Annotated in this window: 85 protein-coding genes, 1 other RNA gene and 1 pseudogene (1 of these 87 cut by a window edge); 50 read left to right on the top strand and 37 right to left on the bottom strand. The window is 62.8% G+C overall.

Annotated elements, in window-relative coordinates:
• Positions 1 to 322: 322 nt before the first annotated feature.
• The 13 genes from FQ664_RS22810 (at position 323) to FQ664_RS22750 (ending at position 12,745) form a co-directional block, all read left to right on the top strand.
• A complete protein-coding gene (locus tag FQ664_RS22810; protein WP_144175071.1) occupies positions 323 to 1,594 on the top strand; it encodes a glutamate-5-semialdehyde dehydrogenase in 1,272 nt (423 codons plus the stop codon).
• A gap of 1 nt (position 1,595) precedes the next feature.
• The gene (gene nadD / locus FQ664_RS22805; RefSeq protein ID WP_144175070.1) at positions 1,596 to 2,255 is read left to right on the top strand and encodes a nicotinate-nucleotide adenylyltransferase; all 660 of its coding nucleotides are present in this window, start codon (positions 1,596 to 1,598) and stop codon (positions 2,253 to 2,255) included.
• 43 nt (positions 2,256 to 2,298) lie between these two features.
• Complete coding sequence (gene rsfS / locus FQ664_RS22800) at positions 2,299 to 2,718, top strand: ribosome silencing factor (protein ID WP_013974359.1); 420 nt, start codon at positions 2,299 to 2,301, stop codon at positions 2,716 to 2,718.
• Between the two features lie 10 nt (positions 2,719 to 2,728).
• The gene (gene rlmH, locus FQ664_RS22795) at positions 2,729 to 3,196 is read left to right on the top strand and encodes a 23S rRNA (pseudouridine(1915)-N(3))-methyltransferase RlmH (RefSeq protein ID WP_003249722.1); all 468 of its coding nucleotides are present in this window, start codon (positions 2,729 to 2,731) and stop codon (positions 3,194 to 3,196) included.
• 16 nt (positions 3,197 to 3,212) lie between these two features.
• Positions 3,213 to 5,102, top strand: coding sequence for a penicillin-binding protein 2 (gene mrdA, locus FQ664_RS22790; RefSeq protein ID WP_144175068.1), 1,890 nt, complete (start codon positions 3,213 to 3,215; stop codon positions 5,100 to 5,102).
• Positions 5,103 to 5,140: 38 nt separating this feature from the next.
• Positions 5,141 to 6,244: a rod shape-determining protein RodA gene (rodA, locus tag FQ664_RS22785; RefSeq protein ID WP_015271941.1), complete on the top strand. Its 1,104-nt coding sequence runs from the start codon at positions 5,141 to 5,143 to the stop codon at positions 6,242 to 6,244.
• Between the two features lie 17 nt (positions 6,245 to 6,261).
• A complete protein-coding gene (mltB, locus tag FQ664_RS22780) occupies positions 6,262 to 7,272 on the top strand; it encodes a lytic murein transglycosylase B (protein WP_144175066.1) in 1,011 nt (336 codons plus the stop codon).
• A complete protein-coding gene (locus FQ664_RS22775) occupies positions 7,272 to 8,273 on the top strand; it encodes a septal ring lytic transglycosylase RlpA family protein (protein ID WP_144175064.1) in 1,002 nt (333 codons plus the stop codon). Before mltB ends, FQ664_RS22775 begins: the two co-directional genes overlap by 1 nt.
• A 270-nt stretch (positions 8,274 to 8,543) precedes the next feature.
• Positions 8,544 to 9,704, top strand: a complete 1,161-nt coding sequence (locus tag FQ664_RS22770) for a D-alanyl-D-alanine carboxypeptidase family protein (protein WP_144175062.1) — start codon at positions 8,544 to 8,546, stop codon at positions 9,702 to 9,704.
• A gap of 73 nt (positions 9,705 to 9,777) precedes the next feature.
• Positions 9,778 to 10,053 (top strand): DUF493 domain-containing protein, encoded by a 276-nt coding sequence (locus FQ664_RS22765; RefSeq protein WP_085625758.1) that lies wholly within the window; start codon positions 9,778 to 9,780, stop codon positions 10,051 to 10,053.
• Entirely contained in the window at positions 10,053 to 10,700 is a 648-nt protein-coding gene (gene lipB / locus FQ664_RS22760; protein WP_144175060.1) for a lipoyl(octanoyl) transferase LipB, read from the top strand. Before FQ664_RS22765 ends, lipB begins: the two co-directional genes overlap by 1 nt.
• A 2-nt stretch (positions 10,701 to 10,702) precedes the next feature.
• Positions 10,703 to 11,719 (top strand): lipoyl synthase, encoded by a 1,017-nt coding sequence (gene lipA, locus FQ664_RS22755; protein WP_256676051.1) that lies wholly within the window; start codon positions 10,703 to 10,705, stop codon positions 11,717 to 11,719.
• A gap of 87 nt (positions 11,720 to 11,806) precedes the next feature.
• Entirely contained in the window at positions 11,807 to 12,745 is a 939-nt protein-coding gene (locus tag FQ664_RS22750; RefSeq protein ID WP_144175059.1) for a S66 peptidase family protein, read from the top strand.
• 122 nt (positions 12,746 to 12,867) lie between these two features.
• Here the strand turns inward: FQ664_RS22750 and FQ664_RS22745 are convergent, their stop codons facing one another.
• From FQ664_RS22745 to leuS, 5 genes are all read right to left on the bottom strand, one after another.
• Positions 12,868 to 14,184 carry a lytic murein transglycosylase gene (locus FQ664_RS22745; RefSeq protein WP_144175058.1) on the bottom strand — a complete coding sequence of 439 codons (1,317 nt, stop codon included), beginning with the start codon at positions 14,182 to 14,184 and terminating at the stop codon, positions 12,868 to 12,870.
• 60 nt (positions 14,185 to 14,244) lie between these two features.
• On the bottom strand, positions 14,245 to 14,409 hold the full coding sequence (gene arfA / locus FQ664_RS22740; RefSeq protein WP_025340762.1) for an alternative ribosome rescue factor ArfA: 165 nt from the start codon (positions 14,407 to 14,409) through the stop codon (positions 14,245 to 14,247).
• 211 nt (positions 14,410 to 14,620) lie between these two features.
• The gene (gene holA / locus FQ664_RS22730) at positions 14,621 to 15,658 is read right to left on the bottom strand and encodes a DNA polymerase III subunit delta (RefSeq protein WP_144175057.1); all 1,038 of its coding nucleotides are present in this window, start codon (positions 15,656 to 15,658) and stop codon (positions 14,621 to 14,623) included.
• A gap of 39 nt (positions 15,659 to 15,697) precedes the next feature.
• Positions 15,698 to 16,303 carry an LPS-assembly lipoprotein LptE gene (locus FQ664_RS22725; RefSeq protein ID WP_087499503.1) on the bottom strand — a complete coding sequence of 202 codons (606 nt, stop codon included), beginning with the start codon at positions 16,301 to 16,303 and terminating at the stop codon, positions 15,698 to 15,700.
• 61 nt (positions 16,304 to 16,364) lie between these two features.
• Positions 16,365 to 18,971 (bottom strand): leucine--tRNA ligase, encoded by a 2,607-nt coding sequence (leuS, locus tag FQ664_RS22720; protein WP_144175056.1) that lies wholly within the window; start codon positions 18,969 to 18,971, stop codon positions 16,365 to 16,367.
• Positions 18,972 to 19,198: 227 nt separating this feature from the next.
• Here leuS and FQ664_RS22715 point away from each other — a divergent pair, with 227 nt between their 5' ends.
• Positions 19,199 to 19,513, top strand: a complete 315-nt coding sequence (locus FQ664_RS22715) for a hypothetical protein (RefSeq protein WP_144175055.1) — start codon at positions 19,199 to 19,201, stop codon at positions 19,511 to 19,513.
• Positions 19,514 to 19,649: 136 nt separating this feature from the next.
• The gene (locus FQ664_RS22710; protein ID WP_144175054.1) at positions 19,650 to 20,411 is read left to right on the top strand and encodes a YdcF family protein; all 762 of its coding nucleotides are present in this window, start codon (positions 19,650 to 19,652) and stop codon (positions 20,409 to 20,411) included.
• Between the two features lie 115 nt (positions 20,412 to 20,526).
• Here FQ664_RS22710 and lnt read toward each other — a convergent pair whose 3' ends face one another.
• From lnt to FQ664_RS22690, 4 genes are read right to left on the bottom strand one after another with little or no spacing between them, the layout of a single operon-like run.
• Entirely contained in the window at positions 20,527 to 22,044 is a 1,518-nt protein-coding gene (gene lnt / locus FQ664_RS22705; RefSeq protein ID WP_144175053.1) for an apolipoprotein N-acyltransferase, read from the bottom strand.
• A gap of 8 nt (positions 22,045 to 22,052) precedes the next feature.
• Positions 22,053 to 22,892 carry an HlyC/CorC family transporter gene (locus FQ664_RS22700; protein ID WP_144175051.1) on the bottom strand — a complete coding sequence of 280 codons (840 nt, stop codon included), beginning with the start codon at positions 22,890 to 22,892 and terminating at the stop codon, positions 22,053 to 22,055.
• 25 nt (positions 22,893 to 22,917) lie between these two features.
• Positions 22,918 to 23,391, bottom strand: coding sequence for an rRNA maturation RNase YbeY (gene ybeY, locus FQ664_RS22695; RefSeq protein ID WP_144175049.1), 474 nt, complete (start codon positions 23,389 to 23,391; stop codon positions 22,918 to 22,920).
• Positions 23,384 to 24,382 (bottom strand): PhoH family protein, encoded by a 999-nt coding sequence (locus FQ664_RS22690; protein WP_144175047.1) that lies wholly within the window; start codon positions 24,380 to 24,382, stop codon positions 23,384 to 23,386. The genes ybeY and FQ664_RS22690 overlap by 8 nt, the downstream gene beginning before the upstream one ends.
• A 275-nt stretch (positions 24,383 to 24,657) precedes the next feature.
• Here FQ664_RS22690 and FQ664_RS22685 point away from each other — a divergent pair, with 275 nt between their 5' ends.
• Positions 24,658 to 24,984: a DUF1820 family protein gene (locus tag FQ664_RS22685; protein WP_016489346.1), complete on the top strand. Its 327-nt coding sequence runs from the start codon at positions 24,658 to 24,660 to the stop codon at positions 24,982 to 24,984.
• A 3-nt stretch (positions 24,985 to 24,987) separates the two neighbouring features.
• Here FQ664_RS22685 and FQ664_RS22680 read toward each other — a convergent pair whose 3' ends face one another.
• The 4 genes from FQ664_RS22680 to FQ664_RS22660 form a co-directional block, all read right to left on the bottom strand.
• Positions 24,988 to 25,533, bottom strand: a complete 546-nt coding sequence (locus FQ664_RS22680; RefSeq protein ID WP_144175045.1) for a tetratricopeptide repeat protein — start codon at positions 25,531 to 25,533, stop codon at positions 24,988 to 24,990.
• 257 nt (positions 25,534 to 25,790) lie between these two features.
• A complete protein-coding gene (gene hemL / locus FQ664_RS22670) occupies positions 25,791 to 27,074 on the bottom strand; it encodes a glutamate-1-semialdehyde 2,1-aminomutase (protein ID WP_144175044.1) in 1,284 nt (427 codons plus the stop codon).
• A 16-nt stretch (positions 27,075 to 27,090) separates the two neighbouring features.
• On the bottom strand, positions 27,091 to 27,714 hold the full coding sequence (gene thiE / locus FQ664_RS22665) for a thiamine phosphate synthase (RefSeq protein WP_144175042.1): 624 nt from the start codon (positions 27,712 to 27,714) through the stop codon (positions 27,091 to 27,093).
• A 13-nt stretch (positions 27,715 to 27,727) separates the two neighbouring features.
• Entirely contained in the window at positions 27,728 to 28,525 is a 798-nt protein-coding gene (locus tag FQ664_RS22660) for a hydroxymethylpyrimidine/phosphomethylpyrimidine kinase (RefSeq protein ID WP_144175040.1), read from the bottom strand.
• A 265-nt stretch (positions 28,526 to 28,790) separates the two neighbouring features.
• Between FQ664_RS22660 and FQ664_RS22655 the strand changes: the two genes are divergently transcribed.
• From FQ664_RS22655 to FQ664_RS22640, 4 genes are all read left to right on the top strand, one after another.
• Positions 28,791 to 30,779 carry a sensor histidine kinase gene (locus tag FQ664_RS22655; protein WP_144175038.1) on the top strand — a complete coding sequence of 663 codons (1,989 nt, stop codon included), beginning with the start codon at positions 28,791 to 28,793 and terminating at the stop codon, positions 30,777 to 30,779.
• A 172-nt stretch (positions 30,780 to 30,951) separates the two neighbouring features.
• Positions 30,952 to 32,604: an acyl-CoA dehydrogenase family protein gene (locus FQ664_RS22650; protein WP_144175036.1), complete on the top strand. Its 1,653-nt coding sequence runs from the start codon at positions 30,952 to 30,954 to the stop codon at positions 32,602 to 32,604.
• Between the two features lie 114 nt (positions 32,605 to 32,718).
• Complete coding sequence (amn, locus tag FQ664_RS22645) at positions 32,719 to 34,182, top strand: AMP nucleosidase (protein ID WP_144175034.1); 1,464 nt, start codon at positions 32,719 to 32,721, stop codon at positions 34,180 to 34,182.
• Positions 34,183 to 34,188: 6 nt separating this feature from the next.
• Positions 34,189 to 34,821 (top strand): pseudouridine synthase, encoded by a 633-nt coding sequence (locus FQ664_RS22640; protein ID WP_144175033.1) that lies wholly within the window; start codon positions 34,189 to 34,191, stop codon positions 34,819 to 34,821.
• Between the two features lie 200 nt (positions 34,822 to 35,021).
• Here the strand turns inward: FQ664_RS22640 and FQ664_RS22635 are convergent, their stop codons facing one another.
• Together FQ664_RS22635 and FQ664_RS22630 are read right to left on the bottom strand one after the other, a co-directional pair.
• On the bottom strand, positions 35,022 to 35,225 hold the full coding sequence (locus FQ664_RS22635) for a DUF2788 domain-containing protein (RefSeq protein WP_013974331.1): 204 nt from the start codon (positions 35,223 to 35,225) through the stop codon (positions 35,022 to 35,024).
• Between the two features lie 54 nt (positions 35,226 to 35,279).
• Positions 35,280 to 35,756: an Lrp/AsnC family transcriptional regulator gene (locus FQ664_RS22630; RefSeq protein ID WP_003249795.1), complete on the bottom strand. Its 477-nt coding sequence runs from the start codon at positions 35,754 to 35,756 to the stop codon at positions 35,280 to 35,282.
• Between the two features lie 395 nt (positions 35,757 to 36,151).
• Between FQ664_RS22630 and FQ664_RS22625 the strand changes: the two genes are divergently transcribed.
• Positions 36,152 to 36,937 (top strand): DUF6515 family protein, encoded by a 786-nt coding sequence (locus FQ664_RS22625; protein WP_144175031.1) that lies wholly within the window; start codon positions 36,152 to 36,154, stop codon positions 36,935 to 36,937.
• A gap of 130 nt (positions 36,938 to 37,067) precedes the next feature.
• Here the strand turns inward: FQ664_RS22625 and FQ664_RS22615 are convergent, their stop codons facing one another.
• Together FQ664_RS22615 and FQ664_RS22610 are read right to left on the bottom strand one after the other, a co-directional pair.
• A complete protein-coding gene (locus FQ664_RS22615) occupies positions 37,068 to 37,940 on the bottom strand; it encodes a cation diffusion facilitator family transporter (RefSeq protein WP_144175030.1) in 873 nt (290 codons plus the stop codon).
• A 22-nt stretch (positions 37,941 to 37,962) separates the two neighbouring features.
• Positions 37,963 to 38,382, bottom strand: coding sequence for a hypothetical protein (locus tag FQ664_RS22610; protein ID WP_013974328.1), 420 nt, complete (start codon positions 38,380 to 38,382; stop codon positions 37,963 to 37,965).
• A 116-nt stretch (positions 38,383 to 38,498) separates the two neighbouring features.
• Between FQ664_RS22610 and hrpB the strand changes: the two genes are divergently transcribed.
• Positions 38,499 to 41,027 carry an ATP-dependent helicase HrpB gene (gene hrpB, locus FQ664_RS22605; RefSeq protein WP_144175028.1) on the top strand — a complete coding sequence of 843 codons (2,529 nt, stop codon included), beginning with the start codon at positions 38,499 to 38,501 and terminating at the stop codon, positions 41,025 to 41,027.
• A gap of 36 nt (positions 41,028 to 41,063) precedes the next feature.
• Here hrpB and FQ664_RS22600 read toward each other — a convergent pair whose 3' ends face one another.
• Entirely contained in the window at positions 41,064 to 41,720 is a 657-nt protein-coding gene (locus FQ664_RS22600) for a YciC family protein (RefSeq protein ID WP_144175027.1), read from the bottom strand.
• Positions 41,721 to 41,887: 167 nt separating this feature from the next.
• Between FQ664_RS22600 and FQ664_RS22595 the strand changes: the two genes are divergently transcribed.
• The 3 genes from FQ664_RS22595 (at position 41,888) to FQ664_RS22585 (ending at position 43,852) form a co-directional block, all read left to right on the top strand.
• Positions 41,888 to 42,643 carry a DUF2076 domain-containing protein gene (locus FQ664_RS22595; RefSeq protein WP_144175025.1) on the top strand — a complete coding sequence of 252 codons (756 nt, stop codon included), beginning with the start codon at positions 41,888 to 41,890 and terminating at the stop codon, positions 42,641 to 42,643.
• Positions 42,644 to 42,757: 114 nt separating this feature from the next.
• Positions 42,758 to 43,237: a LabA-like NYN domain-containing protein gene (locus FQ664_RS22590; RefSeq protein WP_004576858.1), complete on the top strand. Its 480-nt coding sequence runs from the start codon at positions 42,758 to 42,760 to the stop codon at positions 43,235 to 43,237.
• 9 nt (positions 43,238 to 43,246) lie between these two features.
• Complete coding sequence (locus FQ664_RS22585) at positions 43,247 to 43,852, top strand: 3'-5' exonuclease (protein WP_144175023.1); 606 nt, start codon at positions 43,247 to 43,249, stop codon at positions 43,850 to 43,852.
• On the opposite strand, the gene FQ664_RS22580 is transcribed toward FQ664_RS22585, so the two are convergent.
• Entirely contained in the window at positions 43,849 to 44,298 is a 450-nt protein-coding gene (locus tag FQ664_RS22580; RefSeq protein ID WP_144175021.1) for an Lrp/AsnC family transcriptional regulator, read from the bottom strand. The two genes, FQ664_RS22585 and FQ664_RS22580, sit on opposite strands and share 4 nt — an antisense overlap.
• 154 nt (positions 44,299 to 44,452) lie before the next feature.
• Between FQ664_RS22580 and yedA the strand changes: the two genes are divergently transcribed.
• Entirely contained in the window at positions 44,453 to 45,373 is a 921-nt protein-coding gene (gene yedA, locus FQ664_RS22575; RefSeq protein ID WP_144175019.1) for a drug/metabolite exporter YedA, read from the top strand.
• 55 nt (positions 45,374 to 45,428) lie between these two features.
• Positions 45,429 to 46,760 (top strand): RNA helicase RhlE1, encoded by a 1,332-nt coding sequence (locus FQ664_RS22570; protein ID WP_144175017.1) that lies wholly within the window; start codon positions 45,429 to 45,431, stop codon positions 46,758 to 46,760.
• A gap of 116 nt (positions 46,761 to 46,876) precedes the next feature.
• On the opposite strand, the gene FQ664_RS22560 is transcribed toward FQ664_RS22570, so the two are convergent.
• The 3 genes from FQ664_RS22560 to pmrG form a co-directional block, all read right to left on the bottom strand.
• Positions 46,877 to 48,118 carry a TIGR03862 family flavoprotein gene (locus FQ664_RS22560; RefSeq protein ID WP_144175016.1) on the bottom strand — a complete coding sequence of 414 codons (1,242 nt, stop codon included), beginning with the start codon at positions 48,116 to 48,118 and terminating at the stop codon, positions 46,877 to 46,879.
• Positions 48,119 to 48,266: 148 nt separating this feature from the next.
• The gene (locus tag FQ664_RS22555) at positions 48,267 to 49,181 is read right to left on the bottom strand and encodes a histone deacetylase family protein (protein ID WP_144175074.1); all 915 of its coding nucleotides are present in this window, start codon (positions 49,179 to 49,181) and stop codon (positions 48,267 to 48,269) included.
• A gap of 121 nt (positions 49,182 to 49,302) precedes the next feature.
• Positions 49,303 to 49,995 carry a lipopolysaccharide core heptose(II)-phosphate phosphatase PmrG gene (gene pmrG / locus FQ664_RS22550; protein ID WP_144175073.1) on the bottom strand — a complete coding sequence of 231 codons (693 nt, stop codon included), beginning with the start codon at positions 49,993 to 49,995 and terminating at the stop codon, positions 49,303 to 49,305.
• A gap of 179 nt (positions 49,996 to 50,174) precedes the next feature.
• Here pmrG and FQ664_RS22545 point away from each other — a divergent pair, with 179 nt between their 5' ends.
• From FQ664_RS22545 to FQ664_RS22530, 4 genes are all read left to right on the top strand, one after another.
• Positions 50,175 to 50,744, top strand: coding sequence for a GNAT family N-acetyltransferase (locus FQ664_RS22545; RefSeq protein ID WP_144175014.1), 570 nt, complete (start codon positions 50,175 to 50,177; stop codon positions 50,742 to 50,744).
• A 147-nt stretch (positions 50,745 to 50,891) separates the two neighbouring features.
• Positions 50,892 to 51,761 (top strand): acyl-CoA thioesterase II, encoded by an 870-nt coding sequence (gene tesB, locus FQ664_RS22540; RefSeq protein WP_144175012.1) that lies wholly within the window; start codon positions 50,892 to 50,894, stop codon positions 51,759 to 51,761.
• On the top strand, positions 51,758 to 52,348 hold the full coding sequence (locus FQ664_RS22535; RefSeq protein ID WP_144175010.1) for an HAD family hydrolase: 591 nt from the start codon (positions 51,758 to 51,760) through the stop codon (positions 52,346 to 52,348). The genes tesB and FQ664_RS22535 overlap by 4 nt, the downstream gene beginning before the upstream one ends.
• A gap of 164 nt (positions 52,349 to 52,512) precedes the next feature.
• The gene (locus FQ664_RS22530; RefSeq protein ID WP_144175008.1) at positions 52,513 to 53,523 is read left to right on the top strand and encodes a zinc-dependent alcohol dehydrogenase family protein; all 1,011 of its coding nucleotides are present in this window, start codon (positions 52,513 to 52,515) and stop codon (positions 53,521 to 53,523) included.
• Between the two features lie 24 nt (positions 53,524 to 53,547).
• On the opposite strand, the gene FQ664_RS22525 is transcribed toward FQ664_RS22530, so the two are convergent.
• The gene (locus FQ664_RS22525) at positions 53,548 to 54,249 is read right to left on the bottom strand and encodes a FadR/GntR family transcriptional regulator (protein WP_144175006.1); all 702 of its coding nucleotides are present in this window, start codon (positions 54,247 to 54,249) and stop codon (positions 53,548 to 53,550) included.
• Between the two features lie 260 nt (positions 54,250 to 54,509).
• Here FQ664_RS22525 and FQ664_RS22520 point away from each other — a divergent pair, with 260 nt between their 5' ends.
• The 3 genes from FQ664_RS22520 to gabP all read left to right on the top strand — a co-directional run bounded on the left by FQ664_RS22520 (position 54,510) and on the right by gabP (position 59,025).
• Positions 54,510 to 55,862, top strand: coding sequence for an MFS transporter (locus tag FQ664_RS22520; protein ID WP_144175004.1), 1,353 nt, complete (start codon positions 54,510 to 54,512; stop codon positions 55,860 to 55,862).
• Between the two features lie 19 nt (positions 55,863 to 55,881).
• On the top strand, positions 55,882 to 57,228 hold the full coding sequence (gene gudD / locus FQ664_RS22515; protein ID WP_144175002.1) for a glucarate dehydratase: 1,347 nt from the start codon (positions 55,882 to 55,884) through the stop codon (positions 57,226 to 57,228).
• 402 nt (positions 57,229 to 57,630) lie between these two features.
• Complete coding sequence (gene gabP / locus FQ664_RS22510; RefSeq protein WP_144175000.1) at positions 57,631 to 59,025, top strand: GABA permease; 1,395 nt, start codon at positions 57,631 to 57,633, stop codon at positions 59,023 to 59,025.
• A 129-nt stretch (positions 59,026 to 59,154) separates the two neighbouring features.
• On the opposite strand, the gene FQ664_RS22505 is transcribed toward gabP, so the two are convergent.
• Positions 59,155 to 60,030, bottom strand: a complete 876-nt coding sequence (locus FQ664_RS22505) for a BrxR family helix-turn-helix transcriptional regulator (RefSeq protein WP_025340723.1) — start codon at positions 60,028 to 60,030, stop codon at positions 59,155 to 59,157.
• 119 nt (positions 60,031 to 60,149) lie between these two features.
• Here FQ664_RS22505 and FQ664_RS22500 point away from each other — a divergent pair, with 119 nt between their 5' ends.
• The 7 genes and pseudogenes from FQ664_RS22500 (at position 60,150) to FQ664_RS22470 (ending at position 70,811) form a co-directional block, all read left to right on the top strand.
• Positions 60,150 to 60,407, top strand: coding sequence for a hypothetical protein (locus FQ664_RS22500; RefSeq protein ID WP_144174998.1), 258 nt, complete (start codon positions 60,150 to 60,152; stop codon positions 60,405 to 60,407).
• Positions 60,408 to 60,418: 11 nt separating this feature from the next.
• A complete protein-coding gene (locus FQ664_RS22495) occupies positions 60,419 to 61,471 on the top strand; it encodes an ADP-ribosylglycohydrolase family protein (protein ID WP_144174996.1) in 1,053 nt (350 codons plus the stop codon).
• 938 nt (positions 61,472 to 62,409) lie between these two features.
• Positions 62,410 to 62,985 (top strand): annotated as a pseudogene (locus FQ664_RS22490) (helicase-related protein); the annotation flags it as partial.
• A gap of 252 nt (positions 62,986 to 63,237) precedes the next feature.
• The gene (locus FQ664_RS22485; RefSeq protein ID WP_144174994.1) at positions 63,238 to 65,214 is read left to right on the top strand and encodes a type I restriction-modification system subunit M; all 1,977 of its coding nucleotides are present in this window, start codon (positions 63,238 to 63,240) and stop codon (positions 65,212 to 65,214) included.
• The gene (locus FQ664_RS22480; protein WP_144174992.1) at positions 65,211 to 66,671 is read left to right on the top strand and encodes a restriction endonuclease subunit S domain-containing protein; all 1,461 of its coding nucleotides are present in this window, start codon (positions 65,211 to 65,213) and stop codon (positions 66,669 to 66,671) included. Before FQ664_RS22485 ends, FQ664_RS22480 begins: the two co-directional genes overlap by 4 nt.
• Positions 66,671 to 69,871 carry a type I restriction endonuclease subunit R gene (locus tag FQ664_RS22475; protein ID WP_144174990.1) on the top strand — a complete coding sequence of 1,067 codons (3,201 nt, stop codon included), beginning with the start codon at positions 66,671 to 66,673 and terminating at the stop codon, positions 69,869 to 69,871. Before FQ664_RS22480 ends, FQ664_RS22475 begins: the two co-directional genes overlap by 1 nt.
• 28 nt (positions 69,872 to 69,899) lie before the next feature.
• Entirely contained in the window at positions 69,900 to 70,811 is a 912-nt protein-coding gene (locus FQ664_RS22470) for a restriction endonuclease (RefSeq protein ID WP_027614913.1), read from the top strand.
• A gap of 66 nt (positions 70,812 to 70,877) precedes the next feature.
• Here FQ664_RS22470 and FQ664_RS22465 read toward each other — a convergent pair whose 3' ends face one another.
• From FQ664_RS22465 to FQ664_RS22415, 10 genes are all read right to left on the bottom strand, one after another.
• Complete coding sequence (locus FQ664_RS22465; protein WP_056795032.1) at positions 70,878 to 71,144, bottom strand: hypothetical protein; 267 nt, start codon at positions 71,142 to 71,144, stop codon at positions 70,878 to 70,880.
• Positions 71,141 to 72,121 carry an integrase domain-containing protein gene (locus FQ664_RS22460; protein ID WP_144174988.1) on the bottom strand — a complete coding sequence of 327 codons (981 nt, stop codon included), beginning with the start codon at positions 72,119 to 72,121 and terminating at the stop codon, positions 71,141 to 71,143. The genes FQ664_RS22465 and FQ664_RS22460 overlap by 4 nt, the downstream gene beginning before the upstream one ends.
• Positions 72,099 to 72,458, bottom strand: coding sequence for a hypothetical protein (locus tag FQ664_RS22455; protein WP_144174986.1), 360 nt, complete (start codon positions 72,456 to 72,458; stop codon positions 72,099 to 72,101). Before FQ664_RS22455 ends, FQ664_RS22460 begins: the two co-directional genes overlap by 23 nt.
• Positions 72,442 to 73,839, bottom strand: a complete 1,398-nt coding sequence (locus FQ664_RS22450; RefSeq protein ID WP_144174984.1) for a YfjI family protein — start codon at positions 73,837 to 73,839, stop codon at positions 72,442 to 72,444. The genes FQ664_RS22455 and FQ664_RS22450 overlap by 17 nt, the downstream gene beginning before the upstream one ends.
• 963 nt (positions 73,840 to 74,802) lie before the next feature.
• Positions 74,803 to 76,059, bottom strand: a complete 1,257-nt coding sequence (locus FQ664_RS22440; protein WP_144174982.1) for an integrase domain-containing protein — start codon at positions 76,057 to 76,059, stop codon at positions 74,803 to 74,805.
• A 188-nt stretch (positions 76,060 to 76,247) separates the two neighbouring features.
• Positions 76,248 to 76,639: a transfer-messenger RNA gene (gene ssrA / locus FQ664_RS22435) on the bottom strand.
• Positions 76,640 to 76,738: 99 nt separating this feature from the next.
• Positions 76,739 to 77,032: a hypothetical protein gene (locus FQ664_RS22430; protein WP_144174980.1), complete on the bottom strand. Its 294-nt coding sequence runs from the start codon at positions 77,030 to 77,032 to the stop codon at positions 76,739 to 76,741.
• Between the two features lie 213 nt (positions 77,033 to 77,245).
• A complete protein-coding gene (locus FQ664_RS22425; RefSeq protein ID WP_144174978.1) occupies positions 77,246 to 80,056 on the bottom strand; it encodes an FAD-binding and (Fe-S)-binding domain-containing protein in 2,811 nt (936 codons plus the stop codon).
• A gap of 75 nt (positions 80,057 to 80,131) precedes the next feature.
• Positions 80,132 to 81,277, bottom strand: a complete 1,146-nt coding sequence (gene lldD, locus FQ664_RS22420) for an FMN-dependent L-lactate dehydrogenase LldD (RefSeq protein WP_144174976.1) — start codon at positions 81,275 to 81,277, stop codon at positions 80,132 to 80,134.
• A gap of 63 nt (positions 81,278 to 81,340) precedes the next feature.
• Complete coding sequence (locus FQ664_RS22415) at positions 81,341 to 83,011, bottom strand: lactate permease LctP family transporter (RefSeq protein WP_144174974.1); 1,671 nt, start codon at positions 83,009 to 83,011, stop codon at positions 81,341 to 81,343.
• A 256-nt stretch (positions 83,012 to 83,267) separates the two neighbouring features.
• Between FQ664_RS22415 and FQ664_RS22410 the strand changes: the two genes are divergently transcribed.
• On the top strand, positions 83,268 to 84,035 hold the full coding sequence (locus FQ664_RS22410) for an FCD domain-containing protein (RefSeq protein ID WP_144174972.1): 768 nt from the start codon (positions 83,268 to 83,270) through the stop codon (positions 84,033 to 84,035).
• A gap of 131 nt (positions 84,036 to 84,166) precedes the next feature.
• On the opposite strand, the gene smpB is transcribed toward FQ664_RS22410, so the two are convergent.
• Positions 84,167 to 84,649, bottom strand: coding sequence for an SsrA-binding protein SmpB (gene smpB, locus FQ664_RS22405; RefSeq protein ID WP_013974300.1), 483 nt, complete (start codon positions 84,647 to 84,649; stop codon positions 84,167 to 84,169).
• A 162-nt stretch (positions 84,650 to 84,811) separates the two neighbouring features.
• Here smpB and FQ664_RS22400 point away from each other — a divergent pair, with 162 nt between their 5' ends.
• Positions 84,812 to 85,246, top strand: coding sequence for a type II toxin-antitoxin system RatA family toxin (locus FQ664_RS22400; RefSeq protein WP_144174971.1), 435 nt, complete (start codon positions 84,812 to 84,814; stop codon positions 85,244 to 85,246).
• Positions 85,247 to 85,307: 61 nt separating this feature from the next.
• On the opposite strand, the gene FQ664_RS22395 is transcribed toward FQ664_RS22400, so the two are convergent.
• Positions 85,308 to 85,841 carry an outer membrane protein assembly factor BamE gene (locus FQ664_RS22395; RefSeq protein WP_144174970.1) on the bottom strand — a complete coding sequence of 178 codons (534 nt, stop codon included), beginning with the start codon at positions 85,839 to 85,841 and terminating at the stop codon, positions 85,308 to 85,310.
• Positions 85,842 to 85,938: 97 nt separating this feature from the next.
• Between FQ664_RS22395 and fur the strand changes: the two genes are divergently transcribed.
• The gene (gene fur / locus FQ664_RS22390) at positions 85,939 to 86,343 is read left to right on the top strand and encodes a ferric iron uptake transcriptional regulator (protein WP_015271870.1); all 405 of its coding nucleotides are present in this window, start codon (positions 85,939 to 85,941) and stop codon (positions 86,341 to 86,343) included.
• Positions 86,344 to 86,534: 191 nt separating this feature from the next.
• Here fur and recN read toward each other — a convergent pair whose 3' ends face one another.
• Complete coding sequence (gene recN, locus FQ664_RS22385) at positions 86,535 to 88,208, bottom strand: DNA repair protein RecN (RefSeq protein WP_144174969.1); 1,674 nt, start codon at positions 88,206 to 88,208, stop codon at positions 86,535 to 86,537.
• 191 nt (positions 88,209 to 88,399) lie between these two features.
• On the opposite strand from recN, the gene grpE reads away from it, so the two are divergent.
• The 6 genes from grpE to carB all read left to right on the top strand — a co-directional run.
• On the top strand, positions 88,400 to 88,957 hold the full coding sequence (gene grpE / locus FQ664_RS22380; protein WP_144174968.1) for a nucleotide exchange factor GrpE: 558 nt from the start codon (positions 88,400 to 88,402) through the stop codon (positions 88,955 to 88,957).
• Positions 88,958 to 89,058: 101 nt separating this feature from the next.
• On the top strand, positions 89,059 to 90,984 hold the full coding sequence (gene dnaK, locus FQ664_RS22375) for a molecular chaperone DnaK (protein WP_144174966.1): 1,926 nt from the start codon (positions 89,059 to 89,061) through the stop codon (positions 90,982 to 90,984).
• 197 nt (positions 90,985 to 91,181) lie between these two features.
• Complete coding sequence (gene dnaJ / locus FQ664_RS22370) at positions 91,182 to 92,306, top strand: molecular chaperone DnaJ (protein ID WP_144174964.1); 1,125 nt, start codon at positions 91,182 to 91,184, stop codon at positions 92,304 to 92,306.
• A 13-nt stretch (positions 92,307 to 92,319) separates the two neighbouring features.
• Positions 92,320 to 93,126 (top strand): 4-hydroxy-tetrahydrodipicolinate reductase, encoded by an 807-nt coding sequence (gene dapB / locus FQ664_RS22365; RefSeq protein ID WP_063911796.1) that lies wholly within the window; start codon positions 92,320 to 92,322, stop codon positions 93,124 to 93,126.
• 327 nt (positions 93,127 to 93,453) lie between these two features.
• On the top strand, positions 93,454 to 94,590 hold the full coding sequence (gene carA, locus FQ664_RS22355) for a glutamine-hydrolyzing carbamoyl-phosphate synthase small subunit (RefSeq protein WP_144174962.1): 1,137 nt from the start codon (positions 93,454 to 93,456) through the stop codon (positions 94,588 to 94,590).
• 105 nt (positions 94,591 to 94,695) lie between these two features.
• A protein-coding gene (gene carB / locus FQ664_RS22350) for a carbamoyl-phosphate synthase large subunit (protein WP_144174960.1) crosses the window boundary here: on the top strand, positions 94,696 to 95,817 show its 5' end (the start). Its footprint extends 2,100 nt past the window's final position; 1,122 of the gene's 3,222 nt are visible here — the first part of the coding sequence; its start codon is at positions 94,696 to 94,698; its stop codon lies off the right edge, out of view.

Here is a 95,817-nt window from a genome sequence, read left to right as displayed (position 1 = left end):
AACGCTGAAGAGAATTTCTCTGGCGCGCTGACTTGTGCCTGGAGATTGCTGAAAGAGGCCGAAGACGGTTCTACTGAAAAATTGCCTTCGGCCATAGAATCTCCCACAGGAACCTCACTGGATTTGAGACCGGTGCGGTCCCTGTGGGAGCGGGTTTACCCGCGAAAGGGCCGTAACAGGAGATAGAAATTTCGATAACCCCGGTTACATCTTTCCTAGGCATTGCCCCAGCCATTTTCTACCATCCGCCACCCGCCGCTGGGCGTACACCTGCGCGGCAGTTATAATCAGCCGATTTCCCCTTCGCCAAGACACCGAACCCATGACTGAGTCCGTTCTTGACTATATGACCCGCCTGGGTCGCGCTGCCCGTGAGGCTTCCCGGGTGATCGGCCGTGCCAGCACCGCGCAGAAGAACCGCGCCCTGCAAGCTGCCGCCGAGGCGCTGGACGCCGCTCGTGCCGAGCTGACCGCCGCCAATGAGCTGGACCTGGCCGCCGGCCGTGCCAATGGCCTGGAGCCGGCGCTGCTCGACCGTCTGGCGCTGACCCCGGCGCGTATCGACGGCATGATCACCGGCCTGCGCCAGGTGGCCAGCCTGCCGGACCCGGTCGGTGCCATCCGTGACATGAGCTACCGCCCATCGGGTATTCAGGTCGGCAAGATGCGCACGCCGCTGGGGGTGATCGGGATCATTTACGAGTCGCGCCCGAACGTGACCATCGATGCCGCCAGCCTGTGCCTGAAGTCGGGTAACGCGACCATCCTGCGTGGCGGCTCCGAAGCCATCCACTCCAACCGCGCCATCGCCACCTGCATCCAGCGTGGCCTGGCCGCCGCCGGCCTGCCGGCAGCTGTGGTGCAGGTGGTCGAAACTACCGACCGCGAAGCCGTGGGCGCGCTGATCAGCATGCCGGAATTCGTCGACGTCATCGTGCCGCGCGGCGGCCGTGGCCTGATCGAACGCATCAGCCGCGATGCCCGCGTGCCAGTGATCAAGCACCTGGACGGTATCTGCCACGTCTACGTCAGCCAGCACGCCGACCTGGACAAGGCCTGGCGCGTGGCGTTCAACGCCAAGACCTACCGCTACGGCATCTGTGGTGCCATGGAAACGCTGCTGGTCGACCAGCAGGTGGCCGAGCGCTTCCTGCCGGAAATGGCCCGCCGCTTCCAGGAGAAGGGCGTCGAGCTGCGTGGCTGCGAGCGCACCCGGGCCATCATCGACGCCAAACCGGCCACCGAGGCCGACTGGCACACCGAGTACCTGGACGCGATCCTGTCGATCCGCGTGGTCGACGGCCTGGACCAGGCCATCGAGCACATCAACCACTACGGTTCGCACCATACCGACTCGATCATCAGCGAACACCAGGGTGAAGCCCGCCAGTTCATGGCCGAGGTCGACTCGGCGTCGGTCATGCTCAATACCCCGACCTGCTTCGCCGACGGCTTCGAGTACGGCCTTGGTGCGGAAATCGGCATTTCTACCGACAAGCTGCATGCCCGCGGCCCGGTCGGCCTGGAAGGCCTGACCTGCGAGAAGTACGTAGTGATCGGCGACGGCCAGCTGCGCGGCCAGGAGTCCTGCTGAGTTGAGCAAGGCCCAGGCAGTCCGGCGCATCGGCATTCTAGGCGGCACCTTCGACCCCGTGCACATCGGCCACCTGCGCAGCGCGCTGGAAGTGGCCGAGTTCATGGGGCTGGACGAGCTGCGCCTGCTGCCCAACGCCCGGCCGCCGCACCGCGACACCCCGCAGGTGGCCGCGCAGGACCGCCTGGCAATGGTGCAAAATGCCGTGCAGGGCGTGCCGTGCCTGAGCGTGGATGCCCGTGAGCTGGCGCGCGACAAGCCGTCGTACACCATCGATACGCTGGAATCGATCCGCACCGAACTGGCCGCCAACGATCAACTGTTCCTGGTGCTGGGCTGGGATGCCTTCTGTGGCCTGCCCAGCTGGCACCGCTGGGAAGAATTGCTGCAACACTGTCACATCCTGGTGCTGCAACGCCCGGATGCCGACGTAGAACCCCCTGACGAGCTGCGCAACCTGCTGGCTGCGCGCTCGGAGAGCGATCCCACCGCCATGTCCGGCCCGGCGGGAAACATTTCGTTCGTCTGGCAGACACCGCTTGCGGTGTCGGCTACACAGATCCGACAGCTGCTGGCCAGCGGCAAATCGGTGAGGTTCCTGGTGCCGGACGCCGTACTGGCCTACATCGAGGCGCACGAACTGTATCGTGTGCCTAACTGACGGTGCCTCTGGCGCCTCATCCAACGAGTTGAACGAGTTTTATATGACCAAGCAGAAAATCCACGGCGAAGAACTGGTCGCCCTGACCAAGGCAGCGCTGGAAGACGTCAAGGCCCAGGACATCCAGGTCATCGACGTGCGCGAAAAGCACAGCCTGACCGACTACATGATCATTGCCACCGGTACCTCCAATCGCCAGATCAACGCGATGCTGGAGAAGGTCCGCGAAGCGGTCAAGGCCAAGGGTGCCCAGCCTCTGGGTGAAGAAGGCAAGGGCGACAGCGACTGGGTGCTGTTGGACCTGAACGACGTCATCGTGCACATGATGACCGCCGCTGCCCGCCAGTTCTACGACCTGGAGCGCCTGTGGCAGGGTGCCGAGCAAAGCCGTGCCGCCGATGGCAAGCACCACAGCCCGGACCATGCCCACGAGTACTCCGACAAGCTCAAGGACCGGGAATAAGGAAAGCGCTGTGCGTCTGCGCCTGATCGCGGTCGGCTCGCGCATGCCGAAGTGGGTCGAGGAAGGCTGGCATGAATATGCCAAGCGCCTGCCCGCCGAGCTGTCGCTGGAGCTGGTGGAAATCCCGCTGAACACCCGGGGCAAGAATGCCGATGTCGCCCGCCTGATCCGTCAGGAGGGCGAGGCCATGCTGAGCAAGGTTCAGCCCGGGGAGCGCATCGTCACCCTCGAGGTCCATGGCAAGCCCTGGAGTACCGAGCAACTGGCGACCGAGCTGGACCGCTGGCGCCTGGATGCGCGCACGGTGAATTTGATGGTGGGCGGCCCGGAAGGCCTGGCGCCCGAGGTCTGTGCGCGCGCCGAGCAACGCTGGTCGCTGTCGCCGCTGACCCTGCCGCACCCATTGGTAAGGATACTCATCGGCGAGCAGATCTACCGCGCCTGGACCGTGTTGTCCGGGCATCCTTACCATAAATGAGCCTGTAAGCAGTCCGATGTCGCAGCCGATCCGTCTCAAGGACCACGAGAAAGACGCCCGCCTGGTGCGTAACCGCGTCGTGGTCGGCGCAGTGGCGATCATGCTGCTTATTTGCGTGCTGATCGCGCGGCTGTACTACCTGCAGGTCATCCAGCACGACTATCACTCGACGCTGTCGGAGAACAACCGGGTGCATGTGCAGCCGATCCCGCCGACCCGCGGGCTGATCTTCGACCGCAACGGGGTGATCGTCGCCGACAACCGGCCCAGCTTCAGCCTGTCGATGACCCGCGAACGTGCGGGTAACTGGCAGGAAGTGCTGGATACCATCGTCGAAGTGCTGGAGCTGACAGCCGACGACCGCGCCCTGTTCGAGAAGCGCATGCGCCAGGGCCGTCGGCCGTTCGAACCGGTACCGATCCTGTTCGAGCTCAACGAAGAGCAGATCGCCCGCGTGGCGGTGAACCAGTTCCGCCTGCCGGGCGTGGAAGTGGTGGCCCAGTTGGTGCGCCATTACCCGCAGGGCGCGCACTTCGCCCATTCGGTGGGGTATGTGGGGCGGATCAACGAGAAAGAACTGAAAACCCTCGACCCGGTGAACTACAGCGGTACCCACCACATCGGCAAGACCGGCATCGAACGCTTCTACGAAGCCGACCTGCATGGCCAGGTGGGCTACGAGGAAGTCGAGACCAACGCCCGCGGCCGTGTGCTGCGGGTGCTCAAACGCACCGACCCGAAACCGGGCAAGGACATCGTGCTGAGCCTCGACATCAAGCTGCAGGAGGCCGCCGAGGCTGCCCTGGGTGGCCGGCGTGGTGCGGTGGTGGCGCTTGACCCGCGAACTGGCGAGGTACTGGCGATGGTCAGCCAGCCCAGCTTCGACCCTAACCTGTTCGTCACCGGCATTGGCTTCAAGGCCTATGCCGAACTGCGCGATTCGATCGACCGACCGCTGTTCAACCGCGTGCTGCGTGGCCTGTACCCGCCAGGCTCGACCATCAAGCCGGCGGTGGCCATCGCCGGCCTGGACAGCGGCGTGGTCAATGCCGGCAGCCGGGTGTTCGACCCGGGCTACTACCAGTTGCCCAACTATGACCACAAGTACCGTAACTGGAACCGCTCGGGCGATGGCTGGGTCGACCTGGACACCGCGATCATGCGCTCCAACGACACCTACTTCTACGACCTTGCGCACAAGATGGGCATCGATCGGCTGTCCAGCTACATGAACAAGTTCGGTATCGGCCAGCGGGTTGCCCTCGACATGTTCGAGGAATCCGCCGGGCTGATGCCGTCGCGCGAATGGAAGCGCGCCACCCGCCGCCAGGCCTGGTTCCCCGGCGAAACCCTGATCCTCGGTATCGGTCAGGGCTACATGCAGGCCACGCCGCTGCAACTGGCCCAGGCCACTGCGCTGATCGCCAACAAGGGCGTGTGGAACCGCCCGCACCTGGCCAAGACCATCGAAGGCCAGCCGCCGGTGGACGACAACCCCATGGAAAACATCGTGCTGCGTGACAAGTCCGACTGGGCCAGGGTCACCCATGGCATGGAGCAGGTGATGCACAACGCCCGCGGTACCGCACGCAAGGCGGCCATCGGCTCGCAGTACCGCATTGCCGGCAAGAGCGGTACCGCTCAGGTGGTGGCGATCAAGCAGGGCGAGAAGTACGACCGCAACAAGCTCCAGGAGCGCCACCGCGACCACGCCCTGTTCGTCGCCTTCGCCCCGGCCGACGACCCGAAGATCGTGGTTTCGGTGATGGTCGAGAACGGCGAGTCCGGTTCGGGCGTCGCCGCCCCGGTGGTGCGTCAGGTGATGGACGCCTGGCTGCTCGACGAAAACGGCCGGCTCAAGCCTGAGTTCGCGCCTGCCACCGTTACCCAGGAATCAGCCCTGTGATGAACAATTTCGATCGCATGCTCTCCAGCGAGGATGTGATGCGTCGGCGCGCCAGCTTTCTGCAGCGCATCCACGTCGACGGCCCTTTGCTGATCATTCTGCTGACCCTCGCGGCCGGCAGCCTGTTCGTTCTGTATTCGGCCAGTGGCAAGAACTGGGACCTGCTGCTCAAGCAGGCCACCTCGTTCGGCATCGGCCTGGTGTCGATGTTCATCATCGCCCAGCTGGAGCCACGTTTCATGGCCCGCTGGGTGCCGCTGGCCTACCTGGCCGGGGTGCTGTTGCTGGTGGTGGTGGACGTGATGGGCCACAACGCCATGGGCGCCACGCGCTGGATCAACATCCCCGGGGTGATCCGCTTCCAGCCCTCGGAGTTCATGAAGATCATCATGCCGGCGACCATCGCCTGGTACCTGTCCAAGCGCACCTTGCCGCCGCATCTGAAGCACGTGGCGATCAGCCTGGTGCTGATCGGCGTGCCGTTCATCCTGATCGTGCGCCAGCCCGACCTGGGCACGGCGCTGCTGATCCTCGCCTCCGGGGCCTTCGTGCTGTTCATGGGTGGCCTGCGCTGGCGCTGGATCCTCAGCGTGCTGGCGGCGGCAGTGCCAGTGGCGGTGGCGATGTGGTTCTTCGTCATGCACGACTACCAGAAGCAGCGGGTACTGACCTTCCTCGACCCGGAAAGCGACCCGTTGGGCACTGGCTGGAACATCATCCAGTCGAAGGCGGCGATCGGCTCGGGCGGGGTGTTCGGCAAGGGCTGGCTGCTCGGCACCCAGTCGCACCTGGACTTCCTGCCGGAAAGCCACACCGACTTCATCATCGCCGTGCTCGGCGAGGAATTCGGCCTGGTCGGCATCTGCCTGCTGCTGATCGTCTACCTGCTGCTGATCGGCCGTGGCCTGATGATCACCGCCCAGGCGCAGACCCTGTTCGGCAAGCTGCTGGCGGGCAGCCTGACCATGACCTTCTTTGTATACGTGTTCGTCAATATCGGTATGGTCAGCGGCCTTCTGCCCGTGGTGGGCGTGCCGCTGCCCTTCATCAGCTATGGCGGAACTTCGTTGGTGACGCTGCTGTCAGCGTTTGGCGTTCTGATGTCGATCCATACGCACCGCAAATGGATCGCGCAGGTTTGAATAAGGTGAAGAATTTCATGCAAGCAGTGCGTAACTGGGCTGCCCGTTGTGCGCCGTGGATTGGTGCGGTGGGCCTGTTCGGCGCTGTACAGCTGGCCCATGCCGGCGATTACCAGGGCTCGCCCCAGGTGGCCCAGTTCGTTGGCGAAATGAGCCGCGACCATGGCTTTGCCCCCGAGCAGCTGATGGGTGTGTTCCGTGAGGTGCAGCGCAAGCAGTCGATCCTCGACGCCATTTCGCGCCCGGCCGAACGGGTAAAACCGTGGAAGGACTACCGGCCGATGTTCATCACCGACGCGCGCATCGCCCGCGGTGTGGACTTCTGGCGCCAGCATGAGGCGGTGCTGGCCCGCGCCGAGCAGGAATACGGCGTGCCGGCGCAGTACATCGTCGCGATCATCGGCGTGGAAACTTTCTTCGGCCGCAACACCGGCAACTACCGGGTGATCGATGCTTTGTCGACCCTGGGCTTCGACTACCCGCCGCGGGCCGAGTTCTTCCGCAAGGAGCTGCGTGAATTCCTGCTGCTGGCCCGCGAGGAGCAGCTTGACCCGCTGACGCTCAAAGGCTCCTACGCCGGCGCCATGGGCCTGCCGCAGTTCATGCCGAGCAGCTTCCGCAACTTTGCGGTGGACTTCGACGGCGACGGCCACATCAATATCTGGAACAACCCGGACGATGCCATCGGCAGCGTGGCCAGCTACTTCAAGCGCCACGGCTGGGTGGCCGGTGAAGGTGTGGTCAGTCGCGCCTGGGTGGACGGTGCGCGCGCTGACGAAGGCCTGACTACTGGCATCGAGCCGGTAAAAACGGTAGGGGAGTTGCGTACGCTCGGCTGGTCGGTCCATGATTCGTTGCGCGATGATCTGCCGGTTACCGCCTTCCGTCTCGAGGGCGACAATGGCCCCGAGTACTGGATGGGCCTGAAGAACTTCTACGCGATCACTCGCTACAACCGCAGCGTGATGTATGCCATGGCGGTGCATCAGCTTTCGGAACAGCTGGTTCAAGCACGGGGCGTCAAGTAATGCGCGCAATCATCTCTGGCAACACCTTCAAACTGCTCACCTGTCTCGCCGTCGGCGTGGTGCTGACCAGCTGTTCGTCCAGCCGCCCGCCCCAGCAAAGCGGCGGCAATGTGGTGCGCGCCCAGCCGGGCCTGGACATCAACCGGGCGCACAAGGACGGCGCACCGTGGTGGGACGTGGATGTGAACAAGATCCCCGACGCCACGCCAACCGTGCACACCGGCAACTACAAGGCCAACCCGTACACGGTGCTGGGCAAGACCTACTACCCGATGCAGGACTCGCGCAACTACCGCGCCGAGGGCACCGCGTCGTGGTACGGCACCAAGTTCCACGGCCAGAACACCGCCAACGGCGAGCTGTACGACCTGTACGGCATGAGCGCGGCGCACAAGACCCTGCCGCTGCCGGCCTACGTGCGGGTGACCAACCTGGCCAACGGTCGCAGCGTGATCCTGCGGGTAAACGACCGCGGCCCGTTCTATTCCGACCGTATCATCGACCTGTCCTATGCCGCGGCGAAAAAGCTCGGTTATGCCGAGATCGGTACCGCGCACGTGCGTGTCGAGGGTATCGACCCGCAGCAGTGGTGGGCCCAGCGTGGCCAGACGCCACCGATGGTGCTGAAAGAGCCGCAGGTGGCCCAGACCCAGGCGCTCCCGGCCAGTACCGGACGCGTCGAGCAATGGACCCCGCCGCCCCAGCAGCATGCGGCGCCGGTGGTGCCGGTGCAGGTGGCTGGCAATAACGTACCAGGTGGCAACGGCGGCAGCTTCCTGCAGGTCGGCGCTTTCGCCAACCCGGACGCCGCCGAACTGCTGCGCTCCAAGCTCAGCAGCATGGTCAGCGCGCCAGTGTTCATCAGCTCGATCGTGCGTAACCAGCAGACCTTGCACCGGGTGCGCCTGGGGCCGATTGGCAGCCAGGGCGAGATCCAGCAGGCGCAGGACAGCATCCGCCTGGCGAACCTGGGGCAGGCCAAGCTGGTCACAGCAGACTGACCGCGTGGCCTTCTTCGCGGGTAAACCCGCTCCCACAGGGGTTCGCATGAACCTGTGGGAGCGGGTTTACCCGCGAAGAAGGCCACGCCAAACTGTCGGTTTTGTCATGAATTGCCGGGCGCGGCCATGTACAATGTCGGTTTTTGCCCGCAGCGACATAAAGCCGCATGTTGCGAGCCTGGCCTACGGCCACAAAAACTAGACTGACTGGCGCTGGGCACATGATCTTGCCCAGGGAACATCAGACCATTAGCGATTTTCGAGAGACGGATGAACATCACCAACCTTGCCAAACGACTTTGCCTGCCCGTACTGCTGATGATCACGCCTGCCGCCTTCGCGGCTGAGCAGATGACGCCGGCTCCACCGCAACTGGCAGCCAAGTCCTATGTACTCATGGACGCGTCCAGCGGCAACGTGCTGGTCGAGAACAACGGTGACGAGCGCCTGCCGCCAGCCAGCCTGACCAAGCTGATGACCGCCTACATCGCCACCCTGGACATCCGCCGCGGCCAGATCGGTGAGAACGACCCGGTTACCGTCAGCGAAAACGCCTGGCGTACCGGTGGTTCGCGCATGTTCATCAAGGTGGGCAGCCAGGTGACCGTCAGCGACCTGCTGCACGGCATCATCATTCAGTCCGGCAACGACGCCTCGGTCGCCCTGGCCGAGCACATCGCCGGCAGCGAAGACGCCTTCGCCGACATGATGAACAAGACCGCTGCCGACCTGGGCATGGCCAACAGCCACTTCATGAACCCGACCGGTCTGCCGCATCCGGACCACTACTCGTCGGCCCATGACATGGCAACCCTGGCCCGGGCGATCATCAATGTCGACCCGGCCCACTACGCCATCTATTCGCAGAAGGAATTCTTCTGGAACAACATCAAGCAGCCCAACCGCAACCTGCTGCTGTGGCGTGACAAGACCGTCGACGGCCTGAAGACCGGCCACACCGACGAAGCCGGCTATTGCATGGTGGCTTCGGCCGTTCGTGATGGTCAGCGCCTGATCGCCGTGGTGTTCGGCACCAACAGCGAGCAATCGCGTGCTGCCGAGACCCAGAAGCTGCTGACTTATGGCTTCCGCTTCTTCGAAACCCAGACCTTCTACCAGAAGGGTACCGAGCTGACCAAGTCGCCGGTCTGGAAGGGTGTCACCAGCGAAGTGAAAGCGGGCCTGGCCAACGACCTGACCTTGACTATGCCTAAAGGCCAATTGAAGCGCCTGCAAGCTTCGATGACCATGAACCCGCAGCTCACCGCGCCTATCGCCAAAGGTGACGTGATCGGCAAAGTGGAAGTCAAACTGGACGAGAAAGTGGTTCACAGCGCCGACCTGATCGCCCTCGATGGCGTCGAGGAAGGTGGTTTCTTCCGCCGTATGTGGGATAGCATCCGTCTATTCTTCTACGGGTTGTTCAACTGATACGTGACCTGCATGCCCCCGCGTATCGCGCGGGGGCGTTGTTGTTGCCACGGCTTACGAGGCCGTTTCCGCCATGAGCGAACCAGACGTCAAGTCGCACAAGATCGAATTCCCCTGCGACGATTATCCGATCAAGGTCATCGGCGACACCGTCGTCGGTTTCCGCGACACGGTGATCGAGATCCTCAGCAAGCACGCCAAGGTCGACCTTTCCACCCTGGCCGAGCGCCAGAGCAAGGAAGGCAAGTACACCACCGTGCAATTGCACATCGTTGCCGAAAGCGAGAACCAGCTGCACGATATCAACAGTGCCCTGCGCGCTACCGGCATCGTGAAAATGGTGCTCTGATGTCTGCCTGTCTCGGTTTTCGCGAGCTTGGCCTGCAGCCCTACGAACCGGTGCTGGAGGCCATGCGTCGCTTCACCGAGCAGCGCAGCCCGGACAGCCAGGATGAAATCTGGCTGGTCGAGCACCCCGCAGTTTTCACCCAGGGCCAGGCCGGCAAGGCCGAGCACCTGCTGGTGCCGGGTGACATCCCGGTGGTGCAGACCGACCGCGGTGGCCAGGTGACCTATCATGGCCCCGGGCAGCTGGTGGCCTACCTGCTGCTGGATGTGCGCCGGCTGGGCTTTGGCGTGCGTGAGCTGGTCAGCCGTATCGAGCAGACCCTCATCGCCCTGCTCGCCAGTTACGATGTCCAGGCAGCGGCCAAGCCCGATGCTCCGGGCGTCTATGTCGACGGAGCGAAAATCGCCTCCCTCGGCCTGCGAATCCGCAACGGCCGTTCGTTCCATGGCCTTGCCCTGAACGTGGACATGGACCTTGCGCCATTCCGCCGAATCAACCCCTGCGGCTATGCGGGGCTGGCGATGACCCAGCTGCGCGACCTGGCAGGTCCGATCGAACTCGACGAGGTCAGGACAAGGCTGCGCGGACAGCTGGTCAAGCACCTCGACTACGCTGAGCAGACGACCCTCACGGGCGGAATCGACTGAATATGACAACTGTGCAAGAAACCGTGCCGAACCTGATACCTACCCAGGATGCCACCCCGCGCCCAGCGCCGAAAAAGGTGGAAGCCGGGGTCAAGCTGCGTGGTGCCGAAAAGGTGGCGCGCATCCCGGTGAAGATCATCCCTACCGACGAGTTGCCGAAGAAGCCCGACTGGATCCGCGTGCGTATCCCGGTTTCGCCCGAGGTAGACCGCATCAAGCAGCTGTTGCGCAAGCACAAGCTGCATAGCGTATGCGAAGAGGCATCCTGCCCGAACCTGGGTGAGTGCTTCTCCGGGGGTACCGCCACCTTCATGATCATGGGCGACATCTGCACCCGTCGTTGCCCGTTCTGCGACGTTGGCCATGGCCGGCCGAAACCGCTGGACCTGGACGAGCCGAAGAACCTGGCCATCGCCATCGCCGACCTGCGCCTGAAGTACGTGGTGATCACCTCGGTGGACCGCGACGACCTGCGTGACGGTGGTGCCCAGCACTTCGCCGACTGCATCCGCGAAATCCGCGCGCTGTCGCCGGGCGTGCAGCTGGAAACCCTGGTGCCGGACTACCGTGGCCGCATGGATATTGCCCTGGAGATCACCGCGCAAGAGCCGCCGGATGTGTTCAACCACAACCTCGAGACCGTACCGCGCCTGTACAAGGCCGCACGCCCGGGTTCGGACTACGACTGGTCGCTGGACCTGCTGCAGAAGTTCAAGCAGCTGGTGCCGCACGTACCGACCAAGTCGGGCCTTATGCTCGGCCTGGGTGAGACCGACGAGGAAGTGATCGAAGTGATGCAGCGCATGCGCGAGCATGACATCGACATGCTCACCCTCGGCCAGTATCTGCAGCCGTCGCGCAGTCACCTGCCGGTGCAGCGTTTCGTCCATCCGGATACCTTTGCCTGGTTCGCCGAGGAAGGTTACAAGATGGGCTTCAAGAACGTCGCTTCCGGGCCGCTGGTACGTTCTTCGTACCACGCCGACCAGCAAGCTCACGAAGCCAAGATCAAGCTCTGAGCCAAGCATGGAGCCACGCATGCCGATGCGCGCCGAAGGGTCGCATCGGCATTTTTGTTTGTGCCACACGCGCTGCAAGGAACCGCGATGAATTGCGCCGAAACCTTCCCACCCAGCCTGCCCGCCGCACTGCCGCGTAATGCCTGTTTTGCCATTGTCGCCCCGGCGGGCGCGGCGCGGCTGGATAAGCACAAGGTCGACCAGTGGTTCGTTGATCGAGGCTACAGTTGCCGCATTTACCCGGGTGCCCTTCAGGCCCGGGGCTACCTGGCAGGGCCCGACCAGCAGCGGCTGCAGGACCTGCATGATGCCTTCGCCGACCCGGCCATCGACGCCATTTTGTGCATGCGCGGGGGGTACGGCAGCATGCGTCTGCTCGACCAGCTCGATTTCGAGCTGATCCGGCGCAACCCCAAACCGCTGATCGGCTACAGCGACATCACCGCGCTGCACACGGCGATCTACCGGCATACCGGGCTGGTCACCTTCCATGGCGGGATGCTCAATGCCGACCTGCTGGGGGCCAAGTTGCCGCCGACCGAGGCTTCGTTGCTGGCGCAGCTGAGTGGGCAGGTGCGGGCAGGTGAGCAGATCGTGCACCCCGCTGACTTCGCCCTGAGCTGCGTGCTGCATGGGCTGGCCAGCGGGCCGCTGCTGGGCGGCAACCTGTCGATGCTGGGCGCGACCCTGGGGACGATTGCCGAGCTGGATACCCAAGGCTGCATCCTGTTCATCGAGGACGTCAACGAGCCGCTTTACCGGGTGGATCGTCTACTGACCCAGCTGCGCCTGGCAGGCAAACTGGAGGGGGTGAAGGGTGTGCTGGTGGGGGACTTTGCCGGGATTACCACTACGGCGCTGACGCCTCTGCTGGAGGATATCTTCGCGCCGCTGGGTATACCGGTGCTGGCCGGATGGCGCAGTGGGCATTGTGACCCGAATGTGTGCTTGCCGCTGGGGGCTCGGGTAAGGCTGGACAGTGATCGGCGGAGCTTGCTGCTGGAGCAGGATCTGTTCAAGGCATGAGGTTGTCGGGGCTGCGTTGCAGCCCATCGCCGGCAAGCCAGCTCCCACAGGTCCTGTGCAGTCTGTCAGGCCCATGATATCCCGGTGGGAGCTGGCTTGCCGGCGATGCGGCCGCAAAGTTCTTACTGCTGACGCAGGCTCTCGAGCAGCTTGTGGGTCGGATACCCATCCGCCGGCCACCCCAGCCCCTGCTGGGCATTGCGAATCGCCTTGCGGGTATTGGCCCCAATGATGCCATCGGCATTACCGGCTTCGTGCCCGTTGCTGTTCAGCAGGTCCTGCAGCTCCATGCGCTCGCTGCGGCTGAGCGGCAAGTCTTCTTTCGGCCAGCTGCCGGCAATGAAGCCCCAGCCCGTGAAGCGATCACCCAGCAGGCTTACCGCCAGCGCGTAGGACGACGAGTTGTTGTACTTGAGGATGGCGCGGAAGTTGTCCAGCACCAGGAACGCCGGGCCACGCGCGCCTGCTGGCAGCAGCAGGGCGGCAGACAGCTGGTTGCTACCTACGGGCAGCTGGGTGCCGGCAGGCAGTTTCACGCCCATTGCCAGCCACTCGCTCACCGGCTTGCGCAGCGCGCCATCAGCCTGCCAGTAATCGAAGCCTGCCGGCACCTGCACTTCGAAGCCCCACAGCTGGCCACGCTTCCAGCCTGAGCTCTGCAGGTAGTGCGCGGTCGAGGCCAGGGCGTCTGCTGTGCTGTTCCAGATATCGCGGCGGCCATCGCCGTCGAAGTCCACGGCATGGGTGTTGTAGGTAGTCGGGATGAACTGGGTCTGGCCCATGGCGCCGGCCCACGAGCCGCGCATGGCCTCAGGCTGGATGTCGCCCTGCTGGATGATCTGCAGTGCGGCGATCAGCTGGTCCAGGGCGAACTGCGGGCGGCGGCCTTCATAGGCCAGGGTCGCCAGCGAGCGGATCACCGACTTGTTGCCCTGGAACTGGCCGAAGTTGCTTTCCATGCCCCAAACCGCGACCAGCACCTGGCGATCGACGCCATAGCGTTGCTCGATGCGGGTCAGCAGTTCGGCGTTCTGCTCCAGCAGTTTCTTGCCGTTGCGCACGCGCAGGGGGGACAGAGCGCCTTCGAGGTATTCCCATACCGGACGGGTGAACTCCGGCTGGCTGCGATCGGCCTTGATCACGTCCATGTCAGGGGTGATGCCGAGGAAGGCGCGGTCGAAGGTGTCCTGCGAAATGCCGGCTTGCAGGGCTTGCTGGCGGAAGCCCGCCTGCCATTGTGCGAAGGTTTGCAGAGGCTGGATTTCAGTACTGGTGTCGGGCGTCGTGCCGGGCAGGGTCACCACCGGGGCGGGCTGGGCGGGGGCCAGCGGCAGGGCATCGGCGGCGGTGGGCTTTTCTGCGCAAGCCACGAGCAGGATGAAACTGGAGGCCGCGATCAGTTGACGGGTTTTCCAGCGGGGGAGAAGACTGAGGAGCATGCACAGATCCAGAATTGCAGGTCAGGTGAAGACCATATCATGCCTGCGCTTTCGATGCTTTCATGCTGCCAAAAAGTAGGAAGCCTCCCAATCTCTCGATTGGAAGGCTTCGCGGCGGTAGCTGCCTTTGCCCTTGTTCGGTCGTTCCTGGCGGCAGCGGAACAGCGGTTGGGCGATGATCGACTTGGCCTTGTTGGGGCCGTGCTTTTTCGGCTTTTTGCTCATGGCGGGGTTCCCGGGTTGGGTGGGTTCCGGCGCACTGTAGGGCCCTGGGTGGGTGGCGGCCAATTGATTGTCTATATGGTCGAGACCACGGCGCTGAGCTTCAGGCAAACGCCGGCCGTGTGGGAGCGGGTTCACCCGCGAACACCGGCGAAGCCGGTGCCATACACCGCGTCGAATTCTTCGCGGGTAAACCCGCTCCCACAGGGGGCAGTTACTCGGGGGGCAGCGCCAGGCGCTGGCCGGCCATCAGCAGCGCCAGGCGCGCCAGGCCAGTCCACGGCGAACCCTCGGCCTGGCCTTTGATCTGTGCATCGATACGCTGGGCATCCTGCAGCAACTGCGCCCAGCGCTGCGCCGACAGGCGCTGCAGGGCCTTGCTGACCAGCGGACGGCGCTTGTCCCAGACCGGCGGGCGGGCCTGGCTGAAGGCTTTGTCCAGCGGTACGCCCTGGCTGAACTGCTGGGCCAGCCCGGCCAGCTGACGCAGCTCACGGGCCAGGGCCCAGAGGATCACCGGTGGCTCCACGCCTTCACCACGCAAGCCATCGAGCATGCGCAGGGCATGCGCGGCTTCGCCATTGAGAATGGCATCGACCAGGCCGAAGACATCGAAGCGGGCGCTGTCGGCGACAGCGGCCTGCACGGTCTCCACGGTGATCTGGTTACCTTCGGCGAGCAGCTTGAGCTTTTCGATCTCTTGCGCGGCAGCCAGCAGGTTGCCTTCCACACGTGCGGCGATCAGGTCGACGGCGTCTCGCTGTGCCGACAGGCCGGCCTGCTGCAGGCGCTGGTTGATCCACTGCGGTAGCTGATGCACATCCACCGGCCAGATCTGGATGAACTGGCAATGGGGGCCTTCTATCAGCGCCTTGCCCCACTTGGTCTTCTGCGCACTGCCATCGAGCTTGGGCAGGCTGACCAGCAGCAGGGTGTCCTCGGCGGGGTTGGCACAGTATTCCATCAACGCGGCGGCGCCTTTGTCACCGGGCTTGCCCGAGGGCAGGCGCAATTCCAGCAGGCGGCGCTGGGCGAACAGGGACAGGCTGGCGCCGGCCTGGAGCAGGGTGCCCCAGTCGAAGTTGGCGTCGGCACTGAATACCTGGCGTTCGTCGAAGCCCTGCTGGCGTGCGGCGTTGCGGATGGCGTCGGCGGCTTCCTGGCACAGCAGCGGGTCGTCGCCGCTGACCACGTAGACCGGTGCCAGGGCGCCTTGCAGGTGCTTGTTGAGTTGGGCGGGTGCGAGCTTCATGGGGAACAGGCGGGGCACCCGAAGGTACCCCGCTCGGGCTTAGTTGCCCGGTACTTCCAGTGGCGACTGCTGAGGCGTTTCGGCCTGCTGGCGGCGAGCGGCCTCCAGCGCAGCGGCTTCGGCCTTGGCACGCTCGTCGGCTTGACGCTGCAACTCGTCCAGCTGGGACGGGGTCAGCATCTGCAGGCGAACGACCATGGCGTTGACCAGGTCGCGACGCATTTCTTCACGGGCGCGGTTGGCTTCCTGCTCGGAGCCGGTGATGTTCGAGCCATCACGCAGGTAGATCTTGCGCACTTCCAGCTTGTCGCTCATCAGCTCCAGGTTGTTCAGGCCCTGGATGCTGTAGTTCAGCACGGTGGTCAGCTCGTACTCGGCGGTACGGTTGCCACTGTTGTAGGTCGCGGAGCGCTCGCGCTCCTGCTCGTTGGTCAGCACCAGACGGTAAGGTGCGCCAGCGTGCACGTTGACGCCGCTACGCTCCAGTACTTCACGCAGCTGAACCACGGTCGGGCCGTAGGCGTTGCGTGCGCTGACGTCCATTTCCTTCACGCTCAGCTCGGTGGAGCCGGTGCCGCGCAGCTGGAAACCGCAGGCGCTGAGCATGACCGCCAGGCCGATTACCAGCAAATTGCGTTTGATCATGTTGTTGCTCCCTTGTGGGCCTGTTCCGCCCGCCCGCAGCGGGTGCGGGCGGGTGTTGCCATCAGTTGGCGACGATGTTGACCAGCTTGCCCGGCACCACGATGACCTTGCGGATGGTCAGGCCATCGATGAAGCGCAGGACATTCTCGTTGCTGCGCGCGGCGGCTTCGATTTCTTCACGGCTGGCGGCGGCCGGCATTTCGACCTGGCCACGCAGCTTGCCGTTGACCTGCACCACCAGGGTGACGGTGTCCTGTACCAGGGCTGCCTCGTCGACGGCTGGCCAGTTGGCGTCGATGACGGCCTGCTGGTGGCCCAGCTGTTGCCACAGCTCGTGGGAAATGTGCGGGGTGATCGGTGCCAGCAGCAGGGTGACGGCCTCGAGGCCTTCCTGCAGCAGGGCACGGTCCTGTTCAGTGGCCTGCGGGGCCTTTTCCAGCACGTTCATCACGGTCATCACCTGGGCGATGGCGGTGTTGAACTTGTGGAACTGGCCGACGTCGGTGCTGGCCTGCTTGATGGCGGCGTGGATGGCGCGGCGGATGACCTTCTGCGCGTCGTCCAGGGCGGCGACATCCAGCTTGCCCGGCAGGCCTTGGGCCACATGGGCCTGGGCCAGGCGCCAGACGCGGCGCAGGAAGCGGCTGGCGCCCTCGACGCCGGAGTCGGACCATTCCAGGCTCATGTCAGGCGGCGAGGCGAACATCATGAACAGGCGGCAGGTGTCGGCGCCGTACTGGTCGATCATCGATTGCGGATCGACACCGTTGTTCTTCGACTTCGACATCTTTTCGGTGCCACCGATTTCCACCGGCAGGCCGTCGGTCTTCAGGCGGGCGCCAATGATCTTGGCCTTGGCATCGCGCTCGATCTCGACATCGGCCGGGTTGAACCAGTCCTTGCCGCCGTTGCTGGCCACACGGTAGTAGGTTTCGGCGACCACCATGCCCTGGGTCAGCAGGTTCTTGAACGGCTCGTTCGAGGTAACCAGGCCTTCGTCACGCATCAGCTTGTGGAAGAAGCGCGCGTACAGCAGGTGCAGGATGGCGTGTTCGATACCACCGATGTACTGGTCGACCGGCAGCCAGTGGTTGGCCGCTTTCGGGTCGACCATGCCAGCGTCGTAGTTCGGCGAGGCGTAGCGGGCGAAGTACCAGGACGACTCGACGAAGGTGTCCATGGTGTCGGTTTCGCGCTTGGCCGCAGTGCCGCATTTCGGGCAGCTGCACTCGTAGAACTCAGGCATGCGCGCCAGCGGCGAACCGGCACCGTCCGGCACCACGTTCTCCGGCAGGGTGACCGGCAACTGGTCTTCCGGCACCGGTACATCGCCGCAGGACGGGCAGTGGATGATCGGGATCGGGCAGCCCCAGTAGCGCTGGCGGCTGATACCCCAGTCGCGCAGGCGGAACTGGGTACGCGACTTGCCCAGCTCCTTGCGGATCAGGGCGGCCTCGATAGCGTCGAAGGCCCCGGCGAAGTCCAGGCCGTCGAACTCGCCGGAGTTGATCAGCTGGCCGTGCTCGCCATAGGCGGCCAGCCACTCGCTGCCGACTTCATCGCCAGCGCTGGTGCGCACCACGGCCTTGACCGGCAGGTTGTACTTGTGGGCGAACTCGAAGTCGCGCTCGTCGTGGGCTGGCACGGCCATCACGGCGCCATCGCCGTAGTGCATCAGCACGTAGTTGGCGACCCATACCGGCAGCTTCTCGCCGGTCAGCGGGTGCTCGACCAGCAGGGAAGTGGCCATGCCCTTCTTCTCCTGGGTGGCCATGTCGGCTTCGGCAACGCTGCCGCTCTTGCACTCGTCGATGAACGCCTGCAGCGCCGGGTTGCCCTGGGCGGCCTGGGTGGCCAGCGGGTGCTCGGCGGCGACGGCGACGTAGGTGGCGCCCATCAGTGTGTCGGGACGGGTGGTGAAGACCTTGAGGGTGCCTTCGTGGCCGATGCTGGCCAGGTCGTACGGGAACTGCACTTCCATGCCGCGCGACTTGCCGATCCAGTTGCGCTGCATGGTCTTGACCTGCTCAGGCCAGCCCGGCAGCTCGTCGAGGCTTTCCAGCAGCTCGTCGGCGTAGTCGGTGATGCGGAAGTAGTACATCGGGATTTCGCGCTTCTCGATCAGCGCGCCCGAACGCCAGCCACGGCCGTCGATGACCTGCTCGTTGGCCAGTACGGTCTGGTCCGCCGGGTCCCAGTTCACGGTACCGTTCTTGCGATAGATGATGCCTTTCTCGAACAGGCGGGTGAACAGCCACTGCTCCCAACGATAGTAGTCGGGCTTGCAGGTGGTGACTTCACGTGCCCAGTCGATGGCCAGGCCCAGGCTCTTGAGCTGGGTCTTCATGTAGTCGATGTTTTCGTACGTCCACTTGGCCGGGGCGACGTTGTTCTTCATCGCCGCGTTTTCCGCGGGCATGCCGAAAGCGTCCCAGCCCATCGGCTGCAGCACGTTCTTGCCCAGCATGCGCTGGTAGCGGGCAATCACGTCACCGATGGTGTAGTTGCGCACGTGGCCCATGTGTAGCTTGCCGCTCGGGTACGGGAACATCGACAGGCAGTAGTAGGTGTCCTTGCCTGGCTGTTCGGTAACAGCGAACGATTGTTGCTCGTCCCAGAACTTCTGGGCGGCGGCTTCGATATCACGGGGCGTGTATTGTTCGTGCATGGCTACTTTTTGCTGAGAGGGAAGAGACCTTGTTCCAGGCAGCGGAACCTCGCTGCGTCCGGCACTCCGGTGTCGTTTAGAGTGAACGCCGTAGCATACAGCAGCGCCGTGTATCGTGGGAAACCTTCGTTGCGAATGCCCGCTGGTCGCGGCACACGGCTGCTTTTTGCAGCGACGCTAAGCTCAGGAGTGGGGGGAGATATTCTTATCTTCAATGAGGTGAACGGATGGGAGAGACGCAGCTACCCGCAATCAGACCGGAGCTATACGAACGCCTGATCGACCGGCTGGGCCTGGCGCTGGAAGTGGCCAGAACCTCGGTGCGATTGCGCGACGAGATGCCAGCCGAGCTGGAGTTGCGTGGCCTGAGCCACGCAGAGTTCGAATTGATCAAGGCCTACCTGGATTCCCTCCCGGAGCGCCACAACGCCTGTGCCGGCAATTACCCGCAAGCGGAGCCGACATCGGCCAAGATCATCTGGCTCAAGGACAAGAAACGCCCCGCCAGCACGGCGAGATCCAGGACGCTGCCACATCGCTAGCCGTTCAGGACGCCAGGCGCAGGCTATCGCGCGCCGGTTCTTCACAATTAGCACAGCTCACGATCGGCGCCGGCCGCACCCTTGTTGACCGGCGTCGATCCTTCTAGGCTGCACGCCTGCCAAGGAGGTGTGGCCAATGCCGATCCGATTCTTCGTCAAACAATGGCTGATGCCGCCAGGTGTCCTGTTCCTGCTGCTGCTTGTGGCGTGGTGGCTGCACCGCCGCCGGCCCAGGCTGGCAGCGCTGTGCTTTGCCGTGGGCCTTGGTGGCCTGTGGTTGATGAGCCTGCCGCTGGTGGTGCAGGAAACCGCCCGTGTATTGGAGACGGAAGCGCCGCTGGCGGTAAGCGATTGGGCCGCCCTGGCAAGCCGGGCGGATGCCATCGTGGTGTTGGGCGCGGGGCGTGAGCGGGGTGACCTGGCCTGGGGCGGCGGCGACCAGCCCACGGCCACGGCACTGGAGCGCATGCGCTTTGCCGCGCGGCTGGCCAAGGCATCGGGCTTGCCGGTGCTGACCAGCGGCGGGTTGCACTATGGCACGCCGCCGAGCGAGGCGCGGTTGATGGCTGATCGCCTGCATGAAGATTTCGGCGTCGAGGTGAAATGGCGGGAAGAGGGCAGCCGCACGACCTGGGAGAATGCCCGGCTTACGGCCAAGGTGCTGCAGCCGTTGGGGATTCGCCGGGTGGTCGTGGTGACCCAAGCCTGGCACATGCAGCGCTCGCGCTGGAGTTTCGAGCAGGCGGGGTTCGAGGTGGTGCCGGCGCCGGTCGGGTTCCTCGGGCACGATCATGCGCGGCCGTTTGGCGGGTTGCTGCCGGAGAGCCGGGCGATGTGGCAGAGCGGGCAGTTGCTCAACGAGGTGGTGGGGTTGGTGGGGTATCGGCTGTTCTATTGAAACCTGTACTGCCTGTGCCGGCCTCTTCGCGGGGGAACCCGCTCCCACAGGCTTCGAGAGCGGTGGAGAACCTGTGGGAGCGGGTTTACCCGCGAAGAGGCCGGTACAGGAGAGCTCAAACAGTCCTGGCAATGCGCCCCGCCAGCAATGCCCAACCCAGCAGCAATGCACAGATAATCGCCAGCGGCCACGAACGCCATTGCAGGTACGGCGTCAGCTGCTGCATCGGCACTACCTCGCCATACAGTACCGCCTGCTGGAACTGTGGCACCTGCGTGGTAATGCGGCCAAACGGGTCGATTAGCGCGGTAACGCCGTTGTTGGTGGCGCGGATCATCCAGCGCCCGGCTTCCAGCGCGCGCATCTGCGCCATCTGCAGGTGCTGCAACGGGCCGATCGAGGTGCCGAACCAGGTGTCGTTGCTGATGGTCAGCAGCAGGTCGCTGCGCGCCGCCAGGCCCGCAGCGAATTCGGGGTAGACCACTTCGTAGCAGATGTACGGCGCAATCTGGTAACCCTTGGCCTGCAGCAGCGGTTGGTCTTCCGGCCCGCGGGCGAAGTCCGACATGGGCAGGTTGAAGAACTCGATCAGGCCACGCAGCATGTCCTGCAGCGGCACATACTCGCCAAACGGCACCAGCTTCTGCTTGAGGTAGGTGCCATCGCCTTCACCGGTGACGGTGATGCCGTTGTAGTAGCGGCGCTGGTGGTGCACCACTTCACGCACCGGCACGCCGGTGATCAGCGCCGAATGCCGCTCGGCGGCGAACCGGCCCATCAGGTCGATATAGCCCTGGGCCTGGTCCTTGAGCACTGGCACCGCGGTTTCCGGCCACACCAGCAGGTCTACCGGCCTGGAACTGAAGCTCAGGTCACGGTACAGGGCCAGTTGCGCGTCGATGTGCGCCGGGTCCCATTTCAGGTCCTGCTCGACGTTGCCCTGGATGGCCGCCACCTTCAGTGGGTCACCTGCCGGCTTGGTCCAGGCATGCCCCTTGAGCACCAGGCCCAGCACCCACGGGCCCAGCAACAGCAGGCAGCCCACCGCCAGGAAAGCGGGGCGGGCGCGCAGGCGGTGCAGGTTGCACAGCAGGGCGGCAGTCAGGGCCAGGGTGAAGGAAATCAGCCACACGCCGCCCAGCGGTGCCAGGCCAGCCAGCGGGCCGTCCAGCTGGCTGTAGCCGGCGTAGAGCCAGGGGAAACCGGTCAGGAACCAGCCGCGGAAGGCCTCTTGCAGCAGCCACAGGGCGGCGAAGCACAGGGCATCGGCCAGTGGTGCTTCGGTGCGGCGCAACCAGCGTGCCCACAGCCAGGTGGGCAAGGCAAAGAACCAGGCCAGGGCAGCAAAAAACGCCAACAACAGCAGGATCGCCAGCAGCGGCGAGGCGCCGCCGTAGGTGTTCATGCTGACATAGATCCACCAGGTGCCGGCACCGTACAGGCCGAAGCCGAACCACCAGCCGCGCCACATGGCCTGGCGCGGGCTGAGCTCGCGCAGGCCAAGGTAGAGCAGGGCGATGGACAACACGGCCAATGGCCAGATGTCGAACGGCGCCAAGGCCAGGAGGGTGGAGGCACCGGCCGCCAGGGCCAGCAGGTTACCGGGCCAGCCGGGGCGGGTGATCCAACGCATGTTTGTCCTTAACGGCTGATCGGGGTCAGACGCAGCAAGTGTATCCGCCGGCTGTCGGCGTTGAGAATCCGGAACTTGTAAGACCCGATCTCGGTGGTTTCGTTACGCTTGGGCAAGTGGCCGAAGGCACTCATCACCAGGCCGCCGACCGTGTCGAACTCGTCATCGGAGAATTCGCTGTCGAAGAATTCGTTGAAGTTCTCGATCGGGGTAAGCGCCTTGACCAGGAAGTCACCGCTGGGCAGCGGCTTGATGTAGCTGTCTTCCTCGACGTCGTGCTCGTCCTCGATGTCGCCAACGATCTGCTCCAGCACGTCCTCGATGGTCACCAGGCCGGCCACGCCGCCATACTCGTCGATGACGATGGCCATGTGGTTATGGTTGGCGCGGAACTCGCGCAGCAGCACGTTCAGGCGCTTGGACTCGGGCACGAAAGTGGCCGGGCGCAGCAGGTCCTTGATGTTGAAGCTGTCGCCGTTCTCCTTGAGGATCAGCGGCAGCAGGTCTTTGGCGAGCAGGATCCCGAGCACATCGTCGTGGCTTTCGCCGATCACCGGGTAGCGCGAGTGCGCGGCGTCGATCACCGCCGGCAGGAATTCGCGCGGCGACTGGCTGGCCTTGATGCTGATCATCTGCGAACGCGGCACCATGATGTCGCGAACTTGCAGGTCGGCCACCTGGATGGCGCCTTCGACGATGGTCAGCGCTTCGCTGTCCAGCAGTTTGTTCTGATGGGCTTCGCGCAGCAGCTCAAGGAGTTGCTGGCGGTTTTTCGGCTCATGGGCAAAAGCCTGGGTCAGTTTACCCAGCCAGGACTTCTGCCCGTTGCTCGATCGATCTTCGCTCATGGCGGTTCTCGTGATCCTTCGTGTATCAGTGTGTGATAGTGTCGGTTTCATCGTCGGCATACGGGTCGGGGTGACCCAGTTCTGCCAGCAATTCCCGTTCCAGGCCTTCCATTTCCTCGGCTTCCTCATCCTCGATGTGGTCGTAGCCGAGCAGATGCAGGCAACCGTGGATGACCAGGTGTGCCCAGTGCGCTTCCAGCGACTTGCCTTGTTCGGCGGCTTCGCGCTCGACCACCGGTACGCAGATCACCAGGTCGCCCAGCAGCGGGATATCGAGCAGGTCATCGGGTACGTCGGCCGGGAACGACAGCACATTGGTCGCGTAGTCCTTGTGCCGGTAGGTGTGGTTCAGCTCGCGGCCTTCGGCTTCGTCGACCAGGCGAATGGTCATTTCCGAGTCGGCGCTGCGCTGGCGCAGGGCCAGTTCGCACCAGCGGCGGAAGGCGCTGTCATCCGGGGCGGCAGCGCCCGTGGCCCGTTGAATATCGAGTTCAAGCATCTTTGCCGGGCGCCTCGGGCTTGGCCTGGCGGGCATCGAAGCGGTCGTAGGCCTCGACAATGCGCTGCACCAGTGGGTGACGAACCACATCTTTGGGCTGGAAGTGGGTGAAACTGATCCCCGGAACGTCCCTCAGCACCTCGATGACGTGCGCCAGGCCCGACTTGGTGCCACGGGGCAGGTCGACCTGGGTGATGTCACCGGTGATGACCGCGGTGGAGCCGAAGCCGATACGGGTAAGGAACATCTTCATCTGTTCCAGCGTGGTGTTCTGGCTTTCGTCAAGGATGATGAAGCTGTTGTTCAGGGTGCGGCCACGCATGTAGGCCAATGGGGCGATCTCGATCACCTGGCGCTCGATCAGCTTGGCCACGTGTTCGAAGCCGAGCATTTCGTACAGGGCGTCGTACAGCGGGCGCAGGTACGGGTCGATTTTCTGGGCCAGGTCGCCGGGCAGGAAGCCGAGCTTTTCGCCCGCCTCGACCGCCGGCCGCACCAGCAGGATGCGTCGCACCTGTTCACGCTCCAGCGCGTCGACGGCGCAGGCCACGGCCAGGTAGGTCTTGCCGGTACCGGCCGGGCCGATGCCGAAGTTGATGTCGTTGGCCAGGATTTCCTTGACGTAGCGTTGCTGGTTGACCCCGCGCGGGCGGATGTTGCCCTTGCGCGTGCGCAGCGACACGCTGACCTCGTTGACGGCCGGGTTGTCGATGTTCTCGACGGTCGATTCCTGCAGGTACAGGTGCACGGTTTCCGGCGACAGGTCATTGGCCTTGGTCTCGCGGTAGAGACGGCGCAGCAGCTGTTCGGCAGCGGAGGTGGTCTTGGGTTCGCCGATCAGCTCGAACTGATTGCCGCGGTTGCGGATCTCGATGGCCAGGCGCTGTTCGATCAGGCGCAGGTGCTCGTCGAACTGGCCGCACAAGTTGGCGAAACGGTGGGCCTCGAAAGGTTCGAGGATGAAACGATGGGGTTGTATGGGTGCGTTCAAGGTCGTTTTTAGCCGCTCGACGGCAATGGATGTGAACTCAAGAATAACCCTTGAATGGCAGTGGCGAAAGCACTGAAACGTTCAACGGTATGTACGGGCTGTTCCGGCCCTATCGCCGGCAAGCCAGCTCCCACAGGTACTGCGCAGGTCTGGGGATAGCGCGGCACCTGTGGGAGCTGGCTTGCCGGCGATGAGGCCGGGGCAGGCAACACAGATCAGCAAGGCTGTCTGGTATGATGCCCGCCTTTTCTTACGCATGTGTTATCCCGCCGAACATGAGCAAACGTGAACCTGCCATCTATAAAGTGATCTTCCTCAACCAGGGGCAGGTCTTCGAGATGTATGCCAAGCAGATCTACCAGAGCGACCTGTGGGGCTTTCTGGAAATCGAAGAATTTGTGTTCGGCGAGCGCTCGCAGCTGGTGGTGGACCCGAGCGAGGAGAAGCTCAAGAGCCAGTTCGAGGGGGTAATTCGTAGTTTCGTGCCGATGCACTCGATCGTGCGCATCGATGAGGTGGAGCGCCTGGGCACGGCGAAGATCAGCGAAGCCAAGGGCGGCGGCAACGTGATGCCGTTCCCGATGCCGATGCCGGAGAAGTAAGCCTCAGGGGAGTGGTGAGAACGGCGTGCGCCCTTCGGCGTTCTGCAGTTCCAGCAGGTACTTGCGGAAGATCTGGCCGAGCACCTGGGTGGCATGCTCCAGCTCGTCGCGGGGCATTTGCTCGGTCACTTCGTCGGCCATGTCCAGCGCATCTTCGGCGCCGTTCACCGCAGCCATCTTCAGCAGGATATAGGCCTGCACATTGTTGGCCTTGACCCCTTCGCCACGGAAGAACATGGCGCCCAGGCGGTACTGGGCGTCGGCGTGGCCTTGCAGCGACGCCTTCTGGAACCAGTCCAGGGCCTTGTTCAGGTTTTTTGGTGTTTGCGTGTAGTAGTACTCGCCCAGTTCGAACTGCGCCTGGGCATCCCCCGTGGTTGCCGTCTGCTCGCAGGCCTTGAGGGCGTTTGCCAGGTCTTCAGGCTGAACGTTCAAGGTGCAGCGGCCCGTCGCCGGAATCAGCAACGAGTTACCGCCCTCCGCCAGGGCCAGCAGGGGCTGAAGAAGCAACAGGCAGCCCAGGGTCAGGGCGCGGCCGGTGCGGTTCATGGGGATCGACTTACCTCTGCAAAGCTGCGGCCAATGTCTCTGGTGGCACATTATGGGATAAGCAGCGCCAACCTTACAAAGTTTTACTCGAATTTCTGCTTGGATGGGGAAGTCAGCTGATTGTGCATGGGTATTTATTGCCTGTACCGGCCTCTTCGCGGGTGAACCCGCTCCCACAGGGACCGCGCCGCTTTCAAGGGTTGCGCAGTCCCTGTGGGAGCGGGTTTACCCGCGAAAGGGCCGGGACAGACACTGCATTACTTCAGGGCTGCAAAGGCCTTTTCAGCCGCATCCAGGGTGATCTGCAGTTCCTTGTCGCCATGGGCGATGGAGGTGAAGCCCGCCTCGAACGCGCTCGGTGCCAGGTACACGCCACCGTCGAGCATCAGGTGGAAGAAACGCTTGAAGCGATCGGCATCGCTGGCCATCACGTCGTCGAAGGTGACGATGTCGTCGGCACCGCTGAAGTACAGGCCGAACATGGCGCCTGCCTGGGTGGTGACGAACGGCACGCCAGCGGCATCGGCGCGCTGTTGCAGGCCGTCGAGCATGCGGCTGGTGTAGTCGGTCAGCTCGGCATGGAAGCCCGGGCGGCTGATCAGCTTCAGGGTGGTCAGGCCGGCGGCCATGGCCAGCGGGTTACCCGACAGGGTACCGGCCTGGTAGACCGGGCCGAGCGGGGCGATGCAGCCCATGATTTCACGCTTGCCGCCGAAGCAGCCGACCGGCATGCCGCCACCGACGATCTTGCCGAAGGTCGACAGGTCCGGCTTGATGCCGTAGTGGCCCTGGGCGCCGCCGAGCGAGACGCGGAAACCGGTCATCACTTCGTCGAAGATCAACACCACGCCGTGCTTGTCGCACTGCTCGCGCAGGCCTTCAAGGAAGCCTGGCGCCGGCGGTACGCAGTTCATGTTGCCGGCCACCGGCTCGACGATGATGCAGGCGACGGTCTGGCCGACCTCGGCGAGGGTTTTCTCGACGGCGGCGATGTCGTTGAACGGCAGGGTCAGGGTGTGTTTGGCAAAGTCCGCCGGCACGCCCGCCGAGCTTGGCACGCCCTGGGTCAGCAGGCCCGAACCGGCCTTTACCAGCAGGCTGTCGGAGTGGCCGTGGTAGCAGCCTTCGAACTTGATGATGGCGTCACGGCCGGTGTAGCCACGGGCCAGGCGGATGGCGCTCATGGTGGCTTCGGTGCCCGAGCTGACCATGCGCACCATTTCCATCGACGGCACGATCGAGCAGACCTGGTCGGCCATTTCGGTTTCCATGGCGGTTGGCGCACCGTAGGACAGGCCGTGCTCCAGCTGCTTGCGTACCGAGTCCAGCACGTCCGGGTGGCCGTGGCCGAGGATCATCGGGCCCCAGGAGCCGACGTAGTCGACGTAGCGCTTGTCATCCTCGTCAACGACGTAGGCGCCTTCGGCATGCTTGAAGAACAGCGGCGTGCCGCCAACGCTCTTGAAAGCGCGGACTGGCGAGTTGACGCCACCGGGGATGTGCTTCTGGGCTTGGGCGAACAGGGCTTCGGAACGGGACATGGAAGGTTCTCTCGAATCAGGATGCGAACAAGGCGTTGAAGGCGCGGGCGCGGCGGGTGACTTCCTGCGCGCTGTCGGCACCGAACAGGCCGTGGATCACCGCCAGCAGGTCGGCGCCATGGGCGACCAGCGCAGCGGCGTTGTCGAGGGTAATGCCGCCGATCACCGCGATCGGCAGTTTCACCTGGGCGCGAGCCTGCTTCAGCAGTTCGATGTTGGCAGCGGGGGCGCCTGGCTTGGTGACGGAGTTGAAGAAGCGGCCGAAGGCCACGTAGCTGGCACCTTCGCTGGCAGCCTGGGCGGCCAGTTCGAGGCTGGCGTGGCAGGTGGCACCGATGATCGCCTGGCGGCCGAGCAAGGCGCGGGCCGGGGTCAGCGGGCCGTCGGTCTGGCCCAGGTGCACGCCGACGCCCAGGCGCGCGGCCAGTTCGGCATCGTCGTTGATGACCAGCTGGGTGCCGTAGCGCTCGCAGAGCTTCATCAGCCCTTCGGCTTCACGCAGGCGGCGCGCGGCGTCGTCGCTTTTGTCGCGGTACTGCAGCAGGCACACGCCGCCTTCCAGTGCCGCCTCGACATGGGACAGGAAACGACCAGCGAGCAGCTGGCTGTCGGTGATGGCGTACAGACCGCGTAGCTTCATTGAAGGCCTCGTGTCAGGAGCAGAAATCCAGCGGCAGACGGCGCGGCACGAACTGGCCCTTGCCCAGCTGTTCGGCGTCACGCAGGGTGCGCCAGGTGTAGTCCAGGGCGCTGCGTACGGCGCTTTCCAGTTGCTCGCCGAGGGCCAGGCGGCCGGCCAGGGCGCTGGCCAGGGTGCAGCCCGAGCCGTGGTAGCTGCCCGGCAGGCGCTGGCAGGTCCAGGTGTGGCGCTGGCCGTCGCGGCTGTACAGGCGGTTGTGAATTTCGTCTTCGTCGCCGTGACCGCCGGTAATCAGCAGGTGTCTACAGAACGGCAACAGTTTTTCGGCACACTCGTCGGCGCTGCCTTCGGGCAGTTCGGCAAGGATGCGGGCTTCGGGCAGGTTCGGCGTGGCGATGGTCGCCAGCGGCAGCAGGCGTTCGCGCAGGGCGTAGCCCACTTCGTCCTTGCCCAGGCGGCCGCCACCACCGGCACGCAGCACCGGGTCGCAGACCAGCGGCAGGTGCGGGTGGGTGGCCAGCAGTTCGGCGACGGTGTCGACCATCTCGATCGAACCGAGCATGCCCAGCTTGACGGCGGCCACCGTGGCGTCGGCCAGCACGGCGTTGGCCTGGGCCAGCACCCACTCGCGGTCAAGCACGCGGAAGTCGGAAACGTTGACGGTATCCTGCACGGTCAGGGCGGTCACTGCGGGTGCGGCGTGACAGCCTTGGGCGATCAGGGCTTCGATATCTGCCTGCAGGCCGGCGCCGCCACTGGGGTCGTGGCCGGAGAGACAGAGGACAACGGGGCGGGAGCTGTAGGTATTCATGGTCGGCGAGCTTATCACCAATCCTGTTTGGGCGGATCGTCCTACAAACGAGTTTTGTTGATCATAAGGTCAGATTTTATTCTTGTTTATTTGTGAAAGCATTGATTTAGAGCCGTTTCTTTGTGATTGGATATGGTCGATTACCAGGTTGCGAAGCTATGCTAGAGTGCTCGGATAACTCTACAAACGGGTTCTGCCGGATCACGTCGTCTCAAACGGATGGGAGGCTACCGCGACTCGACCGGACAGGCCATGCTGGGGCTATATGCGCTATTTGCTGATTGTGCTTCTGGGCTTGCTGCCCATGCTGGCTGGAGCCGTCGATTTCGACGACGCTACCCGGCATCTTCCGCTGGGCAAGGCCATGCAGGTTTATGAAGACCGCGATGGCAGTACCAGCATCGCCCAGGTCAGTGCCCCTGGGTTCGCCAAGTACTTTCGCCGCCACCACGAAGACGTGTTGAACGCCGGTTATTCTACCTCGGTGTTCTGGATCAAGGTCGAACTGCGCCCTGTCGCCGCGCCCGGCACCGCCCCACGGCAATGGCTGCTGGAGCTGGCCTATCCACCGCTGGACCACCTCGAGCTGTATCTGCCCGACCACAGTGGCAGTTACCGCCTGGTCCAGCGCACCGGTGATGCCTTGCCCTACGACAGCCGGCAGATCCGGCAGAACAACTACCTGTTCGAGCTGCCGTTGGTGCCTGGCCAGGTAACCACCGCCTACCTGCGCCTGCACAGCCAGGGCTCGGTGCAGGCGCCGCTGGCACTGTGGTCCGCCGAGGCCTACATGGAGCAGCAGCCCACGCGCCTTTATGTGCTGGGGATGATCTACGGCGTACTGCTGGTGATGCTGGTGTACAACCTGTTCATCTACCTCAGCGTGCGCGACGTCAGCTACCTCTACTACATCCTCTATATCGCTTCGTTCGGTTTTTACCAGGTGTCGGTGAATGGCGCCGGTGTGGCCTACTTCTGGCCGGACAGCCCCTGGTGGGCGAATGCCTCGACGCCGCTGTTCATCGGGGCCGCTGGCCTGTTCGGCTGCCAGTTCGCCCGGCATTTCCTGCAACTTGGCAGCGTCAGCCGTGGTTTAGACTGGCTGCTGCAGCTGCTGATGCTGGGTGGCGCGCTGGTCATGCTGCTGGCGGTTAGCATGCCCTACGGCGTCGCCCTGCGCATGGCCACGGTGCTGGCCTTGCTGTTTACCGTGAGCATCTTCGCTGCCGGGCTGTACGCCTGGTGGCGTGGCTTGCGCGTGGCACGCTGGTTCATCATCGCCTGGACGGCGTTCCTGCTCGGTGGCCTGGTCAATACCCTGATGGTGCTGGGCTACCTGCCAAACGTGTTCATCACCATGTATGCCAGCCAGCTGGGCTCGGCGCTGGAGGTGGCCTTGCTGTCGTTGGCGCTGGCCGACCGTATCAACAGCCTGCGCGAGCAGCAGGCGCAGACCTTGCGTGACACTGGGCGCACGCTGGAGCAACTGAACTTGCAACTGGCCAGGAGCAACCGCCTGAAAGACGAGTTTCTGGCCAGCGTGACCCATGAGCTGCGCACGCCGATGAATGGTGTGATCGGCTCGCTGGAGCTGATGCACACCCTGCCGATGGAGGCCGAAATGGCCCAGTACCATCGAACGGCGGTGGGGTCGGCCCAGGGCATGATGGAGATGGTCGATGCCATTCTTACCCTGTCCGAACTGCAGGCCGGCCGCCTGCGCGCGCAGCCGGCGCCGTTCAGCCTGCGTACCCTGTTGCAGGGCTTGCGCGCCGGTTATGCCGGGCGGGCTTTGGGCAAAGGCTTGTACCTGAGCCTGGACATCCCCGCCGACTTGCCGGACGAGCTGCTGGGCGACGGCCAGAAACTGGCCCACTGCCTGGGATGCCTGGTGGACAACGGGCTGAAGTTCACCCACCAGGGCGGGGTGATGATTCAGGTGCGTGGCCGCCGGGCGGGGACGGATGACCTGGCGCTGACTTTCATTGTCAGCGACAGCGGTATTGGCTTCGATGACCTGGACCAGTCGACCCTGTATCAGCGCTTCTTCCAGGTCGATGGCTCGATGACCCGGCATTATGGCGGGCTGGGGATCGGCTTGTCGATTTGCCGGCAGATGGGGGAGTTGCTGGGGGCGCGGTTGTCGCACGAGTCGACGCGGGGGTTGGGGAGCCGGTTCGAGTTGAGTTTGAACATGGCTGTTTCGCAGGTGCAGATGGGCCCGGACATCTTGCAGACGCGGCGGTCGTTGTGAAGGCATGGCTTTAGGTTGGGGCTGGCAGGTGTCGTGGCGAACACCAGTCAGCCCTGATGCATCCTCAACACATGCGCTCCCCACCACATGTTTAGTCATTAATGTCACTTTGACTGACTCGTACAGAGTGCTTCACTGGGTCTCTCAAGCTACCCGGATCCAGGAGCCCCCGATGAACCTGCACCAGTACGCTGAAACCCACGAAGTCACCAACCAGCCACCGCCCCTCGACGGTGCCAACCTGTACCGCCTCGACCTGCCGCTACAGGAATGGTCGCGGCGCTTTGGCGCGGGTTGGGCCGAGTCGCGGATCGATGCCTACGGGGCCCTGGCCGGTGGCCCGTTGATGCAGGCGGGTTTCCTGGCCAATGCGCACAAGCCGGAGTTCAGCAGCCATGACCGCTACGGCCATCGCATCGACCTGGTCGAATTCCACCCGGCCTACCACGAACTGATGCGCACCGCCGTCGAGCACGGCCTGCCTTCGCTACCGTGGGCCGAACCCCGCCCTGGCGCCCATGTGGCGCGGGCTTCGATGACTTATCTGCACAGCCAGGCCGAGGCCGGTACCGGCTGCCCGCTGACCATGACCTTCGCTGCCGTGCCTGCGCTGCGGCTGCAGCCTGAGCTGGCCGAGTACTGGCTGCCGAAGATCCTCGCCTGCGAATACGACCCGCGCAACGTCGGCGACCGGCACAAGGCCGGGGTCACCCTGGGCATGGCCATGACCGAGAAGCAGGGTGGCACCGATGTACGCGCCAACACCACCCGGGCTTATCCGGTCGGTGCCGCTGGCCCGGGCCAGGCCTATGAGCTGGTCGGGCACAAGTGGTTCTGCTCGGCACCGATGTGCGATGCCTTCCTTACCCTGGCACAAACCGACAAAGGCCTGAGCTGCTTCCTGCTGCCGCGTCACCGCCCGGACGACAACCGCAACCAGTTCTATATCCAGCGCCTGAAGAACAAGCTGGGCAACAGCTCCAACGCCTCCAGCGAGGTGGAATTCCGCGGTGCCCTGGCGTGGATGGTCGGGGAAGAAGGGCGGGGTGTGCCGACCATCATCGAGATGGTGGCCATGACCCGCTTCGACTGCATGGTCGGCTCCAGTGCCCTGATGCGCCAGGCGCTGACCCAGGCGGCCCACCACTGCGCGCACCGCAAGGTCGGTGGGCGGCTGCTGAGCGAGCAGCCGTTGATGCAGAACGTGCTGGCCGACCTGGCCCTGGAAAGCGAGGCCGCGCTGGCCCTGAGTCTGCGCATGGGGCAGGCGCTGGAGCAGCTGGACGACCCGCAGCAGGCGCATTTCGCCCGGCTGGTCACGGCGGTGGGCAAGTACTGGATCTGCAAGCGTGCGCCGGCCATGATCAACGAGGCTGCCGAATGCCTGGGTGGGGCGGGTTATGTGGAAGACAGCATCCTGCCACGGCTGTACCGCGAAGCGCCGGTCAACTCGACCTGGGAAGGCTCGGGCAATGTGCAGTGCCTGGATGTGTTGCGGGCCTTGTCCAAGGAACCGGGCGTGCTCGATGCGCTGTTCGCCGAGCTGGGTGATGGGCACGGGGACCCGCGCCTGGCGGCGCACATCGGCAACCTCAAGGGGGCGTTTGCCGACACTGGCGACATGCAGTACCGCGCGCGGCAGCTGACCGAGGATATTGCCCTGGCGCTGCAGGCCAAGCTGTTGCTGGAGGCGGGCAATGCGGTGGTCAGTGATGCGTTTATCGACAGCCGCTTGGCGGGTGGGGGGCGCGTTTATGGGGCGTTGCCGCGGGGTGTGGATGTGGCGGCATTGGTGGCCAGGGCTACACCAGCCTGGGCGAACTGAGCTGGCTTCTCGCGGGCGTGCCCGCGAATGAATCCAACACCGATCAATGGGGGTGTATTTAGCCAAGAAGGCAGGCAAGATGGTTCACATGCATGTCCAGACAGGAAGCACAGTGTGAGCCAAGCTTTTGTAGTCGTTGATACCCCCGAACAGGCCGTCGACCGTTTGGCGGCCCTGCATGAACAGGCCACCGGGGCCCTTAGCCAGGCCCTCAAGCGTTACCTGAAGGACCGTACCGAGCCGGGCGCCGAAGAGCGCGACCTGTTCCGCTACCCGGCGCTGCGCCTGACCTACTACAGCCACGGTGAAGTCGCCGCCACCACGCGGGCCTACGCCAAGGTCCAGGTGGCCGGGACCTACAGCGTCACCATCACCCAGCCAGCTGCATTCCGTGGCTACCTGCTGGAGCAACTGCGCCCGCTGATGCATGACTACACCGTTACGGTAGAGGTCGGTGTCAGCGAACAGAACATCCCTTATCCCTACGTGGTCGACCAGGGCGACGAGCTGGCCGGCAGCGGCATCACCGCCGCGCAACTGGCGCGGGTGTTCCCCAGCACTGACCTGTCGGCTGCCACCGACAATATCGCCGATGGCCTTTGCGACTGGGGCAGTGCCGAAACCCTGCCGCTGGCGCTGTTCGATGCCGCACGGGTCGACTTCTCGCTGCGCCGCCTGGTGCACTACACCGGCAGCGACTGGCGCCATGTGCAGCCGTGGATCCTGCTGACCAACTACCACCGCTATGTCGACCAGTTCATCAGCCACGGTCTCGACCAGTTGCGTGACGACCCGCGCTTCGTGCGCATGGTGCTGCCGGGCAACGTGGTGATCGAAAAGGGCATGGATCACGGTGAAACCCAGGCCCTGGTGGCCAGCGTGGTCTGGCACCGCTACCAGATGCCGGCGTATCACCTGATCGCCGCCGACGGCGACGGCGTCACGCTGGTCAATATCGGCGTCGGCCCGTCCAATGCCAAGAACATCACCGACCACCTGGCCGTGCTGCGCCCGCACTGCTGGCTGATGATCGGCCACTGCGGCGGCCTGCGGCAGTCGCAGACCATCGGCGACTATGTGCTGGCACACGCCTACATGCGCCGTGACGGCATTCTCGACCGGGTGGTGCCACCGAACATCCCGATTCCGGCCCTTGCCGAAGTGCAGCTGGCCTTGCAGGAAGCTGCCGCGCAGGTCACCGGCGAGCGTGGCGAACAGCTGAAGAAGCGCCTGCGCACCGGCACCGTGCTGACCTACGATGACCGCAACTGGGAGCTGCGCTGGGCCCAGGAACGGCCGCTGATCAACCTGTCGCGTGCCGTGGCGGTGGACATGGAAAGCGGTACCATCGCCGCCCAGGGTTACCGTTTGCGCGTGCCTTACGGCACCTTGCTGTGTGTGTCCGACAAGCCGCTGCACAGCGAGATCAAGCTGCCGGGCTCGGCCAACGCCTTCTATAACCGGGCGGTCAGCCAGCATTTGAAGATCGGCATTGCCGCCCTCGACCTGCTGCGTACCGAGCTCAACTCGCTGCACTCGCGTAAACTGCGCAGTTTCGATGAGCCGCCGTTCCGCTGAGGATCCATGTCACTGCCACCCCGTTCCAAGCCGCGCCGCCCCCAGGCGCGGCCTGCCACTGGCCCGCGTCGCCAGCCCAAGGCGCCACCGGCCGAGTCGCGCCTGATCCTGTTCAACAAACCGTTCGACGTGCTGACCCAGTTCAGCGACGGCGACGGGCGCGCGACGCTCAAGGACTACATCGACATCCCGGGCGTATACCCGGCCGGGCGGCTGGACCGCGACAGTGAAGGCCTGCTGCTGCTGACCAACGACGGCGGCCTGCAGGCGCGCATTGCCGACCCGAAGCACAAGCTGGCCAAGACTTACTGGGTTCAGGTGGAGGGGGAGCCGAGCGAGGAGCAGTTGCAGCGCTTGCGCGATGGCGTGGAGCTGAACGACGGGCCGACCTTGCCGGCCGAGGCGCGGCGCCTGGACGAGCCGGCGCTGTGGCCGCGCAACCCGCCGGTACGGTTTCGCAAGAGCGTGCCGACCAGCTGGCTGGAGCTGGTGATTCGCGAAGGGCGTAACCGCCAGGTGCGGCGGATGACGGCGGCGGTGGGGTTGCCGACCTTGCGCCTGGTGCGGGTGCGGATTGGCGACTGGGCGCTGGACGGGTTGGAGCAGGGCTGCTGGCGCGAAGTGGCCGCCAAGCTCTAGTCCAGTTCAAGGGCCTATTCGCGGGCACGCCCGCTTGTATGGCGCTGTACCTGTGGGAGATGGCCCAGCCCTTTGGTCTGCGCTGTCGCATAGAGAACTGAATTCGCAAGCGGTCCGTGCATCCTGTGGGAGCGGCTAATTCAGCGAGTTATGTGCAGTTCTATGAGAGCGGGCGTGCCCGCGAATGGCCCTGCAATTTATTACACCCCTTCCAGAAACCCCACCACCACGCTCTTGATGATGAAGGCCAACACCCCCAGCCCCAGCACGAAGAACAGGATCAGCGTCCCGAACCGCCCGGCCTTGGACTTTTTCGCCAGGTCCCAGACGATGAAACCCATGAAACCGATCAACACGGTGACCAGGATGATCATCATCCACTCTTCGAATACGGCGGGATCCATCAGTGTTCTCCAGGCGGGTTGAGCGTCCGATTATACGCCTGCTGGCGTAGGCAATTAACGCAGGTGGGTCAATGGCAGCTCGGTGCTGGCCAGCACCTGGTTGAGCACGAAGCTCGAACGCACGCTGGTGACGCCTTCAATACGGGTCAGGCTGCCTAGCAGCAGTTTCTGGTAGTGGTCCATGTCGGGCACCACCACTTTCAGCTGGTAGTCGGCATCCATGCCGGTGACCAGGCTGCACTCGAGCACCTGGGGCAGGTTGCGGATGGCCGCCTCGAATGTTTCGAAACGCTCCGGGGTGTGACGATCCATGCCGATCAGCACGTAGGCCGTCAGGCTCAGGCCCAGCTTCTTGCGGTCGAGCAGGGCCACCTGGCGCGAGATGTAGCCATCGTCCTCCAGTTGCTTGACCCGACGCGAGCATGGCGAAGGCGACAGGCCGATGCGTTCGGCCAATTCCTGGTTGGAAATGCGCGCATCGCGCTGCAATTCGGCGAGGATGCTCAGGTCGTAGCGGTCAAGTTTGCTCATGGTTTATGCCTTTTCTGTTCGGATTGCGGTGAATTATCAATCCAGGGTGAAAAATTGCGCAAGTGCTATTTATCTGAGCAATCTTCGCAATCATCTGCCGCAACTGCTTCGGTATCTTTATCCACAGAATCACTGCCCGGACATCAGTCCACGGCGACGCGCCCTAGGCGGGCGGTCGCGGCCAGCCATCCAACAGGATCTGCAGGCCCCCGGGCTACACACCTTCCAGAAGACGGTGTGAGGTGAGCCGGCGCCACAAGTGCCGAGCACGGACGACAATTCCTGAAGGGAGGCCCTGTGGCCTCCCTTTTTTCATGGCTGGAAATTTAATTGGCCTGCGTTACGGGCGCGGTAGACTGGCTGTGGTTGCCGTATTTTCTACCGAGAGGAACAGCATGAAGTCACGCATCTGGCAGTTGGCAGGTGTTGGTGTGTTGGGAGCGAGCATCAGCCTCGGGGCAATGGCCGAAGGGCCGGGCGAGGGGGCGCCAGGGCGCTCGCTCAATTCGCGTGACGAAGTGCAGCAGACCCAGCCGCCGCGTCAGGGCTACTATCAGGATATTCCCCGCCGCCATGGCGATAACCGCTACTGGGAAGGCGGTGGCCCAGGGCAACGGCCTGGCGGTGACTGGCAGGGGCGCCCGGACGGTCATGGCAATGGCTGGGGGCCGGGGCCGCAGTATCGTCCGGGGCACACCATCGATCACTTCCCGGACCGCTACTGGAAAGTGCCCTACCGTGGCGATGATTACTTCTACTCCGGTGGTTACTGGTACCGCCCTCATGGCGGCCGCTATGTCGTGGTGGCCCCGCCCTACGGCGTGCGGGTCAATTACCTGCCGCCCTATGCGCGGGAGGTCTGGCTGGGTGGGGCGTTGTTCTTCCTGGTGGCCGATACCTATTACCAGTACCAGGCTGACAGCCGCGATTACGTGGTGGTCAACCCGCCGGTTGCCGCGCCGGCACCTGTAGGCGGTGGGTATGACGTGGTGGCCTACCCGATGTATGGGCAAGGGCAGGAACAGCAGGACCAGGACCGTTACCAGTGCCACCGCTGGGCCGTGAACCAGTCAGGCTTCGACCCGGCAACGGCGACTCATGCGCCGCCGGCCAACGTGGCTGACAACTACCGGCGGGCGTTGGGAGCATGCTTCAGTGGCCGGGGCTACAGCATCAACTGAAGCGGGACACGTCCCTGCAACGGAGAGCCCTGTGGGAGCGGGTTTACCCGCGAAGAATGCGACGCGGTGCATGGCACCGGCTGTGCCGGTGTTCGCGGGTAAACCCGCTCCCACAGTTACGCTCACTGATTCACACCGGATCCGCATGCACCATCACATCCGCCTGTGGATAATGCTGGCGGATCACCCGTGAGGCCTCCACGCACAAGGCGTGCGCTTCATGCAGCGGTAACTGCCCCGGCATCTCCAGGTGCAGCTGCACGAACCACTGGTTGCCCGACACCCGCGTACGCAGGTCATGCACGCCTTCCACTCCGGGAATGGCCAGCACCAGCGCAGCCATGTCCTCGCCAACATCGCCGGGCAGTGCCTGGTCCATCAGGATGGCCGTACTCTCCCGGGCGATCTGTAGCGCGCTCCAGAGGATGTAGACGGCAATGCCCAGACCGAACAGCGCATCCAGCTGCGGCCAGCCAAAGCGTGCCAGCAGCAGGGCCAGCAGGATGCTGCCGTTGAGCAGCAGGTCCGAGCGATAGTGCAGGGAGTCGGCCCGCACCGCCGTGGAGCCGGTCAGGCGGATGACCTTGCGTTGCAGTGCCAGCAGGGCAAGGGTCAGCACCAGCGACAGCAGCATTACCGCGATACCGGTGGTGGTATCACCGAGGGGTTGCGGGGTATGCAGGCGTTCCACCGCCTGCACCCCGATCAGCACCGCACTGACCCCGATGAACAGCGCCTGCGCCATACCGGCCAGGGCTTCGGCCTTGCCATGACCGAAACGGTGGTCGTCGTCGGCCGGGCGCAAGGCATAGTGCACGGCGAGCAGGTTGAGGAACGAGGCAACGGCATCCAGTGCCGAGTCGGTCAGCCCGGCCAGCAGGCTCACCGAGCCGCTCAGCCACCAGGCCAGCGCCTTGCTCAGGACCAGGATGCTGGCCACCGCCAGTGATGCGCGGGTGGCCAGGCGTAGCAGACGCTGGTGTTCAGCTGGGGTGGTCGTCATCCGTGGTCAGTGTCCTTGTGGTTCAGGCTGCCGGCACCAGGCCCAGGCTGGCCAACTGCTCGATGCTGCCGCGATGCTGGATCAGCCGTGGGTCGTTCAGCGGCAGGCGCTGGCCCAGTTCGCTTTCGAGAATGGCCTGCAACTTCAGGTTGTCGACCTTGCCATCGGGGCTGACAGCCTCGCGCAGTTTGACCGGGTCGACCTGGGCAGATCGTCCGCCTGAGTAATAGATGGCGCCCGTGGCGAAGTCGATACCGAAGGCGATCAGCCCCGGGATCACGTAGAACAGGATGCCGATGGCATCCATTGCGGCAACCACAGGGTCGATCTTGCCGCCGATCTGGCCGCGACGCTCCGGGTAGAGAATGGTGCCGCAGGCGGTCAGTTGGGTCAGCAAGGTGACGATGAGGGCGCCACCGATGACGCGGGTTGGGATGCGCATGTAAATCTCCGAATAGGTATTCAGCAGGGCAAGCGAAGCGCCTGCACCTGAAGCTAAGACCATGATAGAGCAGGCTGGGTTCGCCGTTATACTCGCGGGACTGTTCGAGGACCACCATGATTTCATTACCGATCGATGCCGTCTTGCCCGCCTTGCGCCAGGCCCTGGAAAACCGTGATGAAGCGGTGCTCGAGGCGCCACCCGGCGCGGGCAAGACCACCCGCGTACCGCTGGCGCTGCTCAACGAGCCATGGCTGGCCGGGCAGCGCATTCTCATGCTCGAGCCCCGGCGCCTGGCGGCGCGCGCGGCTGCTGAACGGCTGGCCAGCGAGCTGGGCGAGCAGGTTGGCGAAACGGTGGGCTACCGCATTCGCCTGGACAGCAAGGTCGGGCCTGAAACCCGCATCGAGGTGGTGACCGAAGGTATCCTCACCCGCCGCCTGCAGGCCGACCCGGCGCTGGAAGGTGTGGGCCTGCTGATTTTCGACGAATTCCACGAGCGCAGCCTCGACGCCGACCTGGCCCTGGCATTGAGCCTGAATGGCCGCGAATTGCTGCGTGACGAGCCGCCCCTGAAGATTCTGCTGATGTCCGCGACCCTGGAGGGCGAGCGCCTGTCGCGGCTGCTGGACGATGCCCCGGTGGTCAGCAGCGAAGGCCGCATGTACCCGGTCGACATCCGCTGGGGGCGACCTTTCCAGCCGGGGGAGTTCATCGAGCCACGGGTGGTGGACAGCGTGTTGCAGGCGCTGGCCGACCAGGCCGGCAGTGTGCTGGTGTTCCTGCCGGGCCAGGCCGAAATCCGCCGGGTGCACCAGAGCCTGCAGCAAGCGTTGGCTGAACGGCCCGAAGTCCTGCTCTGCCCGCTGCATGGCGAACTCGACCTCAATGCCCAGCGAGCGGCTATTGACCCGGCGCCCAAGGGCCTGCGCAAGGTGGTGCTGGCCACCAACATCGCCGAGACCAGCCTGACCATCGACGGCGTGCGCGTGGTGATCGACGCCGGCCTGGCCCGGGTACCGCGCTTCGACCCCGGCAGCGGCATGACCCGCCTGGACACCCAGCGCATCTCCCGCGCCAGTGCTACTCAGCGCGCCGGCCGTGCCGGCCGCCTGGAACCGGGCGTGTGCTACCGCCTGTGGTCCGAAGCCCAGCATGACCAGCTGGCGGCCCATGGCAGTGCCGAAATCCTGCAGGCCGACCAGGCCGGCCTGGCCCTGCAACTGGCCCGCTGGGGCGTTACGCCCGAGCAGTTGCGCTGGCTAGACCAGCCACCGGTGGCCGCCTTCGCCCAGGCCCAGGACCTGCTGGCGCGGCTCAATGCTTTCAAGCCGGGCAGCCGTGACAACCTCAGCGAACACGGCCAGGCCATGGCCGAGCTGCCGGCGCATCCACGTATCGCGCATTTGCTGTTGCGCGGCCAGGACCTGGGCCTGGCACAAATGGCCTGTGACGTGGCGGCTTTGCTGGGGGAGCGGGATATCCAACGTGGTGGTGGCGCCGATTTGCACAGCCGGCTGGCCCTGGTCAGCGGCGAGAGCAAGGCGGCGCGTGGCGGCCAAGGTGGCGTGCAGCGTGCCCGACAGCTGGCCCGCCAGTACCGCGGCCTGTTGCGTGGCAAGGCCAGTGCACCGGTCGCCGACCCGGAACACCCGCGCTGGCTGGGTGCACTGCTGGCGCTGGCCTATCCTGACCGCGTCGCCCAGCAGCGCCGCGAGGGCGGTGCCGAGTACCGGCTGGCCAACGGCCGTGCGGCGCTGTTTGCCGAAGTTGATGCACTGATGAAGTGCCCGTGGCTGGTGATCGCCGACCTGGGCAGCCGCCAGGGCCAGCGCGAAGAACGCATCTACTTGGCTGCCGAGTTCGATCCGGCGCTGCTTGAGGGCGTGCTGGCCGAGCAGGTCGAGCGGGTTGATATCCTCGACTGGGACGAACGCGAGCAGGTGCTGCGCGCCGAGCGCCAGGTCAAGGTCGGCGAGCTGGTGCTCAGCCGTGAGCCGCTGCCCGGCCTGGATGACGAAGCCCGGGCGCGGGCGTTACTGGGCCTGGTCAGGCGCAAAGGCCTGAATCTGCTGACCTGGACGCCGGAGCTGCGGCAATGGCAGTCGCGTGTGGCGCTGTTGCGTCAGCTCGACCTGGCCAAGGAGGGCCATAGCGAGTGGCCCGATCTGAGTGACGAAGCTTTGCTCGCCAGCCTGGCAGACTGGTTGCAGCCCTATCTGGGCAAGGTGTCGCGGCTCAGCCATTTTGCCGCGCTGGACCTGCCGTCGATGCTGCGCAACCTGTTGCCCTGGCCGCTGCCGCAGCGCCTGGAAGAACAGGCCCCTGCGCATCTGGCGGTGCCGTCCGGCTCGAATATCCGCCTGGACTACAGCGAAACCCCGCCGATCCTCGCCGTGCGCCTGCAGGAGCTGTTCGGCCTGGCCGACACCCCACGCATCGCCAATGGCCGCCAGCAGGTCAAGCTGCATCTGCTGTCACCGGCGCGCCGCCCGGTACAGGTGACCCAGGACCTGGCCAACTTCTGGCGCACGACCTATGCCGAGGTGAAGAAGGACCTGAAAGGGCGTTATCCGAAGCATTACTGGCCGGATGACCCACTGGTGGCCGAGGCTACGGCACGGGCCAAGCCTCGGGGGACCTGACAGCAGCATTATCCGGTCAAGTGATGAGCCTGGGCATCATGCTCCGGCTTCGCCTTCCAGCAGCATGAACAGGCGGTACAGTACCACGGTGCTGAACAGTTGCAGGAAGCCGCTGAGGCTGTCCATGGCCAGCTCCATGCCGGGCGATGGCTCGGGGAAGGCCATCAGCAGCAGCCCGTCGATCAGCCAGATGGGGGCCAGCACGCCGACCACGCAAATCATGATGCGCATGAAGTGCCCGGTGGTCATGCTGGCGCTGTCGCGCATCGACTGCACCACCGGCCGGCCGCGCAGCACCAGCAGGTACTCGGCGAACACCAGATTGATCATGATCCAGACGCCCGGGAAGATGAACAGCGCCAGGCCGGCCATGATCAGCAGCGAGCTGATCAGGATCAGCAGGGCCAGCTGCGGCCACAATTGCAGGGCGCGGGCGAACAGGTCGCGCTTGGCGATGTCCTGGCCGTTGCTGCGGGTGTCCAGGTACAGGATCAGTGCGGCGCTGTACAGCGGGTAGAACAGCAGACTCACCAGCATGCCGTAGGCTGGCGATGCCTGGTCGCCCAGCTGGCGGTACAGCAGTTGAGTGATCAGGGCTTCCAGCACCACCAGCGGCAGGCACAGCTGGAGAATGTTCGGCAGGTGGCGGCGGAAGAAGTACAAGGAGTCGCGCAGGACACTCAGCGGATTCATCAGTCAACATCGCATGGCAGTAAAAACAGGGGCCTAACTTTAGCCCAAAGCAGGCTTGGAGCTGTCATTTGCTGAAAAAAGTTTCACACCGCCGGTTATTGAATCCCACGCCTGTACGCCCCATCTTTGACGCTGTCCGTTGTCCCGCTACCCCACGAGGTCGCCCCATGAATACTGAAGAACAAACACTGATCGACGGCCTGTTCGGCCGCATCAAGCAAGCCGAGGACCCGAGCCAGCCACGGGACGCGCAGGCTCAGGCATGCATCGAGGAGCATGTGCGTCGGCAGCCAGCGGCGCCTTATTACATGGCCCAGGCGATTCTGGTGCAGGAGGCGGCGATCAAGCGCCTCGACGAGCAGAACAAGCAGCTGGAAGCCGAACTGAAGCAGGCCCGTGCCCAGGCCGAGGCCGCCCGTGCCGGCAGCGCGCCGAGCAATGGCGGTGGTGGTTTCCTGTCCAGCATCTTTGGTTCGGCTGGGCGCAATGCGGCCCCGGCCGTGCAGCCGCAGCGTCCCGCTGCAGCCCCCGTGGCATCTGCTGGTGGCTGGCGTGAGCCGTCGGCGCCGGGCTTTTCCCAGCCGCAAGTGCAGCAGCCTGGCTTTGGCGCTGCGCCGGCACGCAGTGGCGCCAGCAGCTTCCTCGGTGGCGCGATGCAGACTGCAGCCGGTGTGGCGGGTGGTGTGTTGCTGGCGCAGGGCATCAGCAGCCTGTTCAACCACAACTCGCAGCCGGAGGAGGTGGTCGAGGTGATCAAGGAAGAGCCGGCGCCGGCCAGTGACAGCGGTGGCTGGAACGACTCGGGGGCGCAGCAGCAGGTGGCTGATAATGGTGGCTGGGGCAGTGACCAGGGTGGTTACGCGGACAGCGATTATGGCAGCGATGATGGCGGGTTCTTCTCGGACGACGACTCGTACGTCTGACAGGTCTGGCATACTGCTGGCAATTTGGGGGGCGCTTTGCGCCCCTTCGCGGGCGTGCCCGCGAAGGGCTGCACAGCAGCCCCCGGCAATCCCGGCCTGACAAGAGATGCCCAGGTGAAAAAGATCGCGCTGTTCGCCGATGTGCAGAACCTCTACTACACCGTGCGCCAGGCCCACGGCTGCCATTTCAACTACACCGCCCTGTGGGCCGATGTCAGCCGCGAAGGCCAGATCGTCGAGGCCGTGGCCTATGCCATCGACCGTGGCGACAGCAAGCAGCAGCAATTCCAGCAGATCTTGCGCAACCTCGGTTTCGATGTGCGGCTTAAGCCCTTCATCCAGCGCAGCGATGGCTCGGCCAAGGGTGACTGGGATGTGGGCATTACCCTGGATGTGATCGACGCCGCCAGCCGCGTCGACCAGGTGGTGCTGGCCTCCGGCGATGGTGATTTCGACCTGCTGCTGGAGCGGGTGATCCAGCGCCATGGCACTGAAGCCGTGGTGTATGGTGTGCCCGGGCTTACCGCACTGTCGCTGATCCGTGCCGCCACCCGTTATGTGCCCATCGAGGGTGCGCTGTTGCTCAAACACTGAGGCCGTTGCATGGAACGTATCGCTGTCATCGACTTTGAAACCACCGGCATCAGCCCCGGCGCTGGCTGCCGCGCCACCGAGGTGGCGGTGGTGATGCTGGAGGGCGGGCGCATCGTCGAGCGCTACCAGAGCCTGATGAATGCGGGTGTGCCGGTACCGGCCTTCGTCGCCGGTCTGACCGGCATCACCACCGCCATGCTGCGCAGTGCGCCGCCGGTGGACAAGGTGATGAACGAAGTGGCCGAGTTCGTCGGTGCTACCCCGCTGCTGGCACACAATGCCGCCTTCGACCAGAAGTTCTGGGACTACGAACTGAGCCGCATCGGCCGTAGCCGCAGCCAGGCCTTCGCCTGTTCCCTGCTGCTGTCACGGCGCTTGCTGCCGGCGGCACCGAACCACAAGCTGGGCACCTTGACCCGCTGGGCCGGGCTGCCGGATACCGGTACCGCGCACCGGGCCATGGCCGATGCCGAAATGGCTGCCAACCTGCTGCAACACCTGGCTGGCGTGTTGCGCCAGAACCACGGTATCCAGCAGTTGAGCCACGACCTACTGTGCCGCCTGCAGAAGGTCCCGGCCGCGAAGGTCCGCGATACCCTGGCCAAATACTGTTAAGACTTCTTCTCCAGCTGCGCCAGCGGCACCCGCCGCTCCACAGCGCTGGAGAGAATGATCGAGGTCTTGCTGAAGCCGAACTGCGCCACCCGGTTGATCAGCTCTTCCAGCTCGGGCATCGAACCCACCGCTGCCTGCATGATGACGCAGGGGTCGCCGGTGACTCGGTGACATTCGGTCAGCTGGGGGATCTGGGTCAACGCTTCATAGGCCTGCTGATTGCCGTGACTGGCCAGGCGCAGCTCGATCACGCACTGGATCGGCAGGCCGATCTTGCTCATGTCGACCTTGGCCTGGTAGCCGGTGATGACCCCGCTGGCCTCGAGCTTGGCCACCCGCTCGGCCACCGCTGGCGCCGACAGGTTCACCTGGCGCGCCAGTTGCGCGAAGGTGGCGCGGCCATTGTCGAGTAACGCGGCGAGCAGCATGCGGTCGTACTTGTCCATGGATGATTCCTGCCTGGTTTGGATTCGCTTGAAAAACATCCGAATAACCATGCAATGCAAAGTGTTCGGGGGATTTAAAGCTGTTTTGTAACTTAAGTTTACTCGGTGGCCTTTCTAAACTAAGCAACCCGTAAACGGATTTCGAGTGTTTGCCATGCCTGCCTCCCGTCGCTTCCCGTTGTTGCTCATTGGCGCTTTCCTGGCCTTGTACCTGGTCTGGGGTTCCACCTATCTGTTCATTCGTATTGGCGTCGAGAGCTGGCCGCCGATGCTCATGGCCGGGGTGCGCTTCCTGATTGCCGGTGGCCTGCTGTATGGCTTCTTGCGCTGGCGCGGTGTGCCGGCGCCGACCTGGCCGCAGTGGCGGGCTGCGGGGGCGATCGGTTTTCTGCTGCTCAGCTGTGGCAATGGTGGTGTGACCGTGGCCGAGCATGCCGGTGTGGCCTCGGGCGTGGCAGCGCTGGCGGTGGCAACTGTGCCGCTGTTCACCTTGCTGTTCGGTCTGTTGTTCGGGCACCGTAATTCGAAGCTGGAGTGGGCGGGGATCGCCCTCGGGCTGGCGGGTATCGGCCTGCTGAACCTGGGCTCCAACCTGCAGGCAAGCCCGATTGGCGCGGCGCTGATCATTTTTGCGGCGGCGTCATGGGCATTCGGCTCGGTGTGGAGCAAGACCTTGCCGCTGCCCCAGGGGCCCATGGCCAGCGCCGCGCAAATGCTGGTCGGCGGTGCCGTGCTGTTGCTTGGCAGTGTGCTGTCTGGTGAGCGCATGACACAGATGCCGACCGCTGCCGGCTGGGGCGCGTTGGCCTATCTGGTGTTCTTCGGTTCGATCCTGGCGTTCAGTGCCTACATGTACTTGCTCAAGCACGTGCGCCCGGCCGCTGCCACCAGCTATGCCTATGTCAACCCGGCGGTGGCGGTGCTGCTGGGCATCGTCTTTGCTGGCGAGCAGATTGGTGCCGAAGAGTGTGTGGCCATGGCGGTGATCATCGGCGCGGTGGTGCTGATCGGCCTGCCGCAGTGGCGCAAGGCACCTGAGCCGGCGCAGCCGTTGAAAGGCGAAATCTGCAAGTAGGCAGGGGCGATGCGGTAAACTTGCCGCCTTCGCTGAACCCCCTGACGGTATTGCCATGAATTTCGCCAAACTCGGCCTGATCGAACCACTGCTGCGCACCCTGCAGCAGCTGGACTACACCACTCCGACCCCGGTGCAGGCCAAGGCCATCCCCGCCGTGCTGGCCGGCCGCGACCTGATGGCCGCGGCCCAGACCGGCACCGGCAAGACCGCGGGCTTTGCCCTGCCCGTGCTGCAGCGCCTGGCGCTGGAAGGCGAGAAGGTGGCCAGCAACTCGATCCGCGCGCTGGTGCTGGTGCCCACCCGTGAGCTGGCCGAGCAGGTGCACAACAACGTGCGCGAGTATGCCGAGAACCTGCCGCTGAGCACTTACGCGGTGTATGGCGGGGTCAGCATCAACCCGCAGATGATGCGCCTGCGCCGTGGTGTCGATCTGCTGGTGGCCACCCCGGGCCGCTTGCTCGACCTGTTCCGGCAGAACGCCTTGAAGTTCAACCAGGTGCAGACCCTGGTGCTGGATGAAGCCGACCGCATGCTCGACCTGGGCTTTGCCGAAGAGCTGCAGTCGGTGTACGCCGCGCTGCCACGCAAGCGCCAGACGTTGCTGTTCTCCGCCACTTTCTCCGAGCAGATCCGCATGCTGGCAGGGCTGGCCCTGAATGACCCGCTGAGCATCGAAGTCAGCCCGCGCAATGCCACGGCCGCCAGCGTCAAACAGTGGCTGGTGCCTGTGGATAAAAAGCGCAAGGTCGACCTGTTCTGCCACCTGCTGCGCAAGCAGCGCTGGAAGCAGGTGCTGGTGTTCGCCAAGACCCGCAATGGTGTGGACCAACTGGTGGAGCGCTTGCTGGCCGAGGGTGTGAATGCCGACGGTATCCACGGTGACCGCCCGCAAGCCACCCGCCAGCGTGCCCTGGACAGCTTCAAGGCCCGCGAAATCCAGGTGCTGGTGGCGACCGATGTGGCCGCCCGCGGCCTGGATATCGATGACTTGCCGCTGGTGGTCAACCTTGACCTGCCGATCGTTGCCGAGGATTACGTGCACCGCATCGGGCGTACCGGACGGGCGGGCAACAAAGGCGAGGCGATCTCGCTGGTGTGTGCAGATGAAGTGCAACTACTGGCGGCGATCGAAGTGCTGACCCGGCAGACCCTGCCGCGTCACGAAGAGCCAGACTTCATCCCTGACCACCGGGTGCCGATGACCGACGCCAGTGGCCAGGTGATCAAGAAGCCGAAGAAGCCCAAGAAGCCGAAAGAGAATAGCGCCAAGCGCGGATTGGGGCGCTGGATGGACAGTGCTGAATCAGGCAGTGCGCAGCCGGCGGTGAAGGCGGTGCGCAAGGTGCCTAGTTTCAATGGTGGGGCGCGCAAGCGTAAGCCGTAGACTCGCGGTCTACGCGGTCTCTGTGGGAGCGGGTTTACCCGCGAAGAATACGACGCGGTGCAGGGCACGGGCTTCGCCCGTGTTCGCGGGTAAACCCGCTCCCACAGGGGGCGGTGTCAGCCTTTGGATTTGAGCCAATCCGCCGCCGCCCGCCCGGCCCGCAAGCCGCTGGCAAAGCACGCCGTCAGCAGATATCCCCCGGTCGGCGCCTCCCAGTCCAGCATTTCGCCGGCACAGAATACCCCCGGCATGCCCTTGACCATCAAGCCCTTATCCAGCCCCTCGAAACGCACTCCACCCGCGCTGCTGATCGCTTCATCCAGTGGCCGTGTGCGTACCAGCGTGATCGGCAATGCCTTGATCGCCCTCGCCAAGGCACCAGGGTCGGCAAAGGTCGCCTGATCGGTCAGCTCGCGCAACAGCGCTGCCTTGACCCCATCGATACCCAGCTGGCTGTGCAAGTGCTTGGCCATGGAGCGCGAACCCCGTGGCTTGGCCAGCGCCTGGGCAATCTTCTCCACAGGCTTGTCCGGCAACAGGTCGAGCAGCAACACCCCGTGGCCCTCACGGTTGATGGCCTCGCGCACCGGCGCTGACCAGGCATACACCAGGCTGCCTTCCACACCCTGCGCGGTGAGGATGAACTCGCCCTTGCGCGGCGCGCTGCCGGGAACGCTGAGGGCAATGTTCTTCAACGGCGTACCGGCGAACTTGTCCTTGAGCAGCGCACTCCAGCCTGCCACTTCAAAACCGCAGTTGCTCGGCTGCAAGGGCGAGATATCCACAGCCCGTTCGGCCAGCACCGGTTGCCAGCTTCCGTCCGAACCCAGTCGTGCCCAACTGCCGCCACCCAGCGCCAGCACCACTACGGCGGCCTTCACCAGCCGCTCGCCCTGTGGATAAGCAATCCGCAATGCACCCTCGGCATTCCAGCCCAGCCAGCGGTGACGGGTGTGGATAACTACCCCGCTGTCGCGCAGGCGCTTGAGCCAGGCGCGCAGCAGTGGCGCGGCTTTCATGTCGGTGGGGAACACCCGGCCCGAGGTGCCGACGAAGGTTTCGATGCCCAGACCGTGAATCCACTGGCGCAAGGCATCGGCATCAAAGTCGCGCAGCAGCGCAGCAATCTCGCCCTGGCGCTCGGCATACCGGCTGACGAACGCCGGGTAGGGCTCGGAATGGGTGATGTTCATGCCACCGACACCCGCCAGCAGGAACTTGCGGCCCACCGAAGGCATGGCGTCGAACACCTCGACCGCCAGGCCCGCCTGGGCCAGTGCTTCGGCGGCCATCAGGCCGGCTGGGCCGCCGCCGATGACGACAGCGAGGGGAGGGGAGGCGGGGCTCAGATCGGGCATGGTAGGCAGCAGGCTGTGGAAAAGAGGCGCATTCTAGCGCAGCACGGCCTGTGGAAACACTGATCAAAAAATGATCAGATCTCTGCAGGCCTTGCCTGTAAAGGGCTGCAGCGCCTTTCCCGCAGGTTATCCACAAGCGGTTCCACAGTCATTGTGAACAACCGATGACGCGTGCCGCGCTGTGATGAAGGAGGCCGTGGCGCCTGGCCAGGGCTGCGCGGTCCTTGCTGTAGCCACCGCCGATCACGCCCACCACCGGGATGTCGCGGCCCAGGCAGTGGCGCAGCACCGCCTCGTCACGGGCGGCAACGCCTGCATCGGTCAGTTGCAGATAGCCCAGGGCGTCGTCCTTGTGCACATCGACCCCGGCGTCATACAGCACCAGGTCGGGCCGATAGAGCGGCAGCAGGTAGTTGAGGGCGTCGTCCACCACCTTCAGGTAGGCCATGTCACCCATGCCGCGGGGCAGGGGGATGTCCCAATCGCTTTGCGCCTTGCGCGCCGGGAAGTTCTGTTCGCAGTGCAGCGACACGGTGATGGCGTCTGGTGTGTCGTGCAGGATGCGCGCGGTGCCGTCACCCTGATGCACATCGCAGTCGAAGATCAGTACCCGGTGTACCCGGCCAGCCTCCAGCAGGTAGTGGCTGATCACGGCCAGGTCGTTGAAGATGCAGAAGCCGGCAGGGTGGTCGTAATGGGCGTGGTGAGTGCCGCCGGCAAGGTGGCAGGCGATGCCGTGCTGCAGCGCCATCTCGGCGCTCAGCAGCGAGCCGCCTACGGCGCGCACGGTACGCCGGGCCAGGGCCTCGCTCCAGGGCAGGCCGAGGCGGCGCTGGTCCTCGCGCGACAGATCGCCGTTCATGTAGCGCTCGATGTAGCTGCGGTCGTGGGCCAGGGCGAGGATGTCGTTGGGGCAGATGTCCGGGCGCAGCAGGGCCTGGTCGGTGGTCAGTCCGCTGTCGATCAAGTGGTCGTGCAGCAGGCGGAACTTGTCCATCGGGAAGCGGTGTTCGGCGGGGAACTCCGGGCTGTAGTCTTCGTGGTAGATCAGCGGCAACGGCATGAGTGGGGTCGCAATCGGGGCCAGTGCTGATCTTGCCATGGCCGGGGCAGCTTTGCTGCCCGATCGCTGGCAAGCCAGAACAGGTAGCGCAAGGCAGTTGCCCTGGCAGGCAGGAGCGGTGTCAGTGCTGTTTCGTGGTACTGGCCAGCACCCGTTGCCAGTCCGGTTCGTTCAGGCGGCCGAGGATGCGCGCCTTGCCATTGCCGTCCACCGAAACGAACAGCGCACTGGCATAGCCACTCTCACGCTCGCCACCCGCAACGTTCTGCTGGCGGGCAAGATGATCGATGCAACCGTTGTGGGTCACCAGCACCAGGTTGTGCCCCGGCCGTTTGTGTGCCAGTGCTTCGCTGGCGAACTGGCTGTCACAGTTTTCCAGCCAGTCTTCACTGGCCACCGCCTGGCCAAGGATGAAATGCGCGGTTTGCCGTGTGCGCAGTTTCGGGCTGCTGAGCATATCGGCGTTGTTCAGGCCCAACTGGTGCAGCCCTTGGCCAACGTGGTCGGCGGCCTGGCTGCCGGCTACGGTGATACCGGTGGGGTCGTCCAGGCATGGGCCGGGGGCGCTGTCGCAGCGCTCGGCGTGGCGGATCAGCACGAGCACCGCACCGTCGGCCCAGTCCTGCAGCAGGCCGCTGTCACTCAATTGTTGTTCGTTGCCAAGGTCCACGATGTGCGTCCTCGTCGCCAGCCAGGTGCTCAACGCCGCCACGACCATGCACAGGCCAAGGGTGGCACCGAGGGTTTTGCGGGTCAGGCGTCGCTTGCGCCGGGCGTGGATGGCAGGGTGCCCCAGGGTGTTGCTCGATAGCATGCGTTGCTCCGTTGGCAGGGTCGCGGCTGGCGCGGCGGTGATGGCATGCATCCTGCCAAGTGGCCTGTCGGGCGGTGGTGAAGGGCATGTGAAAATTGCATTTGGGTGCGCCGGCTGGGTGAAACCCGCACCCGCGCCTACGCTGTAAACTGCAAGACGGTAAAACCGGAGCACGCCCGATGACCCCTATCCTGCAACTGGAAAGCGCACGACTGCAGCTGCGCCAATGGCACGACGACGACCTGCGCGAGTTCGCTGCACTGTGTGCCGACCCGCAGGTGATGCGCTACTTCCCGGCGCCGCTGACGCGCCTGGAGGCAGCTGCGCTGATCGGCCGCGTGCGCGGGCATTTCAATGAGTACGGCTTTGGCCTGTGGGCCCTGGAGCGCAAGGACAGCGGTGCCTTCATCGGCATGACCGGGTTGTTGCATGTGGGGTTCGATGCCGATTTTACGCCGGCGGTGGAAATCGGCTGGCGCCTGGCACGTCGCCACTGGGGCCTGGGTTTTGCCAGTGAGGCGGCGTGGACCTGCCTGCGCTGTGCTTTCGCCCAATTGCGCCTGGAAGAGGTGGTGTCGTTCACTAGCGAGAGCAACCTGCCCTCGCAGAAGGTCATGCAGGCCATCGGTATGCAGCAGGACCTGAACGGCAGTTTCGAACATCCTCGCCTGCCCGTGGGGCACCCGCTGCGCCCGCATGTGCTGTACCGCATCGACCGCGCACGCTGGGAGCGTACCCTGCGCGCCTGAATGCATGGTCATGCCCGGCGCGAATGACAAACGCTGTATTATTTCCCAATTGGAAGGCGCTAGCCGCAACATGCTAGGCGCCTGTGAGATCGAGCGCCGCCAGGGCGGCGCATCGCGAGCAAGGCTCGCTCCTACGGAGAACCCCCGATGAGTCATGTGTTGGACGACCTGGTCGACCTGTTGAGCCTCGAGTCCATCGAGGAGAACCTGTTCCGCGGGCGTAGCCAGGACCTGGGCTTCCGCCAGCTGTACGGCGGGCAGGTACTGGGCCAGTCGTTGTCGGCGGCCAGCCAGACGGTCGAGGATGCACGCCATGTGCATTCGTTGCACGGCTACTTCCTGCGCCCTGGCGATGCCAGCCTGCCGGTGGTGTATTCGGTGGACCGCGTGCGCGATGGCGGCAGCTTCAGCACCCGGCGGGTGACGGCGATTCAGAAGGGCCAGCCCATCTTCACCTGCAGCGCTTCGTTCCAGTACGACGAGGAAGGTTTCGAACACCAGGCACGGATGCCCGAGGTGGTCGGCCCGGAGAACCTGCCCACTGAAGTCGAGCTGGCCCGGGCCATGGCCGACCAGTTGCCCGAGCGCATTCGCGACAAGGTGCTGTGCGCCAAGCCGATCGAGATCCGCCCGGTCACCGAGCGCGACCCGTTCAATGCCAAGCCTGGCGACCCGGTGAAGTACGCCTGGTTCCGCGCCGATGGCACCCTGCCCGATATCCCCGCCCTGCACAAATACATGCTGGCCTACGCCTCGGACTTCGGCCTGCTGACCACTTCGTTGCTGCCCCATGGCAAATCGGTATGGCAGCGTGACATGCAGATCGCCAGCCTCGACCATTCGCTGTGGTTCCACGGCAACCTGCGTGCCGACGAGTGGCTGCTGTACGCCACCGACAGCCCTTGGGCGGGTAATGCCCGTGGCTTCTGCCGCGGCAACATCTTCAACCAGGCTGGGCAACTGGTGGCGTCGTCGTGCCAGGAAGGCCTGATTCGTCATCGCAAGGACTGGGCATGAGCCTGGGCGAGGTGCGCAACTGGGTGTTCGACATGGACGGCACCCTGACCGTGGCCGTGCACGATTTTGCCGCCATCCGCGTGGCGCTGGATATCCCGACCGAGCACGACATCCTCACCCATCTGGCGGCCTTGCCAGCGGACGAAGCGGCGGCCAAGCATGCCTGGCTGCTGGAGCACGAGCGCGACCTGGCGGTTGCCTCCACGGCGGCCAGCGGGGCGGTGGAACTGGTGCGCGAATTGGCCGAGCGTGGTTGCCGATTGGGCATTCTGACCCGCAATGCCCGCGAATTGGCGCATGTGACGCTGGAGGCCATCGGCCTGGCGGACTGCTTCCCGGTGGAGCATATTCTCGGGCGTGACGAAGCGGCGCCCAAGCCTAGCCCGGATGGGCTGCTGAAGATTGCCAAGGCCTGGGGCGTGGCGCCGGGTGAGCTGGTGATGGTGGGGGATTACCGGTTTGACCTGGACTGTGGGCGGGCCGCGGGGGCGCGCACGGTGCTGGTGAACCTGCCAGACAATCCGTGGCCGGAGCTGGCGGATTGGCATGCGGCCGATTGCCGGGCATTGAAGGTGATGCTGGGCTGAGTTTTTGTGTCGCCTGTGCGGGCCTCTTCGTGGGTAAACCCGCTCCCACAGGGACCGCGCCGAGCTCAAGTCCAGCACTCAACCTGTGGGAGCGGGTTCACCCGCGAAGAGGCCGGACCTGTCTATGCTGAACCCCAATATTTTCCCTGAATGGAGACTCATACATGACTAGCAAGGCCATCTACGTACAACCCGGTGGCGGCTACGACAAGGTCGAAGTCGGCACCAGCGAGGCTTCCGCGCCCCAGGCCGGCGAGATCACGGTGCGCCTGCACGCCAGCTCCCTCAACTACCACGATTTCGCCGTGGTCAGCGGCATGTGGGGCCCGAGCGAGCGGCGCATCCCCATGGCCGATGGCGCTGGCGAAGTGGTCGCGGTGGGGAGCGGCGTCACCGAGTTCCAGGTCGGCGACAATGTGGTCAGTACCTTCTTCCCCGACTGGCTCGACGGCCAGGCCAATGTCGAAGGCTTCGCCAGGGTGCCCGGCGACGGTATCGATGGTTACGCCCGTGAACAGGTCACCGCTCGCACCACCGCGTTCACCCTGGCGCCCAAGGGTTTCAGCCACGCTGAAGCTGCCACGCTGACCACGGCCGGTCTCACGGCCTGGCGTGCGTTGATGAGCGACGACCACCTCAAACCCGGCAATACGGTACTGGTGCAGGGCACCGGTGGTGTGTCGATCTTCGCCTTGCAGTTTGCCAAGCTGGCCGGTGCGACGGTGATCGCCACCTCGTCCAGCGACGCCAAGCTGGAACGCCTGAAGGCCCTGGGTGCCGACCACCTGATCAACTACAAGAGCACCCCGGCCTGGGGGGAGAAAGTGCGCGAGCTGACCGGCAACCGCGGCGTCGACCATGTGATTGAAGTGGGTGGCCCGGCGACGCTGGAGCAATCGATGATCGCCACGCGCATTGGTGGGCATGTGTCGCTGATCGGCATCCTCACCGGCGTGGCCGGGCAGTTGCCGCTGGTGCAGGCGCTGGTGCGGCAGATTCGCCTGCAAGGCGTGCTGGTGGGCAGCCGCGCCCAGCAGCAGGCGATGGTGCGGGCGATCGATGCCAACGGCCTGCGGCCGGTGGTGGACAAGCATTTCGAGCTGGAGCAGATCGTCGAGGCTTTCCGCTACCAGGAGAGCAACCGGCATTTCGGCAAGATCTGCTTGACCTGGTAATGGCCGGGGGCTGCGCAGCGGCCCCTAGTCCGGCAACAACCGGTCACGGCTATTGGACAGGTGCAGGCACACCGCCGCCCGCGCCGCGTCCGGGTCCTGCCGGCGGATGGCATTGAGGATCGCCTCGTGCTCGAGGTTGGCCAGGTACGCCTGCCGCGCCAGCTTCGCCCCGCTGCGTTCGGCCAGGGCCATGCGGTTGCGCGGGATCAGGCCGTTGCCTAGGTGCAACAGCATTTCAGTGAAGTACAGGTTGCCAGTGGCCTCGGCAATCAACAGGTGAAAGCGCCGGTCGGCCTCGATGCAGCTGTCGCCGGCGGCGGCCAGGTCCTGGTAGTCATCCAGCGCCTGGCGCATGCGCGTCAGGTGCCCCTCGTCACGGCGTAGCGCGGCCAGAGCGGCGGCCTGGCCTTCCAGGCCGATGCGCAGTTCCAGCAGGTCGCGCACATTCGCCGCGCTTTCCGCAGCGATGCGCAGGCCGGCCTGGGCCTGGCGCTCCATCACGAATGTACCGATACCGTGGCGTGGCTCCACCAGCCCCGAGGCCTGCAATTTCGACAGAGCCTCGCGGACCACGGTACGGCTGACCCCGTGCTCGCGTACCAGGGTGTTCTCCGAGGGCAACTTGTCGCCTGGCTTGAAGGTGCCCAGCAAAATCTGTTGGGTCAGGCTGGAGACCAGGTCATGGGCGCGGCTGTGCCCGCGTTTATGGGCTTGTTCAGTGTCCATGGTGTAATCCGTTTTTGTTGTACTTGTACGACAAGTTAAACGACCAAAATATTTTTTGCCGATTTTTCCGGTGGCCAAGCCAGCGCTTAGCTTGGCTGTTCTTGAAAGATAGAAGCATATCTTCGTAGTGATTGCTTGTATTTTGGGTTTTCCCCGCTGTTGTTGATCTTGTCGTACAACTGCGCTGCGCATATGCTCCTCCCCACTGTCATGTCAGACAACCTCGACCCGCACAAAAACAATTAGTGGGAGATCCGCAAGTGAACGATACCCTCGCTCCGTCTGCCCGGAATGACGGCGACGCCCTGGTCAGCGCCGTGGCCAAGGTCAAGCGCCACGTCCTGCCGCTGTTCGTCATCATGTTCATCGTCAACTACCTCGACCGCGTCAACATCGGCTTCGTCCGCCCGCATCTGGAAAGCGACCTGGGCATCAGTGCCGCGGCCTATGGTTTTGGCGCCGGCCTGTTCTTCATCGGCTACGCGCTGTTCGAAGTGCCCTCGAACATGCTGCTGCAGAAGGTCGGTGCACGGCTGTGGCTGACCCGCATCATGTTCACCTGGGGCCTGGTGGCCACGGCCATGGCCTTCGTGCAGACCGAAACCCAGTTCTATGTGCTGCGCTTTCTGCTCGGTGTGGCCGAAGCGGGCTTCTTCCCCGGGGTGATCTACTACTTCACCCGCTGGCTGCCAGCCGCCGAGCGCGGCAAGGCGATTGCCATCTTCCTCAGTGGTTCGGCATTGGCGTCGCTGATTTCCGGGCCGCTGGCCGGTGCGCTGATGCAGATCCAGGGGCTGGGCATGCATGGCTGGCAGTGGATGCTGTTCATCGAAGGCATGGCCTCGGTGACGCTGTGCTTCTTCGTGTTCTTCTGGCTTGACTCCAGGCCGCAGGAAGCCAAGTGGCTGAGTCAGGTCGAGCAGGAGGCGCTGGTGGCCGCCATCGATCATGAGCAGCTTGAGCGCGAAGCCGTCGGTGCGGTCAGGCCATCGCCCTTGAGCCTGCTCAAGGACCGTCAGATCCTGCTGTTCTGCCTGATCTACTTCTGCATCCAGCTGACCATCTACGCCGCCACCTTCTGGCTGCCGAGCATCATCAAGCGCATGGGCGACCTCAGCGACCTTCAGGTTGGCTTCTTCAACTCGATCCCGTGGCTGATCTCGATCCTGGCCATGTATGCCTTCGCTGCTGGCTCGGCGCGCTGGAGGTTCCAGCAGGCCTGGGTCGCAGGTGCGCTGGTGATCGCTGCCATCGGCATGTTCATGTCCACTACGGGTGGGCCAGTGTTCGCCTTTGTCGCGGTGTGCTTCGCGGCTATCGGTTTCAAGTCGGCCTCGTCACTGTTCTGGCCGATCCCGCAGGGCTACCTGGATGCCCGCATCGCCGCTGCGGTGATCGCATTGATCAACTCGGTCGGCAACCTCGGCGGCTTCGTCGCCCCCACCACCTTTGGCCTGCTGGAGCAACAGACCGGCTCGATCCAGGGTGGCCTGTACGGCCTGGCGGTGACCTCGGTGCTGGCGGCCATTGCCATCTTCTTCGTACGCACTCGCCCAAAGGGTGCCCCTTCCGATGACCTCAAGGCCTCTTCGGCCCTGGGCCAGAGCCACTGATGACTGCGAGACAACAACCATGAACATGCAGCCCCTTCATTCCAGTACCCCTGTGGTCACAGATCTGCGCGTGATCCCCGTCGCCGGCCACGACAGCATGCTGCTCAACCTCAGTGGCGCCCATGGCCCGTTCTTCACCCGCAATGTGGTGGTGCTGCGTGACAGCGCCGGCAATACCGGGCTGGGCGAGGTGCCCGGCGGCGAGAAGATTCGCCAGACCCTGGAAGACGCCCGCAGCCTGGTGGTCGGCCAGCCGATCGGTCATTACCAGCGCGTGCTCAATGCCATGCGCCAGACCTTCGCCAACCGTGATTCGGCTGGTCGCGGCCTGCAGACCTTCGACCTGCGCATCACCGTGCATGCAGTGACGGCCATCGAGTCGGCGCTGCTTGACCTGCTTGGCCAGCACCTGAACGTGCCGATGGCTGCACTGCTCGGCGAGGGGCAGCAGCGCGAGGCGGTGAAGATGCTCGGTTACCTGTTCTACATCGGCGACCGTCAGCAGACCGACCTGGCCTACCGCAGCGAAACCGATGCCGATGACGACTGGTTGCGCCTGCGCCACGAAAAGGCCCTGACCCCGGACGCGGTGGTGCGCCTGGCCGAGGCCGCCAAGGCGCGCTATGGCTTCAGCGACTTCAAGCTCAAGGGCGGGGTGTTGCGCGGCGAGGCGGAGATGGAAGCGGTAACGGCCCTGGCCGAACGCTTCCCCGAAGCGCGCATTACCCTCGACCCGAATGGTGCCTGGTCATTGAAGGAGGCCATTGCCCTGTGCCGCGACAAGCACGATGTGCTGGCCTACGCCGAGGACCCGTGCGGTGCCGAGAACGGTTACTCGGGCCGTGAGGTGATGGCCGAGTTTCGCCGTGCCACCGGCTTGCCCACCGCCACCAACATGATCGCCACCGATTGGCGGCAGATGGGCCATGCGATCCAGTTGCAGTCGGTGGACATCCCGCTGGCCGACCCGCACTTCTGGACCTTGCAGGGTTCGGTACGGGTGGCGCAGATGTGCAACGACTGGGGGCTGACCTGGGGTTCGCATTCCAACAACCACTTCGATATTTCGCTGGCAATGTTCACCCAGGTGGCGGCTGCGGCGCCGGGTGAAATCACTGCGATCGACACCCACTGGATCTGGCAGGACGGCCAGCGCCTGAGCCGCGAGCCGCTGCGCATCGTCGACGGGCACGTACGTGTGCCAGCGCGGCCGGGGCTGGGGGTGGAGCTGGATGAAGATCAGCTGGCCAAGGCCCATGAGTGCTACCGCAACATGGGCTTGGGCGCGCGGGATGACAGCGTGGCGATGCAGTTCCTGATTCCGGGGTGGAGCTTCGATAACAAGCGGCCTTGCCTGGTGCGTTGAGTCTGCAGTCCCTTTCGCGGGTGAACCCGCTCCCACATGTACAGCACTGGACCTGGGAGCGGGGTGTTCCTACAGGTACACCACAGTAGGGTCGCAACACACCCAAATGAAAAACAAAAGCTCCAGACGGCCTGGTGACGCGATCGGGCATGGCATTCCCGACATCTGGCGTTAATGGAAATGCCCTGTCGTGATCGAACAGTTCCGGGGCGTTCTCGTGTAATTTCCCACAGCCCTGCGCGGCTTAAATGAAGCCCGACCTGACTGACACGTTGCTCTGTGACGCGTGCCCAACATCAACAACAGAACGCGAGTAACGTGTCGACTTATTGATTTCAAAGGAGATATTTTCGCCTACGCCTGCCCGTCCATCCTTGTGTCAGCAAAAAGAGAACAACATCAATGAACACCGTGGGATCTGATGGCAACCTTGCCCAAGGTTTCAAGCCACGTCATGTAACGATGCTGTCCATCGCCGGCATCATCGGCGCCGGACTTTTCGTCGGCTCTGGCCACGCCATCGCGGCAGCCGGGCCAGCTACCATAATTTCCTATTTCGTGGCCGGGACCCTGGTGGTACTGGTCATGCGCATGCTCGGCGAAATGGCCGTGGCACACCCGGACACCGGATCGTTTTCCACCTACGCCGAGCAGGCCATCGGCCGCTGGGCCGGCTACACCATCGGCTGGCTGTACTGGTGGTTCTGGGTACTGGTGATCCCGATCGAAGCGCTGGCCGCCGGGCATGTGCTGAACGCCTGGTTCCCGCAGGTGGACAGCTGGATATTCGCCCTGGCTTCGGTGCTGCTGCTGGCCGGTACCAACCTGTTCAGCGTGGCCAAGTACGGTGAGTTCGAGTTCTGGTTCGCCATCCTCAAGGTCACGGCCATTCTCGGCTTCATTGGCCTGGGCTTCGCCGCGCTGATGGGCTGGCTGCCCAACCGCGAAGTCAGCGGCCTGAGCGGCTTGATGGCCGAGCACGGCGGTTTTGTGCCGAAGGGCTGGTCAGCGGTGGTCGGTGCGTTCATCACCGTGATGTTCAGCTTCATCGGCACCGAAGCGGTGACCATCGCCGCGTCCGAATCCAGCGACCCATCGCGCAACATCGCCAAGGCTACCCGCTCGGTGATCTGGCGTATCAGCACCTTCTACATCCTGTCGATCTTCGTGATCATCTCGGTGGTGCCGTGGAATGACCCGCAGTTGGCAGTGGTGGGTTCCTACCAGCGTGCGCTGGAAATCATGAACATCCCCAATGCGGCCTTCATGGTCGACCTGGTGGTGCTGGTGGCAGTGACCAGCTGCATGAACTCGTCGATCTACATTGCCTCGCGGATGATGTACTCGCTGGCCAAGCGCGGTGACGCGCCGGCCATGCTCAACAAGACCTCCAAGGTCGGTGTACCGCGCGCTGCGGTGTTCGGCAGCACGCTGATCGGTGCGGCCATTGCCATCCTCAACTACTTCGCGCCGAAGGGCGTATTCGAGTTCCTGCTGGCCAGCTCCGGTGCCATTGCCTTGCTGGTATACATGGTCATCGCCATTTCGCAGCTGCGCATGCGCCGCCGCCTGGAGCGGGAAAACACCGAGCTGAAGTTCCGTATGTGGCTGTTCCCGTACCTGACCTGGGCGGTGATCCTGTTCATTGCCGGGGCACTGGCGGTAATGATGTACACGCCTGAACACCGGGCGGAAGTGAGTTCGACATTGGCTCTGGCGATCGTGATTTCCTTCCTGGGCATCGTGACTTCGCGGGGCCAAGCGCAACAACCCGTGGGGGTGCGTTCGATGGGGTGATTGAGTTCACCTGGCGGTAAGGGCAAAGGGCACCAGTGGATGGGTGCCCTTTGTTTTTTCAGCCCGTCATCGTCTCGATGTACTTCATTGCCGCCGGCGTGCCGCAGTGCAGGTCGCCGGACTCGACAATCAGTCATTCAACAGCCACGGCTTCAGTTCCTTGAGGTTACTCACCACCAGTTGCTGCGCCTCGGGGAGTACTGCCAGGTTGCGATGGTCGATCTGGTAGCGCTGCAACACGTACTTCACCAGTGCCCTGCGGCTGGGCACCACCAATTGCCCCTGGGTCATGCCGAAGTCGGTTTCGATGATTGCCTTCTGCGCTGCGTTCAATCGCCCATCAGGTTCGAAGATGACCGGCACTTCGACATTCCAGTCTTCATCCTGCTCGCGCGTGTTCGGCGATTGGTCGAGCAAGTCTGGTTGCCCACGCAGGCGGCTGAGGACGAAGTCGCGATACTGGCCGTTCTTTTCGCAGTAAGCCCTCACGTGCCAGCGCATGCCGGTGTAGACCAGCGTGTGCGGGGCGATGAGGCGCACCTCTACGTTGGGGGTGTTGAAGGACACGTATTCGGTTTCCAGGCGCAGGCCTTCACGGCAGGCTTTGAGCAAGGGGCGCAGGACCTCTGGCCGGATGGGGCGATCAGGCACTTCCAGCACCCGGGTATGCGCATAGGCCAGTGCCAACCCGTCGATGTGCGGGGCCCGCTCATTGTTCTGATACAGCAGGTGCAGATAGGCGCTGGCGCTGTCGTCGATGAACAGCGGCTTGAACTGCTTGCTTGGCACATAGCCCTTGAGCTGCTTGTCATATGTCAAGTTTTTGGGCGCATGTTCGGTGATGTAGGTATTGATGTCCTTGGACGCCTGCTGGCGGCTGATGCCAAAGCTCTGCATCAGGTGGCCCGTGGTCAGCCGGCCCTCCCACCAGGCAACGGTCTCGATCAAGCGATAGCGAAGTGCCAGGTCCCAGCGTACCTGCTCGATGGATTGCTTGCGTTTCATACCCTCTCCATGTGCGCGATTACTTTACCTGTATAAGTCTACATTCTAGACCTGTCGCTTATCACTACATATCGTGTGCCTGTCTTCAAAATGAATTGAAGTCACCAAAGGAAGTGGGCATGACTATGTCTGAAGCGGTTTCGACAGGGGCGTTGGTGTTGATCGGGGTGATCCTGACAGTGCTCCTGATGCAGTACCTGAGGTTGCGAGAAATCTGGCATCTGCTTCTCGCCTGTCGCCAGGGCGCGCGTTGGGCGCGGATATGGGAGATGGAAAACCGGGAGCTACGCTTGGCACAGCGTGCTGACAAAGCGCACATCGCGCAGCTGCAAAGCAAACTGGAGCTTTTGCAGAACCTGATCTCTGCAGAAGAGTGACAAGAGAAGGCATGAACAGACTTGAACGGATCAAAGGCTGCCTGCTGGGTGGCGCTGTCGGAGACGCGCTTGGCGCCCCCGTGGAGTTTCTTGAGTGGCCTGTGATCGAGGCCAGGTTCGGGCCGCAGGGCATCGCTGATTTTGCCCCGGCTTACGGCATCACCGGTGCGATCAGCGACGATACGCAGATGATGCTGTTTACCGCAGAAGGCTTGCTGCGGGCTTATGTGCTTGGGAGTTCACGGCAGCCATGTCATGTGCCCAGCATCATTCATCACGCGTTGCTGCGCTGGCTGTCGACCCAGGACTACCCTTCGACGATACCGGTCGCGACGGATGGCTGGCTGATCAAGCAAGCGGAGCTTTGGTCGCGTCGTGCCCCCGACGCAACTTGCCTGAGTGCGCTCAAGACCACTGTGCGGCTGGGGGCGGTTGCCGAAAACAGCAGTAAAGGCTGCGGTGCCCTGGTACGCGTTGCACCCTGTGCATTCTTTGCTCATGCATTTGACTACGCGGCGCAGTCCGGGCGACTGACTCACGGACATCCGACTGGTTACCTTGCGGCAGGGCTGTTCGCCGACATTCTCCAGCGTGTTGTCGACCGACAAGACAGCCTTGAGCACGCTGTGACTCAGAGTCTGGCCAGGTACGGGCAGGTGCCAGGTATGGAGGAAACGCGCAGCCTGATCGAGCGTGTGCTGTTTTTCTATTACGAGGGCTATACACCCACCCCGCAACGCATTGACGATTTTGGTGCTGGTTGGGTCGCTGACCAGGTGCTGGCTATTGGACTGTGGTGTGCGCTGACAGCACGCTCACTAGAAGAAGGTGTGGTTACGGCGGTGAATCACAGCGGCGACAGTAGTAGCACCGGGCTGGTCGTCGGGCATTTACTGGGGGCGCAATATGGTGCTGTCGCTGTTCCGGCCCTTTGGCTCGAGCGCCTGGAACTGCGCCAGGTGATTACGCAGGTGGCCGAAGATATCGAGCGCGTACCGCGGGAGTATTTCGGGGTTGGTGGCGAGTTCGATGAGCAGATCGAGCGGGCTTATCCGGGGAGTTGAAAGCTATGAAGGAGTTGAGTTTGCGCAGGGGGCCGAAGAGCTTGAAAAATACCGGTCAAACCCAGGCCATACCCGGAAGGGGTGAAATCTGATTTTTGGGGCTTGCACACCCCAAAATCCAGGCACAAAAAAAGACGCCCTCGGGCTAATGCCAGTCAGTTGGCGTCATTGGGGCCGCAAAGCGGCCCCAAATCGCTTAACTGACTGGCATTAGCCCGAGGGCGTCTTTTTCTTTGGGATTTGGTGGGCCGGGGTAAGTTGAATCGACTGATTAATATATTGATTAATAAGCTTAATTTCGGTTCGCATTTTAGCCTGAAATACCAACTGGAATACTGAGAAACCTATTCCTAGCTTGCCAACAAACAACAGTGACGACTGTAAGTAGACCTGCGCCCAAATCGCGGTCGACCTGGTCGAAGCGTCAGCCTGCTTCGACTGACCTGCGCGAGCTCCTGATCCGATCGTCGGCCCGGCTCGACACCGACGCGGCGCATCGAACTGAAGGCATAGCCCGCCATCAGCTTGCACTGCACTTGCCTGAGGTTTTTCACCCCGATCAGATGTACCTAGAGGGCTGCTCTCAAGCTAAGCGGGTAGATGGGAAATCGCTTCGCTTCAGGATGCCGAATATAGGGGTTGAGCTTTCAGCTTTACGACAGTTAAGGCTCAAGCTAAGGTGCTGGCATAAGGACATTATCTCCCGCCATTTGTCCACGGAAGGTTCTAGGGAGCACGTGGTGCGCCCGCCCATTCCGAGTTTGTGGCACCCCGAAGCGCGCGCTTGGCAAGGTGCTGTCATTGATCCAACTGGATTGGTCTTTGACGCATCAGTGTTGATACCCCGCTGGGGACCGAGTTCTATAAGCACCTACCGGGTATCTTGACCGGTATCGGGATCGTCGGAACCTTCTTCGGCCTGATGCTAGGTCTTCAGCAGCGTTCAGCCAGACACGAGGTTGCGCGACACCTCGCCGAAGCTTCAGTGGCTGATGCAGACGCTCGAGTCGATCAAAAGGGCCGGCAACGGCGACAAGGTGATCCTCTTTACCGAGTTGCGAGATATTCAGCGGGAATTGCAGCACGCAATTCAGCAGCATTTCGGCTTTCGGGCGACGGTCATCAATGGCGATACCAGTACCAGCAGTCAGAGCTCTAATAGCCGGCAGAGGCTGATCAATCAATTCCAGGAGCTGCCAGGTTTCGCCGTCATCATCCTGTCCACTATCGCCGTCGGATTCGGGGTGAACGTGCAGGCCGCCAACCACGTCATTCACTTCACGCGCTGCTGGAACCCGGCCAAGGAAGATCAGGCGACCGATCGGGCCTATCGGATCGGGCAGCAGAAGGATGTGTATGTGTACTACCCGACGGTTCGGGATGCGACGATGCCGACGTTTGAAGCGACGCTGAACGAGCTGCTGAGTAAGCGGCGAGCGTTGGCGCGAGATATGTTGAGTGGGACCTCGGAGCTGCAGGCTTCAGATTTTGAGGCCGTGCTGAACACGCATTGATATGTCAATTATGGGTACAGGTGCGCTCATCTCCAAGCGTGCCAATCCGCAAGAACCTGCGAGCTAGGGCGGGTGCGTCAGTGGTAACTGAGTGGATTATTTACCTGTTCGCACGTCAAGTGTTGGCACTGGACGTTCTGAGGCTTAATGTGCGCGGCATCCAGGCCGCCCATGAGCCCTCGGGCTGTGACATTCAGTCGGCTCGAAAGGTTAAACTCACCCTTTTGCCTGTGTATTCCAAGGAATTATTGAGTGAACACGGAAAATCATTCCCAGACGGCCGCCTTTCTCTGGTCGATTGCCGACCTACTGCGTGGTGATTTCAAGCAGTCCCAGTACGGCCGCATCATCCTGCCATTCACCCTGCTGCGGCGTATGGAGTGTGTGCTGGCGCCGACCAAGGATGCCGTGATTTACGAGTCCTACGCTCAGGAAGGCCGCCCGGACACCGTACGTGAAATGTACATGCTGCGCGCCGCTGGCCAGCAGTTCTTCAACTCCTCATCGTTGACCCTCGGCACCCTGTCCGACACCCAGACTGCCGCCGACCTGATGAGCTACGTGCAGGCGTTCAGCAAGGATGCCCGCGAGATCTTCGAGCACTTCCACTTCGAAGATTTCGTTCAGCAGTTGGAAACCGCCAACCTGCTGTACCAGGTGGCGCAGCGTTTCGCGGCAACCGATCTGAGCCCCGAGTTCATCAGCAACTTTGGCATGGGCATCATCTTTGAAGAGCTGATTCGCAAATTCGCGGAAAGCTCAAATGAAACCGCTGGGGAGCACTTCACCCCGCGCGATATCGTGCACCTCACCACCTCGCTGGTGATCACCGATCAGGACCACAAGCTCGCGCCCAACAGCATCGTCACCATTTATGACCCAACCGCCGGCACCGGCGGCTTTCTGTCGGAGGGGGATGAGTACATCCAGTCCATCAGCGAGAAGGTCAGCGTGTCGCTGCACGGCCAGGAGCTCAATCCCGAGTCCTACGCTATCTGCAAGGCTGACATGCTGATCAAGGGCCAGGACGTGGCCAGCATCAAGCTCGGCAACACCCTGTCCAACGACCAGTTGGCCGGCAAACGCTTCGACTTTATGCTCAGCAACCCGCCGTTCGGCGTGGAATGGAAGAAGGTGCAAAAGCAGATCACCGACGAGCACAACCATAAAGGCTTCGACGGCCGCTTTGGCCCGGGCCTGCCGCGCGTGTCCGACGGTTCGCTGCTGTTCCTCCTGCACCTGGTAAGCAAGATGCGTGACCCGCGCGACGGTGGCTCGCGCATCGGCATCATCCTCAACGGCTCGCCGCTGTTTACCGGCGGCGCGGGTTCGGGTGAGTCGGAGATACGCCGCTACCTGCTGCAGAACGATCTGGTCGAAGCCATCGTCGCGTTGCCTACCGACATGTTCTACAACACCGGCATCGCCACCTATGTGTGGATACTCAGCAACCACAAGACCGCTGCTCGCCAGGGCAAGGTGCAGTTGATCGACGGCAGCCAGCACTACGCCAAAATGCGCAAGTCGCTGGGCAGCAAGCGCCAGTACATCACCGAGGATCAAATCAGCGAGCTGGTACGCCTGTATGGCAGCTTTGAGCAAACCGCGCAGAGCAAAATTTTCCCAATTGACGCCTTCGGCTACCGCCGTATCACTGTTGAGCGCCCCCTGCGCCTCAACTTCCAAACCAGCGCTGAGCGCATTGCTAAGGTGCTGGAAGAAAAAGCCCTGCAAAAACTTGATAGCGCCTCTCAGCAGCACCTGCTGGCCGCCCTGCAAACGATAGATGCCAGCGTGATGCACCGCAACCGCGAGCAGTTCAGCAAACTGCTGAAAAAAGCCTTCATCACGCACAGCATTAGCCTCAGCACACCGGAGCTAAAAGCCCTGATGAGCGCCCTGAGTGAGCGCGACTCCGAAGCGGATATCTGCATGGCCAAGGGCCAGCCAGAAGCAGACGCCGGCCTGCGCGACAACGAGAACGTGCCGCTGGGTGAGTCGGTGTTCGACTACTTCGAACGCGAAGTGAAACCCCATGTGCCGGATGCCTGGATCGACGAGACCAAGCGGGATGAGCAGGATGGCGAAGTCGGAATCGTCGGCTTTGAGATCCCCTTCAACCGCCACTTCTACGTGTTCCAACCGCCGCGCCCGCTGGATGAGATCGACCGTGACTTGAAAGCCTGCACAGACCGTATCAAGCAGATGATTGAGGGGCTGTCGGCATGACAAATTTGTCGGTAGCAAATTTGAAAAACGACGCAGCCGTAGGCCCACAGAGCGAGGGCAAGGAACGCCCTTGCACGTTTCCAGCGTATCCGGCTTACAAGGATTCGGGAGTGGAATGGCTAGGCGAGGTACCTCAGCATTGGCCAGTTTACTCACTAAAACGTACCGTGGATGGGTGCATAAACGGCTTATGGGGCAATGAACCTGATGGCGAGAATGATATTGCAGTCATCCGAGTTGCCGACTTTGAACGATCTTTTTCGACTGTTGGATTAGACAAGCTGACCTACCGAAGCATCACGCTTAAAGAGAGACAGTCCAGACTGATTAAGTCAGGTGATTTGCTGATCGAGAAGTCTGGGGGCGGGGAGAAAACGCTGGTTGGCTGTGTCGTTTTGTTCACACATGAATTTGAAGCCGTTACTTCCAACTTCGTAGCGAGAATGCGACCGCTCGCGGAGTTTGATAGCCAGTTCCTTTGTTATGCCTTCGGTAATCTTTACGACGGCCGGGTTAACTATCCATCGGTGAAGCAGGTTACTGGTATCCAGAATCTCGATGCTGAGTCCTACTTGCAGGAGCGGTTTTGCTTTCCTGCCCGAGTCGAACAAACCCAAATTGCCCGCTTTCTTGACCACGAAACCGCCCGCATTGACGCATTGATCGAAGAGCAACAACGATTGATCGAACTGCTCAAGGAAAAGCGCCAGGCCCTGATCTCTCACGCCGTTACCAAAGGCCTCGATCCCACAGTACCGATGAAGGACTCTGGCGTGGAATGGCTAGGCGAGGTGCCGGCGCATTGGGAGGTCGGCGGTCTGACACGTTTTATTGGCCAAGTTGTGGATTACCGCGGAAGAACACCTACAAAAGTGGACAACGGTATTTTTCTAGTCACGGCTAGAAATATTCGGAATGGTCGGATCGACTATGAGGCATCCGAAGAATATGCTGACCCTGAGTCTGCGGAATCATTACTTGCTAGAGGGCGGCCCGAGATAGGAGACTTGTTGTTCACTATGGAGGCTCCTCTTGGTCAAGTTGCGTTGATTGATCGAACGGACATCGCACTTGCTCAGCGAATTGTTAAGTTCAGAGGCGAAGCGAATGTGATGCGGAACCATTACCTGATGTTTTGGTTTATGAGCACAAATTGCCAGGCTCGACTTGAAACTCTGGCAACAGGCTCCACAGCCCTAGGCATCAAATCTAGTAAATTGGGAATGATTGAGTGCCTTGCTCCATCAATCAAGGAGCAGGATGAAATTGTCTCGCATATCCAGCGAGAGTCAGAAAAGAATGATGCTCTCATTTATGAAGCGGAGAATGTCATAGGTCTCCTTCAAGAACGCCGCTCCGCCCTTATTTCCGCCGCCGTCACAGGTAAAATCGACGTGCGCGGCTGGCAGCCACCGGCCAGCGCGCCATCCCCCGAATCAGTACAAGAGGCCGTGTAATGGCGGACAGCAAGGAAGCGCAATTTCAGCAAGACATCATCGACGCCCTGGCCGCCCAAGGTTGGCTGGTCGGCACCGCCAGCGGCTATGACCGGCGCACGGCACTGTATACCGAAGATGTGCTGGGTTACTTTAAGGAGGCTTGGCCGGAACGTTGGGAAAAGTTCGCTAAGGCCAATCCGGCTGACCCGGACGCTGTACTGGTGCAAAAGCTGGTGCGTGAGCTGGAGCAGAGCGGCACGCTGGATGTGCTGCGCCATGGCTTTAAACTGCCGGCGGTGAAGGTGGAACTTTGCAGCTTCCAGCCCGACCACGGCATGAACCCGGACACCCTCAAGCGCTACCAGTGCAACCGCCTACGCGTGGTGCCGGAGGTGCCCTATTCGCCGCATGCGCGCGAGGCTGGTAGCAATGGGCAGAGCTACAACCCACGGCTGGATCTGGTGTTGTTCGTCAATGGCATCCCCACCGCCACGCTGGAGCTGAAAAGCGAGTTCAAACAATCGGTGGAAAACGCCAAGCGCCAGTACCGCTACGACCGCCCGGTTAAAGACCCGCTCACACGCAAGCCCGAGCCATTGCTGACCTTTAAGCGCGGCGCGCTTGTGCACTTTGCTGTGGGCCAACACGAAGTGGCGATGACCACCAAGCTGGCAGGTAAAGACACCTTCTTTCTGCCGTTTAACCTCGGCAGCGTGGAAGGCGGTGCAGGCAACCCGATGCCGGAAGATGACAGCCAATACGCCACCAGTTACCTATGGAAACACCTCATGCAGCCGGATGCCTGGCTCAAGGTTTTGGGGCGCTTTCTGCACCTAGACAGGAAAACCAGCGAAAGCTTTGACGGTACGCCGGTGACCAAGGAAACGATGATCTTCCCACGCTACCACCAGTGGGAAGTGGTCAATGCGCTAATCAACACCACCCGTGCCGAGGGGCCAGGTAAGCGCTACCTTATCCAGCACAGCGCCGGCTCGGGCAAGTCCAACTCCATCGCCTGGACCGCCCATCAACTCGCCTCGTTGTACGATGATGCCGGCCAGCGCCTGTTCAACTCGGTGATCGTTGTAACCGACCGCACGGTGCTGGACAGCCAGTTGCAGAACACCATCTACCAGTTCGAGCACGCCCAGGGTGTGGTCAAACCGATCAGCCGCGATGTCGGTAACCAGAGCAAATCCGAACAACTGGCCGAGGCGCTGGCTGAGCAGACCCGCATCATCATCGTCACCATCCAGACCTTCCCGGCGCTGTTCGATGCGCTGGACAAGTACCCCAAGCTGGCCAGCGGGCGCTATGCGGTGATCGCCGACGAGGCGCACTCCTCGCAAACCGGCTCATCGGCTAGCAAGCTGAAGCAGATACTTGGCAGCGATGTTATGGATGGCGAAGAAGTGACCGCCGAAGAGCTGTTGGACGCCGCCGTGCAGGCGCGCCAACCAAATGAGCGCATCAGCTACTACGCCTTTACCGCCACGCCCAAGGCCAAGACTCTGGAGCTGTTCGGTCGCCCGGCCGACCCAACCCTGCCGGTTAGTGCCAGCAACAAGCCGGAGGCGTTTCACCTGTACTCCATGCGCCAGGCCATCGAGGAAGGTTTTATCCTCGACGTGCTGCGCAACTACACCACCTACAGCACCGCCTGGAAGATCGCTCACCCGGACGGCGAAGACGACGAGGTGGACAGCAAACAGGCGCGCATCAAACTGGCCCGTTGGGTGCGTTTGCACCCGTACAACATTAGCCAGAAGGTCGAGGTGATCGTCGAGCACTTCCGCGCCAATATCCGTGGTCTGCTGAATGGCCAGGCCAAGGCTATGGTGGTGACCAGCAGCCGTCAGGAAGCAGTGCGCTACCAGTTAGCCGTCAAAGCCTATGTGCAGCAGATGGGTTACCGCGATGTCCACCCGCTGGTGGCGTTCTCCGGCAGTGTGTTGCCGGATGAGGTGATCCCCGAAGAGGTGACGGAAAGCAGCAGCCTGCTCAACGCCGGCCTGAATGGCCGTGACCTGGCGGACGCCTTCGATACCCAGGACTTCAATGTGATGATCGCGGCCAACAAGTACCAGACCGGCTTCGATCAACCCAAGCTCTGCGCCATGTACGTGGACAAGAAGCTGCAAGGCGTGGACTGCGTGCAGACCCTGTCGCGACTGAACCGCACCTTCGGGGATAGCAAGGAAACCTTCATCCTCGACTTCTTCAACGAGCCGCAGGATATTCTCGACGCCTTCTTGCCGTACTACACCAAGGCCGAGCTGACCGATGTGACCGACCCGCAGATCATCTATGACCTGCAGAAGAAGTTGGATGCAGAGGGGATCTATCACTGGCAGGAGGTCGAGGCGTTCGCCATGGCCTTCTTCGACCCCAAGGCGGCGGCCAGCAAGCTCAGCTACTATTGCACACCGGCCAAGGAGCGCTTTGCCAAGCGCTACGCCTTCTCGGTGGAGTCGCGCCAGCAGGCGCTGAACTTCAAACGCACGGCCGAGGCTAACGGCGACATTAGCGGCCTGAAAAAAGCCGAGCACGCGCTGAAAGAGGCCGGCGAGCAAATCGATCAACTCGACCTGTTCCGTAAAAACCTGCAGAGCTTTGTGCGCCTGTACGAGTTCCTCTCGCAGATTGTGCCCTACGAGGACCGTGAACTGGAGCAGCTCTGCGTGTACGCCAAACACCTGCACCCGCTGTTGCGCGTGGATCGACTACAACAAGACGACGTGGATGTAGGCGAGTTGCAACTGAGCCACTACCGTCTGAGCAAGCGCGCCGAGCATCAGCTGCGCCTGAACGAGGAAACCGGCGAATACACCCTCAAACCTAGTAGTGATGTGGGCAGCGGCAAGCCCCATGATCCGGAGAAGAAGCGCTTATCGGAAATCATCGAGGCGCTGAACGATATCTTCGGAGCCGAGGTGAGTGAAGACGACCAACTGCAGTTCCTTACGGGCATCGCCCAGCGCATCAGCCGCCAGGAAGATGTGATGGCCCAGGTGAACAACCACTCGGTGGATCAAGTGATGCACGGCCTGTTCCCCAAACGCGTGTTGGACACCGTGCTGGACGCCATGACCGACCACGAGAAACTCTCGCTGGAGGTGCTGGATAACGAGACGAAGAGTCGGGCGTTTGCGCTGGTGATTTTGAAGATGCTGAAGACAGCGGCTGGATTTGATCAGAGCGGCTTGCACGGTGCCTGAACACCGCGTGTAAGGATAGGATGCAACGATGGCAATTCCTGATTTTCAAAGTGTGATGCGGCCTGTGCTGGCCACTGTGCAAAATGGTATGCCGATGCCACTCAACGAGGTGCGCGAGCAGGTGGCCGAGCGGTTTCAACTGACCGAGGAGGAGCGCAAAGAGCGGCTGCCCTCTGGCCATCAGACAGTAATCAACAACCGAGTGGGCTGGGCACGTACTTACTTGAACAAAGCGGGACTGCTGTGCATTCCTACTAAGGGGATGGTGCAGATTACGCCGCGCGGCCTCACTACTTTGGCCGATGGCCCGGAGCGCATCACGGTTAGTTGGCTGAAGCAGTTCCCTGAATTCGCAGACTTCCATACCGCCAAACCGCAAGAGCTTGACGCGCCTGCCCTGCTACCTGTCGAGGTTGCTGAAACCACGCCTGACGAGCAGTTGGCAGAAGCGCATCAAGCATTGGTACAGTCACTGGCAGATGAGCTGTTAGTGCAAGTCCGGGCCGCTACCCCCAGCTTTTTTGAGCAGTTGGTGGTCGATCTCATGATCGCCATGGGCTACGGCGGATCGCGTAAGGAAGCCGGTAAGGCAACCCAGGCAACCAATGATGATGGGATTGACGGGATTATTAAAGAAGACAAGCTCGGCCTTGACGTGATTTATCTGCAGGCCAAGCGCTGGACCAACACTGTGCACCGTCCGGAAATCGACAAATTTATCGGCGCTTTGACACGCCAGCGTGCCCGCAAAGGCGTGTTTATCACCACGTCGGATTTCTCGGATGGCGCCCGTGCTGCAGCGCTGGGGCTGGATATCAAAGTGGTGCTGATCGACGGTGTCGAGCTGGCGCGACTGATGGTCGAGAACAACTTGGGTGTGAGCATTAAGCAGGTGTACGAGGTGAAGCAGTTGGACAGCGATTATTTCGCAGGAGAGTGAATTGTAACGTTTGGTCTTAACAAGACTTCGGCAGCTAATACTGACTCATATCCCTCTAATATAATGTCAGCGCCCGATGGCTCCCCTGCGCTTCAAGATCAATGCAGCAGTGAGACGATAGTGATACCTGCTGGCGTCGGAATGATCCTTCAGGTACTGGGTAAGAAACCAGCGCACATGCTTTAGCTGCCAGGTCCACGGATTATTTCGATGCCATCGCTGTTGAATGGCAGCCTGCATGATTCGGGCTTGGCGTAGGTGGCGTTGCTGGGTTGTTCTCGAGCCGGCCAGGGTGCCGCTCAGGAACAGCGTCATATCAAAAGGTTTGCTCATGATCGTCCACCAATGTAGGCCGAAACCACATCTATCCGGTTGTGCCCCAGCTCAAGGCTGATCTGTAGGCGTGCCTGATGATCAAGATCGCGGTCTGTGCGACAACCGTGGCCACCATTGATCGGAGCTGCGAGGCCTGTAAGTTGCTCGTAACGTTTGCAGGCGTATGCCGCACGCAGTTCATGGAACCCCTTTAATCCGTACTCATGCAATGTTGCGCGAGCAGGGAGCACAGTCCGCTGCATGAACACGGCGTAGGTTTCATCCCGGGCCAGTAAGTTGCGGCTGCCGGTCGGCGACGCTTCACGCGCCAACTGTAGTGCCGCCTTTACCTCCTCATTTGCGATGACCCAACGCGGAGCTGAAGCCCCTGAGCGGCCGCCTTTGGTACCGTCCTGTATATTGATGCGGCCTAAGTACTCGGCTTCCCGGTGCAAGCGTGGCAGGTCCGCCAGGATCGCTTCGCGCAGGCGCATTCCGGTAGTCCGGGCCAGCATGACAATCGCTGCTACCCGCTCATGTCGCTGTTGTGTCAGCACCTGCGCTATTCGTTGAACGTTTTGATAGTCTTGGCCATCCGGCGCACGGGTGCGAACGATGGATCGCTGCTGTCCCAATGCTTCGCTCGGACTGACAATTCTCACGTCCAGATCACCGCGCAGCGCAGCGAGGGTGCGGTTGACGCTGCTCAGGCGGTTTTGCGCGGTGGCGATGCACAGCTCGCCTTGCTGGATCTGCTGGCGCAGGTAATCGGCGTAGTCATTTAGTGTCTGTCGATCGATCTGCCGAGCATCGTTGTAGCGAGGGCCATCCTTTGAACGGCACCAGCGCACGAAGGCTTGCCAGCGATCGCTGTGTGCTTTGACGGTGGCGAAGTGGCCGCCTGCGAACATATCCTCGAGTGCCTGCCGACCGGCATAGCTCATTTGGCGGCCGTAGCCAAAGTTGCGACCGTCACGCCGACCGACCAGCGCCATTGTCTTCACCTTGATCATTGGTTTGTAGGCGCAGCAGCAAGGCTTTCCAGTGGGGGGCGATGGTGTCCAACTGTCCCCAGTGTGCTGGGCGGATGAGGAGGGCATTTTGACTGTGTTGCAGCAAAGCCCCTTCTTCTTGCAACTGCTCGATAAGCCGAGCGAGGTCGGTTGACTCAGATGTTGGAGCGGCGACAGCGGCGACACTGGCGACAAGCCCCGCCGCATCTGGATTGGCACGTGGCGACAAAGTGGTGGCAGTTGCGGCGACACACCGTAGCTCGGTCGGCGAGCGATGTTGCGCTCCATATCGGCGCACGGCGTCATTGAGTCGGAACATGGCGCACCTCGAATATGTCCCCGTCATTGTTCAGCCAGTTATGGGCAACCAGTTGCAGCAATAACTCGAAGGTGTGCCGCGTGCTTTTACGGGCAAAGCGAGGGCCGTTGCGTGTGATGTCGCGGAGGCGAAACGGTGGCCAGTTCTTCTTTATCAACCAGCGAAGCAGGCAGTCGGCCTCTGCGCGAAGCTTATTCAGTGGCTCCTGTTCAGTCAGTCGTTGGTTCTCGGCCAGGTAGTAATCCATCAGCGTAGAGGCGCGCTGAATGTGCATTTCTTCCAAGATAGTCAATTCTTCAACCACCGCCATCACACCAGCCATGCGTAGAACGTTCGCGGCGGCTTTGCCCGCAGCAGCTTGCACGTTGACCAGCTCGCCGAATTCCCCAGACTCGCATTCAATGGTGTCGTGAATGGCAATCCATGCTTCACGGGCGCGGGGGCTTAACTCTAGGGTTGCATGGTTGAGGCCGCCGTCTTTATGGCGTGACCATGGCTTCTGCATGAGTGCGGCAATGCGCCGCTGGTACAGGTGCACCTTTGGATCTCGGGTCAGGTCGATGGCTTTGTACAGTCGTTGTCCAACCAGACGCTCTGGCCAACTGATCAGACAGCGTCCCAGGATGCCCTGGTCTTTGATATCAGCGTCCAGCAGCAAGCGTTCTGCCAGGCGGGGTTGAAGCATCAAGTGCATGCTGAGACGGCGGTCATAGGCACGCAGACTTTCCCCTGCCATCGCGCGCGACCGATCAATCGGGCTGCCGTCCCACAGCGTCGACAAGTGAGTGATCGCCTTGATCATGTTGTCCTTGCTCATGGTGCTGCCGCCCAAGAACTGGCCGCCTTCATCGCTGAACAGGCCCATGCTGGGCAAACCGTGGCACAGGCTTTTGACCAGGCCCTCAATGGTCGGCTCAGCACTGAGGAGTCTCGGTTGGACGGGTTCAGGTTGGGCGTCCAGCGCTAGCTGTGCTGACTTTTTCGAGGTCGGTGACTTCGCGGTGAGGCTCATTGCAGCTCGATGCGCCTTGAGCTGTTCGCCATAGGCGATCCACTGCTGTCTTTCCCAGTCGCGTACGGCCTGCAGCGCAATATGGTCCACCGCGGTTTTGCGATCACCCGAACAAGCCACCGTCAGTAAGTACAGCGACAACGGATAAATTCGACCGTCGAGGTGAACATTGGCGTGCGCCTGGCTCGCCAAAGCTGCCGTGGCTAGAACAGATTGCGCGGCCATGGCGCAGGGCACGCCGATCACATCGGCCATGCGTTCCACGGCAGGCCCCATTAGATCGCCCAGCGCCGCGACCGGGTAGGGCAGGGGCGTTATCTGCTGTTCCAACAAGGGGCGTGGTGGCCCTTGTACTTCGCGCAGTTGCATAGCCTTCCTCCATAAATTACCGACCTCTCCCTCACGTCATCCCGCCAAGAATGCTGAGTGTTATCAGGGATCAAAGCCCCTGCGACCTGTGAGGGTGTCCACTGACGCGGGACTGGCGGCTCCTTACGTCCAGGAGCAAGGGCATCTCATGATCTGGCCTCCTGAGCACCGATAGTGGTGGGCGGGTGGAGGCTGCACTGGGTGACGAGACCAGCGCCGCGAGATCCTGAGCCGGGTGCAAGCAGCACTGCGATGACCGGGGCATGCCTGACTGTCAGTCAGGTGCAGTCCATTCCCTGGTCTGCGGCACCATCATCTACAGCGCTGTAGCTGGTGACATCGGCGTTTGTCACGCCGATTGTCACGCGGGGAATTGCCGCAAAGCCATTTGCGATGAGGGCTGCAGCAGTGGTAGGAGCGCCCGTCTCTTTTCTGGAAAAGAGACGGGCGAACGGTTGGCGCAAGACGTTGGCCGAGCAGGTTCGTTGCTGCAGGGCTAAAGGGTTAGCGGGCAGCCGCACTAGGCGGATTGTTTAGAGGGCGTCCATCATTCTGGCGAATGACCGTGCGAGCCTCCGGGCGCGAATCGCACTTTAGGGTGAACCACCGGGTTAGCGGCATGACCTTGAAGGCTCTGGTCATCTGGGGTGCTGCCGAAGGCAGCGCTTTGAACCTTCGTTCTATCGGTCACCGCGGCACGGGTCAATTGGTGAAGGGCACATGGAAATGCGCCAGATTCCTTCTTTGGCGTGCTTTGCCAATCGGTGGCTGTCAGTGGCAAAGTGGCCGTTTGTCGCTTTTCTAGTGTTAGCCCGTGAGCATGGGGATGCGAAGCCTCCCCATGCTCACGGGCTTAGCCGGAGAAGCTAAAAGCAAGGCGAGTTGGCGACTGTCGCCATCAGCTCAGACGAAAAGGATGTAGATGGCATGCGGTCTGTCGCCAGTGTCGCCGTTGTCGCCGTCCTATCGGATGGGTACTACGTTCCGATCCGTGGCCACATTCATCGCGCTGGCCGAGAGATTGCCAGTCGACGCCTTCAGAATGTACTCGCTCCACCAAGCCATCATCGGCCGTCGGCGCTCGATGTAGTCGGCTCGGTTGTAGGCGCTGCGCACCTCATCCTTATCGACGTGCGCCAACGCCACTTCGATGAGCTCCGGGTCCCACCCATGTTCATTCAAAATGGTGCTGGCCATCGAGCGCATGCCGTGGCTGACCAACCGGTCCTGGAAGCCCATACGTTTCAACGCCATGTTGGCGGTCTGGCTATTGGCATGAGTACGAGGGTTTCGGTCTGCCGGGAAGACGTATTCCCGATGACCACTGTGGGACTTCAGTATTTCCAGCAATGACATGACTTGATCGCTCAACGGGATGCTGTGCGGGCGGCGCTTCTTCATCCGCTCCGGCGGGATGGTCCAGACACGCCTTTCAAAGTCGATGTCTGCCCAGCGAGTAGTCGCTGCCTCGGCGGGGCGAGTCATGGTGTGCAACTGCCATTCGATCAAGCAGCGGGTCGTGCGCTTGATACTGGCGTTCGCTATTTCCAGCATGAGCTCAGGAAGCTCCTCGGGTGGTAGCGCCGCCATGTTTTCTTTCTTCGGCTTCTTGAACACCGCCCGAATCCCGCTGAGCGGGTTCGCGAAGATCATTCCCGAATTGACCCCGTAGGTCATGATCTCGTTGAGGCGCTGGCTAAGCCGCTTCACTGTTTCCAAGCTGCCTTTGGCTTCGATGGGCCGAAGAATCTTTATCACCATCGGTGCGCTGACTTCCGAGATCGGGGTCGATTTCATGCTCGGAAAAACGTGCAGCGTGAGTGAGCGCCAGATGTCCTCAGCATAGGCTGGCGTGACCGAGTCCTTTTTCAGCTGGAACCAGGCAGCGGCTACTTTCTCGAACGTATGTTCCGTCTCGGCTAGTTTGGCCTGCGCGAGATCATTGCGCTGAGCTTTGGGGTCGATCCCCTGCGCAAGAACTTCCCTAGCCTCAACCGCTTTCCGCCGAGCTTGCGCCAGAGAGACCTCAGGGTAGGAGCCGAGCGCCATGTTGATTCGATTTTTGGTGACCGGATGCCTGTAGTTGAAATTCCACTGCATCGAGCGGTTGACCCGGACGCGAAGCTGCAGGCCGTCGCCATCCGTGAGGACGTAGTCCTTGTCTTTGGGCTTGACCGCCTTAAGCTGGCGGTCGGAGAGGCGAGCTGTTTGAGCGCACATGGGAGAAGATCCATGACACCTTTTGGTATTCCCAAGATTAGCCCCAGGTAAGCTGGAATACCACCGGGAATACCGGGATGGCTGGAACTCAAAAAACCGTTGTGGCCCTCAAAAGAGCAGTAAACCCTTGATTTCACTGACTTCCAGGCACAAAAAAAGACGTCCGTGGACGTCTTTGATTGATCATTTGGTGGAGCCGGGGGGATTTGAACCCCCGTCCGCCAGTACTCCGCTGTCGGTACTACATGCTTAGCCGTGTCTACTGAGTTAATCCGCAGCCGCCCGACGGGCAGGGTGCTTTGGACGAGTTGGGTAAGTTTTAGTCGCTTTGCCCCCAACGTGCTACACGACGATCCTGTTCTGTATGACAATCATTTCGGGTTTACAGGCATCCCCTGATGATTGCTGGAGCCGAAGCTACCAGGAGAGCGGGCTCAGCTGCTTACGCAGCGAGAGCGTAGCCCTCGTAGTTTTCGTCATTGGCAACTATAGAAAGTTGCAACAGTGGATTTACGAGTTCTGTTACCAACTCGGCATGCACCTAGAGTTTCGCTACCGGCGTCGAATCCTGATCGGCCCCACACTAGCTCTTGGCTAACGCACCTTACGGTACGTACGGCAGAGTATACGCCATTGTGCGGGCGACGTCGACAGCCGGTCTGGTCGCCCGCTTTTGGGCTCAGGCGCCGCTACCGCTGCCGGAGCCGCTGCCTTTCTCGGTTTTTTCCAGGCGCTCCAGCACTTTGCTGGTGATGGCGATGCATTCCTTGGTGTCGCCCGAGGCTTGGGCAGCCTTGGCTTTGTCGACGTGCTCGGTGATGGCCTTGTCCAGGCCTTCGGAGGTGGCGCCTGCGGTAGCCATGCTGTCGTCGATCTTTTGCAGATTGGCGGTGCACAGGTCTTCGGCGGCGAACACCGGTGAAGCCAGCAGGGTGGCGGCCGCGAACAGGGCCGAAAGCGCGGTACCTTTCATGGGAGTCTCCTTCAGGGCCTCTGGAAGGTGGGCCTGTAAGGGTGGACTGCTGGGGATTGGCGGGGGTTCAATCGAGATGGTGGCGGGGTGGAATGAGCGGGGGATGGCACCGGCTATGCCGGTGTTCGCGGGTGAACCCGCTCCCACATGGAATTGGGTTGGCTCGGAGTGTGCACTAAACCGGTGGGAGCGGGCATGCCCGCTCCCACAGGGTCAGATGCTGCGGGGGCGGGTGACGCGGTCGACCAGGTAGACCAGGCCGTGGTAGTCGATGCCGCTGTGGCTGCTCAGGCCAATCTCGCAGGTGCGGCTGGTGGAGATGCCTTCGCTGCAGTACTGCACCGCATCCTTCAGGCTACGTAGCGAGTGGGCGTTGAGCTCGGGGGTAGTGAAGCCTTTGTCACCGGCAAAGCCGCAGCAGTGTATGCCTTCCGGGATTACCACCTGCTTGCTGCAACGCCGCGCCAGGTCGATCAGCGCCTGGCTTTCGCCCAGGTGCTGGGTGCTGCAGGTCACATGCACGGCCACCGGTTCGTCCTGGGGGGTGAACTCCAGGCGCTCGAGCAGGTGGGTGCGGATGAAGCGCACCGGGTCGTACAGGTCCAATCGGGTGTCGCTCAGGTCCTGCACCAGGCGCAGGGTGCAGGGGCTGGTGTCGCAGTAGATCGGGTCGAGGCCGCCGCGGCTGGCGTGCAGCAGCGCGGCGATCAGTTCCTGGCGTTTGTGTTCGGCCTGCTCGGGGTAGCCCTTGGAGGCGAACGGCTGGCCGCAGCACAGGCTGTCGGCGTTGTCGGGGAACACCACCTGGTAGCCGGCCTTCTCAAGCAGGGCGCGGGTCTTGTCCAGCAGCGAGCTTTGCTCGCGGTCGGCATAGGCTGGGCCCATCACCCGCGAGACGCAGGCAGCCAGGTACACCACACGGGGGCGTGCGTCGTTGCTGGTCGGGCCGAAGTCCAGTGGGCGCAGGGGTTGTGGCATGGCCGGGGTCCACTGCGGCAGGCGGCCTTTGCAGGCTTTGTTCAGCGAGGCACTCAGGCGGCCCAGGCGTGGGGCGCCGAGCAGCTTGCGTGCGGTATTGGCGGCGGTCAGGGTCAGGCGGGCGCCGCCCAGGGCGGTGTGGAAGTGTTCGGCCAGCCAGTCGGCGGTTTTTTCGTGCTCGGCGGCCTGGCTGCGCAGCTTCTTCACCAGTTCGCCGGTATTGATGCCCACCGGGCAGCGCTGGGCGCACAGGCCGGTGGCGGCGCAGGTGTCGATACCTTGGTACTGGTAGGTCTGGCGCAGTTCGCGGGTGTCGATGCCAGCGCGCTGCCTGGCCTGGATGTCACGCCACATGACGATGCGCTGGCGCGGGCTGAGGGTCAGTCCTTTGGACGGGCACACCGGTTCGCAGAAGCCGCATTCGATGCACTTGTCGACAATCTCGTCGGCAGCGGGCAGCGGTTTGAGGTTCTTCAGGTGGATGTCAGGGTCTTCGCTCAGCACCACGTCGGGGTTGAGGATGCCGTTGGGGTCGAGCAGGCGCTTGAGTTTCCACATCAGCTGGTAGGCATCAGCGCCCCATTCCAGCTCCACGAACGGCGCCATGTTGCGCCCGGTGCCGTGCTCGGCCTTGAGCGAGCCACCGAACTCCACGGCCACCAGTTGCGCTACGTCGTCCATGAAGGCCTGGTAGCGGGCGACTTCCTCGGCGCTGTTGAACCCCTGGGTGAAGACGAAATGCAGGTTGCCTTCCAGGGCGTGGCCGAAAATGATCGCTTCATCGTAGCGGTGCTTGTCGAACAGCTGGATCAGGCGGTTGACGCCTTCGGCCAGTTGCTCGATGGGGAAGGTGACGTCTTCGATGATGACTGTAGTACCGGTCTGGCGCACGGCGCCGACGGCGGGGAAGGTGTCCTTGCGGATTTTCCATAGCTGGTTGTATACGGCCGGGTCTTCGCTGAAGTCGACCTGCTGTTCCAGCGGGAAGTCGGCGATCGAGGCCATCACCTGTTGCAATTGCTCGTGCAGCAGGCTCTGGCTGGCGGCGCGCGACTCGATCAGCAGGGCGCAGGCATTGTCCGACAGGCCTTTTACCCACAGCGGCATGCCGGGCATGTTCTGCACTGAGCGCAGGCTGCGGCGGTCGAGCAGTTCCACGGCGGAAACCGGCTGGCGCTTGAGCACGGTCACCGCGCGACAGCAGCTTTCCACGCTGGGGAACACCAGCAGGGCGCTGGCCTTGTGCGGGTGGTCGGGCACGGTGTCGTAGGTGACGGCGCTGATGAAGCCGAGGGTGCCTTCGGAACCGACCAGCAGGTGCTGCAGGATATCCAGCGGCTGGTCGTAGTCCACCAGCGCGTTCAGCGACAGGCCGGTGGTGTTCTTCAGCCGGTATTTGTGCCTGATGCGCTCGGCCAGTGCGGTGTTGGCGCGGGTCTCACGGCCCAGGCGGGCCAGTGATTCCAGCAGCTCGGCGTGGCTGGCCTCGAACGCGGCGATGCTGGCCGGGTCTTCGCTGTCCAGGCGCGTGCCGTCGGCCAGCACCAGGCGCAGGCCGGCCAGGGTGTGGTAGGTGTTCTGCGCGGTGCCGCAGCACATGCCGCTGGCGTTGTTGGCGACGATGCCGCCGATCTTGCAGGCGTTGATCGAGGCCGGGTCGGGGCCGATCTTGCGCCCGAAGGGAGCCAGCCAGGCGTTGGCCTGGGCGCCGATGACCCCGGGCTGCAGGCGGATCTGTTCGCCTTGGCCGCGGATTTCCCGGCCATTCCAGTTGTCGCCGAGGACGATCAGCACCGAGTCGCTGATGGCCTGGCCGGACAGGCTGGTGCCGGCGGCGCGGAAGGTGACCGGCACCCGCTCGCGCTGGGCCAGTTTGATCAGGCCGACCACTTCGTCCTCGGATTCGACGCGCACCACCAGCTTGGGGATCAACCGGTAGAAGCTGGCGTCGGTGCCGAAGGCCAGGGTGGAGGTGGGGTCGTCGAAACGGCGTTCGGCGGGGATCAGGCGCTCGGCATCACGCAGGAACGCGGCGGGCAGGCTCATGCAGTCTCCTCGCGGGGCCGTGGCCTTTGTGCGCCACATGCCCCGGGTCAATCAGGCGGTCGTTCTTGCGGGCGGTCAGGCGCCCAGTTCGCGTACCAGCGAGTCGCGGGTGATTTCGCTGATCGACTTGGCGCCGGTCAGCACCATGGCTACGCGCATTTCCTTCTCGAACAGCTCCAGCAGGTTCTTCACCCCGGCCTGGCCGTGCACGGCAAGGGCGTAGAGGAAGGCGCGGCCGATCAGTACGGTATCGGCGCCCAGGGCAATCATGCGTACCACGTCGAGGCCGCTGCGGATACCGGAGTCGGCAAGGATCTTCAGGTCGCCTTTGACCGCATCGGCAATCGCTGGCAGGGCGCGGGCGCTGGACTGCACACCGTCAAGCTGGCGGCCGCCGTGGTTGGAGACGACGATGCCGTCGGCACCGAACCTGACCGCATCGCGGGCGTCATCGGCATCGAGGATGCCCTTGATGATCATCGGGCCGTCCCAGAACTCGCGAATCCACTCCAGGTCTTTCCAGGAGATCGATGGGTCGAAGTTGTTGGCCAGCCAGCCGATGTAGTCGGCAAGGCCGGTGGGGTTGCCACGGTAGGTGGAAATGTTGCCCAGGTCGTGTGGGCGCCCCATCACACCGACATCCCACGCCCACTCCGGGTGGGTCATGGCTTGCAGCACGCGGCGCAGCGGGCCGTTCTTGCCGCTCATGCCAGAGTGGGCGTCGCGGTAGCGGGCGCCGGGGGTTGGCATGTCGACGGTGAACACCAGGGTCTTGACCCCGGCGGCCTTGGCCCGCTCCAGGGCGTTGCGCATGAAGCCGCGGTCCTTGAGCACGTACAGCTGGAACCACATCGGCCGGTCGATGGCCGGGGCCACTTCTTCGATCGGGCACACCGACACCGTGGACATGGTGAACGGGATGCCGTGGGCCGCCGCCGCGCGCGCCGCCTGCACTTCGCCACGGCGGGCGTACATGCCGGTGAGGCCGACCGGGGCCAGGGCCACCGGCATGCTCAGGGTTTCGTCGAACAGCTTGGTCTGAAGGCTGAGCTCGGACATGTTCTTCAGCACGCGCTGACGCAGGGCAATGCTGGCCAGGTCCGAGACGTTGTGGCGCAGGGTGTGCTCGGCGTAAGCGCCGCCGTCGGCATAGTGGAACAGGAAGGGAGGCAGCTTGCGTTGGGCCGCGGCGCGATAGTCGGTAGAGGCAGAAATGATCATGGATTCTCGCAGCGTTGCTTGTGGGGATTGCCGGGCGCGCGATGGCGCCCGGCCCCTTGCACTTTAGTGATGAACCAGCATGCCGGTCAGCCAGTAGGCCTGGATCAGGGTAATCAGGCCGACGATGGTGGCGAAGAACAGGCTGTGCTTGACGGTGAAGCGGAACAGGTCGGATTCCTTGCCGACCAGGCCGGTGGCGGCGCAGGCGACGGCGATCGATTGCGGCGAGATCATCTTGCCGGTCACGCCGCCGCTGGTGTTGGCAGCTACCAGCAGGGTGTCGTTGACCCCGATCTGGTGTGCGGTGGTGGCCTGCAGCGAGCTGAACAGGGCGTTGGACGAGGTGTCCGAACCGGTCAGGAACACACCCAGCCAGCCGAGGAACGGCGAGAAGAACGGGAATGCGGCACCGGTACCGGCCAGCACCAGGGCCATGGTCGAGGACATACCCGAGTAGTTGGTGACGAAGGCGAAGGCCAGCACCATGCCGATCGACAGGATGGGCCAGCGCAGCTCCCAGAAGGTCTCTTTGAAAGTGGTCAGACCAGTTTTGAAGTTGACTTTCAACACTGCCATCGAGATCAGTGCCGAGAGGAAGATCGCGGTGCCGGTGGCGGAGATCGGGTCGAGCTTGAACACCGCAGGCATGGCGGTTGGCGCGGCAACGATCGGTGCGCTCTTGATCACCAGTTGGTCGAGGTGCGGGATGGCGAAGTTGAACACGAAGTTGTACATCGCGCCGCCCGGGGCGAAGGCCGCCTTGAATGGCTTCAGGGTCCAGATGGTCACCAGTACGGTGAGGATCAGGAACGGCGACCAGGCCTTGAAGATCTCGCCAAAGCTGTACGGGCTTGGCTGGCTGCCACTCGGCTGCACGACGGCGGCGCCGACGCTGCCTTTGGCTTCGGCGAACGAACGCTTGGGTTGCCAGACTTTCAGGAACAGGGTCAGGGCGATCAGGCTGGCCAGGGCCGAGGTGATGTCCGGCAGCTCCGGGCCGATGAAGTTCGAGGTGAAGTACTGGGTGACGGCGAAGCTCAGGCCAGCGACCAGGGCGGCAGGCCAGGTTTCCTTCACGCCACGCAGGCCGTCCATCATGAACACCAGCCAGAACGGTACGAACAGCGACAGCAGCGGCAGCTGGCGACCGGTCATGGCGCCGATGTGGAAGGCATCGATGCCGGTGACCTGGCCGGCCACGATGATCGGGATGCCCAGGGCGCCGAAGGCCACTGGCGCGGTGTTGGCGATCAGGCACAGGCCGGCGGCGTACAGCGGGTTGAAGCCCAGGCCCACCAGCAGCGCGGCAGTGATTGCCACCGGTGCACCAAAGCCCGCCGCACCCTCCAGGAAGGCACCGAAGCAGAAGCCGATCAGCAACACTTGCAGGCGCTGGTCGTCGGTAATCGACAGTACCGAGCTGCGGATCACTTCGAACTGGCCGCTCTTGACCGTGAGTTTGTACAGGAACACCGCGGCAACGATGATCCAGGCAATCGGCCAGAGGCCGTAGAGGAAGCCGTAACCCGCAGCAGCGAAAGCCATGTCGACAGGCATCTGGAAGGCCAAGATCGCCACCAGGATCGACAACGCGAGGGTGATGCTGCCGGCCACGTGGCCTTTGAGGCGGAACACGGCGAGGGCAAGGAAGAAGAAGACGATGGGAATGACCGCCGCCAGTGCGGACAGGCCAAGACTACCAAGCGGGCTATAGATTTGTTGCCAGGTTTGCATATGGGGTGGCCCCTAATTGTTGTTGGTCAGGCACTGGCATTGGATAATTGGTAAGACCAATTTACAATGGCTGGGCGCTAGGTTAAAAGCGTCGTCGTGGGTGTGTCAATTTGTCCTGTGCAAAACTTTGGTCGCGTGCCGATGAGCGGGCACCTGATGCGCTGGGAAAATCGTTGCCTGGTGGGTGTTTGCGCGGCCTGGATCGGCGAGAATAGGCGGCCCCTTACATCTGCCGGGGGTTTGTGGAGAGCATGTGATGGTTTTTGATCAGGTCCGCCAACGGCGCCTGTCCGACGACATCGTCGATCGGTTGGAAGGGATGATTCTGGAAGGCACGCTGACCTCGGGCCAGCGGCTGCCGGCCGAGCGCGTCCTCGCCGAGCAGTTCGGCGTGTCCCGCCCGTCACTGCGTGAGGCGATCCAGAAGCTGGTGGCCAAGGGGCTGCTGGTCAGCCGCCAGGGCGGGGGCAATTTTGTTGCCGAGTCTCTGGGGTCCACCTTCAGCGACCCGCTGCTACAGCTGCTCGAGCACAGTGCCGAGGCGCAGCGTGACCTGCTCGAATTCCGCCATACCCTGGAGGCGTCCTGCGCCTACTACGCGGCCCAGCGCGCCACCCAGCCGGACCGGGCGCGGCTCAAGGCGGCCTTTGATGCGCTGCAGGACTGCTATGCCAGGGTCGATGAAGTGACCCGGGCGGAGGAGGGCGCGGCCGATGCGCGCTTCCACCTGGCAATTGCCGAGGCCAGTCATAATGCTGTGCTGCTGCACACTATTCGGGGCTTGTTCGACCTGCTCAAGCGCAACGTGGTGACCAACATTGGTGGCATGTACCAGCAGCGGACCGAGACCCGGGACATGCTGATCAGCCAGCACCGGGAGCTGTACCTGGCGATTGTCGAGGGCCGGGCGGAGGATGCGCGGGAGGTGTCCAGCCGGCACATTCTGTATGTGCAGGAGGTGCTGCAAGAGGCGCACGAAGAAGCGCAGCGAGTGGCGCGGGCGGAGCGGCGTAGCGGGCGTTGAATCTTGTGGTGGCTGGGCTGGCCTTTTCGCGGGTGAACCCGCTCCCACAGGGATCGCACGCCTTCGAATCCGGTGCATAGCCTGTGGGAGCGGGTTTACCCGCGAAGAGGCCGGAACAGGCTAAGGAAGATCTACTCTTCCTTGCCCTTGTTCCGCACAGCCCGCTGCAGCTCACGGTTGGAATCGCGTTCGCGCATGGTGTCGCGCTTGTCGAATTCCTTCTTGCCCTTGCCCAGTGCGATTTCGCACTTGATCAGGTGCTTGCTCCAGTACAGCGCCAGGGCCACGCAGGTGTAGCCCTTTTGCGCCACGGCCGCTTCCAGGCGCTCGAGCTCGCGCTTGTTCAGCAGCAGCTTGCGGGTGCGGATGGGGTCGGCGATGACGTGGGTGCTGGCGGTGGTCAGCGGGGTGATGTGGCTGCCGAACAGCCAGGCTTCACCGTCCTTCAGCAGCACGTAGCTGTCAGTCAGGTGCGCCTTGCCGGCTCGCAGGCTTTTTACTTCCCAGCCGGACAGGACCAGCCCGGCCTCGAACTTGTGTTCGATGAAGTAATCGTGTCGCGCCTTCTTGTTCTGCGCGATGGTCCCGGTCGGATGTTTCTTTTGCTTAGCCATAGGGGCGGCATTATAGGCAGTCACCGCGTCGTCGGCTACGGGATTTCGGTGTGCTTGAGCCACTGCAATGAATACCGGACAATACAGCCCCTGTCTTGGGGACAGAACCTGTTTTTGGCACGCTGCGAAGCGCCGCCACCCAGCCTTGGAAGTGACGCCTGGATGACTACCCATATTCAACGCTCCGCCCTGCTGCCATACCCCGCCCAGGCGCTCTACGATCTGGTCAACGATGTGGCCAGCTACCCGCAGTTCCTGCCTTGGTGCTCGGCCTCGACGGTGATCGAGGCCAGTGACACGCACATGCGCGCCAAGCTCGAAGTGGCCAAGGGCGGCATGAGCCAGCACTTCGTCACGCGCAATGTCCTGGTGCCGGGGCAGTCCATCGAGATGAACCTGGAAGAGGGGCCGTTCACCCAGCTGCATGGCCTGTGGGTGTTCAAGGCGCTGGGTGACAAGGCTTGCAAGATCAGCCTGGACCTGTCGTTCGACTACGCTGGTCCGCTGGTGCGCGCGACCCTGGGCCCGCTGTTCAACCAGGCGGCCAATACGCTGGTGGATGCGTTCTGCCAGCGTGCCAAGCAGCTGAATGCCTGACTGAAAAAGCGGCAACAAAAAGCCCGGACCAGGTCCGGGCTTTTTTGTAGCTGCGCGCCGTTTACTGAGGCGAGGTTTCCAGCGGAGCCGGAGTCGGTACCGGGGTGGTCTCGATGGTATCGATCTCGCGCTGGATGGATTCTTCCACCGAGCCCGGTTTGGCTGGTTTTTCTTCAGGCTGCACGGTTGGCTGCTCTGGCTGGTTGGCCGGGCTGACCGTGGTGTCGCTGCTGCCGCCGAGGATTTCCTGGTCGCGGCTGACGCCTGGCATGAAGTCGCCAGACAGGTTGACCAACTGGTCGCTTTCGTTGAAGAACACGCTCATGCGTTCTTGCTGGCGTTTGCCGCCGCCTGGCTGCAGGCTGTACAGGTAATCCCAACGGTTGGTGTTGAAGGTGTCCTGGATCAGCGGGTTACCCATGATAAACCTTACTTGCCGGCGGGTCATTCCGGGGCGTAATTGGTCTATCATGTCTTGCGTAACGACATTGCCCTGCTGGATGTCGATTTTGTAAACCCCGGGAAACGAGCAACCGGCGAGTGCGAGCAGTCCCACTAGGGTGAGGCTGGTTAGCAAGAGCTTGGTGTTTTGCATCGGTGGGCGACTTCCACTATCTTGGCTGGACAACGTAAACCCCGATCATACCCGTATTAAGAGAAGCTGCGAAGCAGCATCGGCGAGAAAGCTGACCATGGTTGAAAATAGCGAATTACGCAAAGCCGGTCTCAAGGTGACCCTGCCTCGAGTCAAGATCCTTCAGATGCTCGACTCCACCGAGCAGCGTCACATGAGCGCCGAGGATGTCTACAAGGCGCTGATGGAGGCTGGCGAGGACGTGGGCCTTGCCACCGTCTATCGCGTACTGACCCAGTTCGAAGCGGCGGGTCTGGTGGTTCGCCACAACTTCGACGGCGGTCATGCGGTGTTTGAACTGGCCGATGGCGGTCACCACGACCATATGGTCAACGTAGAGACCAGCGAAGTCATCGAGTTCATGGATGCCGAAATCGAGAAACGCCAGCGCGAAATCGTGGCCGAGCATGGCTACGAGCTGGTGGACCACAATCTGGTCCTGTACGTGCGTAAGAAGAAGTAACGATTCTTATCGTTATGGATAGCAAAGGCGACCTTCGGGTCGCCTTTGTGCTTTCTGGGGCTGAGAGGTATGTCGTTTGTTCTGGCCTCTTCGCGGGTAAACCCGCTCCCACAGGTATTGCACAGGTCTCAGGCTCGGTGAATTTCCTGTGGGAGCGGGTTTACCCGCGAATGGGCCTGAAAAATGAGGTATCAGGCCTTGCCGCTTACCACCATCTTGCGTGCATGCGCCAAGGATTCCTTGGTCAGGTCGATGCCACCCAGCATCCGCGCCACTTCCTCAACCCGCTCGCGTTTACCCAGGCTGGCCACAGCGGTGTGGGTGGTGTCGCTGTTGCGCACCTTGTGCACGAACAGGTGGTGATGCCCTTGTGCTGCCACTTGCGGCAGATGGGTCACCGTCAGCACCTGGCCGCGCTCGCCCAGGCGGCGCAGCAGTTGGCCGACGATTTCGGCAGTAGGCCCGCCGATACCCACGTCGACTTCGTCGAACACCAGGGTGGGAATGCGCGAGGTCTGTGCGGTAATCACCTGGATCGCCAGGCTGATGCGGGACAGTTCGCCGCCTGAGGCCACCTTGGCCAGGCCCTTGAGTGGTTGACCGGGGTTGGCACTGACCAGTAGCTCTATCTGTTCCAGGCCATGGGGCGACAGTTCTGCGCCCTCATTGGGCGTGAGCTCGATGCAGAAGCGCCCGCCGGGCATGCCCAGGCGCTGGATCTCCTGTTCGACGGCCACCGCCAGCTGCTGGGCGGCCTGCTGGCGCAGTGCGCTGAGCTCGCGAGCCTTCTCATTATAGTGCTGGGCGAAAGCCGACAGCTCTTCACCCAGTCGCTCGATCGACTCGTCACTGGCGTTCAGGCCTTCCAGCTCTTCCATCAACTGTTGCTGCAGGTGGGGCAGTTCGGTGGGGTGCACGCGGTGTTTGCGCGCCAGCGTGTAGATCGTGTCGAGGCGTTCTTCCAGTGCCTGCAGGCGCATGGGGTCGGCGTCGAAGTTGTCGAGGAAGCGGTTGAGCTCGCCCACGGCCTCCTCTACCTGGATCTGCGCGCTGGCGATCAGGTTGGCCGCTTCGCCCAGAGCCTTGGGCGAGTTGGTGGCCGCGCCCAGGCGGTTGAGGCTGGCGGTGAGGGCGCTGAGTACATTGCCCGAATCGCTTTCGCTGCACTGGTCGATGACCTGGCGACAAATGCCGAACAGGGCTTCGGCGCTGGTCAGGTTCTTGTGTTCCTGCTCCAGCTGCTCCAGCTCGTATTCGCCCAGGCCGAGGTTGTCCAGTTCTTCCAGTTGGTAGCTCAGCAGCTGATGGCGGGCGCGTTGCTCATCGCCGGAGTTGGACAGGCGCTCCAGCTCCAGGCGGGTCTGGTTCCAGCGCTTGGCCGCCAGCTGCACCTGGCGGGCCAGGTCGACGGCGCCGGCGTACTCGTCGAGCAGGCGGCGGTGGGTTTCGGTCTTGAGCAGTGACTGGTGCTCGTGCTGGCTGTGGATGTCGATCAGCAGCTCGCCCAGCGCCTTGAGGTCGCCGAGCGTGCAGGGCGTGCCATTGATGTAGCCGCGGCTGCGACCTTCGGCAGTGATCACCCGGCGCAGGATGCACAGGCCGTCATTGTCCAGGTCACGCTCGGCCAGCCAGGCATGCGCCTCGGGGATGTCCACCAGGTCGAAGGTGGCGAGGATGTCTGCCTTGTCCGTGCCGGGGCGCACCACGCCGCTGTCGGCCCGGTCGCCCAGGGCCAGGCCGAGGGCGTCGAGCATGATCGATTTGCCGGCGCCGGTCTCGCCGGTGATGACGGACATGCCACGGGCGATTTCGAGGTCGAGATGCTCGACGATGGCGTAGTTGTGAATGGACAGGTGCACCAGCATGGGGCGGCTCCCGAGAAGTCAGGTCTGGTTATTTATACAGTACTTTTTTCAGGCCTGCCAATGCCCCTTGGAAGATTCTGTTGCAGCCGGGAAACCGCCTTGCCCCTTGAAGCTGGTTTTTCCGGCCCCATATAGCCGACATCCAAGGCGAGCCTGGCTCGCAGTCCACAAAATTGCGCAGGAGAGACCCCATGGCTGACGAACAGCTGAAGGAAAAAGACCTTAACGTCGAAGAAGCTGGTGCAGAGCCCACTACTGACGCCCGTGTTCTGGAGCTCGAGGAACAGCTGGCCGCCGCCAAGGACCAGTCGCTGCGCGCCGTAGCCGACTTGCAGAACGTACGCCGTCGCGCCGAGCAGGATGTCGAGAAGGCGCACAAGTTCGCCCTGGAGAAATTCTCCAGCGACCTGCTGCCGGTGATCGACAGCCTGGAACTGGCCCTGGCCCACTCCAGTGCCGACGACGAGAACGTCAAGCAGATTCGTGAAGGTGTCGAGCTGACCCTGAAGATGTTCCAGGACACCTTCAAGCGCTACAGCCTCGAAGCCATCGATCCGCACGGTCAGCCATTCAACCCTGAGCACCACCAGGCGATGGCCATGCAGGAAAACACCGAGGTAGAGCCGAACAGCGTGCTGAACGTGTTCCAGAAAGGCTACCTGCTCAATGGTCGCCTGCTGCGCCCCGCCATGGTGGTGGTCAGCAAGGCGCCGAGCGCGGCGCAACCCTCGATCAATGAAAAGGCTTGAAATCCTTCGGGGCATCCCCATCTAGGTGTCAAGCCTTCAAGTATTACCGCAGTTGGCCAAAGTAGTCGCTGCTACCAAATTCAAGTTTCGGGAGAGTTAACATGGGTAAAATCATCGGTATCGACCTGGGGACCACCAACTCGTGCGTCTCCATTCTGGAAAACGGTAACGTCAAGGTCATCGAAAACGCCGAGGGCGCGCGTACTACCCCTTCGATCGTGGCCTACGCCAACGACGGCGAAATCCTGGTTGGCCAGTCGGCCAAGCGCCAGGCCGTCACCAACCCGCACAACACCTTGTTCGCGGTGAAGCGCCTGATCGGCCGTCGCTTCGAAGAGCAGGTCGTGCAGAAAGACATCCAGCTGGTTCCGTACAAGATTGCCAAGGCCGACAACGGTGATGCCTGGGTCGAAGTGAACGGCCAGAAAATGGCGCCGCCGCAAATCAGCGCCGAAGTTCTGAAAAAGATGAAGAAAACCGCCGAAGACTACCTCGGCGAGCCAGTGACCGAAGCGGTCATCACCGTACCGGCCTACTTCAACGACAGCCAGCGTCAGGCTACCAAGGATGCCGGTCGCATCGCTGGTCTGGACGTAAAACGTATCATCAACGAACCGACCGCCGCTGCGCTGGCCTACGGCATGGACAAGGCCAAGGGCGACCACACTGTCATCGTTTATGACCTGGGTGGTGGTACCTTCGACGTTTCGGTCATCGAAATCGCCGAAGTCGACGGTGAGCACCAGTTCGAAGTACTGGCCACCAACGGCGACACCTTCCTGGGTGGCGAAGACTTCGACATGCTGCTGATCGACTACCTGGTCGAGGAGTTCAAGAAAGAATCCGGCATGAACCTGAAGGGCGACCCGCTGGCCATGCAGCGCCTGAAGGAAGCTGCTGAAAAAGCCAAGATCGAGCTGTCGTCCGCTCAGTCGACCGACGTCAACCTGCCGTACATCACTGCAGACGCCACTGGTCCCAAGCACCTGAACGTGAAGATTTCCCGCGCCAAGCTGGAGTCGCTGGTTGAAGGTCTGGTGCAGCGCACCATCGAGCCTTGCCGCATTGCTCTGAAAGACGCCGGTATCGACGTTGCCAAGATCGACGACGTGATCCTGGTCGGTGGCCAGACCCGTATGCCGCTGGTACAGAAAACCGTTGCCGACTTCTTCGGCAAGGAAGCGCGCAAGGACGTCAACCCCGACGAAGCCGTGGCCATGGGTGCTGCGATCCAGGGTGCCGTGCTGGCCGGTGACGTGAAAGACGTACTGCTGCTGGACGTCAGCCCGCTGACCCTGGGTATCGAAACCATGGGTGGCGTGATGACTTCGCTGATCGAGAAGAACACCACCATCCCGACCAAGAAGTCGCAGGTGTTCTCGACTGCCGACGACAACCAGGGCGCCGTGACCATTCACGTGCTGCAGGGTGAGCGCAAGCAGGCTGCGCAGAACAAGTCGCTGGGCAAGTTCGACCTGGCTGACATTCCGCCGGCTCCGCGTGGCGTGCCGCAGATCGAAGTAACCTTCGACATCGACGCCAACGGCATCCTGCACGTCAGCGCCAAGGACAAGGCCACCGGCAAGTCGCAGTCGATCGTGATCAAGGCCAACTCCGGCCTGTCGGACGAAGAAATCGAGCGCATGGTGCGTGACGCCGAGGCCAACGCCGAGGAAGACCGCAAGTTCGAAGAGCTGGCCGCTGCCCGTAACCAGGGTGACGCGCTGGTTCACTCGACCCGCAAGATGGTCGCTGACGCGGGTGACAAGGTTACTGCTGAGGAGAAAACCGCCATCGAGGCTGCCGTTGTTGCCCTGGAAGCCGCTGTCAAAGGCGACGACAAGGCTGCCATCGACGCCAAGGTCGAAGAGCTGTCCAAGGTTTCGGCACCGGTTGCCCAGAAGATGTACGCCGAGCAGTCGGCCGAACAGCCTCAGGGTGGCGCGCAGCAGGCCGAGCCGGAAGCCAAGCACGATGACGTGGTTGACGCCGAGTTCGAAGAAGTGAAAGACAACAACAAGCAGTAATCCCTGCATGTTGTCGGCCAGTTCACCGCCGTTTGGCGGTGAGCTGGTAGGATGTCGCCGCGCGGGGGCTTGCTCCCGCGTTGGCGTATCTGGAATTCGAGAATTTTTACAGCATCTGTCAGTGGCCCCGGTGGGCAAAAGTCAGGTGCTGATGGCGCGGCGCAGATGCCAGACGCCCAACAAGGTGCAAATGACCTATGTCCAAGCGTGATTATTATGAGGTCCTGGGTGTCGAGCGCGGCGCCAGCGAAGCTGACCTCAAGAAGGCTTATCGCCGTCTGGCGATGAAGTACCACCCGGACCGCAATCCGGGCGACAAAGAGTCGGAAGACAGGTTCAAGGAGGCCAACGAGGCCTACGAAGTGCTGTCCGACGCGAGCAAGCGCGCGGCGTTCGACCAGTATGGCCATGCTGGCGTTGACCCGAGTATGGGTGGCGGTGGTGCTGGTTTCGGTGGCGCCAACTTCTCCGACATCTTTGGCGATGTGTTCAGCGACTTCTTCGGTGGTGGTCGCGGCGGTGGCCGTGGCGGCGCCCAGCGTGGCAGCGACCTGCGCTACACCCTGGAGCTGAACCTGGAGGAAGCGGTGCGTGGCACCACGGTCAGTATCCGCGTGCCTACTCTGGTCAACTGCCAGCCTTGCGACGGCTCTGGTGCCAAGAAGGGGTCCACGCCGTCGACCTGCCCGACCTGTGGCGGTATCGGCCAGGTGCGCATGCAGCAGGGTTTCTTCTCGGTGCAGCAAACCTGCCCGCGCTGCCATGGCCAGGGCAAGATCATTACCGACCCCTGCACCTCGTGCCATGGCGAGGGCCGTGTCGAGGAATACAAGACGCTGTCGGTCAAGGTGCCGGCGGGTGTCGATACCGGCGACCGCATCCGCCTCTCGGGCGAGGGCGAGGCTGGCACCCATGGTGGCCCGACTGGCGACCTGTACGTGGTGATCAATGTGCGTGAGCACGAGATCTTCCAGCGTGATGGCAAGCACCTGTACTGCGAAGTACCGATCAGCTACACCGATGCTGCCCTGGGTGGCGAGCTGGAGGTGCCGACCCTCGATGGCCGGGTGAAGCTGAAGATTCCGGAAGGCACCCAGACCGGCAAGCAGTTCCGTCTGCGCGGCAAGGGTGTTGCCCCGGTGCGCGGTGGTGGTGCGGGTGACCTGCTGTGCCGTGTGGCGGTGGAAACCCCGGTCAACCTCAGTCGCCGTCAGCGCGAGCTGCTTGAAGAGCTGCGTGATTCGCTGGAGGGTGATAGCTCCCACTCGCCCAAGGCCAATGGCTGGTTCGATGGCGTGAAGCGCTTCTTCGGCGACCTCTGACAAGGAAATGGCTATGCGACGTATTGCAGTGATGGGTGCGGCAGGGCGGATGGGCAAGACCCTCGTCGAGGCCGTGCAGCAACAGGCGCCTCAAGCGGGCCTGACGGCGGCGATCGACCGCCCGGACAGCTCGCTGGTGGGGGCGGATGCCGGTGAGCTGGCGGCCCTGGGCCGTATCGGTGTGCCGATTTCCGACGACCTGGCCAAGGTGGTCGACGAGTTCGACGTGCTGATCGACTTTACCCACCCTTCGGTGACCCTGAAGAACCTGGCGTTCTGCCGCAAGGCGGGCAAGGCCATGGTCATCGGTACCACTGGCTTCACTCCGGAAGAGAAGCAGCAGCTGGCCGAAGCCGGCAAGGAAATCCCGATCGTCTTCGCCGCCAACTTCAGTGTCGGCGTCAACCTGTGCCTGAAGCTGCTGGATACCGCGGCGCGCGTGCTGGGTGACGATGTCGATATCGAAATCCTCGAGGCGCATCACCGGCACAAAGTCGATGCGCCGTCGGGCACTGCGCTGCGCATGGGGGAAGTGGTTGCCCAGGCGCTGGGGCGTAACCTGCAGGAAGTGGCTGTGTATGGTCGTGAAGGGCAGACCGGTGCACGTGAGCGTCAGACCATTGGCTTTGCCACCGTGCGTGCCGGTGATGTGGTGGGTGACCATACCGTGCTGTTCGCCGCCGAAGGTGAGCGCGTGGAAATCACCCACAAGGCCTCCAGCCGCATGACCTTTGCCAAGGGCGCTGTGCGTGCGGCGCTGTGGCTGGATGGGCGCGAGCCTGGCCTGTATGACATGCAGGATGTGCTCGAGCTGCGTTAAGCAGGTAGGGCGGTGCTGGCTTCTTCGCGGGTAAACCCGCTCCCACAGGTGTAGCGTTGCCCTCAGGCGTGGCGCGATCCCTGTGGGAGCGGGTTTACCCGCGAAGAAACAGCCACAGATGTCAGCCTGTCGCATTGATGTGTTTTAGAGACACATCTGCGGTAGACCGAAAACGCACTTTTCTGTAAGCTACAGCTTTAGTGTGTCCACTAAAAGCGCGCAGCGAATTGAATTCAGCACATGAAAGCGGGGTGACGTGTCCATACGTCACTCCGCTTTTTTGCAACCTGCGATCGCCCTTTCATGCTTGATTTACGGGAGGTCTTCTTGACAAAGCCAGCCATACTCGCCCTTGCCGACGGCAGTATTTTCCGCGGTGAAGCTATCGGTGCCGACGGTCAGACCGTTGGTGAGGTGGTATTCAACACCGCTATGACCGGCTACCAGGAAATCCTTACAGACCCTTCCTACGCGCAGCAAATCGTTACCCTGACCTATCCGCACATCGGCAATACCGGTACTACCCCGGAAGACGCCGAGTCGAACCGTGTCTGGTCCGCTGGCCTGGTCATCCGTGACCTGCCGCTGCTGGCCAGCAACTGGCGTAACACCCAGTCGCTGCCTGAGTACCTCAAGGCCAACAACGTCGTCGCCATCGCCGGCATCGACACCCGTCGCCTGACCCGAATCCTGCGTGAAAAGGGCGCTCAGAACGGTTGCATCCTCGCCGGTGACAACATCAGCGAAGAAGCCGCCATCGCCGCTGCCCGCGCCTTCCCGGGCCTCAAGGGCATGGACCTGGCCAAGGTCGTATCCACCAAGGAACGCTACGAATGGCGCTCCAGCGTGTGGGAGCTGAAGACCGACAGCCACCCGACCATCGAAGCCGCTGACCTGCCGTACCACGTGGTTGCCTTCGACTACGGCGTCAAGCTGAACATCCTGCGCATGCTGGTTGCCCGTGGTTGCCGTGTGACCGTGGTGCCGGCCCAGACCCCGGCCAGCGAAGTGCTGGCACTCAACCCGGACGGCGTGTTCTTGTCCAACGGCCCTGGTGACCCTGAGCCGTGCGACTACGCCATTCAGGCGATCAAGGCCATCCTCGAGACCGAGATCCCGGTATTCGGCATCTGCCTCGGCCACCAGCTGCTGGCCCTGGCTTCTGGCGCCAAGACCGTGAAAATGGGTCACGGCCACCACGGTGCCAACCACCCGGTCCAGGACCTGGACACTGGTGTGGTCATGATCACCAGCCAGAACCACGGTTTTGCGGTCGACGAGGCCACCCTGCCGGGCAATGTTCGCGCCATCCACAAGTCGCTGTTCGACGGCACCCTGCAGGGTATCGAGCGTACCGACAAGAGCGCGTTCAGCTTCCAGGGCCACCCTGAAGCGAGCCCAGGCCCGACCGACGTCGCGCCACTGTTCGATCGTTTCATCGATGCCATGGCCAAGCGCCGCTGAGCATCCTGCTTCAAGGCCCCGGGCCGGCTTGCGCCGCGCCCGGAAGCGCCTGACCCAGATTGTTCAAAGCGGCTTGCCGACTGACCCCGGATTTGAGTGACAACCATGCCAAAACGTACAGACATCAAAAGCATCCTGATTCTCGGCGCTGGCCCGATCGTGATCGGCCAGGCCTGCGAATTCGACTACTCCGGCGCCCAGGCCTGTAAAGCCCTGCGCGAGGAAGGTTTCCGCGTCATCCTGGTGAACTCCAACCCGGCCACCATCATGACCGACCCGGCCATGGCCGACGCCACCTACATCGAGCCGATCAAGTGGCAGTCGGTGGCCAAGATCATCGAGAAAGAGCGCCCGGACGCACTGCTGCCAACCATGGGTGGCCAGACCGCACTGAACTGCGCCCTGGACCTGGAGCGCCACGGCGTTCTGGACAAGTTCGGCGTGGAAATGATCGGTGCCAACGCCGACACCATCGACAAGGCCGAAGACCGCTCGCGTTTCGACAAGGCGATGAAGGACATCGGCCTGGAGTGCCCGCGCTCCGGTATCGCCCACAGCATGGAAGAAGCCAACGCGGTCCTCGAGCGCCTGGGCTTCCCGTGCATCATCCGTCCGTCGTTCACCATGGGCGGCACCGGTGGTGGTATCGCCTACAACCGTGAAGAATTCGAAGAAATCTGCGCCCGTGGCCTGGACCTGTCGCCGACCAAGGAACTGCTGATCGACGAATCGCTGATCGGCTGGAAGGAATACGAGATGGAGGTGGTCCGCGACAAGAAGGACAACTGCATCATCGTCTGCTCGATCGAGAACTTTGACCCGATGGGCGTGCACACCGGTGACTCGATCACCGTTGCTCCGGCACAGACCCTGACCGACAAGGAATACCAGATCATGCGCAACGCCTCGCTGGCGGTGCTGCGTGAAATCGGTGTTGAAACCGGCGGTTCCAACGTGCAGTTCGGTATCTGCCCGAACACTGGCCGCATGGTCGTGATCGAGATGAACCCGCGCGTTTCGCGTTCCTCGGCGCTGGCCTCCAAGGCCACCGGCTTCCCGATCGCCAAGATCGCTGCCAAGCTGGCTGTCGGCTACACCCTCGACGAGCTGCAGAACGACATCACCGGCGGCCGTACCCCGGCGTCCTTCGAACCGTCGATCGACTACGTCGTCACCAAGCTGCCGCGCTTCGCCTTCGAGAAATTCCCGAAAGCCGACGCCCGTCTG

Origin of the sequence: Pseudomonas persica (assembly GCF_900291015.1) — a bacterium.
Lineage (GTDB): Bacteria > Pseudomonadota > Gammaproteobacteria > Pseudomonadales > Pseudomonadaceae > Aquipseudomonas.
The sequence above is the reverse complement of the archived record's forward strand: the minus strand, read 5'-3'. Positions and strand labels throughout refer to the sequence as shown.

Excerpts from the sequence above, each read along its gene's own strand:
- FQ664_RS22545 (WP_144175014.1), top strand. The coding sequence starts at position 50,175 with ATGACCCCTATCCTGCAACTGGAAAGCGCACGACTGCAGCTGCGCCAA.
- FQ664_RS22685 (WP_016489346.1), top strand. The coding sequence starts at position 24,658 with ATGAGCAAACGTGAACCTGCCATCTATAAAGTGATCTTCCTCAACCAG.
- FQ664_RS22470 (WP_027614913.1), top strand. The coding sequence starts at position 69,900 with ATGGCAATTCCTGATTTTCAAAGTGTGATGCGGCCTGTGCTGGCCACT.
- FQ664_RS22640 (WP_144175033.1), top strand. The coding sequence starts at position 34,189 with ATGTCACTGCCACCCCGTTCCAAGCCGCGCCGCCCCCAGGCGCGGCCT.
- FQ664_RS22410 (WP_144174972.1), top strand. The coding sequence starts at position 83,268 with ATGGTTTTTGATCAGGTCCGCCAACGGCGCCTGTCCGACGACATCGTC.
- FQ664_RS22525 (WP_144175006.1), bottom strand. The coding sequence starts at position 54,249 with ATGGACACTGAACAAGCCCATAAACGCGGGCACAGCCGCGCCCATGAC.
- tesB (WP_144175012.1), top strand. The coding sequence starts at position 50,892 with ATGAGTCATGTGTTGGACGACCTGGTCGACCTGTTGAGCCTCGAGTCC.
- FQ664_RS22455 (WP_144174986.1), bottom strand. The coding sequence starts at position 72,458 with ATGTTCCGACTCAATGACGCCGTGCGCCGATATGGAGCGCAACATCGC.
- ybeY (WP_144175049.1), bottom strand. The coding sequence starts at position 23,391 with ATGCTTGAACTCGATATTCAACGGGCCACGGGCGCTGCCGCCCCGGAT.
- pmrG (WP_144175073.1), bottom strand. The coding sequence starts at position 49,995 with ATGCTATCGAGCAACACCCTGGGGCACCCTGCCATCCACGCCCGGCGC.
- FQ664_RS22770 (WP_144175062.1), top strand. The coding sequence starts at position 8,544 with ATGAACATCACCAACCTTGCCAAACGACTTTGCCTGCCCGTACTGCTG.
- FQ664_RS22725 (WP_087499503.1), bottom strand. The coding sequence starts at position 16,303 with ATGATCAAACGCAATTTGCTGGTAATCGGCCTGGCGGTCATGCTCAGC.
- rodA (WP_015271941.1), top strand. The coding sequence starts at position 5,141 with ATGCGTCGGCGCGCCAGCTTTCTGCAGCGCATCCACGTCGACGGCCCT.
- FQ664_RS22495 (WP_144174996.1), top strand. The coding sequence starts at position 60,419 with ATGAACAGACTTGAACGGATCAAAGGCTGCCTGCTGGGTGGCGCTGTC.
- lipB (WP_144175060.1), top strand. The coding sequence starts at position 10,053 with ATGTCTGCCTGTCTCGGTTTTCGCGAGCTTGGCCTGCAGCCCTACGAA.
- arfA (WP_025340762.1), bottom strand. The coding sequence starts at position 14,409 with ATGAGCAAAAAGCCGAAAAAGCACGGCCCCAACAAGGCCAAGTCGATC.
- FQ664_RS22765 (WP_085625758.1), top strand. The coding sequence starts at position 9,778 with ATGAGCGAACCAGACGTCAAGTCGCACAAGATCGAATTCCCCTGCGAC.
- dapB (WP_063911796.1), top strand. The coding sequence starts at position 92,320 with ATGCGACGTATTGCAGTGATGGGTGCGGCAGGGCGGATGGGCAAGACC.
- hemL (WP_144175044.1), bottom strand. The coding sequence starts at position 27,074 with ATGTCCCGTTCCGAAGCCCTGTTCGCCCAAGCCCAGAAGCACATCCCC.
- gudD (WP_144175002.1), top strand. The coding sequence starts at position 55,882 with ATGAACATGCAGCCCCTTCATTCCAGTACCCCTGTGGTCACAGATCTG.
- lldD (WP_144174976.1), bottom strand. The coding sequence starts at position 81,277 with ATGATCATTTCTGCCTCTACCGACTATCGCGCCGCGGCCCAACGCAAG.
- thiE (WP_144175042.1), bottom strand. The coding sequence starts at position 27,714 with ATGAAGCTACGCGGTCTGTACGCCATCACCGACAGCCAGCTGCTCGCT.
- FQ664_RS22580 (WP_144175021.1), bottom strand. The coding sequence starts at position 44,298 with ATGGACAAGTACGACCGCATGCTGCTCGCCGCGTTACTCGACAATGGC.
- FQ664_RS22480 (WP_144174992.1), top strand. The coding sequence starts at position 65,211 with ATGACAAATTTGTCGGTAGCAAATTTGAAAAACGACGCAGCCGTAGGC.
- FQ664_RS22585 (WP_144175023.1), top strand. The coding sequence starts at position 43,247 with ATGGAACGTATCGCTGTCATCGACTTTGAAACCACCGGCATCAGCCCC.
- FQ664_RS22500 (WP_144174998.1), top strand. The coding sequence starts at position 60,150 with ATGACTATGTCTGAAGCGGTTTCGACAGGGGCGTTGGTGTTGATCGGG.
- FQ664_RS22610 (WP_013974328.1), bottom strand. The coding sequence starts at position 38,382 with ATGCGCATCCCAACCCGCGTCATCGGTGGCGCCCTCATCGTCACCTTG.
- FQ664_RS22650 (WP_144175036.1), top strand. The coding sequence starts at position 30,952 with ATGAACCTGCACCAGTACGCTGAAACCCACGAAGTCACCAACCAGCCA.
- FQ664_RS22440 (WP_144174982.1), bottom strand. The coding sequence starts at position 76,059 with ATGTGCGCTCAAACAGCTCGCCTCTCCGACCGCCAGCTTAAGGCGGTC.
- FQ664_RS22450 (WP_144174984.1), bottom strand. The coding sequence starts at position 73,839 with ATGCAACTGCGCGAAGTACAAGGGCCACCACGCCCCTTGTTGGAACAG.
- fur (WP_015271870.1), top strand. The coding sequence starts at position 85,939 with ATGGTTGAAAATAGCGAATTACGCAAAGCCGGTCTCAAGGTGACCCTG.
- FQ664_RS22630 (WP_003249795.1), bottom strand. The coding sequence starts at position 35,756 with ATGAGCAAACTTGACCGCTACGACCTGAGCATCCTCGCCGAATTGCAG.
- FQ664_RS22560 (WP_144175016.1), bottom strand. The coding sequence starts at position 48,118 with ATGCCCGATCTGAGCCCCGCCTCCCCTCCCCTCGCTGTCGTCATCGGC.
- FQ664_RS22530 (WP_144175008.1), top strand. The coding sequence starts at position 52,513 with ATGACTAGCAAGGCCATCTACGTACAACCCGGTGGCGGCTACGACAAG.
- dnaK (WP_144174966.1), top strand. The coding sequence starts at position 89,059 with ATGGGTAAAATCATCGGTATCGACCTGGGGACCACCAACTCGTGCGTC.
- FQ664_RS22395 (WP_144174970.1), bottom strand. The coding sequence starts at position 85,841 with ATGCAAAACACCAAGCTCTTGCTAACCAGCCTCACCCTAGTGGGACTG.
- FQ664_RS22600 (WP_144175027.1), bottom strand. The coding sequence starts at position 41,720 with ATGAATCCGCTGAGTGTCCTGCGCGACTCCTTGTACTTCTTCCGCCGC.
- FQ664_RS22475 (WP_144174990.1), top strand. The coding sequence starts at position 66,671 with ATGGCGGACAGCAAGGAAGCGCAATTTCAGCAAGACATCATCGACGCC.
- lipA (WP_256676051.1), top strand. The coding sequence starts at position 10,703 with ATGACAACTGTGCAAGAAACCGTGCCGAACCTGATACCTACCCAGGAT.
- FQ664_RS22430 (WP_144174980.1), bottom strand. The coding sequence starts at position 77,032 with ATGAAAGGTACCGCGCTTTCGGCCCTGTTCGCGGCCGCCACCCTGCTG.
- FQ664_RS22535 (WP_144175010.1), top strand. The coding sequence starts at position 51,758 with ATGAGCCTGGGCGAGGTGCGCAACTGGGTGTTCGACATGGACGGCACC.
- FQ664_RS22595 (WP_144175025.1), top strand. The coding sequence starts at position 41,888 with ATGAATACTGAAGAACAAACACTGATCGACGGCCTGTTCGGCCGCATC.
- FQ664_RS22460 (WP_144174988.1), bottom strand. The coding sequence starts at position 72,121 with ATGGCGCTGGTCGGTCGGCGTGACGGTCGCAACTTTGGCTACGGCCGC.
- FQ664_RS22745 (WP_144175058.1), bottom strand. The coding sequence starts at position 14,184 with ATGCTCCTCAGTCTTCTCCCCCGCTGGAAAACCCGTCAACTGATCGCG.
- yedA (WP_144175019.1), top strand. The coding sequence starts at position 44,453 with ATGCCTGCCTCCCGTCGCTTCCCGTTGTTGCTCATTGGCGCTTTCCTG.
- FQ664_RS22680 (WP_144175045.1), bottom strand. The coding sequence starts at position 25,533 with ATGAACCGCACCGGCCGCGCCCTGACCCTGGGCTGCCTGTTGCTTCTT.
- gabP (WP_144175000.1), top strand. The coding sequence starts at position 57,631 with ATGAACACCGTGGGATCTGATGGCAACCTTGCCCAAGGTTTCAAGCCA.
- FQ664_RS22570 (WP_144175017.1), top strand. The coding sequence starts at position 45,429 with ATGAATTTCGCCAAACTCGGCCTGATCGAACCACTGCTGCGCACCCTG.
- leuS (WP_144175056.1), bottom strand. The coding sequence starts at position 18,971 with ATGCACGAACAATACACGCCCCGTGATATCGAAGCCGCCGCCCAGAAG.
- mrdA (WP_144175068.1), top strand. The coding sequence starts at position 3,213 with ATGTCGCAGCCGATCCGTCTCAAGGACCACGAGAAAGACGCCCGCCTG.
- grpE (WP_144174968.1), top strand. The coding sequence starts at position 88,400 with ATGGCTGACGAACAGCTGAAGGAAAAAGACCTTAACGTCGAAGAAGCT.
- hrpB (WP_144175028.1), top strand. The coding sequence starts at position 38,499 with ATGATTTCATTACCGATCGATGCCGTCTTGCCCGCCTTGCGCCAGGCC.
- FQ664_RS22635 (WP_013974331.1), bottom strand. The coding sequence starts at position 35,225 with ATGGATCCCGCCGTATTCGAAGAGTGGATGATGATCATCCTGGTCACC.
- FQ664_RS22715 (WP_144175055.1), top strand. The coding sequence starts at position 19,199 with ATGGGAGAGACGCAGCTACCCGCAATCAGACCGGAGCTATACGAACGC.
- FQ664_RS22775 (WP_144175064.1), top strand. The coding sequence starts at position 7,272 with ATGCGCGCAATCATCTCTGGCAACACCTTCAAACTGCTCACCTGTCTC.
- FQ664_RS22750 (WP_144175059.1), top strand. The coding sequence starts at position 11,807 with ATGAATTGCGCCGAAACCTTCCCACCCAGCCTGCCCGCCGCACTGCCG.
- smpB (WP_013974300.1), bottom strand. The coding sequence starts at position 84,649 with ATGGCTAAGCAAAAGAAACATCCGACCGGGACCATCGCGCAGAACAAG.
- FQ664_RS22505 (WP_025340723.1), bottom strand. The coding sequence starts at position 60,030 with ATGAAACGCAAGCAATCCATCGAGCAGGTACGCTGGGACCTGGCACTT.
- rsfS (WP_013974359.1), top strand. The coding sequence starts at position 2,299 with ATGACCAAGCAGAAAATCCACGGCGAAGAACTGGTCGCCCTGACCAAG.
- FQ664_RS22425 (WP_144174978.1), bottom strand. The coding sequence starts at position 80,056 with ATGAGCCTGCCCGCCGCGTTCCTGCGTGATGCCGAGCGCCTGATCCCC.
- FQ664_RS22660 (WP_144175040.1), bottom strand. The coding sequence starts at position 28,525 with ATGAATACCTACAGCTCCCGCCCCGTTGTCCTCTGTCTCTCCGGCCAC.
- FQ664_RS22700 (WP_144175051.1), bottom strand. The coding sequence starts at position 22,892 with ATGAGCGAAGATCGATCGAGCAACGGGCAGAAGTCCTGGCTGGGTAAA.
- FQ664_RS22810 (WP_144175071.1), top strand. The coding sequence starts at position 323 with ATGACTGAGTCCGTTCTTGACTATATGACCCGCCTGGGTCGCGCTGCC.
- dnaJ (WP_144174964.1), top strand. The coding sequence starts at position 91,182 with ATGTCCAAGCGTGATTATTATGAGGTCCTGGGTGTCGAGCGCGGCGCC.
- FQ664_RS22615 (WP_144175030.1), bottom strand. The coding sequence starts at position 37,940 with ATGACGACCACCCCAGCTGAACACCAGCGTCTGCTACGCCTGGCCACC.
- FQ664_RS22415 (WP_144174974.1), bottom strand. The coding sequence starts at position 83,011 with ATGCAAACCTGGCAACAAATCTATAGCCCGCTTGGTAGTCTTGGCCTG.
- FQ664_RS22655 (WP_144175038.1), top strand. The coding sequence starts at position 28,791 with ATGCGCTATTTGCTGATTGTGCTTCTGGGCTTGCTGCCCATGCTGGCT.
- FQ664_RS22555 (WP_144175074.1), bottom strand. The coding sequence starts at position 49,181 with ATGCCGTTGCCGCTGATCTACCACGAAGACTACAGCCCGGAGTTCCCC.
- FQ664_RS22710 (WP_144175054.1), top strand. The coding sequence starts at position 19,650 with ATGCCGATCCGATTCTTCGTCAAACAATGGCTGATGCCGCCAGGTGTC.
- FQ664_RS22465 (WP_056795032.1), bottom strand. The coding sequence starts at position 71,144 with ATGAGCAAACCTTTTGATATGACGCTGTTCCTGAGCGGCACCCTGGCC.
- FQ664_RS22400 (WP_144174971.1), top strand. The coding sequence starts at position 84,812 with ATGACTACCCATATTCAACGCTCCGCCCTGCTGCCATACCCCGCCCAG.
- recN (WP_144174969.1), bottom strand. The coding sequence starts at position 88,208 with ATGCTGGTGCACCTGTCCATTCACAACTACGCCATCGTCGAGCATCTC.
- holA (WP_144175057.1), bottom strand. The coding sequence starts at position 15,658 with ATGAAGCTCGCACCCGCCCAACTCAACAAGCACCTGCAAGGCGCCCTG.
- FQ664_RS22625 (WP_144175031.1), top strand. The coding sequence starts at position 36,152 with ATGAAGTCACGCATCTGGCAGTTGGCAGGTGTTGGTGTGTTGGGAGCG.
- lnt (WP_144175053.1), bottom strand. The coding sequence starts at position 22,044 with ATGCGTTGGATCACCCGCCCCGGCTGGCCCGGTAACCTGCTGGCCCTG.
- mltB (WP_144175066.1), top strand. The coding sequence starts at position 6,262 with ATGCAAGCAGTGCGTAACTGGGCTGCCCGTTGTGCGCCGTGGATTGGT.